Source organism: Pseudoalteromonas sp. SG41-2, from assembly GCF_014164535.1.
Lineage (GTDB): Bacteria > Pseudomonadota > Gammaproteobacteria > Enterobacterales > Alteromonadaceae > Pseudoalteromonas > Pseudoalteromonas rhizosphaerae.
The window spans coordinates 57672-154164 of record NZ_JACJFK010000012.1; the positions used below are offsets into that span (position 1 = coordinate 57672).

76 protein-coding genes and 2 pseudogenes are annotated in these 96493 nt (G+C 41.0%); 33 read left to right on the forward strand and 45 right to left on the reverse strand.

Going from position 1 to position 96493, the window contains the following annotated elements; genetic code table 11:
• The first annotated feature begins 56 nt into the window (after positions 1–56).
• The gene (locus tag H5186_RS11285) at positions 57–644 is read left to right on the forward strand and encodes a GNAT family N-acetyltransferase (protein ID WP_145234394.1); all 588 of its coding nucleotides are present in this window, start codon (positions 57–59) and stop codon (positions 642–644) included.
• Positions 645–735: 91 nt separating this feature from the next.
• Here H5186_RS11285 and H5186_RS11290 read toward each other — a convergent pair whose 3' ends face one another.
• The 5 genes from H5186_RS11290 to H5186_RS11310 form a co-directional block, all read right to left on the reverse strand.
• Positions 736–1350 (reverse strand): TetR/AcrR family transcriptional regulator, encoded by a 615-nt coding sequence (locus tag H5186_RS11290; RefSeq protein WP_182717593.1) that lies wholly within the window; start codon positions 1348–1350, stop codon positions 736–738.
• Positions 1351–1487: 137 nt separating this feature from the next.
• Positions 1488–2897: an efflux transporter outer membrane subunit gene (locus H5186_RS11295; RefSeq protein WP_182739502.1), complete on the reverse strand. Its 1410-nt coding sequence runs from the start codon at positions 2895–2897 to the stop codon at positions 1488–1490.
• Positions 2897–6028 carry an efflux RND transporter permease subunit gene (locus H5186_RS11300; RefSeq protein WP_182794469.1) on the reverse strand — a complete coding sequence of 1044 codons (3132 nt, stop codon included), beginning with the start codon at positions 6026–6028 and terminating at the stop codon, positions 2897–2899. The genes H5186_RS11295 and H5186_RS11300 overlap by 1 nt, the downstream gene beginning before the upstream one ends.
• 12 nt (positions 6029–6040) lie before the next feature.
• Complete coding sequence (locus H5186_RS11305) at positions 6041–7198, reverse strand: efflux RND transporter periplasmic adaptor subunit (RefSeq protein WP_182739500.1); 1158 nt, start codon at positions 7196–7198, stop codon at positions 6041–6043.
• 409 nt (positions 7199–7607) lie between these two features.
• Positions 7608–9308, reverse strand: a complete 1701-nt coding sequence (locus tag H5186_RS11310; RefSeq protein ID WP_182783532.1) for a cyanophycinase — start codon at positions 9306–9308, stop codon at positions 7608–7610.
• Positions 9309–9647: 339 nt separating this feature from the next.
• Between H5186_RS11310 and H5186_RS11315 the strand changes: the two genes are divergently transcribed.
• The 3 genes from H5186_RS11315 to iadA all read left to right on the forward strand — a co-directional run bounded on the left by H5186_RS11315 (position 9648) and on the right by iadA (position 15327).
• A complete protein-coding gene (locus H5186_RS11315) occupies positions 9648–12578 on the forward strand; it encodes a TonB-dependent receptor domain-containing protein (protein ID WP_182717599.1) in 2931 nt (976 codons plus the stop codon).
• 163 nt (positions 12579–12741) lie between these two features.
• A complete protein-coding gene (yfcC, locus tag H5186_RS11320; protein ID WP_182760774.1) occupies positions 12742–14148 on the forward strand; it encodes a putative basic amino acid antiporter YfcC in 1407 nt (468 codons plus the stop codon).
• A 12-nt stretch (positions 14149–14160) separates the two neighbouring features.
• A complete protein-coding gene (iadA, locus tag H5186_RS11325; protein ID WP_182717601.1) occupies positions 14161–15327 on the forward strand; it encodes a beta-aspartyl-peptidase in 1167 nt (388 codons plus the stop codon).
• A gap of 27 nt (positions 15328–15354) precedes the next feature.
• Here the strand turns inward: iadA and H5186_RS11330 are convergent, their stop codons facing one another.
• From H5186_RS11330 to H5186_RS11340, 3 genes are all read right to left on the reverse strand, one after another.
• Complete coding sequence (locus tag H5186_RS11330) at positions 15355–16653, reverse strand: hemolysin family protein (RefSeq protein ID WP_182794470.1); 1299 nt, start codon at positions 16651–16653, stop codon at positions 15355–15357.
• A 131-nt stretch (positions 16654–16784) separates the two neighbouring features.
• Positions 16785–17567, reverse strand: a complete 783-nt coding sequence (locus H5186_RS11335) for an ABC transporter substrate-binding protein (RefSeq protein ID WP_259399157.1) — start codon at positions 17565–17567, stop codon at positions 16785–16787.
• Positions 17568–17601: 34 nt separating this feature from the next.
• Positions 17602–18714 carry an arginase family protein gene (locus H5186_RS11340; RefSeq protein WP_182717603.1) on the reverse strand — a complete coding sequence of 371 codons (1113 nt, stop codon included), beginning with the start codon at positions 18712–18714 and terminating at the stop codon, positions 17602–17604.
• A gap of 429 nt (positions 18715–19143) precedes the next feature.
• Between H5186_RS11340 and udp the strand changes: the two genes are divergently transcribed.
• On the forward strand, positions 19144–19899 hold the full coding sequence (gene udp / locus H5186_RS11345) for a uridine phosphorylase (protein WP_149979966.1): 756 nt from the start codon (positions 19144–19146) through the stop codon (positions 19897–19899).
• On the opposite strand, the gene cdd is transcribed toward udp, so the two are convergent.
• From cdd to ppc, 3 genes are all read right to left on the reverse strand, one after another.
• Positions 19880–20812 (reverse strand): cytidine deaminase, encoded by a 933-nt coding sequence (gene cdd, locus H5186_RS11350; protein WP_145234421.1) that lies wholly within the window; start codon positions 20810–20812, stop codon positions 19880–19882. The genes udp and cdd overlap by 20 nt on opposite strands.
• Before the next feature lie 48 nt (positions 20813–20860).
• Positions 20861–21238, reverse strand: a complete 378-nt coding sequence (locus H5186_RS11355; protein ID WP_145234423.1) for a hypothetical protein — start codon at positions 21236–21238, stop codon at positions 20861–20863.
• Positions 21239–21637: 399 nt separating this feature from the next.
• Positions 21638–24283, reverse strand: coding sequence for a phosphoenolpyruvate carboxylase (gene ppc / locus H5186_RS11360; protein WP_182783538.1), 2646 nt, complete (start codon positions 24281–24283; stop codon positions 21638–21640).
• 220 nt (positions 24284–24503) lie between these two features.
• Here ppc and H5186_RS11365 point away from each other — a divergent pair, with 220 nt between their 5' ends.
• Genes H5186_RS11365 through H5186_RS11375 form a run of 3 tightly spaced genes read left to right on the forward strand, consistent with a single transcriptional unit; the run spans position 24504 to position 26227 of the window.
• The gene (locus H5186_RS11365) at positions 24504–24869 is read left to right on the forward strand and encodes a thiol-disulfide oxidoreductase DCC family protein (protein WP_149979962.1); all 366 of its coding nucleotides are present in this window, start codon (positions 24504–24506) and stop codon (positions 24867–24869) included.
• A complete protein-coding gene (locus H5186_RS11370; RefSeq protein ID WP_182794471.1) occupies positions 24869–25603 on the forward strand; it encodes an SDR family NAD(P)-dependent oxidoreductase in 735 nt (244 codons plus the stop codon). The genes H5186_RS11365 and H5186_RS11370 overlap by 1 nt, the downstream gene beginning before the upstream one ends.
• A gap of 9 nt (positions 25604–25612) precedes the next feature.
• A complete protein-coding gene (locus H5186_RS11375; RefSeq protein ID WP_145234432.1) occupies positions 25613–26227 on the forward strand; it encodes a flavin reductase family protein in 615 nt (204 codons plus the stop codon).
• Between the two features lie 186 nt (positions 26228–26413).
• On the opposite strand, the gene H5186_RS11380 is transcribed toward H5186_RS11375, so the two are convergent.
• The gene (locus tag H5186_RS11380; RefSeq protein ID WP_182794472.1) at positions 26414–27223 is read right to left on the reverse strand and encodes a peptidase S8; all 810 of its coding nucleotides are present in this window, start codon (positions 27221–27223) and stop codon (positions 26414–26416) included.
• Positions 27224–27453: 230 nt separating this feature from the next.
• Here H5186_RS11380 and H5186_RS11385 point away from each other — a divergent pair, with 230 nt between their 5' ends.
• On the forward strand, positions 27454–28428 hold the full coding sequence (locus H5186_RS11385; RefSeq protein ID WP_182794473.1) for a transposase: 975 nt from the start codon (positions 27454–27456) through the stop codon (positions 28426–28428).
• A 197-nt stretch (positions 28429–28625) separates the two neighbouring features.
• Positions 28626–29135 (forward strand): annotated as a pseudogene (gene ycaC, locus H5186_RS11390) (isochorismate family cysteine hydrolase YcaC); the annotation flags it as partial.
• A 90-nt stretch (positions 29136–29225) separates the two neighbouring features.
• Here ycaC and H5186_RS11395 read toward each other — a convergent pair.
• From H5186_RS11395 to H5186_RS11415, 5 genes are all read right to left on the reverse strand, one after another.
• The gene (locus H5186_RS11395) at positions 29226–29624 is read right to left on the reverse strand and encodes a hypothetical protein (RefSeq protein WP_145234441.1); all 399 of its coding nucleotides are present in this window, start codon (positions 29622–29624) and stop codon (positions 29226–29228) included.
• Positions 29625–29694: 70 nt separating this feature from the next.
• Positions 29695–30639, reverse strand: coding sequence for an ornithine cyclodeaminase family protein (locus H5186_RS11400; protein WP_182717610.1), 945 nt, complete (start codon positions 30637–30639; stop codon positions 29695–29697).
• A gap of 1 nt (position 30640) precedes the next feature.
• Positions 30641–31726, reverse strand: a complete 1086-nt coding sequence (locus H5186_RS11405; protein ID WP_182767320.1) for a Xaa-Pro peptidase family protein — start codon at positions 31724–31726, stop codon at positions 30641–30643.
• Positions 31723–32772, reverse strand: coding sequence for a proline racemase family protein (locus tag H5186_RS11410; protein ID WP_145234449.1), 1050 nt, complete (start codon positions 32770–32772; stop codon positions 31723–31725). Before H5186_RS11410 ends, H5186_RS11405 begins: the two co-directional genes overlap by 4 nt.
• Positions 32773–32977: 205 nt before the next feature.
• Entirely contained in the window at positions 32978–35971 is a 2994-nt protein-coding gene (locus H5186_RS11415) for a TonB-dependent receptor domain-containing protein (protein ID WP_145234451.1), read from the reverse strand.
• Positions 35972–36301: 330 nt separating this feature from the next.
• On the opposite strand from H5186_RS11415, the gene H5186_RS11420 reads away from it, so the two are divergent.
• Positions 36302–37270, forward strand: a complete 969-nt coding sequence (locus H5186_RS11420; RefSeq protein WP_145234584.1) for a dihydrodipicolinate synthase family protein — start codon at positions 36302–36304, stop codon at positions 37268–37270.
• A gap of 465 nt (positions 37271–37735) precedes the next feature.
• On the opposite strand, the gene H5186_RS11425 is transcribed toward H5186_RS11420, so the two are convergent.
• The 6 genes from H5186_RS11425 to H5186_RS11450 all read right to left on the reverse strand — a co-directional run bounded on the left by H5186_RS11425 (position 37736) and on the right by H5186_RS11450 (position 42648).
• Positions 37736–37957, reverse strand: coding sequence for a hypothetical protein (locus H5186_RS11425; RefSeq protein WP_182717613.1), 222 nt, complete (start codon positions 37955–37957; stop codon positions 37736–37738).
• Between the two features lie 277 nt (positions 37958–38234).
• Complete coding sequence (locus tag H5186_RS11430) at positions 38235–39026, reverse strand: Cthe_2314 family HEPN domain-containing protein (protein WP_182760779.1); 792 nt, start codon at positions 39024–39026, stop codon at positions 38235–38237.
• A gap of 124 nt (positions 39027–39150) precedes the next feature.
• Positions 39151–39819 carry a GntR family transcriptional regulator gene (locus H5186_RS11435; protein WP_145234461.1) on the reverse strand — a complete coding sequence of 223 codons (669 nt, stop codon included), beginning with the start codon at positions 39817–39819 and terminating at the stop codon, positions 39151–39153.
• A 135-nt stretch (positions 39820–39954) separates the two neighbouring features.
• A complete protein-coding gene (locus H5186_RS11440) occupies positions 39955–41451 on the reverse strand; it encodes an aldehyde dehydrogenase (NADP(+)) (RefSeq protein ID WP_182717615.1) in 1497 nt (498 codons plus the stop codon).
• Positions 41452–41464: 13 nt separating this feature from the next.
• Positions 41465–42466: a 4-hydroxyproline epimerase gene (locus H5186_RS11445; RefSeq protein WP_182739491.1), complete on the reverse strand. Its 1002-nt coding sequence runs from the start codon at positions 42464–42466 to the stop codon at positions 41465–41467.
• Entirely contained in the window at positions 42466–42648 is a 183-nt protein-coding gene (locus H5186_RS11450; RefSeq protein ID WP_145234469.1) for a hypothetical protein, read from the reverse strand. Before H5186_RS11450 ends, H5186_RS11445 begins: the two co-directional genes overlap by 1 nt.
• Positions 42649–42917: 269 nt before the next feature.
• On the opposite strand from H5186_RS11450, the gene H5186_RS11455 reads away from it, so the two are divergent.
• The 4 genes from H5186_RS11455 to H5186_RS11470 all read left to right on the forward strand — a co-directional run bounded on the left by H5186_RS11455 (position 42918) and on the right by H5186_RS11470 (position 47849).
• Positions 42918–44207: an FAD-binding oxidoreductase gene (locus tag H5186_RS11455; protein WP_145234472.1), complete on the forward strand. Its 1290-nt coding sequence runs from the start codon at positions 42918–42920 to the stop codon at positions 44205–44207.
• A gap of 25 nt (positions 44208–44232) precedes the next feature.
• The gene (locus H5186_RS11460) at positions 44233–45453 is read left to right on the forward strand and encodes a Xaa-Pro peptidase family protein (protein ID WP_182717617.1); all 1221 of its coding nucleotides are present in this window, start codon (positions 44233–44235) and stop codon (positions 45451–45453) included.
• A 144-nt stretch (positions 45454–45597) separates the two neighbouring features.
• Entirely contained in the window at positions 45598–46245 is a 648-nt protein-coding gene (locus H5186_RS11465) for a DsbA family oxidoreductase (RefSeq protein WP_138554903.1), read from the forward strand.
• Between the two features lie 191 nt (positions 46246–46436).
• On the forward strand, positions 46437–47849 hold the full coding sequence (locus H5186_RS11470; protein ID WP_145234478.1) for a YfcC family protein: 1413 nt from the start codon (positions 46437–46439) through the stop codon (positions 47847–47849).
• Between the two features lie 89 nt (positions 47850–47938).
• Here the strand turns inward: H5186_RS11470 and ppiC are convergent, their stop codons facing one another.
• The 5 genes from ppiC to H5186_RS11495 form a co-directional block, all read right to left on the reverse strand.
• The gene (ppiC, locus tag H5186_RS11475) at positions 47939–48217 is read right to left on the reverse strand and encodes a peptidylprolyl isomerase PpiC (protein WP_145234480.1); all 279 of its coding nucleotides are present in this window, start codon (positions 48215–48217) and stop codon (positions 47939–47941) included.
• A 62-nt stretch (positions 48218–48279) separates the two neighbouring features.
• Positions 48280–49191 (reverse strand): hypothetical protein, encoded by a 912-nt coding sequence (locus H5186_RS11480; protein ID WP_182717618.1) that lies wholly within the window; start codon positions 49189–49191, stop codon positions 48280–48282.
• A 20-nt stretch (positions 49192–49211) separates the two neighbouring features.
• Positions 49212–49637 (reverse strand): thiol-disulfide oxidoreductase DCC family protein, encoded by a 426-nt coding sequence (locus tag H5186_RS11485; RefSeq protein ID WP_145234484.1) that lies wholly within the window; start codon positions 49635–49637, stop codon positions 49212–49214.
• A gap of 43 nt (positions 49638–49680) precedes the next feature.
• Positions 49681–52053 (reverse strand): alpha-glucosidase, encoded by a 2373-nt coding sequence (gene ygjK / locus H5186_RS11490; RefSeq protein ID WP_182739489.1) that lies wholly within the window; start codon positions 52051–52053, stop codon positions 49681–49683.
• Entirely contained in the window at positions 52043–53812 is a 1770-nt protein-coding gene (locus tag H5186_RS11495; RefSeq protein WP_182783545.1) for an MFS transporter, read from the reverse strand. The genes ygjK and H5186_RS11495 overlap by 11 nt, the downstream gene beginning before the upstream one ends.
• Before the next feature lie 68 nt (positions 53813–53880).
• Between H5186_RS11495 and H5186_RS11500 the strand changes: the two genes are divergently transcribed.
• From H5186_RS11500 to H5186_RS11520, 5 genes are all read left to right on the forward strand, one after another.
• Positions 53881–56382, forward strand: a complete 2502-nt coding sequence (locus tag H5186_RS11500; RefSeq protein ID WP_182739487.1) for a hypothetical protein — start codon at positions 53881–53883, stop codon at positions 56380–56382.
• A 207-nt stretch (positions 56383–56589) separates the two neighbouring features.
• Positions 56590–57402, forward strand: coding sequence for a hypothetical protein (locus tag H5186_RS11505; protein WP_182717622.1), 813 nt, complete (start codon positions 56590–56592; stop codon positions 57400–57402).
• A complete protein-coding gene (locus tag H5186_RS11510) occupies positions 57403–58443 on the forward strand; it encodes an extracellular solute-binding protein (RefSeq protein ID WP_145234493.1) in 1041 nt (346 codons plus the stop codon).
• Positions 58443–59942, forward strand: coding sequence for an iron ABC transporter permease (locus H5186_RS11515; protein ID WP_182794474.1), 1500 nt, complete (start codon positions 58443–58445; stop codon positions 59940–59942). The genes H5186_RS11510 and H5186_RS11515 overlap by 1 nt, the downstream gene beginning before the upstream one ends.
• A 14-nt stretch (positions 59943–59956) precedes the next feature.
• Positions 59957–60973: an ABC transporter ATP-binding protein gene (locus H5186_RS11520; protein WP_182760781.1), complete on the forward strand. Its 1017-nt coding sequence runs from the start codon at positions 59957–59959 to the stop codon at positions 60971–60973.
• Positions 60974–61061: 88 nt separating this feature from the next.
• Here the strand turns inward: H5186_RS11520 and H5186_RS11525 are convergent, their stop codons facing one another.
• Positions 61062–63836 carry a collagenase gene (locus H5186_RS11525; protein WP_182717625.1) on the reverse strand — a complete coding sequence of 925 codons (2775 nt, stop codon included), beginning with the start codon at positions 63834–63836 and terminating at the stop codon, positions 61062–61064.
• A 422-nt stretch (positions 63837–64258) separates the two neighbouring features.
• Here H5186_RS11525 and H5186_RS11530 point away from each other — a divergent pair, with 422 nt between their 5' ends.
• Positions 64259–65290 carry a LacI family DNA-binding transcriptional regulator gene (locus tag H5186_RS11530; protein WP_149981804.1) on the forward strand — a complete coding sequence of 344 codons (1032 nt, stop codon included), beginning with the start codon at positions 64259–64261 and terminating at the stop codon, positions 65288–65290.
• Between the two features lie 24 nt (positions 65291–65314).
• Here H5186_RS11530 and gtfA read toward each other — a convergent pair whose 3' ends face one another.
• Entirely contained in the window at positions 65315–66787 is a 1473-nt protein-coding gene (gene gtfA / locus H5186_RS11535; RefSeq protein ID WP_182794475.1) for a sucrose phosphorylase, read from the reverse strand.
• 177 nt (positions 66788–66964) lie between these two features.
• Between gtfA and H5186_RS11540 the strand changes: the two genes are divergently transcribed.
• The 3 genes from H5186_RS11540 to H5186_RS11550 all read left to right on the forward strand — a co-directional run bounded on the left by H5186_RS11540 (position 66965) and on the right by H5186_RS11550 (position 71832).
• A complete protein-coding gene (locus H5186_RS11540; protein ID WP_149981806.1) occupies positions 66965–68194 on the forward strand; it encodes a sugar MFS transporter in 1230 nt (409 codons plus the stop codon).
• A 167-nt stretch (positions 68195–68361) separates the two neighbouring features.
• A complete protein-coding gene (locus tag H5186_RS11545; RefSeq protein WP_145234506.1) occupies positions 68362–70755 on the forward strand; it encodes a TonB-dependent receptor domain-containing protein in 2394 nt (797 codons plus the stop codon).
• Between the two features lie 129 nt (positions 70756–70884).
• A complete protein-coding gene (locus H5186_RS11550; protein WP_182794476.1) occupies positions 70885–71832 on the forward strand; it encodes a carbohydrate kinase in 948 nt (315 codons plus the stop codon).
• Positions 71833–71922: 90 nt separating this feature from the next.
• Here the strand turns inward: H5186_RS11550 and H5186_RS11555 are convergent, their stop codons facing one another.
• The 3 genes from H5186_RS11555 to H5186_RS11565 form a co-directional block, all read right to left on the reverse strand.
• Complete coding sequence (locus tag H5186_RS11555; RefSeq protein ID WP_182739483.1) at positions 71923–72303, reverse strand: STAS/SEC14 domain-containing protein; 381 nt, start codon at positions 72301–72303, stop codon at positions 71923–71925.
• A gap of 125 nt (positions 72304–72428) precedes the next feature.
• Positions 72429–73121, reverse strand: coding sequence for a cupin domain-containing protein (locus H5186_RS11560; protein ID WP_182794477.1), 693 nt, complete (start codon positions 73119–73121; stop codon positions 72429–72431).
• A 21-nt stretch (positions 73122–73142) separates the two neighbouring features.
• Positions 73143–73763 carry a glutathione S-transferase family protein gene (locus H5186_RS11565; RefSeq protein ID WP_182794478.1) on the reverse strand — a complete coding sequence of 207 codons (621 nt, stop codon included), beginning with the start codon at positions 73761–73763 and terminating at the stop codon, positions 73143–73145.
• A gap of 180 nt (positions 73764–73943) precedes the next feature.
• Here H5186_RS11565 and H5186_RS11570 point away from each other — a divergent pair, with 180 nt between their 5' ends.
• Positions 73944–74462: a TetR/AcrR family transcriptional regulator gene (locus H5186_RS11570; RefSeq protein WP_182794479.1), complete on the forward strand. Its 519-nt coding sequence runs from the start codon at positions 73944–73946 to the stop codon at positions 74460–74462.
• A gap of 81 nt (positions 74463–74543) precedes the next feature.
• On the opposite strand, the gene H5186_RS11575 is transcribed toward H5186_RS11570, so the two are convergent.
• Complete coding sequence (locus tag H5186_RS11575) at positions 74544–76007, reverse strand: carbon starvation protein A (protein WP_149981813.1); 1464 nt, start codon at positions 76005–76007, stop codon at positions 74544–74546.
• Between the two features lie 244 nt (positions 76008–76251).
• Positions 76252–78753: a S8 family serine peptidase gene (locus H5186_RS11580; protein WP_182767327.1), complete on the reverse strand. Its 2502-nt coding sequence runs from the start codon at positions 78751–78753 to the stop codon at positions 76252–76254.
• Between the two features lie 591 nt (positions 78754–79344).
• On the opposite strand from H5186_RS11580, the gene H5186_RS11585 reads away from it, so the two are divergent.
• The 5 genes from H5186_RS11585 (at position 79345) to H5186_RS11605 (ending at position 82973) form a co-directional block, all read left to right on the forward strand.
• Positions 79345–80859 (forward strand): curlin, encoded by a 1515-nt coding sequence (locus H5186_RS11585; RefSeq protein ID WP_182767328.1) that lies wholly within the window; start codon positions 79345–79347, stop codon positions 80857–80859.
• 33 nt (positions 80860–80892) lie between these two features.
• Entirely contained in the window at positions 80893–81294 is a 402-nt protein-coding gene (locus H5186_RS11590) for a curli production assembly/transport protein CsgE (protein WP_145234525.1), read from the forward strand.
• Entirely contained in the window at positions 81284–81724 is a 441-nt protein-coding gene (locus tag H5186_RS11595; protein ID WP_149981821.1) for a curli assembly protein CsgF, read from the forward strand. The genes H5186_RS11590 and H5186_RS11595 overlap by 11 nt, the downstream gene beginning before the upstream one ends.
• Positions 81725–82498, forward strand: coding sequence for a CsgG/HfaB family protein (locus H5186_RS11600; RefSeq protein ID WP_145234530.1), 774 nt, complete (start codon positions 81725–81727; stop codon positions 82496–82498). It begins immediately after the preceding gene.
• A 97-nt stretch (positions 82499–82595) separates the two neighbouring features.
• Positions 82596–82973: a DoxX-like family protein gene (locus H5186_RS11605; RefSeq protein WP_182717635.1), complete on the forward strand. Its 378-nt coding sequence runs from the start codon at positions 82596–82598 to the stop codon at positions 82971–82973.
• 310 nt (positions 82974–83283) lie between these two features.
• Here H5186_RS11605 and H5186_RS11610 read toward each other — a convergent pair whose 3' ends face one another.
• The 4 genes from H5186_RS11610 to H5186_RS11625 all read right to left on the reverse strand — a co-directional run bounded on the left by H5186_RS11610 (position 83284) and on the right by H5186_RS11625 (position 88022).
• Positions 83284–83976: a response regulator transcription factor gene (locus tag H5186_RS11610; protein WP_182717650.1), complete on the reverse strand. Its 693-nt coding sequence runs from the start codon at positions 83974–83976 to the stop codon at positions 83284–83286.
• 193 nt (positions 83977–84169) lie between these two features.
• The gene (locus H5186_RS11615; protein ID WP_182794480.1) at positions 84170–85666 is read right to left on the reverse strand and encodes a trehalase family glycosidase; all 1497 of its coding nucleotides are present in this window, start codon (positions 85664–85666) and stop codon (positions 84170–84172) included.
• Entirely contained in the window at positions 85663–86913 is a 1251-nt protein-coding gene (locus H5186_RS11620; RefSeq protein ID WP_182794481.1) for a sugar MFS transporter, read from the reverse strand. Before H5186_RS11620 ends, H5186_RS11615 begins: the two co-directional genes overlap by 4 nt.
• 101 nt (positions 86914–87014) lie before the next feature.
• Positions 87015–88022, reverse strand: coding sequence for a LacI family DNA-binding transcriptional regulator (locus tag H5186_RS11625; RefSeq protein WP_182717638.1), 1008 nt, complete (start codon positions 88020–88022; stop codon positions 87015–87017).
• Positions 88023–88278: 256 nt separating this feature from the next.
• Between H5186_RS11625 and H5186_RS11630 the strand changes: the two genes are divergently transcribed.
• Positions 88279–90549 carry a TonB-dependent receptor gene (locus tag H5186_RS11630; RefSeq protein WP_182767330.1) on the forward strand — a complete coding sequence of 757 codons (2271 nt, stop codon included), beginning with the start codon at positions 88279–88281 and terminating at the stop codon, positions 90547–90549.
• A gap of 57 nt (positions 90550–90606) precedes the next feature.
• On the opposite strand, the gene H5186_RS11635 is transcribed toward H5186_RS11630, so the two are convergent.
• From H5186_RS11635 to H5186_RS11650, 4 genes are all read right to left on the reverse strand, one after another.
• Positions 90607–91812, reverse strand: coding sequence for a sugar efflux transporter (locus H5186_RS11635; RefSeq protein WP_220491224.1), 1206 nt, complete (start codon positions 91810–91812; stop codon positions 90607–90609).
• Between the two features lie 123 nt (positions 91813–91935).
• On the reverse strand, positions 91936–92541 hold the full coding sequence (locus tag H5186_RS11640) for a GDSL-type esterase/lipase family protein (protein WP_182794482.1): 606 nt from the start codon (positions 92539–92541) through the stop codon (positions 91936–91938).
• A complete protein-coding gene (locus tag H5186_RS11645) occupies positions 92542–93066 on the reverse strand; it encodes a DsrE family protein (protein WP_182794483.1) in 525 nt (174 codons plus the stop codon).
• A 32-nt stretch (positions 93067–93098) separates the two neighbouring features.
• A complete protein-coding gene (locus tag H5186_RS11650) occupies positions 93099–93563 on the reverse strand; it encodes a flavodoxin family protein (protein WP_182717641.1) in 465 nt (154 codons plus the stop codon).
• Between the two features lie 96 nt (positions 93564–93659).
• Between H5186_RS11650 and soxR the strand changes: the two genes are divergently transcribed.
• Positions 93660–94121, forward strand: coding sequence for a redox-sensitive transcriptional activator SoxR (gene soxR, locus H5186_RS11655; RefSeq protein ID WP_182717642.1), 462 nt, complete (start codon positions 93660–93662; stop codon positions 94119–94121).
• A gap of 186 nt (positions 94122–94307) precedes the next feature.
• A pseudogene (locus H5186_RS23370) lies at positions 94308–94456 on the forward strand (ISAs1 family transposase); the annotation flags it as partial.
• A 313-nt stretch (positions 94457–94769) separates the two neighbouring features.
• Here H5186_RS23370 and H5186_RS11660 read toward each other — a convergent pair.
• Positions 94770–95255 (reverse strand): hypothetical protein, encoded by a 486-nt coding sequence (locus H5186_RS11660; protein WP_182717643.1) that lies wholly within the window; start codon positions 95253–95255, stop codon positions 94770–94772.
• Between the two features lie 18 nt (positions 95256–95273).
• Entirely contained in the window at positions 95274–96050 is a 777-nt protein-coding gene (locus tag H5186_RS11665; protein ID WP_182717644.1) for a hypothetical protein, read from the reverse strand.
• Positions 96051–96493 lie beyond the last annotated feature (443 nt).

Genomic DNA, 96493 nt, shown 5'->3' on the forward strand with positions numbered 1-96493 from the left:
CTCTATGTACAAAACGTTGAGATATTAAACAATGGTTTTAGGAGTAAGGGAAATATATGCAGTGGTTAAAACCAATGCCATTGGTTGGGCACTTTATAACGCTTGAGGTGTTAAGCTTACATCATATAGATGAATTAAAACATGCGGTGCTTGATGGAGAGTCTTGGAAATTATGGTATGCCAATGTTCCTTCGCCAGAACAAATGCACAGTTATGTTGAGCGGGCAATTATTGAAGCCAAAAACGGCAATAGCGCCTTCGCCGTAAGGTGTAATAGTAGCCATAAAATAGTTGGCACAACTCGATTCTATAACGTAGACGCACAGCATCAGCGCGCATTACTAGGCTACACATGGTATGCCAAGGCTGTACGAAGAAGTCCTGTAAATACTGAATGTAAACTTTTGATGTTGAAGTATTTATTTGATACTCACAATGCCATTGCAGTTGAGTTTAGAACACACTTTTTTAATCAACAGTCGCGAAAGGCAATTGCAAGGCTAGGCGCTAAACAAGATGGTATTTTACGCAGCCATCAAATAACAAGAGATGGATCGATTCGCGATACTGTTGTTTATTCAATTATTGCATCAGAGTGGCCAGCCGTGAAGAATCATTTACTGAACAAACTAAAATATACTTAACTTATAATTTAAGGTTTGCGCTTTAAGCCCCAAAATAACGCAGCAAAGAGGATTAAACGACACCTCTTTGCGGTTAAGGCCTCGGCTCTAATTAGAACGGTATAAGCAACACCCGCATTGCCGGGCGAAGCGCTAATAATAGCGTGGCTTTATCAACATGTGGATTAAGGGTTTTGCGTATGGTGATCCCATTTATCATTGCAAACATCACTTCGATACGGCTTTCAAGTTCAGTTGCACTAAGATCTTTTATCAAACTGCGTTCACTCAATAAAAGATTTCGCATTTTCTCTCTGGCGTAACAATCAGACTTTCGCAACTGCTCTGCCACTTTATCGTTGCGCGCAGCTTCAGCGAACATCTCTAAATCGAGTGCTCCTTGGTTTACATCAGTATGATGTTCCACTGCATAGTCTAGACCATCGAGTAGAATCGTTACTAAGTCACCAGGTTGATCTTCATACTCCTGAAAAATAGAGAACAGCTTTTCCATATCCTGTTCTATAATCGATTCAATGATCGCTTCTTTACTAGCAAAGTAATTGTAAATATGTCCTGCGCTCATCCCTGCGGTCTTTGAGATCTCGGCCATTCCTGCGCCATGATAGCCTTTTCGTCTAAAACAATCGGCCGCAGCACTAAGCACTTGCTCACGGCGTGCTTGCACAAGTGCAGGGTCGGTTTGTCTTTTAGATTTTTCTTTCATAGTAACTCCGAAAAGCGCTGCTTTTCTTTAACCTAATAATTATCACTAGCTTATATGCCCTTTTACATCAACTTTGTCAGTTGCCACAAAGAACTTAATAAACTAGTGATAAACTATATAGTGGTGCAGCCTAGCGGCTATTCACTCTGTTGAGCCGATCGTTGCCAACCGCCTCCAACCGCTTTATACAAACTAATTTGGCTCGTAATATAGGCTTTTTTACCGCTAATGAGTTGTTGCCCTGCACTGTACCAATTACGTTGTGCATCCAGCACTTGTAAATAGCTATCGGCGCCTTTTTCAAAGCGAGCTTCAGAGAGTGTAAACGACACTTGATTACTGTTATACAGATCTTCAAGCGCACTTAGCTGCTGCATATAGCCTTCCCTATCGGCAAGCGCATCAGAGACTTCTTTAAATGCCTGTTGAATCGTTTGTTCATAGGTAGTTAGCGCAATCTGTTGTTGAGTTTGCGCAACATCTAAGTTTGCTTGATTACGACCCATATTAAATATCGGTATCGTGATCGATGGCATAAAGCTCCAAGTGCCAGTGCCACTTGAAAACAAATTATCTAGATCACTCGACGCACTCCCTGCATTAGCCGTTAAGCTAATGCTCGGAAAAAATGCCGCCTTCGCAACACCGATATTAGCGTTAGCAGCTAATAACTGAAACTCTGCTGCTTTAATATCAGGACGTTGCTCAAGTAACTCGGATGGTAAGCCTACAGGCACGGTCGGGAAATTTAGTACTTCATCTAAACTCTCAACAGGTAACAACTGCGCTGAAACCGGCTGACCGACTAATAAATCAAGGGCATTTTTATCACGCTTTAACAAGCGCTGATAGTTAGCAATATCAACTTTTGCGGTGGCTACAGTGCTCTCAATTTGTGCCAACGTTAACTTTGATGCCGCGCCAAGTGCATAGGTTTTTTCGGTTAACGCCAGTGATGCCTGCTGACTTTTTAGGGTTTGCGTAGCAAGCGCTAACTGCTCTTTATCAGCAGCGTAATTTAGCCACGCACTTACCAACTCAGAAATTAAGCTAATTTTTACACTCGTTTGAGTTTGCTCTGACGCGTACAAAGTTTGCAGTGCTTGATCAGATTGATTACGAATTTTGCCCCATATATCGAGCTCATACGCGGTCATCCCCACGGTAGCTTGATAGCTATCGCTAATTTGTGCATTACCGGTTGACGTTAAGTCTCCCGGTAAGCGCTGACGCGTGCCCGACGCAGCAAAATCGATTGACGGATATAAGGCAGAGTCTTCGATTTGATAAAGCGCACGAACTTGCTGCACATTAAGTGCGGCAAGTTTAAGGTCTTTATTATGAGCTAATGTTTGTTCAATCAAGTGTTGCAACTTTTCATTCGCAAAAAACTGCTGCCATCTTAAATCAGCCGTATTACCTTGTTCGCTCTGTATTGCGTAGCTATCAGGCACCGGCAACACGATATCCTCAAGCGGTGGAGCCATTTGACAAGCACTGAGCACGAATACGCTTAGACTCGCTAGGCTTAACGTTTTGAATGTCATTATGGTTGCTCCTGTGTCACAGCTTTGTGTTTACCTGGAAAAACTCTGCGCACTAATACAAAGAATAACGGTACAAATATCACAGCCAATATTGACGATGCGAGCGTGCCACCTATGACTGAGATACCTAGAGCATTTTGTGCACCAGAACCAGCACTTGATGCAATAGCTAAAGGTAGAACGCCACAAATAAATGCCATAGAAGTCATTAAAATTGGTCGTAGTCGTAGCTTAACAGAGTTAATTGCAGCATCCACCAGCCCCATGCCTTCATCCATTTTATGAATTGCGAACTCAACAATCAAAATGGCATTTTTAGATGCCAGCCCTATGGTAGTCAACAAGCCTACTTGTAAGTAAATATCATTTGATAAGTTACCTATAAAGGCAGCCATTGCAGCGCCGAATACACCTAAAGGAACAATCATCATTACCGCAGCAGGCACCGACCAACTTTCATACAATGCAGCTAAGCACAAAAATACCACTAATAACGACAACGCATACAATAATGGCGCTTGTCCGCCACTTAAACGCTCTTCATACGAAATACCAGTCCATTCAAAGGCAATCCCGGTTGGTAACTGGCTAACCAATTTCTCCATTTCATCCATGGCTTGACCGGTACTATAGCCTGGCGCTGCTGCACCTTGAATTTCCATTGCCGAAAAGCCGTTATAGCGTTCAAGACGCGGCGAACCATAGGTCCAGTACGACTGAGCAAACGCGCTAAATGGCACCATATCGCCATTACTATTACGTACATACCATTTATCTAAATCTTCCGGCACCATACGAGACTCTGGCGTACCTTGTAAAAACACTTTTTTTACTCGACCACGGTCGATAAAGTCATTCACATAGCTACTACCCCACGCGGTAGACAAAGTACTATTGATATCTGCTTGGGTCAGCCCAAGTGCTTGCGCTTTTGCTAAATCAATATCCAGTTCAAGCTCTGGTTTATCTTCTTGACCATTAGGACGAACGCCCGCTAATACAGGACTTTGTGAAGCCATGCCTAGTAGCATATTTCGCGCTTCGAGTAATTTGTCGTGACCAAGCCCAACCCTATCTTGTAAAAACAAGGTAAAGCCATTGGCAGTACCAAGCTCAACAACCGCAGGTGGTGGGAAAGCAAAAACAAAGGCTTCTTTTATCGTAGAAAAATAACCCATAGCTTTACCTGCAACTGCACCAACCGATAAATCATCGCGTTGACGCTCATCCCAGTGTTTTAAACCAACAAAGCCAAGCGCTGCATTTTGCCCAGAGCCTGCGAAGCTAAAGCCAGTTACACTAAACACAGAACGAACAGCTTCAGACTGATCTTCTAGGAAATGTTTTTCCATTTTCTCAACGACTTTTAATGTCTGCTCAGTGGTTGCTCCTGCTGGTAAACTTACTTGATTGAACAAAATACCTTGGTCTTCATCAGGTAAAAATGCTGAAGGAAGTTGTGAGAAAATATAGATCATACCGCCAACAATTAAGCCGTAACACAATAAATAGCGCTTACTTTGCTTGATCATACGGCTTACAAAGTTTTGTGCGCCGGTATTGGTCTTTTCAAAGCCACGGTTAAAGCCCATAAAAAAGCGACCAATAAATGATGAGTTATTATGTACGTGGCTCGGTTTTAACATGGTTGCACACAGTGCTGGTGTTAAAATAAGTGCCACTAAAACAGATAAACTCATAGCAGTTACTAAGGTTACTGAGAACTGACGATAAATAACCCCTGTCGAGCCTGCAAAGAACGCCATTGGGATAAATACGGCCGATAACACCATAGCAATACCAACTAGTGCACCTTTGATTTCATCCATCGATTTTCGCGTAGCTTCAAGCGGTGAAAGTTTTTCTTCGGTCATCACCCGCTCAACGTTTTCAACCACCACGATGGCATCATCAACTAACAAGCCAATGGCCAGTACCATAGCAAACATGGTCAAGGTATTAATTGAATAACCGAGTACTTGCAGCACAGCAAATGTACCCAATAAAACCACAGGCACTGCAATAGTAGGAATTAGAGTTGCTCTAAAGTTTTGTAAAAACAAGTACATAACTAAAAACACTAACACCACGGCTTCGATTAATGTACTCACTACTTTTTCAATTGATAATGATACAAACGGAGTGGTGTCGTAAGGTACAACACTGGCTAACCCTTCAGGGAAAAAAGGCTCTAGTTCAGCCAATGCAGTTTTAACACCCGCAGCAGTATCAAGAGCGTTTGCACCACTGGCAAGTTTAATACCTAAACCTGACGCTGGTTTACCATTAAAGCGCGCCACAACACCGTAGCTTTCACCGCCAAGTTCGACTTTTGCGACATCGCCTAAGCGAACTACAGAACCATCCTCATTGTTTTTGACAAAAATATTGCGAAATTGTTCTGGTGTTTGTAAGCGACTTTGCGCAGTCACAGTGGCATTAAGCTGCTGCCCTGAAATCGCAGGTAAAGCACCAAGTTGACCTGCCGATACTTGCGCATTTTGAGCACTAATAGACGCACTAATATCTGCAGGAGTCAGTTTATATTTTTGCAGCATACTAGGGTCTAACCAGATACGCATCGCATACTGTGAGCCAAATAACTGCACTTCACCTACGCCATCAACGCGCGACACGATATCTTGCACATTGGATGCAACATAATCACCAATGTCGATATTATTCATGCTGCCATCTTCAGAAACAAAACCAACAACCATTAAAAAGTTACGTGCAGATTTAGCTACTGATACACCTTGGCGTTGCACTTCTTGTGGCAATAACGGGGTTGCCAAGGCAAGTTTATTTTGCACTTGAACTTGTGCAATATCTGGGTCGGTATCAGCATCAAACGTTAGTGTTAAAGTTGCCGAGCCATTTGATTCCGAGGTTGATGACATATACAACAAGCCATCTAATCCTTTCATCTTTTGTTCAATAACCTGCGTAACAGTATCTTCTAACGTACGTGCGGAAGCACCTGGATAATTAGCTTGAACACTAATTGCCGGAGGCGCAATAGACGGATACTGAGCAATAGGTAGCGCTTTAATTGCAAGTATACCCGCCAACATAACAATAATGGCCAGTACCCATGCAAAGATAGGCCGGTCGATAAAAAATCGTGACATTAAAATGCTCCGTTATTGAGTTTTAGCAGCTGAGTCGGCAGGCACTGCATTAACAGGTGCGCCCGGTGCTATTTTTTGTAAACCTTCAACAATCAGTTGATCGCCGTCGTTCAAGCCACTTGTCACTAACCAGTTAGCACCTACTGTGCGGTCAGTTTTTAATACTCGCGCTTCAACAGTATTGTCTTTACTCACCACCATCGCTGTAGGCTCACCTTTGCTATTACGACTCACACCACGTTGTGGTACTAAAATAGCATCAGACTTAACACCTTCAACAACCACAGCTCTGACGTACATACCTGGTAATAATAGCTTTTCTGGATTTGGAAATTCTGCTCGTAAAGTCACTGAGCCAGTGCTTGGATCAACAGCCACTTCAGAAAACTGCAAAGTGCCAGTGTGCGGATACACTGAGCCATCTTCCATAGTGAGTTCAACCTTTGATTGCGCAGTAAGATCTTTGTCAAGCTCACCATTGGCAATCGCTTTTTTCAAGCGAGTCAACTCACTACTTGACTGTGTAAGGTCAATATAAATTGGGTCAAGCTGAGTGACGGTTGCTAACACGGTTGCTTGATTAGCACTTACCAAAGCACCTACGGTCACGTTCGATTTGCCAATTTGACCACTAATAGGTGATGAAACCTTACTATAGTTAAAATTGATCTGTGCGGTTTTAAGCTGCGCTTGAGCCGTTAATAAATCAGCCTGGGCGCCTTTATAGCTTGCGTCGGCTTCATCAAAATCTTGTTGGCTGACCGCTTTTATTGCTAGTAACTCAGAATAACGATCTGATTTAGCCTTTGCATTAGCAATGCTTGCTTGTGCCTTACTAATAGCGGCTTTACTGGTTGCCACTTGCGCTTCAAATGTAGCTGGGTCGATTTGATATAAAGCCTGACCTTTTTTAACTTCAGCACCTTGAGTGAATAAACGTGATTGAATAATACCGCTTACCTGAGGACGAATCTCCGCCACTTGAGACGCAGTTACTCGTCCAGGAAGCTCCTTAGTAAGTGTTAATGGTTGGCTTTTTAATGTAATTACGCCAACAGGAGCTGGCTGCGAAGCAGGCGCATTCGCCTGCTGAGTTTGATCGCAACCGGATAAAGCAACTGCACTTGCCAAAGCGGTGACAGTAAAAAGAACGACGCGAGAACGCTGCATGTTAACTACCCTTAATTTAGAATGAACGATCATTCTAAATTAAATTATTACATTTTCCAATGTTAATTGAGAATTATTTTTAAAAGATCTAAGAGCATGTAAAGTGATGTAAAAAGACTTGACGGTGAGCTAAAAAACAGAACAACTCGATTGCTAATTGCAGGTACAAAAAGAGTTAATTTTATCTTTAATGAGCATAACAATGCAGCTGCAGTAAACATTAAAAGTAGTCATTTTGAACGTCTGGAACTAAAAGCGACACAGCAAGCAGATGTTCAATCATCGGTTGTGAGATTTGAGGGGAAATGGGTAGCTAATATATCCAAATTGGTGTTTTTGACAATTTAACACATTACTTTGTCATTTAAAGAAAAGCTACTGTGAGTAACAGTAGCTCTACATCAAAGCATCATTGAATCGTCGTAATATTAACGCTAAGTCGTTCAATTGCACAGCCATAACTGCTTGGACTTATTCTCTGATACTGGGTATTTTTGCTGGCATTTAAAGTCACTATAAACTCATCTTGCTGACCTACCGCTGACTGCTCATTAGCTAAACACATTGCTTGAGTAAGCGAGCGCAATTTAGCATCAGTGAGTATGTTATTAAAACGCTGCATTGGCAAAGGCGGTATTTTAATTGCAGGCAAAGCACTGTCTATAGTACGTTGGTTTAATTGGTAGCCTTGAGGTGTTACATCAATAATCGCACCAGCTGGCCAAAATGAATAATCAAAACTGTATTTATCTTTGCCCTTATTTAAATGCACAACCCCATGCTTACCTAGCACTGTCACAATCGTACTCTGTTGTGATTTTATGAACACTAAAGCTGTCGTTTCATCAACACCAAAGCCATACTGTTGCCCTGTTTTTGCAAGCAATGTCGCTAAACGCACAGTGCGATTTCGCTCACTAAAATGGGTGTCAACTATACCTGCACTAAAGCTGCCCAGCCCACCATTAGTTTGATAGGTTAATGTATCTGCGCTTAGCCCTTGATTACAATCATCTTCACAACGTTCACTCGGTGCAGAAACTGCGTGCGCACCATCACGTAATGCAGCTAAACTAGTGCCATTAGTGATCATAGCAACACTACCAAACTGGTTACTGCCGCCACTTTGAATGGCTGTGCCTGCACTTGTACCTACCAATAGCGGACGTGAACGTATAGCATCGGTCCATGGATACGGCTTGCCCGTATCATCAAATAACACTTTTCGAGTTAAACTTTGATCGCCACCATTGAGCATAATACCTGTTGCTGATTCGATTTTTGCAACTAAATTATCAACACCCGCGTCGCATAGTTGTTGCTCAGCTTGAATACGGTCAGGATAGATTTTGTGGCGATTAAACACCTGCATGTTTTGCTGGCGAAATTGCGCTAGCTTTTCACATTGCCCAGTTGTGATTGCTTGCGCTAATGCCGGAGTTAATGCCAGCCATGAACTTTTAATACGATCAAAATCCAGTAAGCCTTCGTAAAAGTCAGCCGATTCATAAGGGTCGCGACTCGATGCTGTGATAGCTAATAAGCTCGGCTGTTTACTATTTACTTTAGCTGTTGCAGAAATAAAATTAACTATATCATTAGCAGCCGGCTCATTATTTTGTTTACTTTGCACCGTTTCTTTTATGCGCTGGCCTTTAGCATCAACAACCGCCACTTCCAGCATATCAGTGACAAAGTTATATTCTCGATCAGTTAAATTATTGAGCGAGCGGCTATCTAAATCCCGCCAAGCCCATAGCAACGACCCTTTATCGATAAGATTAGGCTGTTGCTTGGCAATTTTTGATAAAACCCGCAAGGTTTCATTGCGATTATTAGTACTATCATCAGGCCATTGGCTTTTTATTTCTTGTAGTGCTTTGCCCGTCAATTGAAATTGATTCGCTTTTTTTCCTATTAATGATGTTTTTTCAATGCAATTTTCAGGACTAAAACTTGAACAAGTCGTTAATGCACCACCAATTAACAGCAAGGTTTGCTCAGTTTGATTTGCAGATATATTCGCCGAAAAAGCAGCCATTACCAGTGTAAAAGCAGCAAAAAAACCATATTTAGGGCTCTTTGCAAGATGTTCCCGAAAGTTTTCCATAATGTTATACTCATGTAAAAAATGATAAAAAATAGCTTGCAGTAAAACTTTATGCTTGCTATAAAAATAAGGAACTTTTAAATCGCGAGTAAGCTAGCACCCAAATACTAGCTTTGTCAAAAACCTTTTGGATTGGAATTATGTTTAAAAACGCAACATCGCTGTGTACATATTTCTACTCTCCTCACTACCTTTCGGAGTGGTTTGACGAGTAGCCACTACCTCACATTCTCTGTGAGGGGCTAACTGTGTCTATCGATCACGGCCCTGTCTAAATAATCAAAAAATAAGCACTGTGCAGTACACCTGTGCTTAAAATAAAGACAAAGGTAAACCAATATGTTTCGTCAATTAACTATTGCAACGGCAATAAGCGCAGTGCTTTGCCCAACTTTTTTGTATGCGCAAGAAAACACTAAAGCTGAAAACATTGAACGAGTAGAAGTCACCGGATCACGTTTAAAAGGCGTCGATCTTGAAGGAACGATTCCACTAACGGTATTAGACCAAGATGCCATCAAACGCTCTGGCGCCAACACGATTCACGAATTACTAAAGGATTTATCCGTGTTCAAAGGTGGTAGCGGCACTTTTTCCACTTCAGAAAGCGGTGGCACGTCCACTTCAACACCTGCGGGACAATCTGCAGCAAGCCTACGTGGCATGGGCCCATCAGCCACATTAACACTGATTAATGGTCGTCGTGTTGCGCCCAGTTCATTTGCCGCTGGCACGGAAAACTTTGTCGATGTGAACTCAATTCCACTTGCAGCTATCGAGCGCATTGATATTCTTGCAACCGGTGCATCAGCGGTTTACGGTGCAGATGCCGTAGCAGGTGTAATTAACTATATTTTAAAAGATGACTTTGAAGGCGCTGAAGTAAACGCATCCTACGCAAATAGCTTTAACAGCCATGACGAAGGTAAAAAACAGCTTAACCTAGTATACGGTACAAACATTGGTGAGAGTAACTTAACGGTTTTTGCCGATATTTTTGACCGTAACGCATTTAAAGCAACCGATCGAGATTTCACTGCATCATCACCACTGGTGAATAGTTATTCGTACTTACCAAAACTTGAAAACGCGCCAAATATTTATTATTACAGCTCGCGTGATGGGAATGAATTGCCAGCGCCAAATTGCCAGACTGAATTAGTTACAACTGAATTTGGTGAAGACATTTGTGCCTATTACCCAAATCAAGACGATTATCTGGATACGCCATTTGAGAGTCTATCGACTGGCTTTATGTTCAATAGCAGCTTAGGCGGTCTTGATTGGCATACTGACTTTTTCTATAGCCAAACAAAGGCAAAAGCGTACTCGTCACCCTCACCGATTAATCAAATAAATGATGAAGATGGTCCTTTCATTTTAGAAGATGCGCTGTTCATTTATGATAATGCAGATGGCAGTAATGATTTGATGGATCAAGTGTTTATTGACCCATTTGAATTTGATACGCAAGCTGGCCGCGAAGTTTACGGCTTTGGCTTTGATGCGCGTTTTAATGCCCCACGTACTGTCGAAGTAGAAACTAAAAACTTCCGCTTAGTGAGTAGCCTTGCAGGTGATGTTGGTGACTGGAGCTGGGAGTCAGGCGTAACCTTTTCTCGCTCAAGCTCTGAGCAAGAAGCCATTGATGGTATTTACAATCGCTATCAATTTCATGCCGCCATTACTGGTGAACTATGCTCAGACGGTACATTAGCAAACTACGACGGCGCAAACCTTAACTGTGTATCAGGCGATTTACTGCCATTTTATAATCCATTTGTGCAAGGCGATGCCGCCAACGATGCGGTTTTAGCAACGGCACAGGCACGTCCAACACGCAGTGGCGAAAGCACCGTATACGGCTGGGATGTAAACTTTAACGGTGAGCTATTCACCTTTAATGATTTACCCGCTTATGCATCATTTGGAGTTGAAGCTCGCCGTGAAGAATTAACTGACATTCCATCACTTGACTCGCAAGCACGCCCTGAAAACGGCTACTTAGTGGATGTATTTGGTTTTGGCTCGAGCTTATCAGAGGCTGATCGCACTCAATACGCGGCGTTCGCAGAAATAAGTGTATCATTGACCGATCAAGTTGAGCTACAGGCGGCAGGACGTTACGATCATTATGACGATTTTGGCGGCACCTTTAATCCAAAAATAGGCTTAAGCTATCGTCCTAACGACTCGTTAGTGTTACGTGGCTCATGGTCTACGTCATTCCGTGCCCCTTCTCTTACGCAAGCTGGTGTTAAATTAAGAACCACTCAATCAACCTTCGATTGCGGTGCTAACCAAGCAGTATCTGATCTTTATTGTATGGGCCAAGGAACAGAGGTAAGTGTTAACTCACTCGAGCTTGGAAATAAAAATCTTAAAGCTGAAGAATCAGAAGCTATTAGTGTTGGTTTTGCTTGGAGCCCAAGCGCTGATACTAACCTAACCGTTGATTACTGGCAGTTTGATCACGAAGAAGTGATTGATACTAATATGACTGCGGTGCTAGATCGTGCCATTACTGATGCATCACTGCGCCATTGCGGTATTGTCCCAGAAGGTCAACAAGGTATTTCTTACGATAATGAGCTATGTGATATCAGTGACAATAGTGGTTTAAGTATCGAGCAAGATGGTGCCAACCTAAATGAAATTTTAGATAACTATATTACCGAGTTTAACCCACGTGATGATGAGCTATTTTTACCATTATTTCGTGACCATGTTATCCCACTTGAAAATACCGGCACACAAACATTAGCAGGGATTGATATTAAGTTTGATCACCGTTTTAGGCTTTCAGGTGGCGATTTAACTTTTGCATTTGATGGCACGCACTATCTTGAATTTGAGCGCAATAAACCAGGCTCTGATGCCATTGAAAAGTTAGTTGGCACGTATCGCTACCCTGAAAACATCGGTCGTATGTCAATCGATTGGGAAGCTCAAAGCTACTACCTAAACCTTGGCGCAAATTACACCAGCAGCTATGATGATGACATTGAAGGACTTAGAGGCCGTGAAATTGATGAACTGGAAAGTTTAGGTAAACTTGACTCACAAGGTAATCATCAAGTTGACGATTGGCTCGTATGGGATTTATCTGCAGGTTACTACGTAAATAAAGCCCTTACCTTAAGAGCGCGCATTGATAATATTTTTGACAAAGAGCCGCCACAGCTATACGGCTCAAGTCGTGGTTTTGATTCTATAAACCATAATGCTTATGGCGCGCGTTATACATTTAGTGTCAGCTATCGTTTCTAAAAATTATACGCGCCGTGCTAGTCGCTGTGCGTAACACCATCCAAATTGTACTAAGTGGCTTTGCTTTGTAGAGTAAGGTCACTTATTCAAATAAACTTCGTGTTAAAATAAGCAGGTGTGCGGCTTAGTCTAAGCAACCTATTTCTTTGCGAAAAGTGAAATTATGAAAAACAAACAATTTACTATGCCTGATGCAAGTATCATCTTGTTATCAGTTGCATTAATTGCCTACTTGGCAACCTTGTTTATTACTCCTGGGATGTTTAACTCCCAAAAAGATAGCCACAATGTTGAACTTTCTCAATACCAAACAGTGGCTGTTAGCGAGCAAACACCGCTGTTTGCTGAAGGCGGTGAAATTGGTCTGGCAAATGTGTTGTTTGAAGGTTTAGTCTCGGGTGACAAGTACGGCGCAACTATCGGTGTTATGGCGTTTATATTAATTACTGGTGGTGCATTCGGTATCATTATGAAAACGGGCGCAATTAATAACGGTATTATGGCGCTTATCAATAAAACACAACGAATTGAATGGCTGTTTCTACCATTATTATTTGTGTTATTTTCCTTAGGTGGCGCAGTATTTGGTATGGGTGAAGAAGCCATTGCTTTTTGTATTGTGTTGCTACCGATCATGAAACAGCTCGGCTATGATGCCAAAGTAACGGTTTTAACTACGTATGTTGCCACACAAATTGGCTTTGCAACGTCTTGGATGAATCCTTTTAGTATTGCAATTGCACAATCTATTGCCGAAATACCGGTTTTTTCTGGGGCTGGCTTTAGAATGATCGCATGGGTTGTGTTTACACTATTTGGTTTATTTTTTACTGTACGTTATGCCAACTCGATCAGAACCATCAACACCGCGCAAAGCAATTCCCCTACTGAGATAAAATTAGATACCGCCGATAAACTTATTTTGATTACATTTATAGCGGGTATTACTTGGGTTGTATGGGGTGTGATGGCGCGCCAATACTATATTCCAGAGCTCGCAGCACAGTTTTTTTGTATTGGTGTGCTCAGTGCTTTTATCGCCAGTATTTTTAATAAACAAACAGCTAACCAAAGTGCTGATGCATTTAAACATGGCGCACAAGAATTGTTGCCCGCAGCCATGTTAGTCGCTCTTGCCAAAGGGGTGGTATTATTACTTGGCGGCAGTGATTTAAATGCACCGTCAACCTTAAATACATTACTTTATCATAGTGCTAGTAGTATCGCTGCGGTACCAGACTTTGTTGCGGCATGGGGAATGTTATTATTTCAAAGTGTGTTTAACTTTTTTGTTTCTTCAGGGTCCGGCCAAGCCGCTATCACTATGCCACTGATGTCTCCATTAGGCGATTTACTCAATGTCTCACGACAAATTGTGGTATTAGCTTTTCAGTTTGGCGATGGCTTAACGAATATATTCATTCCAACCTCAGCCAGCTTGATCGGTTGCTTAGGTATTGTAAAGCTTGATTGGAGCGAATGGGCAGCCTTTATTTGGCGTTTCACTTTAGCATTATTTACTTTAGCAAGCGGCTTCATATTTCTTGCTTATTTTATCAATTATCAATAAAAAGACTTCACTATGTTGACATTAATTCGAGGTGCAAACCTTTATACTCCAAGCCCTCAAGGGCAGATGGATGTACTCATCGCTGGTTCTAAAGTGATTGATTTTCGAACCGAGATCAAACTAGAAAGTAATACCGAAGTAAAGATTATCGATGGCCGAGGAAACATTCTAGTACCAGGCTTTGTTGACTCTTTGGTCCATATTACAGGCGGTGGCGGCGAAGCAGGTTTTACTAGTCGAACGCCAGAAATGAACTTAACTGATGCCACCTTAGCAGGTATTACAACCGTTATTGCAGCGCTGGGCACTGACTCAAGCAGTCGCACACTAACCAACTTAGTTGCTAAAGCGAAAGGCTTAAAAGAGCTTGGTCTTAATGTATTTTGCCATACTGGCTCTTATCACTTACCCGCTAAAACACTGACGGGTAGTATTACAAATGACCTAATGTATATTGACGAGTTTATTGGCGTAGGCGAAGTGGCAATTTCAGATCACCGTAGCAGCCAACCCACCGTTCAACAACTCGCAGAGTTGGCAGCAGAAGCAAAAGTCGCCGGCATGCTAAGCGCAAAAAAAGGCACCGTGAGCATTCATGTCGGCCCCGTTAATAGTCACTTAGCGATTCTGCATGAGGTTGATAAAAATACTGATATTTCATTGAGTCAGTTTTATCCAACACACATGAATAGAAATAAAGCGCTGCTTGACGCTGGGATTTTATTTTGTGAAGCCGGCGGTACAATTGATTTTACCACCAGCACAACTGAGTATGATCTTGCCCATGGCGAATATGCTGCCGCGCAAGCGTTAGCTTACTGTTTAACACACAATGTTAAGCCAACACAATTGACTATGAGTTCAGATGGCCATGCCAGCCTGCCAATATTTGACGAGCAATTTAATTTGCTCGGGCTTGAAATTGGTAAAGAAGCCTCTCTGTTAGGTGCTTTTCAACAAGCTGTACATCAATATGAGGTGAGTATAGAGCACGCATTAATGGCCATAACCACTAATCCCGCTAATGTACTGGGGATTAAAAAAGGCACTATTAGCAAAGGCTCAGACGCCGACTTAGTTCTACTTGATAGCAACACTTTAGCGCCACAACATGTATGGAGTAATGGCATTCATATGGTTGAGCAAGGGTTTGCAATAATAAAAGGCGCTTTTGAATAAATAATGAGGCGCATAGCGCCTCACGTTTTATTGTAAGACTGGTTCTACCGGTAGTATTTTAGACACCAATAATTGCTCAACTCGGATCCCTTCAACATCCACCACTTCAAATTTAAAACCTGCGAATTGAATATATTCTGCACGTTTAGGAATTCGCTTCATGGTATAAATTAAAAATCCGGCAACAGTTTCATAATGCATTTGCTCTGGAAATTCATCCACACCGAGCACTTTTGCCAGCTCAACGGCTGGAGTTAAACCATCAACTAACCATGAATTTGCATCACGTGCGATAATTAATTCATCACCATTATGGGTGATCAAATCTCCCATAAAGCCTTTCATAAGATCTTTAACTGTCACAATTCCCACGACAAGTGCGTATTCATTTACCACCACTGCGAAGGGTTTTGCTGCGCCTTTAAAGGCATTTAATGCCTCTGACAAACTCAGTGTTTCTGGTAGATAAAAAATCTCTTTTTCGAGCATTTCGTCGTTAATATTCGCTGCATCGCCTTTGAGCACTTGGCGAAGAATATCTTTTGATTCAACTGAGCCAATTAATTTATCTAAATTGCCATTGCATACCAAAAAATGATTATGTGGATGATCAATGATTTTGCCCGAAATACTATCGCTGGCTTCGTTAATATCAAAGTAGACTATTTGATCTCTAGGTGACATTACACTCGATAAAAAGCGCGCTTCTAAATCAAATACATTACCAATTAAATCATATTCTTGTTGTTGTAAGCTGCCATATTCTGCGCCTGCATCCATCATTGCGACTATGTCTTCGGTGGTTACAATGTCTTCACGCTCTGCCGGCACATTGAATAAGCGTAAAACAATGTTAGTTACACCATTAAAAAACAATACTAACGGTGTTAATGCATACGTTACCCAACGCATAATCATGACTACGCGAACCGCAACAGCCTCTGGTAGGATCATAGCTAAGCGTTTTGGTAATAAATCAGCAAATAAAATAAACAATGAAGTAATTGTCAAAAACGACAGTAAAAAGCTAATTTGCGCCAGTAACGGTCCTTGATAAAATAACACAAGCACACTTTCAACATAAGGTGAAAGCGCTTGTTCGCCCACTATACCGCCTAAAATAGCAATTGCATTAAGGGCAATTTGGATCATGGCAAAAAAAGCACCGGGTTGCTCTTGCAGCTTTAACACTGCAGCCGCTTTAGCATTGCCTTCGTCAGCCATGACTCTTAATTTAATTTTACGTGATGCTGCGATGGCGATTTCCGACATAGCAAATAACGCACTGATCAAGATTAATAAACCAATCCCGATTAAGTCACCCATTTATAACTCCAAAAATAAGCGCTTTTATAAGCAAAAGCAGCTGGATTATAACCCCTTTTAAAGGTTGGGCAATTTAAATTTAATTAATATTAAAAGTAATTAAATATCAGTGCATTACCAACAATAAAAGCTTACTGATACGCGTTGAATGCGTTGCTGAGTTTGGTTTGAGTTGGCTTATCTAGCGCTTTGTTACAAGCAAAATACAGTGCTGGTTGCGTGATCTTGAGTCTTAAAATTGGTGTTAACTTGTCAGTAACCTGCCTTTTAGACTGTTCAAATTTAACGCGTTGTTCAGGTAATACGACGATATCGATAGTGCTTTGACGGCTTTGAACTATTTTAAAAATATTATCAAAACTATTCATCAGCATTAGATTTACACCTTCTTCAAAGCCCTGTGATAATAAAAAGTGATGGCTGTAATTATCTTTTAATACCGCAATTCGGTATTGCTTTGCTTGCTCTAGGGAATCTATAACGATGCTTTTCGAATTCAAAGCATAAAGATAAGTGTTCAACTGTGCTAATTCTGCAATCCAAATAAATTGCTTTTCACGAGAAGTTGAGCGCGCCATAGAAAAAATGCACGTTTGCGGATCGCGCAGTACCATATTAAATGCAGTACTCCAACTATGCACTGAAATTGTATAATCGAGTGTTGAAGAAGCTAACACCATTTGAACTTTATCAGCGATATAGCCAACAAGTTGTTCGTTTTCATCAAGATATTGAGCAGGCGGAAAATATTCCGTCACCACATTTAATTTAGCGAGACTTTGATTACTTAAGATTATAAATAAAAAATAACACCACTTAGCCACTCTTGCCCCACCGATTATTACTTTAAGCATCTGTTGATGTAAATTAAATATAACGGCAAATAGCTGATTTGTGAATTTAAAAAGCAGCATGCCGTAGCAGGCTGCTTAAATGAACTGTTATTGACTATGCGCGGTTCATGGCATTAATTAAAAATGCTGAAATTTTTGCACCTTCTCTAAGCGTTGTATCTGAACTCGATTGACCAATCAGTGAACTGTCAGTAAATGGGGCAATTTCCATCATATCAGCGCCAGTGATCGGAAATTCATCAGCCAAAGCAACCAAGATATCCAAAGCATGCTGCGGCGTTAAACCGTTCCCTTCGGGTGTGCCTGTTGCTGATGCAAACTCTTCATCGAGGGCGTCAATATCAAAGCTGACGTAGAGTTCATCAACATTGTCAGCTTTAAGCTGAGCAATGACTTCTGCGGCAATTGCCGGCGCGCCTCGTTCGATGATCTCATGGGCCCAATGTTGTTTAACGCCAAAGGTAGATTCCCAGTGCTCTTTTGGCTTACCGCTTGAACGAATACCAAATTGGATCAGATGATGCGGTGCAGGTAAAAACTCTAAAATATGAGTGCACCACGAGCCAAAACATAAATCGATACCTAAACGTTCAACGAGTAAATCGGTATGCGCATCAAAGTGAATAATCGCAGTGCGTTTACCTTGCGCACGCTTTGCCTTCAAATACGCTTTAGTTAACGGGTAACTAATTGAATGATCACCACCAATACCAAAAATGCCTTTATCAGTAAACGTTGCATAAAAGCTATCGCATACATCTTCAGTGATAGACAACGGGCTGACATAATACTCACTGCTTGGATTATCATATAATGCCTGTTGGCAATTACTGATAGTCGCGTCGTTTAAATATTTATCATGCAGTAAATGTGGGATAACCCTTACATCACCTAAATCAAACGACTTTGCCTGAGGCTGCTGATCAATCAATGTTGAGCGTAAAAACAATGGCCCCCAGTTGGCGCCGCGTAAAATGCCACCACCACAGTCAGAGCTAATACCTAAAGTCACCGCTTTATGCTCACTTTGACTAAGTGTATCGAGTGATGCACGCCATAGCGTATCGATATTATCTTCTTGCCCATACAGTTTCATACGCAGCGCCGCTTTACGTTCTTTTGCAGTATTAACCGTAAAAACGCCATCGCCCGGCGGACATAAACAGTGCTCAACTTTACTTTTAAATGTGTGCCATTGTGTGCTCATTGCAATTCCTTACTGTGTGCTTTTGCGTAGTTATGCAAAAGAGCGTTGTTGAAAATAAAATTAATAAAAGATTCACGCGCCGATTTTCACTCGCAATTTTATTACTCTCGCCGCTTTAGCTACATTTTAAATAACTATATAAATCTCTATAATAACAATTGGTTATACTTATTCGTCCAACAACGTATAAACTAAAATAGAGTGCCTAGTAGGATTGATATAGTGTCTATGAATACAAGTCAACTACCGGCGATGACACAAATTAAAGTCAGTTGCTTGAATATTCAAAGAGAATGAATAAATTTGATAACGGACATCCGTCCTGTACAAGGCAATGCATTGTAGTAATTATGCTAAATTGACAACAACTCTTTATAAATTAGCGTTATTAACTGACGTTAGAACAAAAGTTATAAATAAGGCCCCGCTATGGAAAAGGTATTTCACTTAGGACTCACCCGCGACGATCTACACGGTGCAAAACTTGCAATTGTACCGGGCGATCCAGATCGTGCAGCACGTATTTCAACTTTTCTCGAAAACCCAACTTGCCTCGTCCAAACCCGAGAATTTCATGCTTACTTAGGTCAACTTAACGGTAACTCTGTGGTTATTTGCTCAACCGGTATTGGTGGTCCTTCAACCTCCATTGCAGTAGAAGAGCTGGCGCAATTGGGAGTTGAAACATTCTTACGAATTGGCACAACTGGCGCTATTCAACCTCATATTAATGAAGGTGATATTTTAATCAGCCAAGCATCTGTGCGTTTAGATGGTGCGAGCCAACATTTTGCGCCATTGAACTACCCTGCGGTGTCTGACTTTTTCGCCACTCAAGCGATGGTAAATGCGTGCGGTAATTTAGGCATTGATTTTCATATTGGTATTACTGCATCAAGCGATACTTTTTACCCAGGTCAAGAACGTTACGACACTTACTCGGGTTATGTACCAAAAGCATTTCAAGGTAGCTGTGAAGAATGGCAAAAGCTGGGCGTGATGAACTATGAAATGGAATCAGCAACCTTATTTACAATGTGTGCAGCACTGGGGCTAAAAGCCGCCTGTGTAGCTGGTGTGTTGGTTAATCGTACTCGCCAAGAAATCCCCAATGTAGATCACGGCGAGATTGAGAAAAAATCAGTCGCCGTGGTACTCGAAGCCGCTAAACTGCTGTTGGCTTAATATTTAAACTAATACTTTGTAGTACTGGCAAATCAGTGTAACTTGCCAGTACTGCTTGACTGACACTTAACTGATTTCCCTTACCCTGCGTTTGTAGTAACTCAATCCCTTTGACAACATCTTTAGTCATTGCCAAACCGGCTAAATGCAATTGACTCACCGCACTTTGCAGTGGTGATAAGCTCGGGCTATACGCGGCATTTTCCGCATAACAACCATAAAAATTACCATTTTCGAAAGTACTAATTTTCACTGCGCTGTAATTTTCAGAGTAAGGTACATATGCAGCCAACGCATAACTTAGCAACGTTTTATCCAGTTCATCAGTTACAACAAATTCATGCTGTTGTGGAGCAGGGTTAAACAAACTATAAGAATTACCTAAATCTTGCGGGCCAAATGAGTGAGGGAGTAAATCAGCCAGCTTGAATTGCTGCTGCGGTAATAAAATATCAAAGCTCTGCGCATCAGCCAACTCATTCATAAATTGACGACAATAACCACATGGCGCATCACTGATAGCAATTTTAGCTATTTTTTTCGCGCCATTGAGCCAAGCGTTATTAATTGCCGATTGCTCAGCATGAACCACTAAGCTTAATGCTTGTTGTGCAAATTCAACGTTAGCCCCAAAATAAAAATGTTGCTCACCGTGTTTATCGTAGCCAACTACAATTGCCCCAACAAAAAAATGTGAAATAGGCACAACTGCAAATTTTGCAGCAATAGGTAAACAGGCACGCAGTATAACCTCGACAGGTTGCTTATATTGCGCGCACAAAGCTGTGATATCAGCGGTATTTAAAATACCCTTGTGCTGTTTTACGTGAAGATATAACTGCTGCTGTTGTTTTTCACTGAAGCTAAAAACGCAGCTAGTTTGAGTACTTACTGTAGGCGTTAATGAAGACATAGACTAGTTTTATGATTTAATGGCTAACTAGTTTAGAAGGTTCAACGCTTAAATGCTAGGTTGATTTACTAACCAATTTTTCGCGCTGTTAAAACAATCAAAATTTTCTGCTTTTATATCAAAGCGCTGTGCTTTTTGCAAAAACAAATCGTGCATAAAACCATCAAAACTAACGACGCGAGCAATAAAGCAACTAGCTAACCACTGAGATACTGCTGGCATAATAGTCAGCAGTTCACTTGCCGGAAATTTATGCGTTAATTCAGACACATCAACGAGTAATTTATTACTGCCGTAAATAGATACATACTGCTGCGCAATTTGATAAAAGTTCATCACATCCTGTGCACTTGCCGTCCCTCTAAGCGTCATCATTATTAATGACGTAGATGCATCATACGTGATGCAAGTAGACACATTTGACATAATTACTACTCGATTATTAGTACAATTGCCATAAAATGACAAAACAACCGACATTCTAGATAAAAAAAACAGACAGTCAATATCTAGTAGCAAATCAGGTCTGACCAGAGCGTTAATACAGAATAAAGGATGGTTTTTTTTGCTAAAATGATACCAAAAAATACCTTGTTGTAACTAAGTTATAACCTGAAACAGCTTAACGATAGGAAGTAACTGTATTCAATACATCTAAGCTGAACTAAGATTAAATAAGATGTTTAATGCGGATAAATATAACTTACTTGGTAATATATGCGCCGAACCTTACCAGCACAGCGCACTGTTAGTGCTCAATTAACTAATTAATGGACCTCTCGCTGCTAAACACAGCAAAGAAGTCCACACTTAATTATTGGATAATCAACCGGTATTACGCATACCTGCGGCAATCCCAGTCATAGTAATCATTAACGCGTTATCAATGTCACCAGAGCTGCCTTCTGCCGCTTCGCGCGAACGTTTTAACAACTCAACTTGAAGCACATTCAATGGATCCGTATACGGGTTGCGCAAACCAATAGACTCTTTTATCCAAGGTTGATCGGCAAGCAAACTTTGCTGTGGACTTAACGATTGTACCAGTGAAATAGCCTGCTTGAGCTCTTTACGCAGTTTTTCACCTAGTGGTTTGTATTGCTCTTCAACTAAAGCGTCGTCGTAATGCGCACTTAACCAACAGTCCGCTTTACTGAATACCATTTCAAGCATTTCTAGACGGGCTCTGAAAAACGGCCAGCGTTGACTCATCTCATTAAGGGTGTCTATGCCGTGTTTTTCAAGTGCAGCTTGTAAACCAGTTAGTGCCCCAAGCCATGCTGGTAGCATTAAGCGATTTTGACTCCAAGCAAAAATCCACGGAATAGCTCGCAGGCTTTCAACACCACCATTGGGATTACGCTTTGCTGGACGCGAACCAAGCGGTAATTTTGATAGTTCCTGCTCTGGTGTTGCCATTCTAAAGTACGGCACAAAGTCTTCATCAAAACGCACTACATTACGGTAATGCTCACATGACTTTTCACTGATCAACGCCATTACATCACGCCATTCATCTTTTGGCTCTGGTGGTGGTAACAAATTACTTTCAAGCACAGCACCGGCATAGATGTTTAGACTTTCCAGCGCCACATTAGGTAGGCCAAATTTAAAGCGGATCATCTCCCCTTGTTCGGTAACACGCAGGCCACCTTTGAGTGAACCTGGTGGCTGTGAACGCAAGGCTTGCGCAGCAGGTGCGCCACCACGGCCAACAGTACCACCACGGCCATGGAATAATATCAGCTCAATACCACGTTGCTCTGCCAATTGTACAAGCTTATCCATTGCCTCGTATTGCGCCCACCCGGCAGCCATCATCCCAGCATCTTTGGCTGAATCTGAGTAACCTATCATAACATTCTGTATGCCCTCAGCTTGGCCTCGATACCAGTTATTATCTAGCAATTGAGTAATAACATCGCTGCCTGCATTTAAGTCATCTAAGGTTTCAAATAATGGCGCAACAGGCAGTTTAAAACTACAACCACTTTCTTTTAATAGCAGTTGTACTGCTAATACATCAGAGGCTGTGCGTGCCATTGAAATAATATATAAACCAAACGTCGACGCATCTTGCTTGGCGATTACATCAAAGGTGTCGAGGACTTCTTTTACATCAGCGCTTGGTTGCCAATGTTTAGGAATAAGCGGGCGACGAGAGTTAAGCTCGGCTAATAAAAATGCCTGCTTATCTTCTTCTTGCCATTGGTCGTAATCACCTAAACCTAAATAACGAGTGAGCTCTGAAAATACCTGACTGTGGCGTGATGAGTCTTGGCGCACATCAAGTTTAGCTAAACGAATACCAAAGCTATTAATACGACGTAACACATCTAATAATAAGCCATTGGCTACCACCGCAATGTTACTCTTAAGCAAAGAACGGTAGCATGCCTCAAGCGGCTGCTTTAACTGCTCAATGTCAGTAACGATGTCTTGTGCATCGGTGCGCTTATTCATAATTTTAGCGCCAAGATGAGCAACGGTTTCACTCACTTGCGCTTTGAGTACTTTTAATACCGCACGATACGGTTCAAAATCTTGTCCAGCGAGCTCGACTAGCTCATCACTGGCTTGTGACATAGAAAGCTCAGTGCTTAAAGTGTCGATATCGCGACTGTATAAATCCAGTGCCATCCAGCGCCCATGATCCAGCACTTGCTGCGTCACTAATGCTGTTACAAATGGATTGCCATCGCGATCGCCCCCCATCCATGAGGTAAATTCAACGGGGCTGTAATCGTTTGGTAACTCTAAATCAAGGTGCTCTTTTACTTCTTTATTAAAGTCTCGTAAAAAACGCGGAACGGCATGCCATAGGCTATTTTCGATAACTGCAAAACCCCATTTTGCTTCATCAATTGGGGTTGGACGTGAACGACGGATGTCGTCTGTATGCCATGCTTGGCTGATCAACTGTGCGATACGGTTTAATATATTTTCACGCTCATAAGGCAGGTTATCGGTACGCTCAAGAGCTGCTAAACAATCACTTAATTCAACGTGTTTGTTAATAATTGTACGACGAGTTACTTCAGTTGGGTGTGCAGTTAAAACTAAATTGATATGCAGTTTAGCTAAACTTTCTGCGATTTCATTGGGATTTATTTTACCCTGCTGTGCGTGGCTAGCTAATGTTTTTAAAGTTTGTGTTAACGGGCTTAGCTGACAAAAACCCACGTCATTAAAACGAGAAATAGTATGAAACTGCTCTGCAACATTGGCTAAATTCAAAAAGTGATTAAAAGCACGTGCCACTGGCAGTAACTCTTCATCGGTTAAAGCATGCAGAACATTAATTAAGGTATGGCGGTCTTGCTCGTTTCCTGTGCGGGATGACTTAGCTAAAGCTCGAATTTCTTCTACTTTATCTAAAATCGCTTGTCCTTGGGCGTCTTTGATTGTTTGGCCTAATAATTGCCCCAATAAATTAACGTTCCCACGCAAGGCGGCATATTGTTCACTCATTCCTGATACTCCATTGTTGATGTTTATACCATAAAGGTACTAATAATAAGCCGTGTTCAATTTTTAAGTGTGGAGTGTAAAATGCGGTAAAAAATCGACACTTTGCTTACCTTTATATTTGTAAGACTCTATTAATATCATCCAAATGGATAATTTAACAGATCCAAGGCTTATTCTATTTCGTAACAAGACATAATGAATCGATGAATTTTGAGTAACTATGATTATTTTTTACGATGGTAATTGCCCGCTTTGTGTTAAAGAAATGGATTCACTTAAGCGTGCTGACACACACAACAAAATAATACTCGAAGATATAAATAAAGATGATTTTGAGCAGCGCTTTAAAAACATAAAACGCCACGATGCCATGGCGTTTTTGCATGGCCAGCGTGATAACGGTGAAATGATTTACGGATTAGATGTCACATTTGAAGCATGGCAAACGGTTGGCCGTCATTCATGGCTAAAGCTGCTACAATTACCCATAATACGCTTTATTGCCGATTTAGGTTATCGCCTGTTTGCTAAGTACCGCAGACAGATCACACGCATTTTCTGTCAATCAAGTTGTGGGATAAAATAATGACTAACGCTTATATTATTTTCGGTGCAAGTAGTGAAATTGCAAATGCGTATCTAAAAGAAATTGCCAAACACGATCCACAGGCTATAGTTTTTTGTGTAAGTCGCAGCTCTATTGACACATCCGCTGTCGGTATTGTTGTTGAGCAGTTTGTTTGTGACTATTCCAAAGCACGCTTAAGTGAATTAACAAACTTACTTAAAGAGCGCGCAATATACCCAACTCAGGTAGTTATTTTTAACGGCCAGCTACATTATGCGCAATCTATGCCTGAAAAAAAACTCGACGATATCGATGAGCATTATTTCAATACCTTACTCAACACCAATACATTGACTCCTATTTTGTGCCTGCAAGCAATCGCGCCGCTACTTAGCCACAAAACACCTTGTACCATAACGGCCTTAAGTGCGCGAGTAGGTAGTATTACAGACAATAACTTAGGCGGCTGGTACAGCTACCGCGCCTCAAAAGCAGCACTTAATATGTTATTCAAAACAGCAGCTATTGAACTGCAACGACGCGCAAAACAAACACGTTTAATTCTTTTTCATCCGGGCACAACAGATACTAATTTATCTAAGCCGTTTCAAAAAAATGTACCCGCAGGTAAGCTCTTTACACCTGAGTTTGTAGCATCACAACTTTATACTCTTTTACAACAACCTGAACAGCTCACTGAGGTAGGTCAACCCGCCTACATTGATTGGCAAGGTGAGCACATACACTGGTAAGGATAAACCATGCACTTTACAACAGACGCCATTAGTCAGTTAGATAAACACTACCGTACGCATTTAATAAACTCACTATCTGGTTTTAAAAGTGCCAACTTAATTGGTACTCAAGATAGTGCAGGCAACACCAACTTAGCAATTGTAAGTTCGGTTATTCACCTTGGCGCGCATCCACCGCTTGTAGGTATGATTATGCGCCCACATAGTGTACCTCGTCATACTTTCGAGAATATTTTAGCAACCGGTGTTTACACTATTAACCAAGTGAATAGCGAGATTGTGGAACAAGCTCACCAGACTTCTGCCCGTTACGATAAAAATGAATCTGAATTTGATGCTACAGGCCTTACAACCGAGTATCTGGCTAATTTTTCGGCTCCGTTTGTTGCTCAAAGCCGTTTAAAGTATGCAGTTAAATTTGTTGAGCATCAACACCTTGCCGTAAATGGCACTGAGTTAGTAATCGGTGAGATTATAGACTTACATGTTGAAGACTCAGCAATTTTAGAGGATGGTTTTATCGATTTAGAGTCAATCAACACCGTCACCATTAGCGGCTTAGATAGTTATCACAAAACACACGCTATAACGCGTCTACCCTATGCTAAAAAACCTCGTTAAATAGAGCAGCTGAGCTTTGAAAATGATTGTTAAGAGTGTCATATATACTTTGAATAATTAAATATCATACTTTGATACGGTTGTTAACACTGCGCTATGGAGTAAACCTCAGCAGCAAGTGCAACGTATTATATTGAAAGTCGCAACTACCTTACAATAGACTGTTTTGGTAATTGCGACCCACACTTAAAATATTATTTTAAACATTTCTAATGAGCAAGGATACATTGCATTACAACCTATAACTGTAGGCAGAACATTGGTTCCAAAACCACCATTATTGACCGCTTGTACGTAATAACCATTAATCGATTTAAGCGCGATGTTGTCACCATTTTGAATTAATGCACCAGGGTTATTTGGTAATTCTATAGTGAACGTTTCCCATATTGATGCCGCAGTTCGGTTTGCATTAAGTGCAGCCCCACCACCTTGCTCTGCCACAAAATAGTATCCTGATGTTGTTTGGATATGTATTTCATCACCACTTAGCAAATCACCGCCATTAATATCTATTAAATTAAATTGCTCCCATGGACCAATTGCAAGACGATTTGCATTCACTGTATCCCCCCCATTATTCTCAGCCACAAGGTAATATTGGCCACCTGTTTCTAGGGAGATATTGTTTAATATAGTGGGGTTACATGGTAGCGTGGTAAAAGTGAGATCTTCACCTTGCAGTGTTGATCTGGGCGGTTTTGGATCACCATGAAACCGAAAATGATACTGCGTTCCACAATCTAAATTAGCTACTTGCGCACTCACAGGGCCATTAACTCCTGCGGGTGTGACTAAAACACTAAAGCCATAGTTTGTGGTTTCACCATAATCAATTATTTCACCACTTAAGCCAATAGTAGATGCCGAATAACCATTTAACTGCGCCGATGTTGTCGTAATATTGCTTGCAGGTTGTGTTGTGTACTGCGTACCAGCATGCGCAATCGATGCCGTACCAAGTAAAACCACAAATAAAAGTTTTGAAGTAATCATTGTCGAGTTCCTGTGACGTTTACGCTGCTAGGATTAACAGCCCTATAAGCGTAAACGTCGACATGAAATAAAACATTACACCTTATTACAAGTCGCATAATGATAAAAAACTTACATGACACCCACTTAAATCTAAATTCAACAACTGATTCCAATTCAAACCCATCATAAAGTTGCAGTCCTATATAAAGTGACTAGTATTTTTATAGAAACACAACATTGGAGGTTTTATGGCAATCGCTCGAAAAAGACAAATTAGCCTAAGTGATACTCGCTACTATCACTGTATATCTCGTTGCGTAAGAAAAGCTTATTTATGTGGCATAGACAAGCATACGGGCCAATCGTATGAGCACCGCAGAAAATGGGTTGAAGATAAAATTATAATGCTCGCTTCAATATTTTGTATTGATGTATGCGCCTATGCTGTGATGAGTAATCATACACATATCATCCTTCATGTAGATAATAATAAAGCTAACCGCCTAAATGATAAAGCCATTGCTTTACGCTGGCACAAAGCATTTAAAGGTACTTTATTAACTCAACGCTTTGTGAAAAATGAGGTACTCTCTTCTGTCGAACTGCAATTAGTAAAGTCTAGCATTGGAGAATATCGTTCAAGGCTAATGGACATTAGCTGGTTTATGCGATCACTTAATGAGTACATTGCTCGCAAAGCTAATAAAGAAGATAATTGTAAAGGTAGATTTTGGGAGGGACGCTTTAAATCTCAAGCTTTACTTGATGAGTCAGCACTAGTGGCTTGTATGGCCTATGTCGATCTAAACCCAATCCGTGCTGGAACCGCTTCATCACCTGAAAACTCAAATTATACAAGTATTAAAAAACGTATTGCAGCAGCACAAAATGCCAAACAACCTAGGTCCTTATTTCGCTTTGCAGGTTTAACAACAAAACACACTGTAAATGGTTTGCCTTTTGAACTGAACTCTTACCTAAACCTTGTTGATAAAACAGGGCGCTGCATAAAAACAGATAAAACAGGTTATATAGATCATTCTTTGCCACCGCTACTAGAGCAACTAAACATATGCCCTGAAAACTGGCTAAAAATCACCAGTAGGTTTACTAAAGTCTTTCATGGTGCAGTTGGTAAACCAGATGCAATTGACCGGTATTGTGAACACCAACACTTTAAACGACGAAGTAACCGCAAAAATTGCGAAAAACTATTAGCGTAATACCATATAAAACAACTTTTTACTTTTTATCAGCTCAAGGCTGAAGCTTGTGCTGCCAGTTATTTGCTATACTCGCCCAAAAATGAACATTTACTATTCTGAGAAGAGTTTTTTAATATCATTAGACACATAAAAACTCTTGTAACTGTATTGAAGTTAGGTGTCATTTTAATTTTTAAAAGTAGTGGATGTCTTTTAACTTACTCGCATTGGCAGACTGTGCAAAATACTTTGCGATGCCAACAATCTTAACCACCAGCTTTGAAGAAGGCCCCAACGGCCCGCTAGTACCTGAGTTAAAAGAAATGTTTCCAGATTCGCCCTACATTGCTCGGCCTGGACAAATTAACGCATGGGATAATGAAGAGTTTGTTGCCGCTATTAAAGCTACAGGAAAAAAACAAATCATTATTGCTGGAGTAGTAACTGAAGTATGCGTTGCATTCCCAGCTTTATCCGCTTTAGCAGAGGGTTTTGATGTATTCGTGATCACTGATGCTTCAGGCACCTTTAATGTAATGACTCGTGATGCAGCTTGGGATCGCATGTCAGCTGCTGGCGCACAACTTATGACCTGGTTTGGCGCAGCTTGCGAATTACATAGAGACTGGCGCAATGATGTGGAAGGACTGGGGACTCTATTCTCAAACCACATTCCAGATTATCGCAACCTAATAAATAGTTACTCAACCTTCCAACCTAAATAACATACTATTTAACAAGGGGCTGGCCCCCTTTTTTTATAACTAAAAACTAAACAATATAAGTGAGTTGCATACCAAGCATGCTCGTTTACCTCACGTTAAAAAATAGCTCCCCACGCACAAACTTAGACCGCTAACCAACCAAACTAATGCATAGCTTTGCCATAGTTGTGAGTTGTTATAAACCTTTTGCGGGTTATTTTTATCAACCAATACACTGCAAGGCTCGCCTTGTTTGAATCGTGTGAGCAGGGTGTTGTCGTGACTGACCAATACGCTATACAAATGATTGTTAAATCTAAAGCTAACTAACATTGACTGTGACGGCAATAGTTCATGAGCACCAATACGAGTATTAACCGCATTAGTGATGTTATCAATCACACACACGCGCCAGTGATGTTTGCTTATTTTACACTTTAACCACCTAAAAAGAGGCAGTAACCCTGCAAAAATAAAACACACACCCAATATCAATAGCACAGTATTCATCTTTCACTTACCTTATAAAACTAAAACAGACACACAGCACACACATTAAAAACTCACCACAAATTATCTATTAGTTCTGTAGAGATTGATAAACTTGATTTGCAGCAATCAAGTCACTCAGTGCTGTACCAACTGATTTAAATACCGTTATATCCGTTTCGTTAAAACGGGCTACGGTATTTACCTTCGCTAAATCAGCTAATTCAGCACATACGCTTTGCTCGCAAAATACACCTTCACTTATTGGTATTAATAATTCACCTGCTTCTCCTAATACATTGGTTTTACTATCAACATAAACGCGGCTACGAGTAATTGTGGCGGTGTCGCATTCGCGATGGTCACTCTGATGATTACCGATTAGGTCAACATGCGTGCCTGATTTTAACCAGTTGCCATCAAATAATGGCACTTGAGAGCCGGTCGCGCAGCTGATCACGTCAGCACTGTAAATTACTTCTTGCGTACTTTGCCCAATGACAAACTCAACATCAGGATATAACTGCTCTAAACAACTTTGCAGGGCGACTACTTTTAAATGATTACGCGCCACCAGCGTTACTCGTTTAAAATTACGAACAGCCAAATGCGCACGCACCATATACTCGGCTAAGTTACCACTGCCAAAAAATACTAAATGATTACTATTCTCTCGGGATAAATAACGACTCGCAAGCGCCGATACGCTTGCCGTACGCCATAAAGTAATACTCGTGCCATCTACCAGTGCCAACGGTTCGCCGTGCTCGCGCGAAAACAACATTATTTTAGAATACAAAGAATCAAAGCCCGCCTCGCCATTATTAGGAAAATAAGTAAATGCTTTTACGCCAATCACTTGTTCATTCCATGCAGGTAACACAGCAAACGCATCCCGGCTACCGCTGTTGCTATCTAACTCATAGACGTTACGCTTTGGCATAGTAAAATCGAGGGCAAAACCTTGCTGCATAGCAGTGATTAACGAGTCAAAATCAAGGGCGTTATCAATGTGTTTTTTATCAATAACTTGCATTTTATAACTCCAGTTCGAATGGTTTAGGTGCGTGAGTTAAAATTTCATAACCCGTGTTGGTGATCAAGATGTCCTCCTCTAAACGCACCCCGCCATATTCAGAGATATAAATACCTGGCTCTATGGTGATCACATTGCCCACTTCTAATACGTGCTTAACGTTGCTATTGATAAACGGCTGCTCGTGTAAAAATAGCCCTAAACCGTGGCCAAGCCCTTGTCCTGCCCATTTTCCAAAACCAGAGCCATCCAATACTTGTTGTGATGCATTTTGTAAATCAATGCAATCAACCCCTGGCTTAATTAAATTAATAGCAGCTTGTTGTGCAGTCGCAACTGCATTGTAAATTTGAACTTGTTTGCTTGACGCTTTACCTAATACATAACTACGTGTCATGTCTGAGCGATAGCCATTAACAACAGCGCCAAAGTCTAGGGTAATAAAGTCGCCTTCTTTAAGTGTTCTATCACTGGGGCTACCATGGGGCAGCGAGGTACGCTCTGCGAACATTAAAATCGTTGCAAACGACATTCCTTCAGAGCCTAATTTTTGCATTCTAAACTCTAGCTCTAAGGCTAAATCACGTTCGCTTACACCTACTTTAAAATATGGAATAGTGTGTGCAAGTGCTTCATCCGCAATCGCAGCCGCAGCTTTTATTTGTGCTACTTCCCAGTCATTTTTGATCATGCGCTGACGTTCAATTACTCCTTGAATTGGCATTAATGTGTGACCACTCAAATCACTAGCAATTTGCTGCCACAATGCCACATTAATAAATGCCGCATCAAAACCTAAATGGCTGTTAGCAGGTAAAAAACGGTTAATACAACAGCCTAAACTTTCGCTATCACGGTCGCGGCTGATCACTTCAAACCCTTGGCACTCAGATTGTGCGCGCTCAAAGTAACGATAATCAGTAATAAGTATGCAGCTAGCTTGCGTCACAATTGCATACGCGGCATTACCACTAAACCCGCTCAAGTAGCGAATATTCTCATGCCCTAACACTAATAACGCCGTTAAGTTTTGCTCTACCATACGTTGTTTTAGTAATTGTTGGCGTACTAAAAAATGATTATTCATCGAAAAATAAATCCTTGTTTTAGGGGATCTGTTGGATCAATTAAAAAGGTATGTTTACCCGTCACAAAGGCTGTACCCGTAACACGAGGAATAATCGCAGACCGTGCTTTAACCTCACATGTTTGCTTAACCATTACATTAAATGCTGAGCCTAAAATGCTCTCAATATTTACACTTTGTCCTACCGCTAATTCGCCTTTGGCAAAAGCTAATGCAGCACGAGCGCTTACGCCCGTGCCTGTAGGGCTTCGATCAAGTTCACCTTCGGCAAATACACACACATGACGGCTAAAGTGGTTAATTTGTGATAACTGGCTATTGGAGTAAAAAATAACCCCATATAAAAAACCCAGTGCCTGATCGGTTGGGTGCGTTGGCTGATATTGATTAGTCACTTGCTGTTTAATGGCTTTCCCAAGGCTAATTATATGTCCATGATTGTCAGGTGCTAAGCTTAAATTAAGAGTATCTGCATCAACAAATGCGTAGTATGCACCGCCAAACGCTATATCACAGCTAACCGAACCACACATCGGCAAGCTTATTTTAACGTCTAATTTATCAACAAAACTGGCGACATTATCAAAATATACTTGCTGTAACTGATTATTGTTAAGTTCAACATACGCTTTTATAAGCCCAGCTGGAGTGTCTATTCTTAGTTCATTATAGCCATCTTTAAAGTCAACAAGTGCGCAATCTTTTGCAGCGGTAGCCAGTGCAATAATCGCATGCCCGCACATGGTGCTATAACCTTCATTATGTAAAAAAAGTACGCCAAAATGGCTATCTGAGCGCACAGCACAAGTGATCACTGCGCCATACATATCGGCATGACCACGAGGTTCAAACATCAATGCTTTTCGTAAATAATCAAAACGCGCTAAACAATCGGCACGCTTTTCAAGCATCGTATCACCTGTAAGTTGCTCAAAGCCATCAACTATAATACGCAATGGTTCACCACCAGTGTGCATCTCTAAAGTATGTATTTGTAACCAATCATTATTAGGCTGCTGCCAATGGGAAAATAAAGTCTGGGTCATAATTAACTCCTTCACTTTTGTATACAATATATCTCAATATTTTTTAGTGCAATAACTTTAATAAAAAATGCTGAGCAGTTACCTACTCAGCATCAAGGCTGTGTTACTCTTAATGAGAATGTGCTTAAACATTTTGTCAGTTTTAGTTTTCGCTTGTTAGATACTATTTACTAAAACGACAATTTACAGCCACTTACCAGGGAACTTAAAATTCTATACGTGCGGTTAACGATACATATCGAGCACCTTGGCGGCCAGTTACTAAACCATAATCTGGGTTGAGCTCTAAGCCATTATCGCCATATTGAGCTCGCTCCTCGTTTATCGATACCGCGCTATCTCCATCGAATAAGTTATATACCGTGCCTTTTAAGGTCATGTCAGAGCCAAAAAAGTCAGTATAATAAGTCAGTGACATATCCACATTAGTTAACCACGGTAAGTTACCTTTGCTTCCGCGTGGTGCCGGGTTACCATTTTCATCATAGTGCGATGCTTGGTCATAGTATTTACTCACACATGCATCCCACGGGCTTCCTTGCTCGCAGCTATCAACACCTTCAGGGTGAACTGAGAAGTAGCTCTTTGGACGACCCGATGTAGTTCGCGCAACTAAACCTACAGTCAGTGAATCGGTAATATTATACGCGCCACTAAATTTGATTGCGTGGCGGTGGTCATTTGGTAAATTACCATAGCCATGATCCATCAAATCGCCATAGTCGTAAGAGGTCGTCCAACCAGGATCTGCTTGGTCGTTATCCGTTTTAACTAAACCTTCCGTATTACCGTAGCTATGTGACCATGTATATGAAGTATTGATACGCAAGTCATCGGTTACATTGCCATCTAAGGTAAACTCAAGGGCCAAATATTTGCGTTGTGCTTCGGCAAGTGCAAGCTCATCAGCACTTAAATTAACGTTATCTATTTCTCCATCACCATCAAAGTCATACGACATTTGAATCGCTTCACCAGGATTATTAAGCACATAATATGAACCCTGCCCTACGTTATCGGTGATCCCCATTTCGGCAAGTTTCTTGGCAAGTATAGGGCCTACATCCGTGTCTTCAACACTGCGCCCAAGGTCGCGGTAAATAGCACGTACGCCGGCAGACATAGAATCAAAAACTTCTTGTTGATACCCTATTGTGAACTCATCGCTGTACATTGGTTTTAAAGAAGACGAGGCAATTAACCCAGGTTCAGTAATACCACGCTGGCGCCAGCGTCTATCTCGTAACATATCACCTCTGCTAGGTGAGCCGTCAGCTAATAAAGTAGGCGAGCCATTGCCTTCTAATTGATCTAATTCAAAATACTCAAACCATTCAATTGATGCAGAGCCTTGAGTGATATTCATGTTCGCAGATACTGGCTGAAAATAGCGCCCGTAAGTGGCAAATATTTTAGCGCTACCGTCACCCGATACATCATAAATAGCCTGTAAGCGTGGCGCTATTTGATTATCAATATCAACAAATGCTCGGCCATCTGTCACCGTATTTTCAAACTGGCTATAACGCAAACCCATATTAAGGACTAAATTATCAGTTGCTTGCCATGAGTCATTAATATAAAACGCCAGTGAAGTTGTATCTGAATCGACCTCACGGCTACGAACCCGCCTTTCGATAAAGTCACTCCCCAGCGCAGCACTTGATATATCATTTTCACCAGCAGTTTTTATAGTCCACCAGCCTTGTGCATCCCCAATACCATTTTGGCCTTCAAAATAATCAACCTTCACATTGGTGTAATCAATACCAAATTGAATTGAATGCATATCCAAGTCCCAGTTAAAATCAATTCTGGCTTGGTCACGAATATACTCTTCTTCCGTTATACCGGAATTTGTATGCTGGCTTAGAGTTACAAAACCGTCACGTTCATCCCACACGCCGGGATTAGGTGATGCTACAACGTTCTCAACATTTTCAGTAACACGACCAACAACGGCTGACACTGAAAAAGTATCTGTGAGGTAGCCATTGTAGTTAATACTGTATACATTGCCGCCATCTTCGCCTGGTGCATCGACACCTTGTTGATCACCTACCACATTATCTTGCCAACTATACGCAAACGTTTTATCAGTCCAAGTACGTTTATTGTTCATTGCAGAGAAACCAATAGAGTGATCTTCATTAATAAACCAATCCACTTTGGTGAACCAACGGTCTTCATCACGCTCAAAATCAGAAAAAGTGGTTTGCCCTGCGCTATTAGACTCTTCTCTGCGTGGTGCAAATAAACCATAAAAGAACAGGGTATCTTCAATAATTGCACCACTTGCCCATAGCTGTACTTCTTTAAAGTCGTAACTGCTTTGCTGTGTATTAGTGTTTATTGTCCCACTATCTTGAAATATTGAATCATGTTGACTACGAAGGCCATCAGGATCCCAGCGCACCTCTGCACCGAATTTAAAGTCGTTATCGCCCGATTTAGACACAGCGTTTACAATGCCGCCTAATGCACCACCAAATTCAGGGCTTACACCACCGGTTTTAACTTGAGTTTGGGATATAGCTTCCCAAGGAAGGCGAATGGAACCTAAACCAGTACGAATACTCGTTACATTTAAGCCATTAAAATAGTAGCCATTTTCAGCAGCCGATGAACCACCAAAACTTGATGCGCCTTTAAAATTAGAGCCACCAGGTGCAGCGGTACCTGGCGCAAGTAAAGCAATGCTCTCAAAGCCTGTATTAACCGGCATTGCTTTAAGCTCAGCATCACTAAACGTTAAACCGGAGGTAGAGGAAGCCATATCTACACGACGAATTGCCGAACCTGTTACCGCGATACGCTCTATATCAGTACCAGCTTTATAAAGTTGTACATCGAGAATGATTGATTGACCAATGGTCACTGCTACATCTTCTTCAATTAGTGTTTGATAGCCATCTTTTACAATCGTTACATCGTACATACCCACCGGTACATTACGTAATAAGTAATCGCCTTCAGCATTACTCGTAATAGTGTAAACAAGCCCTTTACTCTTGTGTTTAAGTGTAATTGTTGCGCCAATCAAATCATTACCAGAGTGTGCAACAATATGACCTTTTACAATACTACTACCATCTACGGCCTGCGCAGCTGGTGTCATTATTAATGCAGCTGTAACAGCTGTTGCCAGTAGGGTTTTAACACCCACTCCCCGAGTTTGCTTTTTATTATTCGTAAACATGAAATGTTCCTTTGATCCTGTTGATTTTTTGTTGCCAGGCTAACCTTGACGTAAAAAATATACACTCATTACATATTGTATACAATATGTAATATACATTTAATTTACGTAAAATTAAAAAACAAGATGGTTCATGTCAAACTTATTCAAAAACAATATTTATAATCAATTGCTTGCAAACTCACACTGAACACCTAAAAAGTAACAGAAGTGAGCAAAGTAATTAATACAGGGTTTAGTTTATTTTTATTCCGGCCTTGCCGAAAGCAATTTAGCTGATACAATCTAAATGTATAATGTATACAATATGTATTTATAAGAGGAAATATGATGCAAACGAACAGTAAAGATTGGCGATATACAGTTATGCCGGCCGTATTTACATGGCTAAAAGAGTCAGAGTCCGGAGCCCTGGAAATAGACCTTGATACAACAAAAAAATACGCTGCAGATATTTTAAAAGTGCAAGGAAAGGGGGGTACTCGTATGGGTGGACTTGTTGGCTCTGGTACGCTGGGTGAAAACAGCTACCTAAGTGCTGAGCAACGCCTTTCTTTACTAAAAGCCCTTTCAAGTGTTGCTAAAGAACACAACGTTCCTTTAATCAGTGGCGCAGCGGCAGAAACCAAAGAAGAACTAGCCAAAATAGTAAAAGAACTCGCAACGGTCGGCGTAGATACCGTTATGGTAATGCCACCAAAAACCAAAGAAACACCTTGTGATGAACAGATGTATGCTTACTACGCGCTTAGCGCCTCAGCGGCAAAAGAGGCCGGCATAACAATAATGCCCTATAACAACCCTGACGCAGCGGGCTACCATGCGCTTTCAACTGATCTGCTTACAAGGCTTGCAGCTCTACCAGAGGTAACTGCGCTTAAAATATCAACTATCGATGTGTCAGTTATTGAAACAATGATGTTAGAGAACAAAAATTTAAAAGTATTGGCCGGTGTTGACACCGTTACTGTACATGCAGGACTCGCAGGCGCATGTGGCGGCATTACAGGTGTGGGCTGCATATTCCCAAAAGCGAGTATTACAATGCAAGAGTATGTAAATAACGGAGAATGGGCCGAGGCAAACAAAATCTCTCAAGCGATGAACTCTATATCCTATCTTGATGCACAGCCGTTACTTTTAGAATACCTTAAGTTTGCTTTTGGCATTCATCATAATGATCTAACAGGTGGGCTTCGCACCTTTGGCAAGAAGTTAACCCAACAGCAAATTGATGACGTGCACACACGGTATGCCCTAGCAAAAGAACGACTTGAGGTCCTCGATTTACTAGACTGATGTTTTAAAATATTCAAATAGCAAAAACTCCGCTGTTACGGAGTTTTTATCTTTACAGATTGGCTATTTTTGAGATTGTTACATCTTATTTTATTCAAAACAGGCCTAGGCTACTTGCCATGATTAGGTTAACCGATGAATGTCTCGGCTCTGGCATCCTGCTTCGTTCTACCTTCTAAATCTATTTAGTCGTAGTGCCCCAGAAAGTCCAAAAGGATATGGGAAAAACCTGGCTGCGATAAGATCGCAATAAGAGATTACTGCGTAACGCACCCTAGATGTGTTTGCCGTAAGCTACTTGCTTAACAGCCACATCGACATACGAAGTAAACGAATTTGCTTATTGAATTAGAGTTGATTTTTGATTGACCTTCAATTTATAAAACGGTCAAAAAGAACACTATTGCCTATTGACAGAGTTAAGGCTCATATGTATTAGGCAATTGATTCTGCAACATAAATACATCAAACGCAATTACTAACTTCACCCGCAGCAAATGTAAGAGTTTTACCTTTAGTTTTAATAAAGTAAGGTGTGATTTTATGACGTTGATCTGGATATTGAGGATGAGGCACTTCAAATGATGGTTCGTCCATGTCGTTCCAAGGATACTTCCAAATATTAATACCATTGATTTTTTTAGTTTGGGATTCAAAACCAATATCGTGATACTGCCAACCATCCATGTAAATCACCTAACGAGGCTGTAGTATAACTCCAACAGCCAAATTCAATTAAAAGACGAGCTCCTGTAATTAACTCTAAGCGTTTTTAAAGCATTAGGTAATGCATTTGGAACCCATAAAACTGGCTGTCTTTCTTAAAAAAAGAGTAATTCTACAGCCTCAACCTCCAATTAAGGTGTGGGCCACGCTACCACGACGCTCAAATTGAACACCGTAAACACTGAACTAGCCCTAAACTGAAACTGCCAAGCGTGGGGAATCACTCTTAAATTGCTTGTTAGCTATCTTTTTCACAATGCAGTGGGAAATGCTGCGACACTCCCATTGCAGAACCGCATGATAACCTAAGGTGTGTATCACGATAGTGGTCATAGCAATTATCAACTAAATTGATTGTAGCTCTTAATGCCACCTGCACTTCTTGAACTACTAGATCACAAATTTTGTCACGGGAGTTTTCATAAATACCGACCAAATCATAATCAGTGTTGTCGATAACTTTGCCTTCCATCCACGACATATTTTTGAACATTTTATCATCGCCAGTATAGAGTTCACTGAATCCCTTGTGTGCTCGGTCATTACGATCAGTCCGCAATTCTTCACCGGTTTTATCAAGAGTTTTTAAGTCCTCTAGAATTTCAGGGTACTCTGTTTTGAGAGCTTTTTTGAGTTGCTTAATATTTAACTGAAAATCAGAAAGTCCTAGCTCCAAAACTTCATTCACAAAATGAAAGGCTATATCTCTCAAGCTGGAAAAACGGAATAAAGTCAAATCAACGATAGATTTAAGCCAGTCGTATCTATTTATGTCTTGAACGCTGGATTTAACTGGAACAGTTTCAACCCCAAGCATTTTAGGGATAACCCGCAAATCAATGAATTGTTGTTCAAGCATGTTAAATCGGACATAGGTTAATTGTGCATAAGCCATATGTGGGTCAGCTTCAGAAAACTCTTCCCAGTTTTTGTAAGGCAAGTCATGCAAGAAATAACAATTTATCGAGTCGTATAAAACACCCTTGAAGCTAGAGTCTTCCAGATCCCACCAATGATATTCATTATTCATAGATACTCGCAATTTCTGACAGATAGCTAACAGCCTTTTACCAAGAATACCGATAAACACTCTTGAGTGATTACCCTGAACTGCGTAAACACACATTAAAATTTATAATAACAACTTATTAAGGTTACCTTTTTTCGTCTTCGATTTTTAATAATAGCTTTTTAATGTCGTTTTTGGCGCCCAAGATATGCTTTTTCAAAAAGTCACAGGCTTTTTTAGTGTCTTTTGCGCGACAGTGATTTAACAATGTGCGGTGCTCTTCGGGTGCGGTGGTTAAACCACCAGCCAGTAAAATATGCATGCGCACGTAGCGCTCTGAATTTTTACTATACATATCTACCAGCTCACGGGTTTGTGGCCGTTGCGCGCGCGAATATAATTTACCATGAAATCGACTATTTAAATCGCCTGTGGCAAGGTGGGTGTCGCCCGCATCCATAGCGCTTTCAAGCTCAGTTAAAATAAGCTCAGCGTCGATTAAATCTTGATCTGTTAAACCGTCTATTGAATGGCTTAATAGCTCTGCTTCAAGTAAGGCTCTTAAATCAAAAATCTCATCAATTTGTGATGCTGAAAGCTCTGTTGCCGTAGCTCCTTTGTGCGCTTCAAAGTTAACAAGCCCTTCGGCTTCAAGCTGAAGAAGTGCCTCACGTACAGGAATACGACTTACGTTCATCTCTGTTGCCAGTGCAGCTTGACGTAAGGGCTCGCCTGCTTTAATTTCACCAGAGAGAATTTTTGCGCGAATTGCTTCTGCAACAAGCTGGGTGCGGGTTTTGTGCTCGATAGCCATGGTGATCCTCTTACATTGCATTTAGCATACATTATACTCAAGTTCACTCATATGCCAAGTGAGAATCTGTCTGTACCCTATATAAACAAGGGGGAAAGCGGGAATATACAATTTGCATATCCCGCCCAATAAATCCTATGCTTGATAACAAATTGGTCGCATAAAACGTAACATTGCATTTGCGCCCACAGAGGTACTGCGTACATCGGTTGAACTTGGGAACGGCCCACCGTGGTTCATTGAAGCGCACACTTCAACACCTGTTGGCAGCTGATTTTTTATCAAACGACCTACTTTATATTGCAGCGCTTCGATAAGGCTATCGGCGTTGTTTAAATCAGCTTCAGTGCCATGAATACTGGCGGTTAACTGCCCTTGTAATTGGTTTATCAATGTCATGAGCTGCTGTTCACTGTCGTAGCGCACCACTAACGCAGCAGGGCCAAACACTTCTTCTTGCAAAGCTGAGATTGCTAAATAGTCATCAGCATTACAAGCAAATACATGTGCATTAGCATGAAATTCATGCTCCAGCTTGCCTTTACCCAGCACGCTAAGCTTATCAAGCTGAGTTCGCTCTGCTATTTGGTGTTTAAAGGTTTTAACAATCCCAGGGGTGAGTAAAGTGTCTGATGGGGCATCATTAATACACGCTGTTATATGTGCTTCGAGTTCGTCACACCCGGTTGGTACTAACCAAAGCCCTGGGCTAGTGCAAAACTGCCCGTTCCCCATCAGCATTGACTGGCAAAGTGATTGTGCCATCTCTTTGCTATGTTCAATGGCTTTATTGAGTAAAATAACTTGTGGGTTAATACTGCCAAGCTCACCATAAAATGGTATCGGCTCTTCACGCTTGGCAATTGTTGCTTGCAGCTTGCTGGCCACATTAAAAGAGCCTGTAAACCCCACCGCTTTTATTGCCGGCGCAGCCACTAATTGATGCGATATGTCGTAGGCTTTACTTTGTACCATTGCAAACACGCCTAACGGCATTGCACATTCTTTAATGGCTGCAAGCGCCACACGTGCCATCAACTCACCCGTTCCTGGGTGCGCGGTGTGGTTTTTTACAATTACTGGGCAGCCTGCTGCAAGGGCTGCGGCGGTATCGCCGCCCAGTGTTGAAAAGGCGTAAGGGAAATTAGATGCACCAAATACAGCCACCGGCCCCAGCGGTAAATAGTTAAGTTCAGTGTGCGGCTTTGGTAACGGTGCTCTGGTGGCATCTGCTTCATCCACTATTTTTAAACCCAGTGGCGATTCAGGGTTGTCACGTAATGCATTAGCAAAGGCTTTAAGCTGATTTACGGTGCGCATACGCTCACCTTGCAAACGTGCCAGCGGTAAGTTGGTTTCTTGCTGTGTTTGCTCAAGTAACTCATCACCAAGCGCTAAAATATGATCAGCAATACATTCTAAAAAATCTGCTCGTTGTGCAAAACTGGTTTTACGATATTCATAAAACGCCGATTGTGCGGCTTCTATTGCACTGTCTAACTCAGTGGCGCTGAGGTTAAAAAAGCGCGTTGCGAGTGGTTCATTGCGGGCGGGGGAAAATGCGTTAAATTCACCATTTCCAGAGTGACCGAGCCATTGCCCTGCTACTAAACTTTGTCCTGTTAATGTCATGCTTTGCTCCTCATTAAATTACTTGAAACCCAAATGCGTATGGGTCATCGTCATCTACGGTGATAGCACTTGTGCCCGTCACCCTAGACCAACCTTGAATACTTGGTAAGATAGCTGTTATGCCTGCGATCTCTGTTACGTGTTCAATGCAACCAATAAACTGGCTGCCAATATAACTTTCGTGAATAAAATTTTGCCCTTGAGCCAACTGCCCTTTGGCAAATAGCTGTGCCATACGGGCGCTGGTGCCTGTTCCACATGGCGAGCGATCAATGGCTTTATCACCATAAAAAACTGCATTTGCGGCGTCTGAATTGGCATTTTTTGGGGTGCCTGTCCATAAAACATGGCTTGCGCCTTGAACGGTTGAGTCAAGCGGATGAACACATTTAATTTTGGCGTTTATTGCATCACGCACTAGCGGGCTATATTGCAAAATTTGCCCAGCCGTTAAATGTTCAATGCCTTTATAATTACCTTGCGGTTCAACAATAATGTAGAAGTTGCCGCCATAGGCGATATCTACTATCAGCTCGCCCAATTCAGGCACTTCAATAACTATCGACTTATGTGCTAAATACGCAGGTACATTATAAATTTTTACCCACTGTACTTTGCCATCACTCATTTCATAGTTGATCTGGACACGCCCAGCAGGTGTGTCTAGCAGCAGAGTTCCCGGCACTTTTGCCTGTAACAAACCATGCTCTAAAGCAAACGTAACGATACCCATTGTGCCGTGGCCGCACATAGGCAAACACCCAGATGTTTCAACAAATAAAATAGCGGCATCGCCGTCTTCCGTGGTCGGTGGATATAAAAATCCGCCCGACATCATGTCGTGACCGCGAGGTTCAAACATCAGTGCTTGGCGGATCCAATCGTGATTTTGCAAAAAATCTTGGCGCTTCTCACTCATGCTCTGCCCGCTCAATTGCGGGTGACCACTGGTTATAAGCCTAACTGGGTTGCCGCAAGTATGGCCGTCAATACAAAAAAAACTTCCTTTACGCATCACTTAGCCCACTTTAATTTTGTTAGGTTAGTAGGGCTTGCTATAGCCAGTGCAATCATGCCGTGAACAGCTTTGTTGATCAGTTCATCGCTCATGTTTGCTGTTGTTGCAAAGTTAATGGAGTCGTCTGCACTAAACTGAGCCATTACTGCTGCACAGACTCCTTGCCAAGTTACTGTCATTTTAATTACCTGATTGATGTTTAGGCTTGATATCATAGGTATATTGTATACAATAATCAATATCCCACCTTAAAGTTTGTTAAAAGGTTTATCTTCTGAGGCTCTTTTGGGATTGGGAATAACTACTTAAGAAACTGAAAAACAATGCTTATTTACTGATTTAATACAGCGGGATTTTTTTCATAAATCACTGTTTAAAGTGAGATGCAATGTATACGCGCCTACAAATCAAGTGTTTGGTATTACTTTTATAGAAGAGGTAAATTATTTTGGCGGATAAAAATAAACAGCAAGTCGCCGTTATAGGAGCTGGTATTATTGGCATTTGTAGCGCATTACAACTACAACGAGCAGGTTTTGCAGTCACCTTGTATGATGAAAATGGTTTAGCGCAAGGCTGCTCTAAAGGCAATGCTGGACACTTTGCGACTGAGCAAGTGTTTCCGCTTGCGCACCCTTCACTATTAAAGAAGCTACCCGGTATGTTATTCAATCCATTAGGGCCGCTACGGATTGATTGGCGTTATGGCTTTAAAGCCCTACCTTGGTTTTGGCAATTTGTTAAAAACATGCCAAGCAAGACTTATCGCACTAACACACAAGCACTTAAGGCGTTAAACCAACTAGCGATCCCCGCTTATGAGCGCTTACTCAGTGAGTATAATTTAGGCCACTTACTAACTAAAAAGGGCAGCTTACTGACTTTTGAGACCACCCCTCTTAGTAAAATTAACGCTATGCTGCGCAGCTACCTTGATCAGGGTATTGAGGTGGAGTTACTTGATGGCGAACACGTGCGTCTACTAGAGCCCAATTTAGCTAAAACCATTACCTACGCTTTATTATTTAAAGAGGTGGCTCACAGTGTTGATCCGCATTTATTTTGCCTCAACTTAGCAGAACAATTTAGCGCGTTGGGCGGCCAATTTTGCCAACAAAAAATCACCTCGATACAGCCTGCAAAGCAAGGTTATACACTCAGTTGCCAAAATCAAATTGTCACAGCGAATAAAGTAGTCATCGCCGCAGGCGCATGGAGTAACACACTATTGAAACCTTTAGGCTACAAAGTGCCGCTTGATACTGAACGTGGTTACCATTGCATGCTAGCCAGTAATTACGGGCTTTCACGCCCTGTGGCCTCTGCCGAGCGTCACTTTATTATGACTCCCATGAGCCAAGGCCTACGCATTGCTGGCACGGTAGAATTTGCCGGCACCAAACGAAAAATGAATAACAAACGCGCATTAGCATTATTACCCAACGCTAAAGCATTACTGAATAGATCAGCCTTTTCATTACATGCTAACAGTACCTGGATGGGCTGTAGGCCATCGCTACCGGATTCATTACCCGTTATTGGTAGCGCCCCGAACCACGATAACCTGTACTTTGCTTTTGGCCACCAGCACTTAGGATTAACCCAAGGCGCCGTAACCGCAGAGCTAATAACCGCACTGTGTTTAAACCACCCGCCGCAAATAGATATACACCCTTATTGTGTGAGTCGCTTTTCAACGCAACCCGCTTGCAGTAAAGCACAGCCACACGCACAATAGCCGCATATAAATAAAGGAGAGCACCATGACAACATTCGGAATTGGTACGCAAACTAAAGAGCAAGCACTCGCCGGTCTAAGCGATATGACGGGCGATTTAATGCCTATTCAGGCTGATGAGCATTTAGCGCGTATTGCCAAAGCACAAGCCTACATGCAAGCCAATTGTATTGATGCAATTTACTTAAATGCAGGCACTAACTTAACCTACTTTACCGGTATGCGTTGGTATGCCAGTGAGCGTATGGTAGGCGCAATATTACCGGCTAAAGGCGACGTACAATACATTGCCCCGTATTTTGAAATTGGCTCACTAAACGGTTTTAAAGTCATCGATGGCCCTATTCGTGGTTGGCAAGAGCACCAAAACCCTTATGCTTTATTTGTTGAAATACTCGCAGAAATGGGCATTGCGGCTAATGGCACTGTTGGCATTGACGAAAGCGCACAGTTCTTTATTTTTGATGGTATAAACAAAGCACAAACTGGCTTAAACCTAGTCAATGCACAACCTGTGACCGCTCATTGTCGAATGCATAAATCAGCCAACGAGCTGGCACTGATGCAACGCGCTATGGATATGACGTTAGCGGTTCACCAAGCAACTGCAAGTATGTTACACGAAGGAATCAGCACGAGCGAAGTTGAAGCGTTTATCAAGCAAGCACACCAAAAAGTAGGTGCTCCAGGTAACTATTTTTGCATCGTATTATTTGGCGTTGCAACCTCGTTCCCACATGGCGTGAAAGACCCGCAAATTCTTAAAAAAGGCGATATGGTACTGATTGATACTGGCTGTAAAGTACATGATTATTTATCAGATATTACCCGCACCTATGTGTTTGGTGAGGCCACAGAGCGCCAACGCCAGTTTTGGGATTACGAAAAAGCCGCGCAAATCGCCGCCTTCAACGCTGCAAAAATTGGTGCGCCTTGTGAAGCAGTCGATGCCGCCGCGCGTAGTTACTTAGCCGCGCAAGAGCTAGGTCCTGAATATCAAACGCCAGGTTGCCCCCACCGCACAGGCCACGGTATTGGCTTAGATATTCACGAATGGCCTTATTTAGTCGGCGGCAACAAAACCCCACTTGCAACAGGTATGTGCTTTAGTAATGAGCCTATGCTAGTTATACCTGATGAATTTGGCGTTCGCTTAGAAGATCATTTCTATATGACTGATAAAGGGCCAAAATGGTTTACTGAGCCTGCCCATAGCATCGAAGACCCTTTTGGTTTAGCTGACTAAGCTAGTCCATCATAACGACTGCACGGTAAACGCTTACCGTGCAGTTTAAGCACTTATTTCTGTAAATTGAAAATCCCCCCTCTTGAATTAACCCCTTCGCGCCTGCATATAGACCCGTACACACTGTAAAAAATAGGCTCACTCATGAAAAAGCTAAAAATCGACATCGTTTCAGACGTAATGTGTCCTTGGTGCATTATTGGTTATAAAAACCTTGAAACAGCATTAGCGCAATTAAGTGACGAATTTTCAGCTGAGATCAGCTGGAAGCCATTTGAGTTAAACCCAGATATGCCAATTGAAGGGCAAGATTTAAATGAGCATTTACAACAAAAATATGGCCTGAGCGAGGAGCAAGGCGACGAAAACCGCAAACGTATTTTAGAGATGGGTGAAAAAGCAGGCTTTACCTTTAATTTTGACGGTAAACGCATCATGATCAATAGCTTTGACTTACATCGCTTACTCACTTGGGCTGCCACTGAAGGCAAACAAACCGAGCTAAAACTCGCTTTATTTAAAGCCCACTTTACCGATTTAATTTTCCTTAATGAGCAAGACAACCTACTTGATGTAGTACAAAGTGTTGGTCTTGATAGAGCCCGCGCAAAAGAAATTTTAGACTCAGGCGAGTATTTCCAAGAAGTACGCAGCGAGCAAAATGCGCTACAGCAAATGGGCATTTCCTCAGTGCCAACCTTTATCATTAACGATCAATACGCCCTCACTGGCGGCCAGCCAAGCGACGCATTTGTGCAAGCATTTAAACAAATCGCCGAGCAAGAAGCGTAATAAAATGACAAGCGACGCAATTTACCTGTTGCGTCGCTTTTTAACTAACTTTCTTCTTTAACTTAGTGCCCCCCGTTACATTCCTTTACAGACTGACGTTGCTATTTTTATTGTGATTTTATAACTCGTGTTATCCTTAACAAAAAACAGCGAGGCATATCTGCTGCGCCAATTATAAAAATGGAGAACGTATGAGTAATTCTTTCAAAGTACCGCATACTTTGATTTTACTGCTAGGTATGATGGTCACTGCGTTAGTTGCTACCTGGTTAGTACCACAAGGTTTTTTTGACACAACACTCACCGAGTCTGGTCGGGAAATGGTCCTTGCGGGCACCTATCATACGGTCGCTGAACGTCACTATCTTACCCCTTGGGATTTATTAACGGCGATTCCGCGCGCCTTTGCTGCGGCGCAAGATGTGATCTTTTTTGTCTTGATTGTTGGCGGTGTACTGGCCATTGCCCGTGCTACCGGCACGGTTGATGCGTTGATTGGCCGTTTACTTGAGCGCCATGGTAAAAAGCCGCAACGACTTATATTTATGGTGGTTTTTTGTTTTGCCTTAGCATCAAGCAGTATTGGTACAGCGGGTGAATATATTCCATTTGTATTAATATTAGTCGCTCTTTGTAAAGCTATGCGCCTTGATGCAATGACAGCAGTAGGGATGATTGTAGCCGGTTACGGGATTGGTTATGGCGTGTCTGCGTTTAACCCATTCACAGTGTTAATTGCCCAACAGATTGCTGAAATTCCTGTTTATTCTGGTTTATGGTTGCGCTTAGCGATATTTGTGCCCTTTGTACTAATTGGTTTTCATCATGTGTGGCAGTACACTAAAAAGGTGGCCGCCGATCCAAGTAAATCCATGATGCTTGATGTGCCTTGCCCTCTCAATGATCAAGCAACACCGCATTACCCTGAACTTGCACTGCGTCATAAATTAATTTTAGGTAGCTTTATTGTCACGCTAGGTGTTGCTGTATGGGGTATTGCAACCAAAGGCTGGTACTTATACGAATTAGGCGGCGTGTTTATCGCGTGGGGTGTGTTGATCGCTATTCTGGGCCGTTTATCTGCCGATGATGCTGCAAACCGCTTTATTGAAGGTGTTTCAGATCTCGTCACCACCGCTATTTTAATTGGTGTTGCCCGTGGTATTGCTTTAATCCTTGAAGATGGGCAAATATTGCATAGCTTAGTGCATGGCATGTCACTGCCATTATCTTATGTGAGTGCTGAAATATCAGCCATTGGCATGTTAGTAATTCAAACAGTGCTTAATACCTTTATTCCGTCAGGTTCTGGGCAAGCGTATGTCACTATGCCACTTATGGCACCACTGGGCGATTTAGTCGGCGTGCCACGCCAAGTTGCAGTGCTTGCGTATCAATTTGGTGATGGCTTTTCAAATATGATTATCCCTACCAATGCGGTATTAATGGGAATTTTAGGCATGGCGGGTGTCCCTTATGGGCATTGGTTCCGTTTTTGTTTACCACTATTACTTAAATTGATGTTAGCAGCATCGATTGTGCTCGTACTTGCAGTGATGTTTGGTTATGGTTTGGATGTACAACCAAGTGCCGTTGGCAGCTAAAGTTACTGGATACTTAAACGAAAAAACCACCTTTGTAGGTGGTTTTTTCGTTAAATCGAAGTCACTCGTTTTTCTAGCTAACTTTACTCTTACGTTCTATAAAGCACTTTTATCACATGCCAACCAAATTTAGTTTTTACTAAATGTGGTTCTAATATTTCTGCGCCAAAAGCCACTTTATCAAATTGCGGAACCATTTGGCCACGTTTAAATTCGCCTAAATCACCCCCTTTTTTACCCGATGGGCAAGAGGAATGTTTTTTAGCGAGCACATGGAACTTAGCGCCTTTTTTTAACTGCTGAATTATGTCTTCGGCAAGTTCTTTATGCTTAACTAAAATGTGTAATGCGTGTGCGGTGCTAGCCATGATCTATCTCTACAAAATTAAACTGAGGGGATTTTATCATAATAGATAAAAACTAGTCATTATCACTGGCCATAATAGCCAATTAAACGAATCGCGAATCCTACTTCGTCGCGATAATTGAGTTCTTCTCGGTATTCTATAAACGGCTCTAATTCATAAAACAGCCAACTGTATTTTACTTGCTGCCGGTAACGGTACGATACTGTATAGATAGTAAAGTCATCAAAACTATTCTGTACATTGGCACCAAACACTGCGGCTCGCTGCGCATCGGGTATATAACTTAAATAAACACCTGAGCGCATTTCGCTATCTATTTCGTCATCAATTTCACGGTAATTAGCAGAGACATTCAGCGAATAAAACTCATTGATCTTAGTATCACTGGAGAGCTTAATAAAGTAACCAAAGCCATCAGAGAAGTAATACTCTAAGCCGGCAGATGCAAAGTACTGCGTTTGATTAAATGTTTTATTCCAACGAAGTGCACTGCGTCCATAAAGTTGGCTACGTGATATGCCAACACGATTATCAACCTCTAAGTTAGCGGTACGCTCAACTAAAAATTGCAGCGCAGCATTTATGTCTTCAGTACCATTGTTTTGATTAGCTGGGGAGTCGGTTTCAAAAGGCAACCGGCTAAATTCGTCAGCGTCATTATCTATTATTAGATTTAAGCGGTTTTCCCAGCTAGGTAAGCTTAATGATACTTTAAAGCGTACTTCTGTTTCAGCTAGATCAGCACTGCGGGGAAGCCAGCCTAACCGCAAAAAACCTCTCGCATGGGCTTTGTTTGGGTTAACCTCTTCACCGAGTAAATCGTCTAACCACTGGGCGGTATTTTGCATCCGCAGATTAATTCTGTCGCGAACATCTACCACGATTGCAGAGTCATCATGGGTGTCATTTTGAGCATATAGTCCAGCACTAAACACTAAAAACAGTATATTAAGTTTAACCAAATAACCTGCCAACAGTCCGCCTTGTAAAGAAATTATAAGTAGTGGTGATCATACTCATGACTTGGGATCACGCAATAATTATATTTTCCAAATAAGCGATACCGGTTAAGTGCAATGGCATCATACCCCCAGTTGCGTATCCGTTTCGGTATTATTCGTAATATGTTAGCTAAGGGCCATGGCCAACCCAACTGTGAAACAACATTAATCACACCATCACTTTTGGTAACACACTGATTATTTTCAACATAGATCATGGTTTTAAAATTAGCTGTTGGGTAACCAAAGTGCGTGAGGATTGCTTGGCCTTTTAAAGACTGCACACTGCATAATTTAAAACACAGCTTTTTATCGTGCTTAATAATAAAATTACACCATGCATTACAAAGCTTACACTGCCCGTCAAAGAGTATTATTTTATTGTTTTGCATAAGCTGTTGAGCATTTATTTCACACATACTTAGCCTTTAATTGAACGTTTATATCAATATTTATTTAGCCCTACTCACACCAACGTCCTTGTTTTTGCATTATCAACAATAAATGCGCGGCACTCCACGAGAAATTAGGCGCGCCTTGTTGTTCGCCCGTCAAAGGATTGTAATTTTCGCGAATAGGAGCACTGGCCAATAAGCCATCAGCATGAGTAAGTAGTTGCTCACTGAGTTGCTGCGCCTTTTCACAATAACCGTAATGACTCATACCCACCAAACCAAAATACAGCTGATCAAGCCATACTCGACCTCGCCAATAGATATCTGCACCAAAAGCAGGGTTGCTCAAAGCCGCGCTGCCAAGTGGTACGTAGGTATTGAACTCTTTTTCATCAAGCATTACATCAACCACTTGCTGCGCTTGTTCAACCGTGGCTACTTGATTAAATAGCGGCGACCAGCCTTCAGGGCCTTTACCGCGCTTAACTAACGGCTTGCCTGCACAGCCACTTGCTAACGGTTGTGGTGCTATTTCAATGTCATAATAATAGCCAGTTGTTCTATCGAACATACATCGATTTATATACGCTCTTAGTTTGGTTGCTTGTTTTAAAAAATAACTCGCTTGGCGAGGATAATTCAGCTCTTTAGCAATTTTACTTAAATAGCGATTATCCGCTGCCATGTATGATGCCTGATCGACTGATTCTTGCAGTAATGAGTAGCCAATCAAACGCCCCGCTTTATCAAAATTTTCGGCAAAACCTACGTGCCAATCAGTGGCTTTACCGCCATTTTTTATATACTTCGCGAGTTGTTCACTGCTAATGAAACCAAACACCGCTGCATCATCTCGGCCCGACTCCCACGATGCCGCTGTTTGCGCAGGGATCTTTATCTGTTTTTGTGGATGGGCGATAAGCTGATCCTTATAATTTTCAAGACCACTTTGCGCAGCCCAACCCGTTGCTGTTTGCACCTCAAAGCGTAATTTACCGTCATCCGTTGTATGGGCCTTATCAACTGTTGCGCCATACTCTGGCACACCATTGCCATTGTGATCTCGATTAGTTAGCCACCAGTTTCTATAGCTGACCAACTTTGGGAATATTTCCGCAAGCCACTGCTTATCATTTGTGTACTCATAAACTTGCCACACAGCCCAAGCGGCTAAACTGGGTTTAGTATTACGTTCGTTCCAGTTAGTCCCATCACCACCCCGTTCAGGGCTTAAATTATAAGCCACTAAATCAGGAATAAACCCTACATCCCACGGTCTTACAGCATCATTTGCTGTTATTTGGTGCTCAAATACCGCATTGAGATTTTGCTTTGCGAGTACTGGGTGAAAAGTCGCCAGGGCAAAAGCGTGCTTATAACTATCCCACGGCCAAGTCTGATTACCGGAAAACCAGCGTCCCGTCACGGCAGGACTTACGGTATCAAAGCCAACAGCACCGGCTTTAGAACGCCAATTACCAATCAAGGTTTCAATACTTTTGACGGCTAACTTTTTATGCCTTTCATCGGCACTGGCTAACGGGCGCAGCGCACTATTAATATACCCTTGCCAACGCGTGGCACTGCGGGCTAAATACAGCTCGGGCTGGTTTAAAACATCTTTTATAATAGCCTGCTCGTTTGCCGCTTCTTGGCTATTTAATAAGTACGAATAAGTTGTGTAAAACGTGGTATCGCTATCAATTGTTGTGTCACTTGCATAGCTTAATGCTTCATGAGTGGTGTTGACTGATAGCGTTTTATGCAATTGTAACTGCGAGCTGCCAGAAGTTAGTAACTGGCCATGTGCACGCACTTTGCCAAACTTTAGCGTGATAGTATTATCACTCACTTGCCATTGAGGTAACAGTTGCGGGTATACTTCAAAAGGTGAACGCGCATCTTTTGCGATACCGTCTTGAGCTGTTAACTTACTCACTAACCGCCCTTCCCAGCGCAAAATGAGTGGTTTTTTGGTTGTGATCTGTGTTTTAACTAACGAAGTACGATTACTTACAAAACGTAACTCCATGCGAATACTTACGCCATCACCCGTTAATTCTTGCACTAAAGCACCCGGCAAGCTGTAACTATTCATGGCGAGTTTAACTTTATGGCTTTGGTCTTTATAGACGCTGAGCTTTTCTAAATAAGGGGCGATAAAATTAAGGTATTCTTCGCTAATAATTGCAGGCCCGGTAAAGCTTCCGATATTGTCATCGCTTGGCAGTAAATGACCATGCCATGCACCTAAGTCAAATAATGGACTAAAGCGTTGATGCTCGCCTCTAGCAAAGTCTTGCATATAATATGGACTTCCCGTGCGATCAATTAAATTTTTATAATGACTATTTTCACCGCTCACTGGGTCATTTGCTGTGGCTTGTAAGCTCAACATCAGCATGGCAGCTATTAAAATAAGTCGCTGTTTAAGTTTCACTGTGGGTATCCTTATTATTTCGCGCTAGAAGGTAAAAACCAAAGCCAGTGAAAAGCGCGATCATTGCAAATAATAGCCACATGAGTGCCGGACGTTGCAGCTCTTTCACTAAGTAACCATAGCTCCAACCTGATAAAAAACCAGCAAATAAAAAACCCAGTGCCATAGATACAAAATAATAACCCATAAACATTGCAGCGCTATCTTTAGGGGCAATACTGGCAACATATTCTTGGCTTTTTGGCGAGGTGAGCATTTCACCCAAGGCAATCAATAAAATAACCGTGATCATGACCGCTCCGCCCAGTTGCGTCATTAATAAACCCGCGCTCATTAGCAATAACACTAAAAAAGCACCCGCAGTAACAATCAAACCACTGATCAAAACCGATATCACCTTAAATCTTTGGCATTTTACACTAACGATTATTTGTAATAATACTATGGCCGCAAAGTCTAAATTAATCAGGTACTCGGGATTAACTTGTCGGTAAACCAGCCATTGCTGGGCAAGTTGTTTACTTTGTTGCAGGGTAAAGTCGCTAGTCGCTATTTGCTCAATAAAAAGCGCTATTTCGCTCACTGGCACGTTTACTTTTAAATGCACTAATTCAAGGCGTATTGCTTCAAGCTCAGTGCTCGCTAAAGGTGATGAAGATGCATAATTGACTGATAGAAGCTGAATTTTTTCACTCAATGCTCCACTATCAACAAACGCAAAAAAATCCACTGTTGATTGACCAAAGCAACTGAGTAAAACAACTAAGTCTTGAGTGTTTGTATAATCGCGTATAAACAACGGTAAAGTGTAAAATAGCTGATTATACACAGTCCAAAACCCTGTCAATATGGCTAAGTACAAGGCAAAATTACGGTTACTTACCCGCACCGGCTGTAAGTGCCAGTTATGGCTTTGCTTAGTACTGACACTTTTATCCCACAACCAGTTTGTCCCTAACCATAGAGCAATTAATACAAAAGCTTGCGTATAACTGAGCCAACTCACGCCTGCGGTCATTAGAATAATCACACAAGTAAATAACAACAGTGCAAAGCGGCTGTTGCCTAATACTTGTTGAGCTTGTTGTAATACCTGCTTAAGGCTGGTATTTGCTTGCGAAGATGGGGTTGTTTCGCGATAAAATAGCAGCGGAATAAAGTTAAGCAAAATCCACACGGCCGACATTACAAATACCGCATCCCAGCTGATCGCACGCATATAACCGGCGACTAATGGGCCAATAAAGCCGCCCAAATTAACCATAGTGTAAAAAATACCAAACCCTAGGCCACGGTTAGTATCATTCGTGCTGCGACTTATAGTACCAACCACCACAGGTTTAAAACACGCCGCACCAAATGCCACCAACATTAAAATCATAAAGAACGAATTAAAGTCAGTTACTTGGCCTAAAAAGTAGTAACCTGGCGCCATAATTATAAAGGAAATTATAAACAGCCTTTTATAACCATACCGATCAGCCAGCGCGCCTGTTAACACCGGTAATAAATATAAAAAGAAAGGAATAATACCTTGCACAGCACCACGCTGTGCATCATTAAAGCCCACCCCACCTTGTTCAACTGGGGTAGTCATATAGACAGATGAAACCGCAAAAAAGCCATACCAAGCTAAGCGCTCAAAAATTTCCATGGTGTTTGCAATATAAAATGCCACACCAAAGCCTTTATTAGCTGGGGTTTGCTTACTCTGCTTTGCTGCTGAGTTGGTTGTTATTGGTATTTGATTATTATTCATAGTTTACTTTCACAATTAAACACAGTATTTTATATTGCATACAATATACACATAAAACAACTATAATTATGAAAAAACTCTCACTCACTTTGTTATTACTGTTACTTGCCGCGTGTCAAAAAGAGCCGCAAGCCGATACTGCGCAGACCGTACAACCACAAACAACAACGTCAAGTGCTATGGAAACTGATCCACAACAGATGCAAGTAGACCTATCAGTACAAGGTTACACCAGTACGTTACACAAAATGGACATTGCATTCTTAGGGAAAACCATCCCCTATACATATAGCGATGGCAAAATTGGTAATAGCCGAGGATATGATTGGTGGGTAAGTAAACACTTTGCACTGAAGAGTGATTTACCAAAAGAAAAAGTAACGCTGTATTTAGCGCTTTTAGAAATGGCTTATCCACACTATGTTGCACTATTCGGTATGGAGCCACCTAATATTGAACGCCAGCGTATCGCTGTAGTGTATGGTAGCAGCCGCGATAGAGTGCGCGAGGCCATGCTTGATGACGGTTTTTTAAGAGGCGTACATAAAACCGCAGGCGGCGAAACTATGTTTTATAACCGCGCAGGATATAACTTCCCAAGCCATCGTGAGCATCACCAACGCTATATTGTCATTCACGAAACCATGCATGCTTTTCACATGGCTTTAAACGGTCATTCAACCTGGGCGCCTAATTGGATCACCGAAGGCTTAGCCGACTCGGTCGCTCACCATGTTTACGATGCCAAGCAAAAACAACTGACTGTGATGGTGTTTGATCGTGCCCCTATGAATTATATTGAGACCGGTTTAAAGCAATATTACAGTGCTGATAAACCCACTCTTGAGCAAATAAACGATGATCCTGCACTTAAACGCGGCCTTAATTTTTTTATCATTCATTACCTTTTAAGCTCTCCAGAACGCGCACAATATTTTGCATATTTTGTGCAGCAACTTAGGCTTGCCAACCCACACAGTGACGCCACGCTCAGCACAGCCAATTCACTCCTTAAACACACTTTTAAAGATTGGCAGGCAATAGAGCAAGGCTTTGCTGACTTTGTGCAAAATATAAAACCCAGTTTTCATATTGTATCAGGCCCGTGGGAGCAAAATGGTAATGCTTATTGGCTACGAAATACAGATTCAAATACCTTATCTCGATTGGATATAAACCCCGCTCTCACTACTGATGTATCGCACCCAGTGATGGACTTTCCCGCACCACAAGTAAATGCGTTAATCGATCTGACAAATAAGCACCAAGTGGCTGCTTTAATTGAATTTGAACCGGCACAATTACAGCGCGGTGAAATAGGCATTGCCATGCAAGGCAAGCGCAGCGAGCAAAACCAACAATACCGCACTACGTTTATTGGTAATGAGCAAGCGAATGACGACCAATTACTAAAACTATTAATAGTAGATGCTGAGCGGTTAATAATAACCGCACGTAATTTCAAGGATTTTCAGCCTGTGCAAATCGCACTTAGTCCTGAGTTAAAAGCCGCTTTAGCTCAACACGCAACACTTGGTTTAAACCTTACATTAGGGAGCAGCCAACTAACGGTGGGCTTAAAAGCGGATAACGGGACGAATATCATTGGGCAAACATTTACCCTTGCTTTATCGACTAAAATAACAGCCGCACTCGATACACAAAAAATCAGCTTATTAAGTAAAAATAACAATCACCAGATCACACCTTACTTATTTGCAACGCCAGCTGGCGATGCTAAATATTTAAATTTAGCAGCACAAAACCAAACACAGCTTACTGATCCGTGGCTATTTACAGGTTATAAATTATTAAATCGAGTGTTTAGAACCTGCCAACAACATCAGCGCAAACTGGTTAATTGCGATGTCGAGCTGAGTAAGTTAATGGCAAAATTACCTCAGCCGAGCAACCATACAGCCATAAATGCTGAACTTGCAGTTATATTTAACCGCTATAAAACCCTATTAGGTAATAGTGGTTTTAGCGCACTCAGTGGTATTAATTCTGGTGTTTACTATCACCACAACAAAGCCTTTTTACGCGTCGAAAACCCTACCGATTTTGAGCTGCAATTGGCCGCCCAAGTTAGCTTTGCAACTGCAGGTAAGGTGCTTAACAAGCACCATCTCCGTCAGCTCTTAAAACCCGGTATCCACAACATTCACTTACCAGCGTCAACACAAGCTCAAACAATTGTTGTCGAACAAGATCTTAATTGGCAAGGATTAAATAAAACCCGTGAAATTAGTGCTGCTAATGTCCCTTTCAACGGAGTTGGGATGACACTCACTCAGACTAAAAATAACGCGGGTGATTGGCTATTTACCGCGACCCTATCAGGCCCTTATTCAGGTGCGACAACGGGGCAAATAACACTGACAGCTACGCCCTTTATACAGCTTGAAAGTGTAATGACACAAAAACACCCTGTGGAGATTGCGCCTTATGCAGTACAAAACTATCAATTTAAATTCACAGCGAGTAGCGAACCGATGTTGATCACCGTCACTGCGTTATTAGATGTCGATGGGGAGGAGATCCGACTTATCAAACGGATAAACTTATAATTTAGTTAGCAGCTAAGAAATAACCTCTTAGCTGCTTTGCTTTAGCCACAACTCAACGACCCGTTGGCACGTCCCTAATATCGCCAAATGCTTTATAAATAAAGACAAAATAGAATTTAGTCCGTAAAATTAGTATCCTTGATTTTAGTCATGGTTACATATATGATAATGCCTATCATTTACAATCATCTTTTCGGATCCACTTTCATGAAAGCATTATTTAAATCAGCAACAACCTTAGGTGTGAGCCTTCTTTTAGTATCAGCATTTGTTGCGCAACCTGCATTTGCTAATGGCCCTATTGGCGAACATGTAAATCACTTACAAGCAAATATCAAAGATTACTCAGAAGAAGTTGAATGGATGATCGGCAAAGTCGATACCATGGTAAGCGACTATGAAAGCAAAGGCGTAAAAGCAGTAAAAAGCGATGACCTAATCGAGTATTGGGAATCAGTGAAGTTTCACAGCGCGATTGAAACAAATTTTGTGCCGGTATATGCGTCAATCTGGCAAGGTATTTATGGCGTAAAAATGGCCATTGATAATAACAAGCCGGCGACTGAAGCTCGTAAAGAACAACAAGCGATGAATGCTGCCTTGTGGCAAGGTCTTGGCGCAGTTAAACTAGCGGCGCAATTTCAACAAAAAGGTTTGCTTGCAAACGTTAAAGCAACTGCAACCACAAGCATGACTCAAAGTGCTACAATCGATGAAATTAAACATAAACTTGATCGTGTCATTGCCAAATATGCAGAGCGTTTAAGTGATGAAGCAACCAGCATTGTGCACGATACTTACCTTCACCTATTTGAAGGTGTTGAAGGCACACTTATCGAACAAGATGCCAAACTTGTTGAAATATTAGAAAAAGATTTTAACGTGACACTGCCAAAAGCAATTTCAGATAACAAAAGTGTTGATGAAGTACGCGATGTGGTAAGTAGCATGCACACTAAATTAGACCGCGCCAAGGTATTACTCGAAAAAGCCGAAAAAGCACGTAAGGATGTATTTTAAGTGAAGCGTAGGACCTTTATACAAGGCCTAGCTGCGTTTGGGGCAATCGGTGCATTACCATTGCCTCTTTCTCGCGCACTAGCTGCCAACATAGCAAACCCAGTTTCTGTTGATGACTTACCTAAACTTGAAGGTGAGCTGACCTTATACCTAGGTCGTGGTGAAGGTGGTTTGTATGAAAATGTGCTACAAGCAATTCAAGACAGAAACCCCAACTTTAAACTAGGCATTCGTCGTGGTCCTACAGCAGCTTTAGCCAATACCATTGTTGCTGAAGCAAAAGCAGGGGTGCGTAGAGCCGATTTGTTTTGGGCTGTTGATTCTGGCGCTATTGGCTTGGTTTCAGATGCCGGCCTTGCACAACCTATTCCGAGTGATTTATCAGCGCAGTTGCAACCACAGTTTCGCTATAAAGATTGGGCCCCTGTCACCGGTCGTGTGCGCACCATACCCTATAACACTTCGCGTTTGACCAAAGAGCAAATTCCAACCAGTATTATGGACATTGCTGATAGTGACTTAAGCATTGGCTGGGCACCTGCGTATGCATCGTTTCAATCATTTGTAACGGCAATGCGTATTCTCGAAGGTGACGATAAAACAGCGAAATGGCTGAAAAAGATTAAGAAGCGTGCTAAAACCTATGCCGGTGAGTTGGGTGTAGTAATGGCCGTTGAACGTGGTGAAGTGGATATTGGTTTTGCTAATCACTATTACACCTTACGTTTAAAATCAGGCAAACCAGATGCCAAACTTGATTTAGCATTTACCCAACAAGATGCTGGCTGTTTAGTCAATGCATCAGGTATTTTGGCATTGAACGACGACCCTCTTGCCACTCACTTTATGCGCTATTTATTAAGCATCGAAGTGCAAGGTTACTTGGCTCGTGAAGCCTATGAAATTCCGCTGGTAAATGGTGTCCCTCTACCTGAAGGGTTACCATCTTTAGCCAATATTTCACCACCCAAAGTGGACTTAACACAGTTAGCTGATCTTCGGCCAACCATAGCTTTGATGCGAAATAGCGGCGTACTGTAATGCGACTACCAGCTTCTTACCCAATGGCGCTGCTTGCAGCGCTTATTGTTTTATCTCCTATCTTTATTTTAATAACGCTGGCCACTGATGCCAGCTCTTTGTTTGATAATCATAATTTAAGTATTCTCGGCAATACTTTGTCCTTGATGGTATTAACGGTCATTGGTTCTATTTTAATCGGAGTACCGTTAGCATTTATCAGCGCTTATGTGCGCTTACCGTTTAAAAAAGTATGGTTGGTGTTTTTTGCCGCGCCTCTAGCCATTCCCAGTTACATTGGTGCATTTACGCTTTATGCGGCTTTTGGCTCCGGCGGAGAGATACATAATCTACTTGGTATTGAACTGCCATCGATGGATGGACTCAGCGGCGCAGCTATTGTCATGACTCTTTACACATTTCCATTTGTAATGATGACTACCCGCTCATCTTTACTTAGTCTTGATGCAAGCATGGTTAATGCGGCCCGCACCTTAGGTATGTCGATGACCGAAAGTGTATTTAAAGTCATTTTACCCCGTGTAGTAAATGGCATTGCCGCAGGTTCGTTATTGGTTGCACTGTATACTTTGTCTGACTTTGGCACACCTGCAATGATGCGCCTTGATACCTTTACCCGGGTTATTTATGTCGAGTACAATGCGTTTGAGTTAAGTCGTGCAGCAATGTTATCGTTACAGTTGTTGGTGATTGTGGGCTTTTTACTGTTGATTGAGTCACAAATTAAAACGGCTAGCGAACGCCATGGCCGGCCATTAATTTTGTTTCCTAGTAAGTTGCAACTAGCGGCTATGTTTGCCACTTTTGCGCCTATTTTATTATTAGCCATTGGCTTACCTCTGGCGATATTTTCGCTGTGGTTAGCACGTGATGGCTTTAGCTCATTTGATTTTAGCATCGCGTGGAATTCAGCGTATGCCTCAGCCATTGCTGCAGTGGTTGCGGTGATTGTATCTATCCCTGTTGCCCATGCTGCACTTAGCGGTAAAGCGGGTCGTATCATGGAGCGTGTTACTTACTTTGGTTTTGGTATTCCAGGTATTGTAATGGGCACAGCGCTAGTTTACGGTGGTTTGCAATTGCCGTTTTTATATCAAACATTAGGGCTGTTGATCATTGCCTATATGCTGCGTTTTTTACCCTTAGCGGTAGGCTCTGTGCGCACTAGCACTGAGCACCTTGATCCAAGTTTAGTTAAATCTGCGCGGGTCTTAGGCGCCAGTCCGCGCGAAGCATTTACCCGCATAACTTTACCACTAACAATGCGTGGGATCATAGCCGGTGCCGCTTTAGTATTTTTAGAATCCATGCGTGAATTAGAAGCAACCTTATTACTTGGCCCAACTGGCTTTGAAACACTATCGACTTATTTATGGCGTGTTTATGAGGCGGGCTATTTTGGTCGTGCTGCTATTCCTGGGTTATTGTTAGTACTGATTTCTGCGTGCGGTTTAGCTATTATGATGTCTGGCGAAAAACGTAACCAACTCGAACATTGAGGATTTAAATACAAATGCTATCTGTAAGCCAGTTGTCTATAGATTATGGCAGTAACCGTGTAGTAAGCGACCTAAATTTGTTGCTTGGTGAAAGTGAAATTCTCATGCTAGTAGGCCCTACGGGCTGTGGTAAAAGCACAATTTTACAAGCGCTCGCCGGACTAATTCCTATTAGCGAAGGTGAAATTAACTTAGGTAAATGGCAGGCTACCCCTAAATTGACTGTGCCACCTGAGAAACGCAGCGTAGGTATGGTATTTCAAGACTTTGCGTTATTCCCTCATTTAACCGTTGAGCAAAACATTGGCTTTCGTTTAAAAGATACCGCCGTTGCTGATCATTGGATAGCCCTACTGGGTCTTGATGACTTTCGTCATAAAAAGCCAGCCACCCTTTCAGGCGGTCAAAAACAACGAGTTGCACTAGCACGTACCCTTGCCCACCAACCTGACTTTGTGTTACTTGATGAGCCGCTTTCAAACCTTGATGCGGCACTAAAAGATATGCTGCGCTGGGATATCCGAAATGCCCTGAAAAAAGCTGGCGTGCCTGCAATTTGGGTGACTCATGATCAAGAAGAAGCTTTATCAATAGGCGATCGTGTGGGTGTGCTCAAGGCCGGAAAAATCCAGCAACTTGATACTCCTGAGCGTTGTTTTAGTGTGCCCAACAATCGCTTTGTTGCACGTTTTTTAGGTGAAGCAAGTTTCATTAACGGTTTTTTTGAGAATAATCAAGCAACTACAGCCATCGGCAATGTGCCCGCTCAGGGCGTAGATTGCCAACAAGGTGAGGTGGATGTCCTACTTCGCCCCGACGATGTAATGCTAGTACAAGGTGAGATCGGCAACAACGGTGTGGTCGTATGGGTACGCTTTGAAGGAGGGAGTCGTTTATGTGCAGTAGAGCTTGCCTGTAAAACAGTGGTTACTAGCCGCGTAAGCCACGAAGTCGTTGTATACCCTGGCGATAGCGTGCACGTATCGTTAAGTACTTCGCATCCACTCGCGGTGTATAAACGAGCAATCTAAACTCACTTTAACGCTTAAGTTACAACACTAAAAAAGCCCATATAGATGGGCTTTGCTGTAGGTGCTTTACTTTTTTAATATGATAATTTTAACGACACCCTTGGCTATTAAAATCAACCACTAGACTTGCACCAGTACTATTGCCCGACACCTTTAAATAACCCCAATATTGGCTTTGATCACTAATATAAATACATTCGCTATTGCCGCTATTACTGGACTGAGCCTGTTCATTACTGCCATTTGGCCAGCTGCTGTTTGAATAACTTAGGCTGATGTCGCCACTGCCATTAGCGGTAGTTATCGCCACACCACTTTGACTTTGTACGTCAGCAATACTAAACCACATAGGATCGCTGTTACCCAAACAAATCACTTCACCGTCATTTAAACGGCCATTGCTACGACTACCTTGGGTAGCACATGCATCAGGTACACTACTACTTACTCCTGTGTATGAAGCGGTTAATTTCACATTATCAAACATGTTATAGCCACGAATCATTACTTGATAAACACCTGCTTGCGCAGGATTTATTACACATTGTTCACTATTACCACCGACATAAGGACGACAATCATAACTATCCATTGTTGGTGTAGCAGCATAACTCACATATAAATCAGCATCGCCCGTGCCACCACTTAAGCTAAACACTAAGTCGCTGGCACCTTGCGGTACATCAAAGCTGAAATACAACAGCTCATCTTGCTCGCCAGCAATAGTCATTGGTTGAGCGTTTATCAACTCGCCGTTACCAACGCTGCTATCCTCTTCAATACTAGCCAATGTTGATGCGGTTTGGCTGGCACCTTGGTTATCAACAACCGTTAACGATACGCTATATTGTCCTGATGTTGTATAAGTATGCACCGGGTTTGCTTGATTAGAACTACTGCCATCACCAAAGCTCCACTGATAACTAACAATTGAGCCGTCACTGTCAATACTGCCATTGCTCGTAAAATTGATCTCATTGTTTTGCATACCGGCATAAGGTCCATTGATGTATGCGATTGGTGGCGTATTAGTGGTTGTACCTGCAACTAAGTCATCACACCATTGTACAAACTCGTTTTCATAATTATTTGCCCACTGCACAGTTTTCGCTTTATAAGCACTCCAATTACCAATGCGTGTATCTGCAAGCATGGCATTAATTTCACTGTAATGGCGTTCGAACATAAAGCGCACAGCTAAGTAACCCCAGCGATAAATACGGTCTTGATCAAAACCGTCATAGTTAGTGGCAAATACTTGCGCTAAGGTATAACGCGAACCATCACTGATGGTATTTTTAGCGGCGTCATTATTATCAAGATTAGCAACATATTCTGCAACGCCTTCTGACCACCACACAATATCTTCAGTTGGTGAATTAAAGTTTCCATATAAGTCAAAACGACCATCTAAGTAATGCACATATTCATGCTCTAGATTCCACACGTAATGCTCAGCATTGGCGTAGCTCGCCTCATAGGCAATAAAATTTGCTTGATTACCCACAACTGCGGGGTCACCTTCTAAATACATGCCGCCATTATTGGTGTTAATGCCAAAAATCGCACCTGCGTATTTACTATAATCATCGCTGCTATCAAATATATTTACTTGTAAAAAACTATTGTTATCATCGGCAACTGGGGCGTTATTGGTGGCAAGTTTAGTGTGAAATAAACCTTCTTCTGCGCCCATTGCAGCACATGCAGCTGTATGTTGTGCTGCAGTCATATTTTGTGAGCGAATTTTAATAGTGCTACTACAGCTATAATTTTGCGAAAGCGCTTGCTGAGTAAGTTCATCAACAAAGCCACAAATACCATAGTCATTACAATCAGCGTAATAACTGACAGAATCTGCCGCCGCAAGCCATACTGCATCACCATAGCCAAAGCTGTTATAAGTACTAAAAACCGCTTTTAAGCCAGTATCAACAGTAGCTTGAATAGCAGTGTCGGAATATTGCTTAAGGCGCGCAAGCTCACTGGCTGCATTAACAATTAAATATTGTGCGTCAGAGTCAATCATCCACTGCTTTTGGGTAAATGCATTCAGCTTAGTAACTAAATCAGTATCGCTAGCTACAGCTGTAACAAATGCATCATTCCACTGGCCGCGATAAAGCAAAGTAAAAATACCATTCACCGCACTGCGTATATTCCATTTTGCAGCATAGCTTTCGTTAAAACGCGTTAGCCACTGTTTCACCACATACAAGTAACGATGTTGCTGTTCAGCGCTGTCCATCGTAATGATCACTTCAGAAAGCGTTTTACCGTGGCCGTCATTATCGTCATAAAAATGGCTGTTGTTTACAAAAGCATCTATCGCATCAATTACGGCAGGCGTAACCCAAGAGCTAAAGCTCACGTTGTCGTTGTAAAATTCCGCATAAAAACCAGCTCGTAAATATAGGAACAATGCCTCGAGTTCAATGTCACCACCGCCAGCATAAGTCTGTGAGAGTGACTTTGCATGATTAGCAACCGCATACATATTATCAGAACTAAATACTAGGCTCTGAGTTGATGCTGATGCACTAAATAGTTCATTAACACAGCCACTACCTTGATTTTTAAGCTCAGTAATAATGCTCGTTGAACTAGCATTAGCCAGTGCATTTAAATCGCAGCTGACTGTGGCCGCTTGGCTACGCATCATTAACATACTAAATTTTTGGGGTTGTGATTGCAGCTGTGCTATTGGTGCTTTTTCATTATGGCCGTGTTCAACGCCATGATGATGCACACGTTCAACAATCGCAGCTTGTGGCTTGAATACGCGCTGATGGGTCGTATTAGCAAGCGCCATAGAGCTTGCCCCTAGTAACGGTAACGCCAAAATCAATCTATTCATTTTCATAATTTACCTTTGATAAATTTTATTATTTCAATCCAGAACGGGTTATCGAGGACGCAATTTGCAACATATAATCGCCATTACATACAATATACTTTGCCTAAAACTAAAAAAACTTAATTCATTAGTTGTAGCAAAATAGAAAACACCAGCACTTTACCATCAAAAAGGGTACATATGTAAAGATATAAATGATAAGGCGACTTTGTGAAAAATCACCCAAACAGTAACGTGTGAGTTAGTAAGCTAGCAGATATAAAAAAGCCAGTACTTTATTATTAATAACAACCACTTTCTAGTTCATTCTTGTTCCTAATACCTAATTACGTAACTTGCTATACACGCTACAATATAATTAACACTTTGATTTAGCGTGAAATATGGTAATTTATTAGTGAATCGCGTTCACTATCATGAGAAGTCGTATGACCCAAAAAAAACATTGGACATTAAAAAGCATCGCCAAAGAATTAGGCGTTTCTAACGCTACCGTTTCAAATGCATTTAATCGTCCAGATCAACTATCAAAAAGTCGTCGCGAGTCTATTTTATTGGCGTGTAAAGAGCTTGGCTATTTTGGCCCCAATAAAGCAGCGCAGTCATTACGCCGTGGTAAATTTAATATTGTTGCGCTGGTATTACCTGACAGTATTGAGTATATGGTGTCGGATCCTGTGGCCAGTAGTTTTATGCGTGGTGTGGCTTCTATCCTTGAAAAAAACAATATTAACTTATTATTATTTTCGGGAAATAGTCAAAACCTTAACAGCGTATTAGATTTTGTTGATGGCTTTATTTGTTATGGCCGTCCGCGCAATCAATCACTTGTAGATCAATTAAAAATTGTACCCAAACATGTGGTTACCGTTGATTTTGATATTGATCGTAATGCCTCAGTAAACATAGATAACGAACAAGCTAGTTATGAAGTGGCCAAACACGTATTAAAAAGCAGTGCTGATCAGGTCGCTATATTGGGACTGCGGTTATTAGATGAAAATGTATTGTGTCGTGTATATGAGCACCATGAATGCGAAGCCGGTCAATCAATTGCACATCAAAGATTACGAGGTTATCAAAAAGCATTAAGCGAAGTTAACATTACCTTAGGTGACGATAGAACTTGGAATATTCCAGAAAGTAGCGAACGTTATGCAAGCATCGCAGCAAAAGAAGCGCTCAACTGCATACCTAGACCCAATGTATTACTTTGTATGAGTGATCTTATTGCCCTCGCGGCAATTCGCGAAGCAGTTAAAATAGGTATAAAAATACCCCAAGAATTGCGAATTGTTGGATTTGATGGCATTGATGAAGCGCAGCGCTCTATGCCAACATTAACAACTATTCATCAAAATAGTGAAGAAAAAGGAGCATTAGCAGCTAATTTATTTATTAGCAAAAAAGAGCAAAAAGCACTTATCAACTACCAATTACAGTTAGGTCATAGTGGCTGATAAGTGACTGATTGTAAGGTTAACTTAGTTTAACAAATCATTTAGTGAGGTGAGTATTTGCTCATTCCCAGTGCGTTCAATTATTAACGCTTCGCGACGTGCAAAATTAACTTTTAGGACAATTTCACTTTCGTTTAATAGCCACTTTAAAGCACAACTATTGTCATCACCTTCAACACTAAACTCACCTGCAAAGGCACTGTGAGTATTACGTATCTCAATTAATTTTAGTAATCCCTGTACAACAGGCTTTGCAAGAGACTGCGCAATGATATCAGCATCTAAATATGGACGATTAATATCACGACCTACATTTGATTTTGCTAGTAACGCCATATCATTTTCAGCTGCGAATAAGCCACCGTAGTAAACTTGTGGTACGCCGGGTGCAAAAAATTGAATCGCGCGCGCAACTAAATAGTCAAAATCATTTGCGCCTAACGCATTGTAATAAGTGCAATTTACTTGGTACAAGTCGACATTACTGGCAGCAGCCCCAGTTGCTTGGCGGCTTTGGTTATTGCTATTTGCATGAATAGTTTCAACTAGATTATCAATTTGCGCTGCATTTAATAATCCTGGCTTATCACCCATTGGACCCGCATCAATAATACCAATGCCATCATGGGTATCGAGTACTGTTAAGCAATTACGTGGTGAAATATTTAACCACTTTACAAGTGCATCACTGTTATTGGTAAATAAGCTGTGCAAAATCAATGGTGGTAATGCGAAGTCATAAACCATATTGACCCGCTTTGCGACGTCAACTTGAGTTTGATAATGGCTGTGGATTTCAGCAATTGTTTCCATACCCAATGCATTAGCTTGCGCCGATAACTTATCTAAATAATCAAACGTTTCATCTAGCATAAAGCAGTTTGTGCCGGCTTGCTTAATCGCGTAACCCGCCGCATCTAAACGAATAATATTAACGTTATTAGCAGAGAACTTCGTTAATACATTATTTAAATACGCAATGCCCGCAGCAACTTTAACATTAATGTCGATTTGATTATCGGTAAACGTGGTCCAAAAATCATACGTTTGACCATCGCCACATGGCATTGGAGTAAAACAACTGCCAGGGCGCGGGCGATAAATCGCTTTTTGCTCGGCGTCGCTCATGCCATTTGGAAAGACATCTTCTTTAGTTAAAAATAAATCCCAAAACGAAGATGCTTTGCCTTTTGCCAGTACGTCCTGAAACTGAAAAGATTGCGCCGATACGTGGTTTACAATCAAATCGGCCATCAGATCATAGTCTGCGCCTAACACTTGAATGTCTTGCCAAGTACCGATCCGTTCATCCACGGCACTATGATCAATAGGGTCAAAGCCTGCATCACTACCATCAATTGGATTATAGAAGGGCAATAGGTGCACACCTCCAAATACGCCGTGTAATGGGCCATTTAAAAGTGTGGTCAATGCGTTGATATCTTGACCAGTGATCCGATCAGCGTATGTGATCAATTGAACTTTATTCTTCATCATTGTGTGATTACCATGTTGAAACTTAATCGATTAAGATATATCTTTAACTAGCGAGTGAGAATTTACAAGTAATTTTTAATAATTTTACATACAAAAATCGTGGCTTACGTAATACTACAATAAGTAACTAACTGACTTACTGAGTGTTAACTGAGCATTTAACGAGGAAAAAAGTACATGACAAAATCACACACACACGTAAGCAGCGACCCGTTGCAACAAATACGCTGGCTTACATATATGATGTTTTTTATGTTTGCCATGACTTCTGATGCGGTGGGCATGATCATACCTGAACTTATAAAAGAGTTTGGTTTAAGCATGACCCAAGCAAGCGCGTTCCATTATGCACCTATGGCGCTAATTGCTTTTAGTGGATTGTTTTTAGGTTTTTTAGCAGACAGTTTAGGGCGTAAAACAACCATCATGCTAGGCCTTTTAATATTTTCGGCGAGCTGTTTCTTGTTTGCGTTTAGCACCAGCTTTACCTTCTTTTTATTGCTACTTTGCTGCATAGGCTTAGCCATTGGTTTATTTAAAACGGGTGCGCTTGCGTTACTTGGTGATATTTCACATAGTAACGAAGATCACACTAAAACGATGAATAAGGTAGAAGGCTTTTTTGGCATAGGCGCCATTGTAGGGCCAGCTCTAGTAGGCGTCTTACTGGTGCAAAATGTAAGCTGGACTTACCTGTACATTATTGCAGGTGTAATGTGTTTAATTCTCGCTTTACTAGCGTGGCGTGCAGACTACCCAGCCGTTGTAAAAACCACAGCAAAGCCCACTTCGCTTGCCACCACCATGAAAATGATCAAAAATCCGTATGCGCTAGGTTTTTCTCTGGCAATTGCCCTTTATGTGGCCACGGAGGTTGCTATTTATGTATGGATGCCTACGCTGTTAAAAGATTACACTGGCTCTTGGCCACTACTTGCAACCTATGCATTGACAATATTTTTTGTACTGCGTGCCGCAGGGCGATTTATTGCCGTATGGTTACTAAACCGCTATAGCTGGCAAGGTGTTATGGCCTATTTAAGCTTAGGCATTGCGCTGTGTTATGTCGGTACATTATTCGGTGGCGTTGATTGGGCTGTGGGTTTATTGCCGCTTTCGGGGTTATTTATGTCGATGGTTTATCCGACTTTAAACTCTAAAGGTATATCCTGCTTTGCAGTGCAACAGCACGGTGCTGTGGCGGGCGTGATATTATTTTTTACCGCACTTTCGGCGGCTTTAGCACCCTTGTTCATGGGTATGATCAGCGATTACTTTGGCCATGTGCGTTACGGTTTTTATTTAGCTACGGGCTTTGCTGTCATTTTATTTTTAGCTATGCTGTTTAATTATTTTAAAGATCCATCAGCAACGGCTTTACAGCAAGATAACCCTGTAACTGAGTAAACCTATATTCTAAGACAATAAAAAATACTTTATAAATCAATGAATGAATAAAAAAAGAGCAAATTAAGCACAAAATAATTTGCTTCTTGTAAAATATTTGTTATTTTTACTTAATCGATTAAGTAAAAATACAAATCCAATTGGGTTCAACACAACGAGGCGTAACCATGACAACACACAACACACCTTTATATTTAATCAGTGCATTAGCACTTGCCGTAAGCCAAGGCGTACATGCGCAACAACAAGATCAAAATTCTCAAGTACAAGCTAACAAAGGTCTTGAAACAATCGTTGTAACTGGTGTACCACGTCGTACAACGATTATGGCATCAAGCGTATCAGTCAGTAGCTTGTCGCTTGAACAGGTTGAAGTGTCTACACCTCGCTCAACCGCTGAGGCGTTTAGAATCATTCCGGGTATTCGCGCAGAATCGACCGGTGGTGAAGGTAACGCAAACATTGCTGTGCGTGGTTTACCTGTGGCATCTGGCGGTGCGAAATTTTTACAATTACAAGAAGACGGTTTACCTGTACTGCAATACGGTGATATCGCTTTTGGTAACGCTGATATTTTTATGCGCTTAGATAATACCGTACAAACAATCGAATCAATTCGTGGCGGCTCAGCATCGACGGCTGCAAGTAATGCACCTGGTGGCATTATTAACTTTATTTCTAAAAATGGTGAAAACGAATCAGGCAGCGTATCAACTACTCTGGGCCTCGATTACGATAGCGTTCGTACAGACTTTGAATACGGTACTTACCTAAGCGATAGTGTACGTTTTCATGTCGGTGGCTTTGTTCGCCAAGGTGAAGGTCCACGCGAAACAGGTTACACATCAAATAAAGGCGGGCAAATTAAAGCCAACCTAACCAAAGATTTTGAAAACGGCTATGTTCGAATTTATTACAAGCATTTAGATGATAAAAGCGTAGGTTACTTACCGATGCCAATGTATGCAAATGGCGATTCTATCCCTGGGTTTGACGCACAATCGGATACACCACACTCGGCATTATTTACAAAAACAGTGCGTCTAAACGGCGAAAACCAAATTAGCAGTGGCGATATTCGCGACGGTATGAACCCTAACGTTGACTCAATTGGCTTTGAAGCAGTATTTGACTTAGATAATGATTGGCGTATCGAAAACCGTTTTCGTAAATCATCTGTAAGCGGTAACTTTAATTCACTTATTCCTGCTGAAGTAGGCAGTGCAACGTCGATTGCAGAAAGTATTGGCGGCGCAGGTGCAACACTCAGCAATGCAAATACTGGGGCTGCATTTAAAGACAATTTAGCAATGCGTATTCATACGTTTGACGTCACAATGAACGACTTTGACTCTATTGTGAACGACTTTAAATTGACTAAATCGCTCGATGACGACACCAGCATTACGTTTGGTTACTACGCATCAACGCAAAACATTGCCATGTCGTGGTTATGGAACTCTTATCTAATGGAGCTTAAGGGCGATAACGCAGCCTTATTAAATGTCACAGCTGCCGATGGTACTGAGTTTTCTGAAAATGGTTTATACGCATACGGAACACCTTTTTGGGGTAACTGTTGTCAGCGTGATTACGACACAGAATACGACACTCGCGCCCCGTACGTTGCATTTTCTACAAAACTTGGCGATGTAAGTATTGATGCAAGTGCCCGTTACGATAGTGGCGAAGCTCGCGGTAATTACGCAGGTGCAGTAACCTCTACAGTTGATATGAATCGTGATGGTGAAATATCCGTTCCTGAACAAAATGTTGCAGGCATTGATATTACTAATGCCAGCCCAGTTAACTACGACTGGAACTACACATCTTATTCAATTGGTGCTAACTATCAAATTGACCCAAGTCTGGCAACATTTGCTCGTATCAGTAAAGGCGGACGAGCGAATGCTGACCGACTTTTATTTGGTAAAGTACGTGCAGATGGCTCTGTTGCGAAAGAAGATGCTGTAGATGAAGTTAATCAATATGAGTTTGGGGTTAAAAAACGTTTTGATTCCTTCTCTGTATTTGCAACTGCTTTTTATGCAGAAACTGAAGAGCAAAATTTTGAAGCTACATCACAAACCTTTTTCGACCGTGAATACGAAGCCAAAGGGATTGAGATTGAATCAACTTACTTCATCGATGCGTGGGATTTTCGCGGTAACTTAACCTGGACCGATGCTGAAATCGTTAAAGATGCACTAACACCGGAAGTAGAAGGTAATACGCCTCGACGCCAAGCAGATTTAATTTACTCACTAATGGCGCGTTATAGCTACGAGAAAGGTGCAGCTGGTGTAAGCTTTATTGGTACTACCGATGCATACGCTCAAGACAACAACGACCTTAAATTTGATGGTTACACCCAAGTAAATGGCTTTGTAAGCTACGATTTATCTGAAAACCTTAGCATCGCGCTTAATGTAAATAACCTATTTGATACAGTCGGTATTACTGAAGCCGAAGAAGGTTCTATCCCAGATAATAATATTATTCGTGCCCGCACTATTAACGGCCGTACAACGTCACTAACACTTAAATACCTATTTAATTAACCGAGCTTTAGTATTTTTAAGCGCTGAATAATGTATTTTCAGCGCTTGATCTCCTAACATCTATTTACCTTGAAAGACTCTCCCACTACTTTTGACCTAGCCCTTGCTAGGTTTTTTAGGATTTACAATATGACCAAATTACTTAGCCTTGGCGAGCTGCTTATTGATATGCTGCCGCAAGATTCTCAAAACAGTGCTTATTTGCCCATTGCTGGCGGCGCTCCTGCCAATGTAGCGGTAGGTTATGCCAAACTGGGCGGCAAAGCGGCTTTTTGTGGCGGTATGGGCGATGACTATTTTGCTAAACAATTAAGTAAATCGCTTGCGCAATATAAGGTAAGTACAGAGTACTTATTTACAATTAAAGACTCTCAAACGGCCGTGGTTATTGTCAGTTTGGATGAAACCGGTGAACGCAGCTTTAATTTTTATCGCCACAATACCGCCGATTTACTGTTAACGAGTGAGCATTTAAACCATATAAAATGGGATGAATTGAGTACCCTACACTTTTGTTCCAACACGTTAACTAATTTAGCCATTGCGCGCACCACGATCAATGCTTTAAAGCTGGCTAAAAACAACCATAAGCTAGTCAGCTTTGATGTGAATTTACGCTATAGCTTGTGGCAAAATAGCAATGACATTGAGCAAAATGTACACGCGTGTTACGCCTATTGCGATATTGTTAAACTATCGCGTGATGAGCTGAACTTTTTAGCTGAGCAAACACAGCAAGCACCTGATGATTATTTACAATCTATTTTAGATACAGGTGTTAAATTGGTATTTTTAACCGATGGCCCTGCACCGGCAACGGTTTACCATAACGTATTTACATTTACTGAAGCTGCACCAATTATTACGGCGGTTGATACCACCAGTGCGGGCGATGCGTTTATTGCCGGGGTTTTGTATTATTTAAATCATAATGATGAAAATATATTGCTCACGGATAAACTCAACAATCAGCAAATAGTAAAACGCGCTTTAAATTTCGGCCTTCGCTGTGGCTCTAAAGCCTGCTTAGCCAAGGGGGCTTTTCCAGCATTACCAATGTTAGTTGATGTAGTTTAAAAGATTAAAGCCCATGTTAATGCCAGTTAATTAGTATTGACTGGCATGAAACGATAACAGCGCTTGGTATTTAAGTATTTTATAAATACCCTACTCTTCTAGCCACTCAATTGCAGCTGTCGCATTTTCAAAATAGGCCATTTCACCTGATACAACGCGGTTTCCTATTTTAGCAATATTGGACTGCCATTTTTTATTGCCATAAATAGCAACTTTTTTCAGCTCTTTATTGTGTTTTATACCTAACTTTAAATCATCCCATGCGGCTCTAAAGCCACCGCCCTGAAACTCGATACTATCAATGAGTACATTTATTATTGGCTGTTTTACTTGCGATAAGGCTGAATCAATCATCGGGGGGATGGTTTTATAATCTTCGTGAGTAAGCTTGCCAACCGCTTTTAAGGTTAAGAAAAACTCACGGCCTGCGCCTTCAATATCAATAGATAAACCATGGTTTAAATGTGTCATAACTTAGTCTCATTTATACGTTAAGGTTTGAGAATACGTTAAGTTAGATTAATAAATTATGAAGCAAATCAAAATACAGCTGGGAAAGTACAAAGTGAGCATTTGCTCACTTTTTTATATAAGCTTTAAGGGTTTTCCAAGCGATGAATTTGCTTATCTACATCCGTTAAATGACCTGTTTTAAGCCAAACTTTTGCGCCTTCACTGCCTGCTTTAGCATTAACCATGCTGTTTATGGGAACTCTTAACCAACTGTTTTTTACAAGTGTATCGCCCTGCTCTTCAAGTGAACCTTCAAGTACTAAAAACTCAGCCCCACCGGGTGCATTTATCGCTATCTCGGCGTTCGCTTTAAAATGCATTAAACTCACCTCTTCAAAGGCGTCTTTATAAAGAGGAGCTACATTTACATCACTAAACTCAGCGTGAGGAACACCTTGCATGGTATTAGTTTGTAAACGTACATGCTCTCTGTCCTCTGGCTGAAACTGCCATAATTTTACAAATATAACGCAGCCGCTTTCGGAGCCTGGAGTATGCTTTGATTCGGGCGGATTACGAATATAAGAACCCTTGGGGAAATCACCATGTTCATCTTGAAAAACACCTTCAAGCACAATAAATTCTTCACCGCCGGTATGTGTATGGGCAGAAAAATGGCTATTTGGCGCATAACGTACAATGCTGGTTGCACGTGCAACCTCATCGCCTACTCTATCAAGTGGACGCCTATCAACACCCGCCATCGGTGACGCTATCCACTCGAGTGATTCACTGTGCACGACAACACGTTTGCTAAAGTCTGCTGCAATTTTCATATTTGCCTCCAAATTATAAATCTATTTAGCAATACTTGGACGCTGCGCGACCTTTTGTTGCCATGCAATTAAATGTGATAACTCACTTGGAATAACAATTTGTGCAAAGCCTGCAAACACCAGGCCGGCGTACAAAGTAATATCTGCAACAGTAAATTGCTCACCGGCAACATAAGCAGAATTGGCTAACACTGTATTAAAATAAACAAAACCTTGGTGCGCTTTTTCACCTTGCTTTGCTCCCCAAGCAACATTTTGATAGGTTTCAAGTGCTGGGCCTAAACCATCCGTTGCATGATGAAAGTAACTGGCTACCGCATCAAGGACCATTGACTCCGCACGCTTTTGCATCATATTAATCACCGCGCGTTCTTTTGCCTCAATACCCATTAATGAAGGGCCAGCAAAAGTGGTATCAATAAATTCAGTAATCGCGGTGCATTCTGCTATATATGTCCCGTCATCTAGCTCTAAAACAGGCACGCCTGCTAAGGGGTTTTTAGCTAAAAAGGCTTCAGTACGATGCTCACCATTTAATAAATCAACAGCAACAAATTCAACTTTGTCAGTCGCATTTTTTTCAGCAAGAGCAATACGTACACGTAATGGATTAGGAAAGTTTTCTACGTCATAAATTTTCATAATTATCTCTTTATATTTTTAACCATAGTTTGAACTAATACTGGCAAGAATAATCACCTACCTACTGATAGGTAATTTATATTAATATCTAGATTTTTGCAAACTTAAAAAATAAAAGAGCTTGAATATAACTACCTACTGGTTGATAATTTTTTGCAGCGATATGAAGGAAATTTTAAAATGACAAAAAAAGCAGCCCTGTTAAAAGCAGCAGAAAATAAGGTTAGACTTGGTGGCTATAGCAATTTTAGCTTTAGAGAGTTGGCGAATGAAATTGGTATTAAAAGTGCGAGTGTGCATTATCATTTTCCAACCAAAGCTGATTTAGGTGCTGAACTCGCGCATCAATATACGGATGCCTTTATCGCTGTGCTTGGCGAACCGGAGGCACACAAAGCAAACGGTAAAAATCCTATTGATATTTACACGCAATTATTTAGAAATGCGTTAGTTATAGATAAAAAGATGTGCTTATGTGGCTTACTTGGCGCACAAAGTGACAGTCTTCCTGATAAAGTGCGCGATGAAGTAAAACGCTTTTTCATTAAAAACTTAGCCTGGTTAACTCAAGCACATAAAATAAATGGAGAGCTTAATCCTGAACGTGCCGCGATTAAAACAGTGAGTTTATTAGAGGGCGCGATGATGATCAGTAACACCCTTGACGATATTAGTTACTTTGAACAAGCCATTTTCTAACAGGCATTACGTCACTTTAGAACTATAAAAAAAAGCGAGCTTTACAGCTCGCTTGTTACGTCATTAATACACTGCAGTGTATTAATTTACACGCACTTTATGTTTTGAATGTACTATAGCTAGTGCAATAAATCCTACCACAGCAACCACAACACCAATTGGTTTGCCCATATCACTTGATAAGTTAAGGCCAATTGCAGCGGTCATGATGTACGATAACGTAACGGCTGTAGCTATTACTGCAGGAATACTCGCAATCCAATGGAATGTTCCACGGTCAAATAAGTACTTAGTCGCAAGCCATAACACACTCGTAGAAAGCAGCATGTTTGAAAATGCGAAGTAGCGCCAAATAACAGAGAAATCGAGTTTTGTCATAAAGTATGCGATTGCTAAAATTGGCACCGCAAGCAATAAACGATTACGCAAACTTTGCGGAATATTAAACGCATCAACCACGGTTAAGCGCAGTGAACGAAACGCCGTATCACCTGAGGTAATTGGGAATACTGCTACTGCAATAATCGCCATAATTCCACCAAACACACCTAAATAACTGTTTGCTATATGATTAACCACTAAACCTGGGCCGCCTAAATCAAGCATTGCTTTTAAACCTGCATAGCCTTCTGGGAACGCAGCAATACCAGCCAGTGCCCATACACAACCAACAATACCTTCACACATCATTGCGCCATAATAAACTGGACGAACGTATTTTTCGTTAGTTAAGCAACGTGCAATAATTGGTGCTTGCGTAGAGTGAAAACCACTAATCGCACCACAGGTTATGGTAATAAACAATAATGGCCAAGTAGGTAATCCATCTGGATTTGGAGTTAAAAAGTCGTGGGCATGATCAGCTTCAAAATACGCTAAAAAATCACCTGCTACTGGTAAATGCGGCGCATTAATTAACAGTGATACAGCAATTGCAACTGTCATCACAATCATTAATAAACCAAAAACAGGGTAAAATTTAGTAATGATTTTATCAATTGGCAGTAAAGTAGCTAAAAAATAATAGGCCAAAATTGCCAAAACCCAAAAGGTATTATTGGCAAATATAGTATCTTTAAATACGTCTAAGTTACTTAATAATCCAGCGGGGCTCATTATGAATACCACGCCGACAAAAAACAGTAACATCGCCGTAAATATTAACATAAAGCCTTTAAATACAACGTTATAATATTTACCTGCAATTTCTGGTAAGCTTTTGCCATCCTCTTTGATACTCATAACACCTGAGTAAAAGTCGTGTACAGCTCCACCTAATACATTACCGAGTACGATCCAGACCAAAGCAATTGGTCCATATAGAGCACCTAGAATAGGGCCAAATATTGGGCCTACCCCTGCAATATTTAAAAACTGAATTAAAAACGCACGAACAGGATGAATTGCAACATAGTCAACACCTTCGCTAAAGCGTTTTTGTGGTGTATCAATGGTGGCGTCCATACCAGCTTGTTTTTCTACAAAGGGACTGTAGAACTTGTAACCTAATATTAAAATAGTCAGGCAGATAAAAAAGATGATCATAAGCACGTTTCTCTTTTTGTATTATAGAGCGCGTTGTCAGTCGCCCCGAATTTCAAACTATGGGTAATCGTTGAACGTTAGCAGAGCCTGTTAAAATCCACAATACGACTATCTGATAATATTATTAGATGTTTGAAGTGCCGAGTTTAACTATCAGGAACAATATAGTAGGCAATAAAAAAGCCTTGCAGGGGAACAGCAAGGCTTGGGACTTCACGGGGAATTATTTAAATGTTAAGTGCACTTATTCAAATGTCACTGTTACGATATTTGAACATACATCTGCTGTAACACAAACTTGGTAATCATAGGCTGGCAAAGTTGCATTACGTAAGAAGTCACGGTGACGGCCGTTATCAGTCGTTGTTCCTACAAACTCACCATTACGATATACATTAAGTGACTGAGCACCCACTTGTTCCCAGCTAAGATCAACACGCATAGTATTAAGGCGTGTTTTATTGGCACGTACCAAACTCAACTCTATCTCAACATCACTCACAACCACGGTTTGCGTTGTTGTATCAGTATTGCCTTCGCTATCAGTAACCGTAAGGCTAACGTCATAATTACCTGCTTGTGCATAGGTATGAGCGGGGCTTGCATCGGTTGACGTTGCACCATCACCAAAGTCCCAGCTCCACTGCGTGATATCATCATTTGCATCACGGCTGCTGTCTGTAAAGCTCACAGAAAGACCTTGTGCATCAAACTCAAAACCGGCCTCTGGTGGCTGCGGGCTGACTTCACCAATGGCACTAAATGTAAGTGACCAATTATTCAGCGTACCTGTATCTGCTGCATAGGTATCTTCAATATGTAATACCCAATCACCCGTTGCCACTTCACCATTAAAATCAGCTAAAGAGTAGCTTTGAACTATATCATCTGCGCTACCGCCTGATTGACTATGTAATGTAGAGCTTGTTCCGCTAGGCGAAGTTAACGTAACGATTAAATCACCAATGTAAGTATGTGAAATATCAATACTCGCTTGAGTTGCAAAAACAGTCAGTGGATCATTTACGGTGATCACAGAATCAACACCGTCAACATTGTTATCGGGGATTGCTACTGCGGTATCATTCGTATAGGTAAAATCATTTAAGCCAACAGGATCAACTAATAAGCTTACTGACTTCTGCTTAGCCAACTCGCCAGAAGATGCATTTACGCTAAAGTCATAGCGCCCCCATTGTGTTGACTCTTGAGTTGGCACACTAAGTATCACCACATCACCAGGCGTTGCAGTGTTTGCTGATAAACTAGCACCAGCTAAATCGCCAATTAATTCAAGATCTACAACCCCTTGCCACTGGGCAATTGAGCCAATTTCAAATGTATATGTTGCCGTTTCACCGGCAGTGATCTGCTGAGCTGTTGGTGTAACAGATAGTTTAAAGCTTGGTGTAGGGTCTGCCTGCTCAAGAGCTTGATTAGCGTTTAAGCGTTTGCCCGATACGGTCTTCCCTGCCAGTTGTGCATTATCATCGCCACTATCCATAAGCAGCTGTTTAAGCTCACTTGTTGATAAGTCAGGATTGAGTGATAGTACCAAAGCAGCGACACCCGCAACATGCGGTGTGGCCATTGATGTACCAGAGTAAGTGGCATAACCATTACCCGGTACGGTTGATAAAATAGCGCTCCCTGGTGCGGCTAAATCAACACTGGTTAAACCCCACTGTGAAAAGTCTGACATATTATCGTTACGATCAGTGCTGGCCACTGACAACACGCTTTCATGCTCATAATTGGATGGATAATGTGGATTTTGATCATTATCAACGGCGTCATTACCTGCAGCGGCAACAAATAAAATGTCAGCTTGTTCGCTGGCGGTTATCGCATCAGCAAGCGCTTGGCTAAAGCCACCACCGCCCCAACTATTATTTAGTACGCGAACATTTACACCCGCATTTTTCAGACTCACCATATAGTCAATACACTTAATAGCGTCGGATGTAGAGCCACTGCCTGATGCATCTAAGAACTTACAACCAACAATCGCCGCTTCATGATTAACACCCACAACACCATTATTGTTATTACCTGCAGCGCCGATTGTCCCTGAGACATGCGTACCGTGACCTTGGTCATCCATTGGGTCGCCAACATTTGTAATGGCATTAATACCATGCACGTCATCAATGTAGCCATTACCATCATTATCGATGCCATCGCCTGCGATTTCATTCGGGTTTATCCACATATTTGCCGTTAAATCACTATGACTGTGATCTACACCAGTATCGATAACGCCCACAACGACATCTTTACCACCTGTTGTAATTGACCATGCTTCGAGTGCATCTATATCCGCATCGGCCGTCCCACCAGATTGGCCTTCATTGTGTAACCCCCACAACTTTGAAAAATCAGGGTCATTGGGAGCCGTAGCAATATTCACGCGATAATCTGGCTCAACATATTCTACCGCTGCATGTGTTTGCAGTAATTTAATTGCTTGCTTGGTGCTCATGCCAGTTACTTCAAACTTAGCTAGACGACCAGATAAAATCGACGAATAGTTGTCATCAACACCATCTTTATTTAAATCACTTACTTTAGCTTTTACTAAACTGCGGGCTTGACTACGCATTGCCACAGAAGTGCCTTTTTTATACATAACGAGCAATGAGTCTTGAGAAGCTCGTGCTGAAGGATCTGCAGCAATGGTTGTTACTTGTGCTGCAGCTAAACATGGCAAAATAGCCAAGCTTAAAATAGATAATTTAGTTTTCATATTTTGTATCCATAGTTAGAAATATTAACTTAGCTTTGTTACTAAGTTTCGCTAACTTCACTACTTTTGAAATATCACTGGCAAGCACCATAAATGACAGAGAAAACCTAAACCAGACAAGAAAAATTCAATAAATTACTAAAAAACCAGTCTTTAACACTGTTTTTAACGGTCAATTTATTAACAACACAATCGTTTTTATGAGTAATTAGCGCTCAGTAGATGCCTTACTCGCCTCATCTTTTATTACCAGATTATTCAACATTCCAAGCTGATTACGGTGGAAAACAAGTAAGCAATTGAAAAGAAAGTAGATTAAAAATCATAAAAAGAGATGATTTCGAATATTACGTTTACACAATAAAGTTAACCGTCAATTGGTAGCAGTGCGTAAGTAAAAAAGCATTAATTGCATAAAACACAACACTGCATATCAATATAATTCTTCACTCACTTTTGTATGAGTGAGCTTTTTGCTCTTGATATCACAAAACTTAAATCGGCAAGGCATGCCGAACAAACTATGCAGAACATTAAGGTATCCACAACCCATTAATGACTGCTCTAATAATTATAAGTTAAGGAAAAATCATGAAGTTAAATAAATCTTTATTGACATGTGCAATCGCAGTTGCATTAAGTTCAAGCTTTGTTGCACACGCAAATATCGACGATAAAAACCAATCAACCTCTGTATTAGCAAGTCAAGTGTCAACTACTGCGGTAGGCAATGTCCTCACTATTGAACAAACATCATTGCAAGGTATGGGTAACGATGTAATGGTCACGCAACAAGGTGATGGCCTTGAAGCAAACGTAACAAGTTTAGGCGATAACAACAGCATTAATGTTGATCAAAAACAAATTCAAAACTTGTCTTTAACGTACGTAATAGGCGATAACAACACCCTAAGTCACAGCCAAGATGGTGAAGTTAATGGCGCTCTATCAGACATAACAGGCGATGATAACTCAGTCAATGTTGTGCAGTTTGGCACGGGCTTTTTTGGTATTAATAACGAAGCGATTAACGTAGTTCAAGGTGATGCTAACGACATTGCAGTTACTCAGCAAGATGGCGGCCATTGGTTTTATAATTTGGATTTGCAAGGTAATAGCAACAAAATTAGCGCATCTCAAGCAGGCCTTTTAAATGAAGCAACGCTGGCAACTATTAGTGGTGACGAAAACACCATTGAAGTTACTCAAAACGGCTTGTTTAACGCTTTTACACTTACTGAACTCGTTGGTAATACGAATGAAGTAGTAATAGCACAAGAAGGTAATTTCAACGGCGTTACGGTTACTTCTGTTCGCGGCGATGAAAACAGCTTAGAAATCGAACAAGCGGGTGATTCAAATACTGCGACTTTTGCAAGTGTTGAAGGAAACGAAAACACCCTATCAATCGACCAAGAAGGTAATACCAATACCTTCACATCTGAGTTATTTGCCGGTAATGACAATCAAGTTTCGGTTGATCAACAACAAGATAATAATCAAGTTGGGGCTGATGTATTAGGTGATAACAATGAACTCACTGTTATGCAAAATGGCTCAATGAACGAGACCTACTTGGGCACAATTGGCGCTGACAATGAATTCTCAAGCGTTCAAATTGGTAACGAAAACAGCGCTCACATCGCTAATTTTAATGGTCAAGGCAACGACGTTGATTTAGCTCAAGCCGGTGACATGAATACCGCTTTAATTCAATCTTCGTACCCTGACACATCGCTTACTTCAAACGATAATGACATTAATATCAGTCAATTAGGCAGCACAAATGAAGCAACATTAACCTTTGCAAGTGTGCTAAATAGTAATAACAATAGCGTTGATTTTAGCCAAAGTGGCGATCTGAATGCGATTGATTTAGTTATGGAAGGCAGCAACCATTCTATTGATATTTCGCAGCAAGGCGATATGAATATGGTAGCAGGTATCGATACGGGTGCATTTATCGTTGGTGGTGACAACATCAACTTCACAGTCACACAAGTAGGCAATGGCAACTTAGTTGAAGGTGCTATTACCGCTTCTAACACTTCAGTCGTGATCACCCAAGTGGGCGATTACAACACAGCAACTGTGAGCCAAGAATAAGGATATTGGGGGGCACGTCCCCCCATATTAAACATGACATTAGTTAGAACGCTTATTACCGCGCTAAGCCTGCTTTTTTTAACTACCTTTAGCCACTTATCTCAAGGCGCTGACGAATTAGAAATAGATGGCCTAGTGCTCGATCGCAGCATTAGTCGCTTTGGTCACCAGTTTTATTTTGAATTTTCAAACCTTTGGCGCGACCTACCCTCAACCGCTGGTTTTAATATAGAAATAAAAGAGACCGTACTTCCTCGGGCTGGCACAAAACTGACCTTAGTAATGAATAATCAAATTGTATATGTAACCTATTTAGGGCGTCGCTTGGAGCCTATTGATGAGCGTGTAGAACACGCTTTATACAGTGTTATGGATGCGATGGCGCGCTCTAATTTACATAAAGCTTCGCCCGATATGGCAAAAAATGGATGGTAAAATGGCCCCCTACTCAAGAAAATATATAACAACAATTATAATGATATTACTCCCCTTATCTGTATCTGCAACAGAGCTTGTGTATACCCCCATTAATCCAAGTTTCGGAGGTAGTCCACTCAATGCCAGTATGCTATTAAATAAAGCGCAAGCGCAAAATAAACATAAAGCACCAATAATTGAACAAAGCTACGCTGAGAAATTTCAAGATTCTCTAGAACGTACCTACTTAAACCGCATGGTAAGAGAGATCACTGATATTGCCTTTGGTGAAGATATAGATGAAAGTATTTTTAACCAAGATTCAATTTTTTTAAGTGGTGATTACGAAATTCAAGTGATCACCAGTACCGTAGATTCAATTACAGTGCGAATAACCAACACCACTGACAACAGTGTCGTGGTCATTGAAGTACCGAGGTTTAGCTAAATGAAAGCGCTATTTATTGCAGTACTTACCCTGGCATTATCCGCATGCAGTAGCATGGGCAATTTGATCCCACCTTCGCAACAGTTGGCCGCAAGTTTAACCCCCACTGAAACCTTTAAAGCACTTCAACAGTTACCAACACCTGCTGGCAGTATCGCTGTATCGGTATATTCTTTTCGTGATCAAACGGGGCAATATAAACCGCAAGGCAATGTTAGTTCATTTTCAACCGCCGTCACTCAAGGGGCTAATTCCATCTTAATACAAGCGCTGCACGAATCTGATTGGTTTATTCCGGTTGAACGTGAAGGTTTGCAAAATATTCTGACTGAAAGAAAAATTATTCGCGCCGCCCAAGCCGAACAGCCAAATGCTGTTGAATTACCACCACTGACCACCGCTAAAATCATTTTAGAAGGCGGTATAATTAGCTACGACACCAATGTAAAAACCGGTGGTTTTGGCATGGAATATTTTGGCATCGGCGCGTCAGAACTCTACCGCGAAGATGCAATCTCGATTTATTTACGTGCCGTAGACGTGCGTACTGGGCAAGTATTATTGTCCGTAGCCACCAGCAAAAAAGTGCTCAGCCAAGAGATGCGCGCAGGGTTCTTCCGTTATGTTAGTTATAAACGTTTAGCCGAAGCCGAAGCGGGTTTTAGTGATAACGAACCGATGAGCATTTGCGTAACCCAAGCAATTGAAAAAGCCCTCAGTGATCTAGTCATCAAAGGCATAGATAAAGGCATATGGGCAACAAAGCGTAGTTAATTAAACACTTAACATGATTGCTTTGGTAAATAGTTAATTCATTTACTAAGGCCACATGCTAATCTCTAAAATTAATCTTGCTTGAAAAGGAAGCTGTATGTCATCAGTCCAAATTGCCCGATATATCATTAGTTTTAGCTGGTTATACCACGGCATATTTCCAAAACTTGTGCATATTGCCCCGCTTGAAAAACTAATAACTGCAAGCCTTGGCTTTTCAGAATCGATGTCTTATTTAGTCACTAAATCGGCGGGGGTGGGCGAGGTCGCCTTCGCTATACTGCTATTTATATATTATCAATCTAAAATAATCATTGTTTTAAATATCATTGCATTAGTTGGGTTACTATTCTTTGTTGCTGCGCTACAACCACAACTTTTAGTTGAAGCATTTAACCCCGTGACTACAAACTTGCCAATTATTGGCCTAAGCTTAGTACTATTAAATAGCCTAAAAGCTCAGCCCAATAACTAAGTTGGGAAAATAATCTCAATGGTAATTACCGATTGAGTGCTATATAAAACAAAGGTTATACGTGCTCTGAGATCTGTTTGGCTAAAGCTGCAAACTCACTGTCGTCGGCTCTTTCACAATCGTGAGATGATAAATTTCAAAAACATACCTGTTCGCCCCACTCCCTCTAGCGCAGAGTCAAAAGTGCCAAGGCTCATCATCTTCCCAAACAGGATGATAAGGTGCTTTACCTGAAACAATATCACAAAATATGCAGTTACTAATGGTCCAGCCTACTGATTATAATTGGGCGTATATAATGGTTGATCTGTTAGTCATGCAACGGCAACCGTACCGCCATATAGCGCTGTGCCCAATTAGATAACTCAATACGATTTCGTGAATTGGTTTTTTTAAATGCGCTATAAAGGTGTGTTTTTACGGTGTGATCACTGATATTTAACCGCTCTGCGATACTATGATTATTCGCCCCTTGTGCGAGTAAATGGATCACTGACTTTTCACGTTTGGTTAGATTTGCTAGTGCTTCATGTTCACTATCAGCATCGTAGTTAGAATGTGGCTCAAAACGACTTACCATGGCGAGCACTTCATTAAATGTAGAAGAAATAATCTTGCGACTGAACCAAAGTTCATCATTAATGATCCGCATTAATCCGGTAAATACGTCTTCAGGAAGATCATTGTTATAAAAAACTCCCTTAAAGTTATTAAGTAATAAGTTTTTTTCACAAATAGCGTCAGAATGCGCATTAAACACAATTACAGGTTTCACTTTGGCTAAGGCTAATAAGTCTGCTGGTATTAAATTTTGCCAATTGCAGCCGCTGCTATCAATTAAGAAAAGATCAAACTCATTACGGTTGTCATTATGGGGGAGACTGTCGTCCATTTTTACTTTACTAAAAAATGCATCTAGCGTTTTAATTAAGTATGGATAACACTGTGAACGAACTGGCATTTTAAATACGGTTTTGATAAATACGGAGGTTGGTTGAATCATTGCATCTCGTCCTTGAAACATTTCGTTCACAATACCTAAAACAACTCCAATGTTCAACCTATTTCACTCAAATCTATTGATTTATAAAGAGAATAAAAATTCTAGACGTCTAGATACTTGACTGCCAAGTAGTTTAAAAGTCAACCCTTTTAACTATAAAACCTATTTAAATCAACCCTTTGTTACTAATTTGTTACTTTATTAAATGATAAAATCGAGAAGTAACTCCATTGGTCCAACCAAAGCCTTGCTGCACTTTGTACTCGCCACCTCCAGCTCTATTTTCAGGCTCATAAACATTGTATTTTTCGAGTAGACAGTGGTCGGTTTTAAAACTGTTTTCTATCATCTGTAACCAATTGCTCATTATGATGTTTGCATCTGCAACAAAGCCATACTGGTGAAATCCGTGTACAGCAAACCACTGCAGTGGTGCCCAACCATTAGGGCTATCCCATTGCTGGGAAGTCTCATTGAGGGTTGTTACTAATCCGCCTGGTTTTAAAAAGTCACTCATAAGCTTATTTTTAACCAACACCGCCTGCTCTTCGCTGGCACAATTGACAAATAATGGGACGGTGGCGGCAAGCGACAGCACTGTAGATTGTTGCTGGCTTTGATAATTAAAATCAACAAAAAACCCCATATCAGTACTGAATAAATACTGATTAATTGCCGCACGTCTTTGAGCTGCTTGTTGCTCAAAATACTGTTGCTTATTTGTATTGTTTAATACCGCAAAATAATGACCCAGCTGTTTTTCAAGGTAATAAAGTAAACTATTGAGGTCCACAGGAATGATATCTGTGGTTTGAATACTGGTAAGCTTATTATTACCCAGCCAGCGACTACTAAAATCCCAACCAGACTCGCACGCAGCTCTAATATTTCTATAGTAATTAGCTCTTTGCTGTTCAGGAAGTAATGAGGCATCATGCAAATCTTCACGCAGTGATTCTGGCCGTGGTGTTGCTTGATCATCCCAATAACGGTTAAGTAATGCACCATTTGCCATTTTTACTACACGCTTATGGCTTGATATTTGCTCACTCAGTAGCTCTGCCCCCTGCATCCAAAATGTATATTCTTGCTCAAGGGCAACAACGCAATCAGTTAACCATGCAAAGTCACTATTTTTACAGTATTTTGCTTGCCAAATTAAATCAACCATCAGCGCTAGAATAGGAGGCTGCGAGCGAGAACTATAGTAACTGCGGTTACCATTGGGAATACAACCATTACGATTTTGCAGATCAATAAAATTAGCAAGCATGGCTTCGATACTGTCTATATCGCCAATATCTTGCAAACCTAACGCAGTAAAATAACTATCCCAATAATATATTTCTTGAAAGCGCCCACCCGGTACTATGTAGCTGTGTTTAAGGGGTAATAAAGAGCTGGCTTTAGCTGTGTCTGCATTGCGATGCAAATACGGCCATAAATTAGCAATATAGCTTTGCACACTATCGCTGTTGCTTTGCTGAGTTGGGAGCTGTGTTGATTCAAACGTAAAATGCTGTGCTACAAATTCTGTTAACTGTGGTGTAGTAAGTGGTTTAACGCGTAAGTAAAGGTCGCATGCTAACTGCCAACTATCATTAGCAATCGCATCAGCAAAAGTTTTACTGTCACTAAATATAGCCGCCAGTTGCACATCTAAAAATAATTGGCTATTTACAAAGTTCATATCGTTCCTTTTTCTGGCACTGCGCCTAAGTTTACTGTCATTTTTTTAAATAAAGTTACACTGATCAACAACAAGCTAATTGGGATCAAGGTAAGATAAAAGGCATGTTGGCCACTAAATTTATCAAAGATGAAGCCGGTAATTACTGAACCAGTGGTGCCGCCTAATGCTGAAAAAACCACGATAAGTCCGGTCATAGCTGCCTGCTGGTGAGCGGCTAACGCACTGAGCATCACAGAGTTAAGTAATGGGTAAAGAGGAGCCATAAAAAAGCCAATGAGCGGCAGCATGTATGCTGCAAAAGGCACATCAAATACACTCGTTACTTGGCTGCCATCAATTTCATGAGTCAGCGGTAAAACTAGTAGCACCAGCACGGCCATAGCAACCAAGCAACTTAACAACAAACTATACCAGCCAATAACGCGTAATATCTGCCCCGCCACTAGTCTACCTAGCGCCAGTGCTGCGGCAAACACACTGGCCAATTGAATACTAATATCAACTGGCAGCTTAAGTACTTGATTATTAAAAGTAGGTAACCAAGTCCCTACCCCTTGCTCAATCAACACATATAAAAATGCACTGATAATAAATATAACCACTAGAGGTTTATAAGTGAGTGTTAGCATGTCAATAAAAGCTGCTAATTGACTGGTACGTAACGTTGCTTTTTGAGGTGCTTTTATTGGCGCTATAAGCACTGTAATAAAAGCCATACCCGCTAACAAAGCCAGCAAATAATACACGTTCAACCATGCTGTATTTTGCGCATTACTACTATCAATAAACCATGAGAACACCCAATAGCCAGATAACACCCCAAGCATAAAAATACCTTCAATGGTGTTAAGCAATGCTGAGTGCTGATTGGCGTTATCAGTGACTTGGCCAATAACCGAGTAAACGGATACTTTCATAATCGCGAAACTGCAACCGATCACAGCAAACAATACTTTGAACGCATAAAACTGTGCAATTGAGGGCATTAACAAGCACATTAAGGCAACCAACCCCAACGCTACAAGCATGGCCAGTTTATAGCCAAGTCGTGGAATAAATGATGCAACAATAAAAGAAACTATTGCTATGGTAAGGTCTTTATAGCCTTCTAAAATAGAAGCTTGCGTTTTTGTTATGTCAAAACTATTGATGGCTTGTAAAATTACGGTGCCAACACTATTGAGTAAAATAGCGAACACGAAATAGCTACACGCCAACGCTATGGTTATTCTTATTGGGTTCATACACGTTAACCTGATGTTGATTTCTTTTAGCATAGTGTAGCGCAAAATAAAATGCAAACGTTTGCATTTTATTTCTAAATTGAGTTAACTCACCCTACAGTTTATCCTTTGCTAGATTGACGATTAATTAATTCTATTTCAACAACTTGCGATTCAGCTGACTGGCCTTGTAACTGCGCTAATAATTTTTCAACCAGTAATACTGAGGCTCGCTGAGTGTTTTGTTTAATGCTCGAAAGTGATGGGTGACTCACATCTGCCATGGCAATATCATCAAAACCAACTAACGTAACATCGTTAGGAATACTGATATAGCGCTCTTTTAACGCTTTCATAGCGCCTAGTGCCACCATATCGCTGCACGCCATAATGCCGTCGAAACATAAACCTTTCGCGACTAGTAATTGGTTGATCCCGTGGTATGCTGCGCTACTAGTAATATCGATAGACACTACGTGTGCTATAGCGTTAGCCGTATTTAGAGCCGCTAAATAGCCACGGTAACGTTCGCCAATTTCAGCATGTCCTGGGTCTCCCAAAAATACAATATTTTTAGCGCCACCTGCTAATAAGTGTTCAGTCGCAAGACGACCCCCAACAAAGTTATCACTGCCTACAATGGGATAATTACTGGGAGTTTTTGGGTCACCCCAAACAACTAAGGGCACGCCTGCATTAGCGGCGGCTTCAATGTTTGCCGGATCTTTGCCTTGCCCAACCACAATAATGCCATCAGCCCGACGGCTATTGATAAAGTAATTAGCCCAGTCATCACCGGCCATAAATGAGTTTGAGAGTAGAAGTTCTAGCCCTTGTTTATTCAACGCGAGGTTTATCTCTCCGACTACCTTAAGCAAAAAAGGGTCGTTAATTGATTGCTCAGTGCCACTGTCGAAATTTATGATCACTGCTACAACATTGGTTTTTTGTGAGCGAAGGCGGCTCGCAGCCGTATTTAAACTGAAGTTATGTTGCTTTGCTAACTGCTTTAATTTATCTCTAGTTTCTTTTTTTATCAATGGGTTATCATTTAACGCACGAGAAACAGTCGAGGTTGATACTCCAGCAAGCTTGGCTAGATCCGCTAACTTTAGTTGTTTGTTATTCATTGCTAAGTACGAAGCCTTCCTTAAATCGTGAAGTTGCAATATACCATCATTATTAAAATTAGGCTGCGCCAAGGCCTAAATTTAGTCATAAACATAACCGTGTATAAAAATAATACAGAAAGTTAAAAAAATAATTGCAAACGTTTGCATAAAGTTCTAAGGTTTAAAAGAACACAGCATTAACATTTCATTAAATTAGTTAGTGCTTTGTTATTTATAGTTTTTTAAATAACGAACAAAAAATGGGAATACCAACATGACAACAACACACACACCAAGCAAACTTGCTTGCGCTATTATTTTAGCGCTATCCAGTCAAACCGTGCTTGCAGATCAACCAGCAACAAGCGCGCAAACAACCACAGATAAAAAAGTTGAACGCATTGTGGTTTCTGGCACACCTGCAGGTATGGGCGTTCGTAAAATTGATGCCAGCTATGCTGTGACAAATATTGATGCTGAGCAAATAATTAAACTATCACCAAAAAGTACTGCGGACTTATTTAAAGCAGTTCCCGGTGTGTGGGTTGAAAGCTCGGGTGGTGAATCTGGCGCTAATGTATTTGTTCGTGGTTTTCCTGGTGGTGGTGATGCGCCATTTTTAACCCTAAGCCTTGAAGGCTCTCCTATTTACCCAGCACCAACATTATCGTTTTTAGAAAACTCATCATTATTTAGAATCGACGAAACCATTGAAACCATGGAAGCATTACGTGGTGGTCCAAACCCAGTGGTTTCTAACGGCCAACCGGGCTTAACAACCAACTTTCGTTTAAAGCGTGGCAGCGAAGATACTCAAGGCTTATTTAAATACACCACCTCTGATTACGATTTGCAACGTGTTGATGCTGTTTTAAGTGGCGAAATCAGCGACGACCTATATTTTATGGTAGGCGGCTATGTAAAAAGCTCACCAGGTATTCGTGATGCAGGCTTTACCTCTGAGAAAGGCAGCCAGTTTACGGTTAATATCACCAAAGAACTCGAAAACGGTGAAATGAATTTCTACACTCGCCAAACAGACGATCATGGCGCATGGTACTTACCAACACCACTCAATGTTAATGGCATTGATGCTGAATATACCCAACTTGGCACACTAAACCGCCAAGCGACCATTTATACCGGGCCAAATAATGACGCGCACCAAGTTGATATTGGCGATGGCCGCGGTTGGAATGGCCATGTATCTGGCGGTAGTATTAAACTTGAATTTGACAATGGCTGGAGTTTTTCAGACCGCTTTAATATCACCAAAGGCGATGCTAATACACTTGGTTTAGTGCCCGCAGGCTCCGCAACAACACTAGGTGAAGTGGCTGATAATGGTCAGTCTGCAACAGGCGCCGCGACAGGCACAGCTTATGACAGTGATACACCCGTACAACAAGTGGGTCGTTGGGTGGTACTCAAAGAAATTAGTTCATTTACTAATGATTTAGCATTTTCAAAGCAATTTGAAGACCTCTCTGTTGCTGTCGGCTATTACACTGCAAGCACCTCTGCCAACGACTGGTGGAGCTTAGGCAATACGGCCTATCATGTTCTTGAAGCGGGTGGTGAAATGCTCAATGATATTACTTGTAATGAAAGCGCCGAAGGCTGTGACTTTAACTACGACATTAATTCATCAGGTGATGCACGCACTAATGCTTTTTATACCACGGCACAGTACAAGCTAAGCCAAGATCTCACTCTTGACGGTGGACTACGTTATGAAAGCCATGATGTACAGTACAGTGTTGATGAAGGCCTTGACGGTATTATCAATAAAACCGTTGATTACGATGAGAGTAAAACCTCATGGACAACCGGTTTAAACTATTCAATTAATGATGACATGGGCGTATTTGCTCGTGTTAACCGTGGTTATAAAATGCCATACTTCGATGATTTTAGAGATAACTACGTCGCATACCACCAAGACGGCGAGAAACTCATTAAAGAAGTCACTCAAGCTGAACTTGGCTATAAACTGATCACTCAAAGCACTGACTTTTTTGCCACTTTATTTACCAACGAAGTCAAAGGCGATACCTTTGTAAGTCGCCCAGACGTGCCCGCTGAAATCTTAACCAACGAAGCGTATGGTGTTGAACTTGATTACAACTTTAATCATGAATCTGGCTTTTCTGTTAATTTAAATACTACATTACAACAAACAGAAATCACGAAAAGTCCAAAAAATAAAGGCAAAGAAGCACAGCGCCAACCTAAATGGCAAGTACGTGTAACACCAAGCTATGACTTTGAAGTAGACGGCATGTACGCCACACTCTATGGTACTTTGTCAGCAGTGGATGACCGCTTTGGTAATAATGAAAACACCGTGACACTTGATGGCTACGAAAAAGTTGACTTAGGTTTTATCCTTGAGCCAATGGAAGGGATCAAACTGCAATTAGCAATTGATAACTTAACCAACGAGCAAGGTATTACCGAAGGCGACCCACGTAATGCTGACGCCCCCAATGGCCGTTACATTATGCCTCGTACAACACGCTTAAGCGTAAGCTACGAATTCTAACCCTCATCTCTCTGGATCAATACCCAAAGCCGTGGTGGTTAATACACTGCGGCTTTTTTAAATCACGTTTTGAACAAAAAGCTGCTCTTGCGACTCGCTCTCTTGGCGCTTTAAATAACTAAATATTATTAAAAAAGTCATAGCAATGCTTGCCGCAATAAGCGAGCCTAGCGTGGCAAAACGAAAACTAAACCACTGTGCAATTAAACCGGTACTGGCAGTGCCAAGCATGACCCCTACTTTAATGGCATTGCCATAAAAAGCAGAGGTAAAACCAATTCGTGATGGTAGCTGCTCTTGTAAAATAGTCAGGCCGATACCCGCAAAGATCCCATAAAAAATAGCATTTACACCTTGCAGTACAAAGAATTGCCATACTTGATCGGCAAAAAATACGCCAATATAGAACAAAATAGCGCAACTAAAAGCAAAACCTAACAAGCCTGTTTTAGTGATGCGTTTACTGAGCTTTGCGCTATACAACATCACAGGGATCTCGATTAATGCCACCATGCCCATAAATATTCCAGGTATATTATTAGCAAAGCCCAGTTCATTTATTGTATAAAGCGGTAAGGCACTGGCGTACATAATATTGCCAATTGAACCAAAGGTTATAGCAGCCCCTAAGGCCCAAAATGATTGATTGATCGGCTGATTTGGCTCAGCTTTCTTAGCTCTGTCGTTAGCATTAACACTGGGCAAAAACTTCATTGCAAAAATTAATGCCAACAACGCAAACGTAGCTGCGGTATAAAATGAGCGACTAAAGGCAACTCCTGATGCAAGTAAATAGCCAAGCGGCGGGCCTGCGACCCATGCAAATGAAATTGCCGCTCTAAGGCGAGTATTAAACTGGGTGATATCAATATGATCTTGCTCATCAGCCCACTGGCGAGCAATAGTCATAACTTGCGGTATCGCGGCATTGCCCATTGAAAGCAAGAGTACTCCGGCAGCAAATACCTGCCAAAAAGACGTTGCGTTAGCGAATATGATTAACGCCATCCCCATGCCAGAGACCGCAATCATAAACATCTTTTTAGCGCTCACGCCCTTATCGGCCAATCCACCTAACCATTGGCTAAAAAGAATGCCCATCAAAGTGACACCTGTAGTGTACACACCCAAATATATAGGTGGACTTTGTAAGCCTTCAACAATAAACAAACTCATTAGTGGATTAACAAATGCGCCTATTAAGCCCGTTAATAAGCTTAACAAGATAAATACCACACCATATTGTTTGAATATCGACTTCAAAAAACACCATACAGACACTAAAAATAAGCCGCGCATTATACGCGGCTTTAAGTAATATTAAAATACAAAGCGGGTTGTTTAATAATCACGATATACTCTCTATAGTTGATGAGCAAAACCTTCTCATTGTGTCAATAAGCTAACTAAGTGCTCAGCAAGTAAGCTATGTGTAGCTGGTGCTAAGTGAATCCCTTCATCAGAACATGGATTTACTTGCGAATAAGCATCTAAAAAATTACATCGATGCAATTTTGTAACGTCAGCAAAGTGTTGTGCTAACTGTTGTGATTTAATTTCAGCACCAGCATAAATACGTTGATATTGATTAACTTCATAAACTTTAGGCGGGCTAATAATAATACGTTTTGGTAAAGTGGTATTACTATAAAAGTTATCTATCTCAAGCAGTAACTGATTTAAGCCCCGCGAAATTTGCTCTGGTGTTAAGTCAAAGCGCGCTTTTAAATCATTAGTACCGAGTTGAATAATAACAACATCAACAGTATGTGCTTCCAAATACGGTTTTAAATACTTAATGCCCGATTTGTCGCCCATAAACGGGGGATTATTGACTAAAGTACGATTAGGCTCCCCGGCTTCAATCACTTCAAAGCCTGTGCCCAACAGCTGCTTTAATAAAGTAGGCCAGCGTTCAGTTTCGCTCAGCCGTTTCCCATCAACAGGAGAAATACCAAAGGTATTAGAGTCGCCAAAACACAAAATATTCATTTAAAATGGATTCAGCGTGTAGCCTTGTTGCTGTAACTGGGCGTGAGCGGTCATTGCAGAAAGCGCCATTTTCACTCCAGGGATAAGCTGCTCTGCTGCTACCTTCATATGCATTGCCGACTGCCCGCACACATATACCTGCGTGTTATTAGCAAGCAGCTGTTTAATTAAAGATTCGGTTTTATTATCAACATCAAAGCGGCTTTTATAAACGCTGTTTTCCAGCACATCAACACTCGCGCTACCGTGTACAACGAGAGCTAGCTGGATGTTTTCCGGCTTTACCCCATGGGCAACATGCATATTGATAAAGCGCGCTAACGAATTAATATGATTATTTTGCGCGCCTTTTTCAGCGCCATCTCCTACATCAAAGGCAATTTTAAACTGCGCTTGGCTTAAGTCTGATACATGAGCTGGTACATTGTAAAAATAACCAAAGTCATTGATAACAGGAGTTGGCTCAGCAGCGATCGTTGTTAAGCTAGTTGCAAGAAGGCCAAAGCCTAAAAGTGAAGTTTTCATAAATCATCCTTTTTAGTTTAGCCTACCCGTATTTAACCAGCCTGTACATGTGAATGAGCTTTAAAAGTCATTCCTAAATAATTAAAGGTTTGTTTAAACATGTCTATAAATGCGTCTGGCGCAGAGGGAGATGAGGCATTAGACAATAGTGAAAACTGTTTTTGACGTAAAGTTCTAAGCTTCGGTTTTAACGCCTCGTCATCCATGTAATCTGTGATCCTATCCATAAATGCTTTCATTTGTGGCGTGGTGTTATACCAGTACACAGGCGATGCGAACACCCAATGTTCGTAGCGAAGTAACACTTCAAACAAATTATAAAAATCATCATTGTGATACTGCTTATCGTAGCGATAAGGTGAAATAACATAATCATCTAAGCAAAAAACAATGCCGCTTTGTTGCTTACTATAGGCATTAACTTGCGCCGTAGTATTACCGTTTTTACGGCCACTTGAATAAATAATAGCGGTGTTATGCATTGATTTTTCTTGCATTTTATTTCTCCTTTTTTATGGTTGCAAAGAGCATAAAACCTCAAGTAAGATTGAGGTCAACCTTAAAAATTGATTTTTAATAAAAAAGAAGAAACTATGACCGATCAACAAAAAAAACTTGTTGAAGCTAATTTAACTGTGGGCTTTGTAGCTAAACGCAGCGGCGTAAAAGTCTCCGCACTACACTTTTACGAAACCAAAGGCTTGATCCGCAGCTGGCGGAACAACGGCAACCAACGCCGTTATAAGCCTGATGTACTGCGCCGTGTGGCGGTCATCAAAGCAGCGCAAGCAATGGGCATTACTCTTGAAGAAATCAAACAAACCCTCGCCACTTTACCTGATAAACGTACCCCCACTAAAGAAGATTGGTCAACATTATCAAAAAACTGGCAAGCACAACTTGATGAACGTATTGCTTTTATGCAGCGCCTACGCGACAGAGTCGACGGCTGCATCGGCTGCGGTTGCCTGTCAATGACAAAGTGCCCGATTTACAATAAAGACGATTACTTAGGCGATACCCAAAGTGGTGCAGTGCTATTAGTAAATGATTAATCTAAAACCTCATACAATTTGCAGCTAAATACACAGAGCAACAAATTATAAGCGCTAAAACATAAGAATTTTTCGATTTTAAATTAACAGTAATCAATCAGATAGATGTGATGTGCTTTATATAGTTAGCGCATTTGCATGAGAAAGTAGCGTCATTTTGGCAAAACCCCCTGTTGATAAAAATAGAATGAAATAACATCGTTACCGAAACGCCTTGTATTACTAGAGATAAAAAGTGCTTAGTAACGATTGATACAATGGATGTCAAAAACCAATTGCAGAAAAAATAGTTAGTAAAGAAGCCAATTACTTACTTGCAGTGAAAGCGAACCATAAAGAGCTACTGTCGCAAATAGAAGACGCTCAATTGCTTGAGATAACACAACAAGCGTATGAAGGAGTTTTGTTTAATGAAGCCGATTATCCAAGAAATAGAGAAGAAATTAGGTGCTCTGCAGTTAACTATAACGTAAATGATTTATCAAAAACGATACACTGGGAAGGCATAAAACAGTGGGTTTATTGTCTCTTTTAGAACAGAATAAGGCAATGTAAGCAATGAGGTTTTATAGTGTTTAAACAGGTAAAAATAAGGTTAGTAATGATCTATGTGTAACATTAACATAAATCATTACTGTAATTTATAAATTAATAAAGTGCTTTAATTTTCTTAGCAAAATCAGAAGCATTACGAGACATTTTATGTCCAGTCTCAACAGTTAAAGCGTTATCTGCTAATGAGAACTCACTTGCAGAGTCTGAAAAGTCATCTTTAGCTGTAACATTTATTTTAGTTAACTTAGCAATCTCTTCTTTATAATCCACATCATCTTTACAAATTGCAGAAAGAGCCTCAAGTGTTGCAACAGTTCTTTGGCCTGAATGAGCAATAACCCACTGGCTTTGATAATTATCTTTAGCTAATTTATCTTTATTCGCGGCGATCATTTTTTTATAATCTTCCCAATCGACTTTTACATCTAGTGAAGCATTACCACAAGCCGCTTTAACTTTATCAACCTCTGCTGAAATACTAGCATCAGCTGCTCTAATAGCCTTTTTGTCTTTAATAGATGCATATGAAGCTGTACTAAATAACGTAATAATAATACCCGCTAAAATTTTATGTTTCATTTTCTTTCCTTGTAGTGATTAAAATATATCGTAAATTAGTTTATAACTGGTTTCTGGCAAATTAGTAACATCATCACCAATTTCAATAATCAGCACACTGTTTGACATTTTTGCTTGATGCTTATCTGCTACAACAGATGGAATAAGCTGAATTTTTTCTATCCCTTGTACAGCCTCCAAATAATCGTGGTCGATGGTACAAATATTTTCTAATGCATTCATATAAGCCGATAATTTAGCAGGACTAGTTTTTAGTTTTTGAGATTCAAACTGTCGCCAATCTATATCGATTTCAATATTCGTTTCACATGTTGTAGAAAATGAACTAACTGATTTTTCAATAAGTTTTTTGGCAGCAATTTTACTAACAACATTTAATTGCCTTACTTGATATTGCTCTTTGACTTTATTAACTTTTACAATATCTGCCAAGCCGGAATAAATAACTTTTGTAACTGTATCATTATCGAGATATACACTTGAATAAGAAACTAATGTTCCTGAACGAACAGTTTTATGACCTTCATTTTTAAAATTAACATCCGGCATTCCAAGCAATTTTAAATAATAACCATCACCAATGTCATTCTTGAATTTTTTATAAAGTAAGGTATTACCATCATAATGATGTTCAAAGCCATTGTAATTTACATAGTAAGTATTTTCATCCTCAGCTGGAACAACTGTCAAAGTAGCAGAAAATTCAGAGTCAAAGCTATGGTAAACCTTTGGGTTTTCTTGAGCCATAGTTGTAAATGAAGTGATAATTGTTAAAAATATAAAAAGATAATTCATGATCGATAGTTAATCCTTTAACTTATATGTATTAAAATAATGCAGGTAATAGTAACTTTAAATCCAATTAAAATTGACTACTAAATAACAACGTTACTATACGCAATCATAAATCAAAATTCAAAATTTTATTACACTAAAATAAGAAACAATAACAACATGATAAATTAATTTTTTGTAACCCTATAACTTATAATATTTACATACATTCAACTTACGATCATCGAAACAAAGTAAAGTTGATTAGGTGAATTTTTGCCACAGTATTTTACCAAATTTGATCTCACTTTCAGAATTAGTGTTATCCGCGTATTTCCACCAGGGCAAGAGCATGAAAAAAGCCTATGATTTCAATACCTTTTCAAGGTAACCTGTACTGCGCATAGCTTTTTTCTGTTTTGCGGGCATGCCTTTATTAAAGCTTGTTTCTGCTTTTAGCTGAT

Bases quoted from the DNA above. Each gene is read 5' to 3' on its own strand.
- H5186_RS11285 (WP_145234394.1), top strand. From the start codon at position 57: ATGCAGTGGTTAAAACCAATGCCATTGGTTGGGCACTTTATAACGCTT.
- H5186_RS11290 (WP_182717593.1), bottom strand. From the start codon at position 1,350: ATGAAAGAAAAATCTAAAAGACAAACCGACCCTGCACTTGTGCAAGCA.
- H5186_RS11295 (WP_182739502.1), bottom strand. From the start codon at position 2,897: ATGACATTCAAAACGTTAAGCCTAGCGAGTCTAAGCGTATTCGTGCTC.
- H5186_RS11300 (WP_182794469.1), bottom strand. From the start codon at position 6,028: ATGTCACGATTTTTTATCGACCGGCCTATCTTTGCATGGGTACTGGCC.
- H5186_RS11305 (WP_182739500.1), bottom strand. From the start codon at position 7,198: ATGCAGCGTTCTCGCGTCGTTCTTTTTACTGTCACCGCTTTGGCAAGT.
- H5186_RS11310 (WP_182783532.1), bottom strand. From the start codon at position 9,308: ATGGAAAACTTTCGGGAACATCTTGCAAAGAGCCCTAAATATGGTTTT.
- H5186_RS11315 (WP_182717599.1), top strand. From the start codon at position 9,648: ATGTTTCGTCAATTAACTATTGCAACGGCAATAAGCGCAGTGCTTTGC.
- yfcC (WP_182760774.1), top strand. From the start codon at position 12,742: ATGAAAAACAAACAATTTACTATGCCTGATGCAAGTATCATCTTGTTA.
- iadA (WP_182717601.1), top strand. From the start codon at position 14,161: ATGTTGACATTAATTCGAGGTGCAAACCTTTATACTCCAAGCCCTCAA.
- H5186_RS11330 (WP_182794470.1), bottom strand. From the start codon at position 16,653: ATGGGTGACTTAATCGGGATTGGTTTATTAATCTTGATCAGTGCGTTA.
- H5186_RS11335 (WP_259399157.1), bottom strand. From the start codon at position 17,567: ATGCTGCTTTTTAAATTCACAAATCAGCTATTTGCCGTTATATTTAAT.
- H5186_RS11340 (WP_182717603.1), bottom strand. From the start codon at position 18,714: ATGAGCACACAATGGCACACATTTAAAAGTAAAGTTGAGCACTGTTTA.
- udp (WP_149979966.1), top strand. From the start codon at position 19,144: ATGGAAAAGGTATTTCACTTAGGACTCACCCGCGACGATCTACACGGT.
- cdd (WP_145234421.1), bottom strand. From the start codon at position 20,812: ATGTCTTCATTAACGCCTACAGTAAGTACTCAAACTAGCTGCGTTTTT.
- H5186_RS11355 (WP_145234423.1), bottom strand. From the start codon at position 21,238: ATGTCAAATGTGTCTACTTGCATCACGTATGATGCATCTACGTCATTA.
- ppc (WP_182783538.1), bottom strand. From the start codon at position 24,283: ATGAGTGAACAATATGCCGCCTTGCGTGGGAACGTTAATTTATTGGGG.
- H5186_RS11365 (WP_149979962.1), top strand. From the start codon at position 24,504: ATGATTATTTTTTACGATGGTAATTGCCCGCTTTGTGTTAAAGAAATG.
- H5186_RS11370 (WP_182794471.1), top strand. From the start codon at position 24,869: ATGACTAACGCTTATATTATTTTCGGTGCAAGTAGTGAAATTGCAAAT.
- H5186_RS11375 (WP_145234432.1), top strand. From the start codon at position 25,613: ATGCACTTTACAACAGACGCCATTAGTCAGTTAGATAAACACTACCGT.
- H5186_RS11380 (WP_182794472.1), bottom strand. From the start codon at position 27,223: ATGATTACTTCAAAACTTTTATTTGTGGTTTTACTTGGTACGGCATCG.
- H5186_RS11385 (WP_182794473.1), top strand. From the start codon at position 27,454: ATGGCAATCGCTCGAAAAAGACAAATTAGCCTAAGTGATACTCGCTAC.
- H5186_RS11395 (WP_145234441.1), bottom strand. From the start codon at position 29,624: ATGAATACTGTGCTATTGATATTGGGTGTGTGTTTTATTTTTGCAGGG.
- H5186_RS11400 (WP_182717610.1), bottom strand. From the start codon at position 30,639: ATGCAAGTTATTGATAAAAAACACATTGATAACGCCCTTGATTTTGAC.
- H5186_RS11405 (WP_182767320.1), bottom strand. From the start codon at position 31,726: ATGAATAATCATTTTTTAGTACGCCAACAATTACTAAAACAACGTATG.
- H5186_RS11410 (WP_145234449.1), bottom strand. From the start codon at position 32,772: ATGACCCAGACTTTATTTTCCCATTGGCAGCAGCCTAATAATGATTGG.
- H5186_RS11415 (WP_145234451.1), bottom strand. From the start codon at position 35,971: ATGTTTACGAATAATAAAAAGCAAACTCGGGGAGTGGGTGTTAAAACC.
- H5186_RS11420 (WP_145234584.1), top strand. From the start codon at position 36,302: ATGCAAACGAACAGTAAAGATTGGCGATATACAGTTATGCCGGCCGTA.
- H5186_RS11425 (WP_182717613.1), bottom strand. From the start codon at position 37,957: ATGGATGGTTGGCAGTATCACGATATTGGTTTTGAATCCCAAACTAAA.
- H5186_RS11430 (WP_182760779.1), bottom strand. From the start codon at position 39,026: ATGAATAATGAATATCATTGGTGGGATCTGGAAGACTCTAGCTTCAAG.
- H5186_RS11435 (WP_145234461.1), bottom strand. From the start codon at position 39,819: ATGGCTATCGAGCACAAAACCCGCACCCAGCTTGTTGCAGAAGCAATT.
- H5186_RS11440 (WP_182717615.1), bottom strand. From the start codon at position 41,451: ATGACATTAACAGGACAAAGTTTAGTAGCAGGGCAATGGCTCGGTCAC.
- H5186_RS11445 (WP_182739491.1), bottom strand. From the start codon at position 42,466: ATGCGTAAAGGAAGTTTTTTTTGTATTGACGGCCATACTTGCGGCAAC.
- H5186_RS11450 (WP_145234469.1), bottom strand. From the start codon at position 42,648: ATGACAGTAACTTGGCAAGGAGTCTGTGCAGCAGTAATGGCTCAGTTT.
- H5186_RS11460 (WP_182717617.1), top strand. From the start codon at position 44,233: ATGACAACATTCGGAATTGGTACGCAAACTAAAGAGCAAGCACTCGCC.
- H5186_RS11465 (WP_138554903.1), top strand. From the start codon at position 45,598: ATGAAAAAGCTAAAAATCGACATCGTTTCAGACGTAATGTGTCCTTGG.
- H5186_RS11470 (WP_145234478.1), top strand. From the start codon at position 46,437: ATGAGTAATTCTTTCAAAGTACCGCATACTTTGATTTTACTGCTAGGT.
- ppiC (WP_145234480.1), bottom strand. From the start codon at position 48,217: ATGGCTAGCACCGCACACGCATTACACATTTTAGTTAAGCATAAAGAA.
- H5186_RS11485 (WP_145234484.1), bottom strand. From the start codon at position 49,637: ATGTGTGAAATAAATGCTCAACAGCTTATGCAAAACAATAAAATAATA.
- H5186_RS11495 (WP_182783545.1), bottom strand. From the start codon at position 53,812: ATGAATAATAATCAAATACCAATAACAACCAACTCAGCAGCAAAGCAG.
- H5186_RS11500 (WP_182739487.1), top strand. From the start codon at position 53,881: ATGAAAAAACTCTCACTCACTTTGTTATTACTGTTACTTGCCGCGTGT.
- H5186_RS11505 (WP_182717622.1), top strand. From the start codon at position 56,590: ATGAAAGCATTATTTAAATCAGCAACAACCTTAGGTGTGAGCCTTCTT.
- H5186_RS11515 (WP_182794474.1), top strand. From the start codon at position 58,443: ATGCGACTACCAGCTTCTTACCCAATGGCGCTGCTTGCAGCGCTTATT.
- H5186_RS11520 (WP_182760781.1), top strand. From the start codon at position 59,957: ATGCTATCTGTAAGCCAGTTGTCTATAGATTATGGCAGTAACCGTGTA.
- H5186_RS11525 (WP_182717625.1), bottom strand. From the start codon at position 63,836: ATGAAAATGAATAGATTGATTTTGGCGTTACCGTTACTAGGGGCAAGC.
- H5186_RS11530 (WP_149981804.1), top strand. From the start codon at position 64,259: ATGACCCAAAAAAAACATTGGACATTAAAAAGCATCGCCAAAGAATTA.
- gtfA (WP_182794475.1), bottom strand. From the start codon at position 66,787: ATGATGAAGAATAAAGTTCAATTGATCACATACGCTGATCGGATCACT.
- H5186_RS11540 (WP_149981806.1), top strand. From the start codon at position 66,965: ATGACAAAATCACACACACACGTAAGCAGCGACCCGTTGCAACAAATA.
- H5186_RS11545 (WP_145234506.1), top strand. From the start codon at position 68,362: ATGACAACACACAACACACCTTTATATTTAATCAGTGCATTAGCACTT.
- H5186_RS11550 (WP_182794476.1), top strand. From the start codon at position 70,885: ATGACCAAATTACTTAGCCTTGGCGAGCTGCTTATTGATATGCTGCCG.
- H5186_RS11555 (WP_182739483.1), bottom strand. From the start codon at position 72,303: ATGACACATTTAAACCATGGTTTATCTATTGATATTGAAGGCGCAGGC.
- H5186_RS11560 (WP_182794477.1), bottom strand. From the start codon at position 73,121: ATGAAAATTGCAGCAGACTTTAGCAAACGTGTTGTCGTGCACAGTGAA.
- H5186_RS11565 (WP_182794478.1), bottom strand. From the start codon at position 73,763: ATGAAAATTTATGACGTAGAAAACTTTCCTAATCCATTACGTGTACGT.
- H5186_RS11570 (WP_182794479.1), top strand. From the start codon at position 73,944: ATGACAAAAAAAGCAGCCCTGTTAAAAGCAGCAGAAAATAAGGTTAGA.
- H5186_RS11575 (WP_149981813.1), bottom strand. From the start codon at position 76,007: ATGATCATCTTTTTTATCTGCCTGACTATTTTAATATTAGGTTACAAG.
- H5186_RS11580 (WP_182767327.1), bottom strand. From the start codon at position 78,753: ATGAAAACTAAATTATCTATTTTAAGCTTGGCTATTTTGCCATGTTTA.
- H5186_RS11585 (WP_182767328.1), top strand. From the start codon at position 79,345: ATGAAGTTAAATAAATCTTTATTGACATGTGCAATCGCAGTTGCATTA.
- H5186_RS11590 (WP_145234525.1), top strand. From the start codon at position 80,893: ATGACATTAGTTAGAACGCTTATTACCGCGCTAAGCCTGCTTTTTTTA.
- H5186_RS11595 (WP_149981821.1), top strand. From the start codon at position 81,284: ATGGATGGTAAAATGGCCCCCTACTCAAGAAAATATATAACAACAATT.
- H5186_RS11600 (WP_145234530.1), top strand. From the start codon at position 81,725: ATGAAAGCGCTATTTATTGCAGTACTTACCCTGGCATTATCCGCATGC.
- H5186_RS11605 (WP_182717635.1), top strand. From the start codon at position 82,596: ATGTCATCAGTCCAAATTGCCCGATATATCATTAGTTTTAGCTGGTTA.
- H5186_RS11610 (WP_182717650.1), bottom strand. From the start codon at position 83,976: ATGATTCAACCAACCTCCGTATTTATCAAAACCGTATTTAAAATGCCA.
- H5186_RS11615 (WP_182794480.1), bottom strand. From the start codon at position 85,666: ATGAACTTTGTAAATAGCCAATTATTTTTAGATGTGCAACTGGCGGCT.
- H5186_RS11620 (WP_182794481.1), bottom strand. From the start codon at position 86,913: ATGAACCCAATAAGAATAACCATAGCGTTGGCGTGTAGCTATTTCGTG.
- H5186_RS11625 (WP_182717638.1), bottom strand. From the start codon at position 88,022: ATGAATAACAAACAACTAAAGTTAGCGGATCTAGCCAAGCTTGCTGGA.
- H5186_RS11630 (WP_182767330.1), top strand. From the start codon at position 88,279: ATGACAACAACACACACACCAAGCAAACTTGCTTGCGCTATTATTTTA.
- H5186_RS11640 (WP_182794482.1), bottom strand. From the start codon at position 92,541: ATGAATATTTTGTGTTTTGGCGACTCTAATACCTTTGGTATTTCTCCT.
- H5186_RS11645 (WP_182794483.1), bottom strand. From the start codon at position 93,066: ATGAAAACTTCACTTTTAGGCTTTGGCCTTCTTGCAACTAGCTTAACA.
- H5186_RS11650 (WP_182717641.1), bottom strand. From the start codon at position 93,563: ATGCAAGAAAAATCAATGCATAACACCGCTATTATTTATTCAAGTGGC.
- soxR (WP_182717642.1), top strand. From the start codon at position 93,660: ATGACCGATCAACAAAAAAAACTTGTTGAAGCTAATTTAACTGTGGGC.
- H5186_RS11660 (WP_182717643.1), bottom strand. From the start codon at position 95,255: ATGAAACATAAAATTTTAGCGGGTATTATTATTACGTTATTTAGTACA.
- H5186_RS11665 (WP_182717644.1), bottom strand. From the start codon at position 96,050: ATGAATTATCTTTTTATATTTTTAACAATTATCACTTCATTTACAACT.